This is a genomic window from Streptomyces hokutonensis (genome assembly GCF_042751305.1).
Lineage (GTDB): Bacteria > Actinomycetota > Actinomycetes > Streptomycetales > Streptomycetaceae > Streptomyces > Streptomyces hokutonensis_A.
The window spans coordinates 1-98,958 of sequence record NZ_JBHYWD010000033.1; the positions used below are offsets into that span (position 1 = coordinate 1).

The 98,958-nt window shown below is 70.4% G+C and carries 86 protein-coding genes and 3 pseudogenes; 44 read left to right on the forward strand and 45 right to left on the reverse strand.

Annotated elements, in window-relative coordinates; translation table 11 throughout:
- The 3 genes and pseudogenes from ACFXC1_RS46640 to ACFXC1_RS46650 form a co-directional block, all read left to right on the forward strand.
- Positions 1 to 375, forward strand: a pseudogene (locus tag ACFXC1_RS46640) (succinate dehydrogenase); the annotation flags it as partial.
- Between the two features lie 83 nt (positions 376 to 458).
- The gene (locus tag ACFXC1_RS46645) at positions 459 to 1,205 is read left to right on the forward strand and encodes an SDR family oxidoreductase (protein ID WP_381255211.1); all 747 of its coding nucleotides are present in this window, start codon (positions 459 to 461) and stop codon (positions 1,203 to 1,205) included.
- 140 nt (positions 1,206 to 1,345) lie between these two features.
- Positions 1,346 to 1,516: a hypothetical protein gene (locus ACFXC1_RS46650; protein ID WP_381255213.1), complete on the forward strand. Its 171-nt coding sequence runs from the start codon at positions 1,346 to 1,348 to the stop codon at positions 1,514 to 1,516.
- A 225-nt stretch (positions 1,517 to 1,741) separates the two neighbouring features.
- Here the strand turns inward: ACFXC1_RS46650 and ACFXC1_RS46655 are convergent, their stop codons facing one another.
- Positions 1,742 to 2,413 (reverse strand): sigma-70 family RNA polymerase sigma factor, encoded by a 672-nt coding sequence (locus tag ACFXC1_RS46655; protein ID WP_381255216.1) that lies wholly within the window; start codon positions 2,411 to 2,413, stop codon positions 1,742 to 1,744.
- Positions 2,414 to 2,844: 431 nt separating this feature from the next.
- Here ACFXC1_RS46655 and ACFXC1_RS46660 point away from each other — a divergent pair, with 431 nt between their 5' ends.
- Positions 2,845 to 5,613: a helix-turn-helix transcriptional regulator gene (locus ACFXC1_RS46660; RefSeq protein WP_381255217.1), complete on the forward strand. Its 2,769-nt coding sequence runs from the start codon at positions 2,845 to 2,847 to the stop codon at positions 5,611 to 5,613.
- A gap of 34 nt (positions 5,614 to 5,647) precedes the next feature.
- On the opposite strand, the gene ACFXC1_RS46665 is transcribed toward ACFXC1_RS46660, so the two are convergent.
- From ACFXC1_RS46665 to ACFXC1_RS46675, 3 genes are all read right to left on the reverse strand, one after another.
- A complete protein-coding gene (locus tag ACFXC1_RS46665) occupies positions 5,648 to 6,313 on the reverse strand; it encodes a nitroreductase (RefSeq protein ID WP_381255397.1) in 666 nt (221 codons plus the stop codon).
- A 74-nt stretch (positions 6,314 to 6,387) separates the two neighbouring features.
- Entirely contained in the window at positions 6,388 to 7,986 is a 1,599-nt protein-coding gene (gene qcrB, locus ACFXC1_RS46670) for a cytochrome bc1 complex cytochrome b subunit (RefSeq protein ID WP_381255219.1), read from the reverse strand.
- A gap of 14 nt (positions 7,987 to 8,000) precedes the next feature.
- Complete coding sequence (locus ACFXC1_RS46675; RefSeq protein WP_381255222.1) at positions 8,001 to 8,261, reverse strand: WhiB family transcriptional regulator; 261 nt, start codon at positions 8,259 to 8,261, stop codon at positions 8,001 to 8,003.
- A gap of 188 nt (positions 8,262 to 8,449) precedes the next feature.
- Between ACFXC1_RS46675 and ACFXC1_RS46680 the strand changes: the two genes are divergently transcribed.
- Positions 8,450 to 9,328, forward strand: coding sequence for a sigma-70 family RNA polymerase sigma factor family protein (locus ACFXC1_RS46680; protein ID WP_381255225.1), 879 nt, complete (start codon positions 8,450 to 8,452; stop codon positions 9,326 to 9,328).
- A gap of 25 nt (positions 9,329 to 9,353) precedes the next feature.
- On the opposite strand, the gene ACFXC1_RS46685 is transcribed toward ACFXC1_RS46680, so the two are convergent.
- Positions 9,354 to 10,289 carry a sigma-70 family RNA polymerase sigma factor gene (locus ACFXC1_RS46685; RefSeq protein WP_381255228.1) on the reverse strand — a complete coding sequence of 312 codons (936 nt, stop codon included), beginning with the start codon at positions 10,287 to 10,289 and terminating at the stop codon, positions 9,354 to 9,356.
- 188 nt (positions 10,290 to 10,477) lie between these two features.
- Here ACFXC1_RS46685 and ACFXC1_RS46690 point away from each other — a divergent pair, with 188 nt between their 5' ends.
- Positions 10,478 to 10,939, forward strand: a complete 462-nt coding sequence (locus ACFXC1_RS46690) for a hypothetical protein (RefSeq protein ID WP_381255230.1) — start codon at positions 10,478 to 10,480, stop codon at positions 10,937 to 10,939.
- Positions 10,940 to 10,951: 12 nt separating this feature from the next.
- On the opposite strand, the gene ACFXC1_RS46695 is transcribed toward ACFXC1_RS46690, so the two are convergent.
- The 3 genes from ACFXC1_RS46695 to ACFXC1_RS46705 form a co-directional block, all read right to left on the reverse strand.
- On the reverse strand, positions 10,952 to 11,293 hold the full coding sequence (locus ACFXC1_RS46695) for a hypothetical protein (protein ID WP_381255232.1): 342 nt from the start codon (positions 11,291 to 11,293) through the stop codon (positions 10,952 to 10,954).
- A gap of 35 nt (positions 11,294 to 11,328) precedes the next feature.
- Positions 11,329 to 12,684 (reverse strand): NAD(P)/FAD-dependent oxidoreductase, encoded by a 1,356-nt coding sequence (locus tag ACFXC1_RS46700; RefSeq protein ID WP_381255235.1) that lies wholly within the window; start codon positions 12,682 to 12,684, stop codon positions 11,329 to 11,331.
- A 116-nt stretch (positions 12,685 to 12,800) separates the two neighbouring features.
- On the reverse strand, positions 12,801 to 13,250 hold the full coding sequence (locus ACFXC1_RS46705) for an SsgA family sporulation/cell division regulator (RefSeq protein WP_381255238.1): 450 nt from the start codon (positions 13,248 to 13,250) through the stop codon (positions 12,801 to 12,803).
- A 418-nt stretch (positions 13,251 to 13,668) separates the two neighbouring features.
- Between ACFXC1_RS46705 and ACFXC1_RS46710 the strand changes: the two genes are divergently transcribed.
- On the forward strand, positions 13,669 to 16,416 hold the full coding sequence (locus ACFXC1_RS46710; RefSeq protein WP_381255400.1) for a helix-turn-helix transcriptional regulator: 2,748 nt from the start codon (positions 13,669 to 13,671) through the stop codon (positions 16,414 to 16,416).
- Here the strand turns inward: ACFXC1_RS46710 and ACFXC1_RS46715 are convergent.
- Complete coding sequence (locus tag ACFXC1_RS46715) at positions 16,413 to 19,223, reverse strand: ATP-binding protein (RefSeq protein WP_381255241.1); 2,811 nt, start codon at positions 19,221 to 19,223, stop codon at positions 16,413 to 16,415. The genes ACFXC1_RS46710 and ACFXC1_RS46715 overlap by 4 nt on opposite strands.
- A gap of 71 nt (positions 19,224 to 19,294) precedes the next feature.
- A pseudogene (locus tag ACFXC1_RS46720) lies at positions 19,295 to 19,516 on the reverse strand (cupin domain-containing protein); the annotation flags it as partial.
- Between the two features lie 425 nt (positions 19,517 to 19,941).
- Between ACFXC1_RS46720 and ACFXC1_RS46725 the strand changes: the two are divergent.
- The 4 genes from ACFXC1_RS46725 (at position 19,942) to ACFXC1_RS46740 (ending at position 25,802) form a co-directional block, all read left to right on the forward strand.
- A complete protein-coding gene (locus ACFXC1_RS46725) occupies positions 19,942 to 20,931 on the forward strand; it encodes an ROK family glucokinase (RefSeq protein WP_381255244.1) in 990 nt (329 codons plus the stop codon).
- A 136-nt stretch (positions 20,932 to 21,067) separates the two neighbouring features.
- Positions 21,068 to 22,501 carry a sugar porter family MFS transporter gene (locus ACFXC1_RS46730; RefSeq protein WP_381255247.1) on the forward strand — a complete coding sequence of 478 codons (1,434 nt, stop codon included), beginning with the start codon at positions 21,068 to 21,070 and terminating at the stop codon, positions 22,499 to 22,501.
- Positions 22,498 to 22,791 carry a WhiB family transcriptional regulator gene (locus tag ACFXC1_RS46735; protein ID WP_381255249.1) on the forward strand — a complete coding sequence of 98 codons (294 nt, stop codon included), beginning with the start codon at positions 22,498 to 22,500 and terminating at the stop codon, positions 22,789 to 22,791. The genes ACFXC1_RS46730 and ACFXC1_RS46735 overlap by 4 nt, the downstream gene beginning before the upstream one ends.
- Before the next feature lie 185 nt (positions 22,792 to 22,976).
- Positions 22,977 to 25,802: an ATP-binding protein gene (locus tag ACFXC1_RS46740; RefSeq protein ID WP_381255251.1), complete on the forward strand. Its 2,826-nt coding sequence runs from the start codon at positions 22,977 to 22,979 to the stop codon at positions 25,800 to 25,802.
- A 10-nt stretch (positions 25,803 to 25,812) separates the two neighbouring features.
- Here ACFXC1_RS46740 and ACFXC1_RS46745 read toward each other — a convergent pair whose 3' ends face one another.
- Entirely contained in the window at positions 25,813 to 27,777 is a 1,965-nt protein-coding gene (locus tag ACFXC1_RS46745) for an FtsX-like permease family protein (RefSeq protein WP_381255256.1), read from the reverse strand.
- Between the two features lie 922 nt (positions 27,778 to 28,699).
- Here ACFXC1_RS46745 and ACFXC1_RS46750 point away from each other — a divergent pair.
- From ACFXC1_RS46750 to ACFXC1_RS46765, 4 genes and pseudogenes are all read left to right on the forward strand, one after another.
- A complete protein-coding gene (locus tag ACFXC1_RS46750; protein WP_381255259.1) occupies positions 28,700 to 29,041 on the forward strand; it encodes a sigma factor in 342 nt (113 codons plus the stop codon).
- 236 nt (positions 29,042 to 29,277) lie between these two features.
- Positions 29,278 to 32,040, forward strand: a complete 2,763-nt coding sequence (locus tag ACFXC1_RS46755) for a helix-turn-helix transcriptional regulator (RefSeq protein WP_381255261.1) — start codon at positions 29,278 to 29,280, stop codon at positions 32,038 to 32,040.
- A pseudogene (locus tag ACFXC1_RS46760) lies at positions 32,018 to 32,461 on the forward strand (transposase); the annotation flags it as partial. The gene ACFXC1_RS46755 and the pseudogene ACFXC1_RS46760, both read left to right, overlap by 23 nt.
- A 25-nt stretch (positions 32,462 to 32,486) precedes the next feature.
- Positions 32,487 to 33,125, forward strand: coding sequence for a hypothetical protein (locus ACFXC1_RS46765; protein ID WP_381255410.1), 639 nt, complete (start codon positions 32,487 to 32,489; stop codon positions 33,123 to 33,125).
- A 494-nt stretch (positions 33,126 to 33,619) separates the two neighbouring features.
- On the opposite strand, the gene exaC is transcribed toward ACFXC1_RS46765, so the two are convergent.
- From exaC to xylB, 7 genes are all read right to left on the reverse strand, one after another.
- Entirely contained in the window at positions 33,620 to 35,143 is a 1,524-nt protein-coding gene (gene exaC / locus ACFXC1_RS46770) for an acetaldehyde dehydrogenase ExaC (protein ID WP_381255263.1), read from the reverse strand.
- Positions 35,144 to 35,277: 134 nt separating this feature from the next.
- Positions 35,278 to 36,555, reverse strand: a complete 1,278-nt coding sequence (locus tag ACFXC1_RS46775; protein WP_381255403.1) for a GAF domain-containing protein — start codon at positions 36,553 to 36,555, stop codon at positions 35,278 to 35,280.
- A gap of 229 nt (positions 36,556 to 36,784) precedes the next feature.
- Entirely contained in the window at positions 36,785 to 37,384 is a 600-nt protein-coding gene (locus ACFXC1_RS46780; protein WP_381255266.1) for an N-acetylmuramoyl-L-alanine amidase, read from the reverse strand.
- A gap of 19 nt (positions 37,385 to 37,403) precedes the next feature.
- The gene (locus ACFXC1_RS46785; RefSeq protein ID WP_381255267.1) at positions 37,404 to 38,417 is read right to left on the reverse strand and encodes an acetamidase/formamidase family protein; all 1,014 of its coding nucleotides are present in this window, start codon (positions 38,415 to 38,417) and stop codon (positions 37,404 to 37,406) included.
- Entirely contained in the window at positions 38,414 to 39,898 is a 1,485-nt protein-coding gene (locus ACFXC1_RS46790) for an APC family permease (protein ID WP_381255270.1), read from the reverse strand. The genes ACFXC1_RS46785 and ACFXC1_RS46790 overlap by 4 nt, the downstream gene beginning before the upstream one ends.
- 196 nt (positions 39,899 to 40,094) lie before the next feature.
- On the reverse strand, positions 40,095 to 41,351 hold the full coding sequence (locus tag ACFXC1_RS46795; protein WP_381255272.1) for an ROK family protein: 1,257 nt from the start codon (positions 41,349 to 41,351) through the stop codon (positions 40,095 to 40,097).
- Positions 41,352 to 41,379: 28 nt separating this feature from the next.
- Complete coding sequence (gene xylB, locus ACFXC1_RS46800) at positions 41,380 to 42,825, reverse strand: xylulokinase (RefSeq protein WP_381255274.1); 1,446 nt, start codon at positions 42,823 to 42,825, stop codon at positions 41,380 to 41,382.
- 132 nt (positions 42,826 to 42,957) lie between these two features.
- On the opposite strand from xylB, the gene xylA reads away from it, so the two are divergent.
- Positions 42,958 to 44,124, forward strand: coding sequence for a xylose isomerase (xylA, locus tag ACFXC1_RS46805; protein WP_381255277.1), 1,167 nt, complete (start codon positions 42,958 to 42,960; stop codon positions 44,122 to 44,124).
- 318 nt (positions 44,125 to 44,442) lie between these two features.
- Complete coding sequence (locus ACFXC1_RS46810) at positions 44,443 to 44,688, forward strand: hypothetical protein (RefSeq protein ID WP_381255279.1); 246 nt, start codon at positions 44,443 to 44,445, stop codon at positions 44,686 to 44,688.
- 21 nt (positions 44,689 to 44,709) lie between these two features.
- Here the strand turns inward: ACFXC1_RS46810 and ACFXC1_RS46815 are convergent, their stop codons facing one another.
- Both ACFXC1_RS46815 and rox read right to left on the reverse strand, forming a co-directional pair.
- The gene (locus tag ACFXC1_RS46815; protein ID WP_381255282.1) at positions 44,710 to 46,056 is read right to left on the reverse strand and encodes an esterase-like activity of phytase family protein; all 1,347 of its coding nucleotides are present in this window, start codon (positions 46,054 to 46,056) and stop codon (positions 44,710 to 44,712) included.
- Positions 46,057 to 46,183: 127 nt separating this feature from the next.
- Positions 46,184 to 47,614 (reverse strand): rifampin monooxygenase, encoded by a 1,431-nt coding sequence (rox, locus tag ACFXC1_RS46820; RefSeq protein WP_381255405.1) that lies wholly within the window; start codon positions 47,612 to 47,614, stop codon positions 46,184 to 46,186.
- A 389-nt stretch (positions 47,615 to 48,003) separates the two neighbouring features.
- Between rox and ACFXC1_RS46825 the strand changes: the two genes are divergently transcribed.
- Both ACFXC1_RS46825 and ACFXC1_RS46830 read left to right on the forward strand, forming a co-directional pair.
- Entirely contained in the window at positions 48,004 to 49,068 is a 1,065-nt protein-coding gene (locus ACFXC1_RS46825; RefSeq protein WP_381255285.1) for a fatty acid desaturase family protein, read from the forward strand.
- Between the two features lie 153 nt (positions 49,069 to 49,221).
- Positions 49,222 to 49,404 (forward strand): hypothetical protein, encoded by a 183-nt coding sequence (locus ACFXC1_RS46830; protein WP_381255287.1) that lies wholly within the window; start codon positions 49,222 to 49,224, stop codon positions 49,402 to 49,404.
- A gap of 128 nt (positions 49,405 to 49,532) precedes the next feature.
- On the opposite strand, the gene ACFXC1_RS46835 is transcribed toward ACFXC1_RS46830, so the two are convergent.
- The 3 genes from ACFXC1_RS46835 to ACFXC1_RS46845 all read right to left on the reverse strand — a co-directional run bounded on the left by ACFXC1_RS46835 (position 49,533) and on the right by ACFXC1_RS46845 (position 51,601).
- Positions 49,533 to 50,435: a hypothetical protein gene (locus ACFXC1_RS46835; RefSeq protein ID WP_381255288.1), complete on the reverse strand. Its 903-nt coding sequence runs from the start codon at positions 50,433 to 50,435 to the stop codon at positions 49,533 to 49,535.
- A gap of 135 nt (positions 50,436 to 50,570) precedes the next feature.
- Positions 50,571 to 50,867, reverse strand: coding sequence for a hypothetical protein (locus ACFXC1_RS46840; RefSeq protein WP_381255290.1), 297 nt, complete (start codon positions 50,865 to 50,867; stop codon positions 50,571 to 50,573).
- Between the two features lie 134 nt (positions 50,868 to 51,001).
- Positions 51,002 to 51,601: a class I SAM-dependent methyltransferase gene (locus ACFXC1_RS46845; protein ID WP_381255293.1), complete on the reverse strand. Its 600-nt coding sequence runs from the start codon at positions 51,599 to 51,601 to the stop codon at positions 51,002 to 51,004.
- A gap of 152 nt (positions 51,602 to 51,753) precedes the next feature.
- Between ACFXC1_RS46845 and ACFXC1_RS46850 the strand changes: the two genes are divergently transcribed.
- From ACFXC1_RS46850 to ACFXC1_RS46870, 5 genes are all read left to right on the forward strand, one after another.
- Positions 51,754 to 52,527, forward strand: coding sequence for an MHYT domain-containing protein (locus tag ACFXC1_RS46850; protein ID WP_381255296.1), 774 nt, complete (start codon positions 51,754 to 51,756; stop codon positions 52,525 to 52,527).
- A gap of 54 nt (positions 52,528 to 52,581) precedes the next feature.
- Positions 52,582 to 55,104, forward strand: a complete 2,523-nt coding sequence (locus ACFXC1_RS46855) for a sensor histidine kinase (protein WP_381255298.1) — start codon at positions 52,582 to 52,584, stop codon at positions 55,102 to 55,104.
- Positions 55,101 to 55,538 (forward strand): roadblock/LC7 domain-containing protein, encoded by a 438-nt coding sequence (locus ACFXC1_RS46860; RefSeq protein WP_019069336.1) that lies wholly within the window; start codon positions 55,101 to 55,103, stop codon positions 55,536 to 55,538. Before ACFXC1_RS46855 ends, ACFXC1_RS46860 begins: the two co-directional genes overlap by 4 nt.
- A gap of 22 nt (positions 55,539 to 55,560) precedes the next feature.
- The gene (locus ACFXC1_RS46865; RefSeq protein WP_381255300.1) at positions 55,561 to 55,974 is read left to right on the forward strand and encodes a DUF742 domain-containing protein; all 414 of its coding nucleotides are present in this window, start codon (positions 55,561 to 55,563) and stop codon (positions 55,972 to 55,974) included.
- A 182-nt stretch (positions 55,975 to 56,156) separates the two neighbouring features.
- Positions 56,157 to 56,762 (forward strand): GTP-binding protein, encoded by a 606-nt coding sequence (locus ACFXC1_RS46870; RefSeq protein WP_019069338.1) that lies wholly within the window; start codon positions 56,157 to 56,159, stop codon positions 56,760 to 56,762.
- Positions 56,763 to 56,771: 9 nt separating this feature from the next.
- On the opposite strand, the gene ACFXC1_RS46875 is transcribed toward ACFXC1_RS46870, so the two are convergent.
- Complete coding sequence (locus ACFXC1_RS46875; RefSeq protein WP_381255302.1) at positions 56,772 to 57,200, reverse strand: PPOX class F420-dependent oxidoreductase; 429 nt, start codon at positions 57,198 to 57,200, stop codon at positions 56,772 to 56,774.
- Between the two features lie 92 nt (positions 57,201 to 57,292).
- On the opposite strand from ACFXC1_RS46875, the gene ACFXC1_RS46880 reads away from it, so the two are divergent.
- Positions 57,293 to 57,706, forward strand: a complete 414-nt coding sequence (locus ACFXC1_RS46880) for a roadblock/LC7 domain-containing protein (RefSeq protein WP_019062680.1) — start codon at positions 57,293 to 57,295, stop codon at positions 57,704 to 57,706.
- A gap of 126 nt (positions 57,707 to 57,832) precedes the next feature.
- A complete protein-coding gene (locus tag ACFXC1_RS46885) occupies positions 57,833 to 58,759 on the forward strand; it encodes a DUF6397 family protein (RefSeq protein ID WP_381255305.1) in 927 nt (308 codons plus the stop codon).
- A 21-nt stretch (positions 58,760 to 58,780) separates the two neighbouring features.
- Here the strand turns inward: ACFXC1_RS46885 and ACFXC1_RS46890 are convergent, their stop codons facing one another.
- Positions 58,781 to 59,644, reverse strand: coding sequence for an acyl-CoA thioesterase (locus ACFXC1_RS46890; RefSeq protein ID WP_359612798.1), 864 nt, complete (start codon positions 59,642 to 59,644; stop codon positions 58,781 to 58,783).
- Between the two features lie 19 nt (positions 59,645 to 59,663).
- Positions 59,664 to 62,177, reverse strand: a complete 2,514-nt coding sequence (locus tag ACFXC1_RS46895; RefSeq protein WP_381255308.1) for a DEAD/DEAH box helicase — start codon at positions 62,175 to 62,177, stop codon at positions 59,664 to 59,666.
- A gap of 145 nt (positions 62,178 to 62,322) precedes the next feature.
- On the opposite strand from ACFXC1_RS46895, the gene ACFXC1_RS46900 reads away from it, so the two are divergent.
- Complete coding sequence (locus ACFXC1_RS46900; RefSeq protein ID WP_026178646.1) at positions 62,323 to 63,114, forward strand: metal-dependent hydrolase; 792 nt, start codon at positions 62,323 to 62,325, stop codon at positions 63,112 to 63,114.
- A 44-nt stretch (positions 63,115 to 63,158) separates the two neighbouring features.
- Here ACFXC1_RS46900 and ACFXC1_RS46905 read toward each other — a convergent pair whose 3' ends face one another.
- The 4 genes from ACFXC1_RS46905 to ACFXC1_RS46920 all read right to left on the reverse strand — a co-directional run bounded on the left by ACFXC1_RS46905 (position 63,159) and on the right by ACFXC1_RS46920 (position 67,900).
- Positions 63,159 to 63,428 (reverse strand): type B 50S ribosomal protein L31, encoded by a 270-nt coding sequence (locus ACFXC1_RS46905; protein WP_262057235.1) that lies wholly within the window; start codon positions 63,426 to 63,428, stop codon positions 63,159 to 63,161.
- Between the two features lie 51 nt (positions 63,429 to 63,479).
- Positions 63,480 to 63,956 carry a DUF5709 domain-containing protein gene (locus ACFXC1_RS46910; RefSeq protein WP_381255313.1) on the reverse strand — a complete coding sequence of 159 codons (477 nt, stop codon included), beginning with the start codon at positions 63,954 to 63,956 and terminating at the stop codon, positions 63,480 to 63,482.
- A gap of 324 nt (positions 63,957 to 64,280) precedes the next feature.
- Entirely contained in the window at positions 64,281 to 66,062 is a 1,782-nt protein-coding gene (locus ACFXC1_RS46915; RefSeq protein ID WP_381255316.1) for an ABC transporter ATP-binding protein, read from the reverse strand.
- Positions 66,059 to 67,900: an ABC transporter ATP-binding protein gene (locus ACFXC1_RS46920; RefSeq protein WP_381255319.1), complete on the reverse strand. Its 1,842-nt coding sequence runs from the start codon at positions 67,898 to 67,900 to the stop codon at positions 66,059 to 66,061. Before ACFXC1_RS46920 ends, ACFXC1_RS46915 begins: the two co-directional genes overlap by 4 nt.
- A gap of 195 nt (positions 67,901 to 68,095) precedes the next feature.
- On the opposite strand from ACFXC1_RS46920, the gene ACFXC1_RS46925 reads away from it, so the two are divergent.
- From ACFXC1_RS46925 to ACFXC1_RS46935, 3 genes are all read left to right on the forward strand, one after another.
- A complete protein-coding gene (locus ACFXC1_RS46925) occupies positions 68,096 to 68,845 on the forward strand; it encodes a L,D-transpeptidase family protein (protein ID WP_381255321.1) in 750 nt (249 codons plus the stop codon).
- Positions 68,846 to 68,855: 10 nt separating this feature from the next.
- Positions 68,856 to 70,475, forward strand: coding sequence for a peptide-N4-asparagine amidase (locus ACFXC1_RS46930; protein WP_381255324.1), 1,620 nt, complete (start codon positions 68,856 to 68,858; stop codon positions 70,473 to 70,475).
- 174 nt (positions 70,476 to 70,649) lie between these two features.
- A complete protein-coding gene (locus tag ACFXC1_RS46935) occupies positions 70,650 to 72,047 on the forward strand; it encodes a cation:dicarboxylate symporter family transporter (RefSeq protein ID WP_381255327.1) in 1,398 nt (465 codons plus the stop codon).
- Between the two features lie 64 nt (positions 72,048 to 72,111).
- On the opposite strand, the gene ACFXC1_RS46940 is transcribed toward ACFXC1_RS46935, so the two are convergent.
- Positions 72,112 to 72,972 carry an SDR family NAD(P)-dependent oxidoreductase gene (locus ACFXC1_RS46940; RefSeq protein ID WP_381255330.1) on the reverse strand — a complete coding sequence of 287 codons (861 nt, stop codon included), beginning with the start codon at positions 72,970 to 72,972 and terminating at the stop codon, positions 72,112 to 72,114.
- A 59-nt stretch (positions 72,973 to 73,031) separates the two neighbouring features.
- On the opposite strand from ACFXC1_RS46940, the gene ACFXC1_RS46945 reads away from it, so the two are divergent.
- On the forward strand, positions 73,032 to 73,718 hold the full coding sequence (locus tag ACFXC1_RS46945; protein ID WP_381255332.1) for a TetR/AcrR family transcriptional regulator: 687 nt from the start codon (positions 73,032 to 73,034) through the stop codon (positions 73,716 to 73,718).
- Positions 73,719 to 73,733: 15 nt separating this feature from the next.
- On the opposite strand, the gene ACFXC1_RS46950 is transcribed toward ACFXC1_RS46945, so the two are convergent.
- Positions 73,734 to 74,714, reverse strand: coding sequence for a GlxA family transcriptional regulator (locus ACFXC1_RS46950; RefSeq protein ID WP_381255334.1), 981 nt, complete (start codon positions 74,712 to 74,714; stop codon positions 73,734 to 73,736).
- Between the two features lie 96 nt (positions 74,715 to 74,810).
- On the opposite strand from ACFXC1_RS46950, the gene ACFXC1_RS46955 reads away from it, so the two are divergent.
- Positions 74,811 to 75,449 (forward strand): HD domain-containing protein, encoded by a 639-nt coding sequence (locus ACFXC1_RS46955; RefSeq protein ID WP_381255336.1) that lies wholly within the window; start codon positions 74,811 to 74,813, stop codon positions 75,447 to 75,449.
- Between the two features lie 21 nt (positions 75,450 to 75,470).
- Here ACFXC1_RS46955 and ACFXC1_RS46960 read toward each other — a convergent pair whose 3' ends face one another.
- Positions 75,471 to 75,938 carry a MarR family winged helix-turn-helix transcriptional regulator gene (locus tag ACFXC1_RS46960; protein ID WP_381255339.1) on the reverse strand — a complete coding sequence of 156 codons (468 nt, stop codon included), beginning with the start codon at positions 75,936 to 75,938 and terminating at the stop codon, positions 75,471 to 75,473.
- A gap of 130 nt (positions 75,939 to 76,068) precedes the next feature.
- Between ACFXC1_RS46960 and ACFXC1_RS46965 the strand changes: the two genes are divergently transcribed.
- Both ACFXC1_RS46965 and mltG read left to right on the forward strand, forming a co-directional pair.
- On the forward strand, positions 76,069 to 77,871 hold the full coding sequence (locus tag ACFXC1_RS46965; protein ID WP_381255342.1) for an ABC transporter ATP-binding protein: 1,803 nt from the start codon (positions 76,069 to 76,071) through the stop codon (positions 77,869 to 77,871).
- A gap of 43 nt (positions 77,872 to 77,914) precedes the next feature.
- Positions 77,915 to 78,760, forward strand: coding sequence for an endolytic transglycosylase MltG (mltG, locus tag ACFXC1_RS46970; RefSeq protein WP_381255346.1), 846 nt, complete (start codon positions 77,915 to 77,917; stop codon positions 78,758 to 78,760).
- A gap of 92 nt (positions 78,761 to 78,852) precedes the next feature.
- On the opposite strand, the gene ACFXC1_RS46975 is transcribed toward mltG, so the two are convergent.
- The 6 genes from ACFXC1_RS46975 to ACFXC1_RS47000 form a co-directional block, all read right to left on the reverse strand.
- A complete protein-coding gene (locus ACFXC1_RS46975; RefSeq protein WP_381255349.1) occupies positions 78,853 to 79,929 on the reverse strand; it encodes an NAD(P)-binding domain-containing protein in 1,077 nt (358 codons plus the stop codon).
- Positions 79,930 to 79,971: 42 nt separating this feature from the next.
- The gene (locus tag ACFXC1_RS46980; protein WP_381255352.1) at positions 79,972 to 81,114 is read right to left on the reverse strand and encodes an LLM class flavin-dependent oxidoreductase; all 1,143 of its coding nucleotides are present in this window, start codon (positions 81,112 to 81,114) and stop codon (positions 79,972 to 79,974) included.
- A 1-nt stretch (position 81,115) separates the two neighbouring features.
- Entirely contained in the window at positions 81,116 to 82,141 is a 1,026-nt protein-coding gene (locus ACFXC1_RS46985; protein ID WP_381255354.1) for an ABC transporter substrate-binding protein, read from the reverse strand.
- 43 nt (positions 82,142 to 82,184) lie between these two features.
- Positions 82,185 to 82,940: an ABC transporter ATP-binding protein gene (locus tag ACFXC1_RS46990; RefSeq protein ID WP_381255357.1), complete on the reverse strand. Its 756-nt coding sequence runs from the start codon at positions 82,938 to 82,940 to the stop codon at positions 82,185 to 82,187.
- Positions 82,913 to 83,818, reverse strand: coding sequence for an ABC transporter permease (locus tag ACFXC1_RS46995; RefSeq protein WP_381255359.1), 906 nt, complete (start codon positions 83,816 to 83,818; stop codon positions 82,913 to 82,915). Before ACFXC1_RS46995 ends, ACFXC1_RS46990 begins: the two co-directional genes overlap by 28 nt.
- 126 nt (positions 83,819 to 83,944) lie before the next feature.
- Positions 83,945 to 84,028, reverse strand: coding sequence for a putative leader peptide (locus tag ACFXC1_RS47000; protein ID WP_315986669.1), 84 nt, complete (start codon positions 84,026 to 84,028; stop codon positions 83,945 to 83,947).
- A 122-nt stretch (positions 84,029 to 84,150) separates the two neighbouring features.
- Here ACFXC1_RS47000 and ACFXC1_RS47005 point away from each other — a divergent pair, with 122 nt between their 5' ends.
- A complete protein-coding gene (locus ACFXC1_RS47005) occupies positions 84,151 to 84,573 on the forward strand; it encodes a YjbQ family protein (protein WP_381255362.1) in 423 nt (140 codons plus the stop codon).
- A 79-nt stretch (positions 84,574 to 84,652) separates the two neighbouring features.
- Here the strand turns inward: ACFXC1_RS47005 and ACFXC1_RS47010 are convergent, their stop codons facing one another.
- From ACFXC1_RS47010 to ACFXC1_RS47020, 3 genes are read right to left on the reverse strand one after another with little or no spacing between them, the layout of a single operon-like run.
- Complete coding sequence (locus ACFXC1_RS47010; protein WP_381255365.1) at positions 84,653 to 84,943, reverse strand: ferredoxin; 291 nt, start codon at positions 84,941 to 84,943, stop codon at positions 84,653 to 84,655.
- Positions 84,940 to 86,259: an NADH-ubiquinone oxidoreductase-F iron-sulfur binding region domain-containing protein gene (locus ACFXC1_RS47015; RefSeq protein ID WP_381255368.1), complete on the reverse strand. Its 1,320-nt coding sequence runs from the start codon at positions 86,257 to 86,259 to the stop codon at positions 84,940 to 84,942. The genes ACFXC1_RS47010 and ACFXC1_RS47015 overlap by 4 nt, the downstream gene beginning before the upstream one ends.
- A complete protein-coding gene (locus ACFXC1_RS47020) occupies positions 86,256 to 86,609 on the reverse strand; it encodes a hypothetical protein (protein WP_381255371.1) in 354 nt (117 codons plus the stop codon). Before ACFXC1_RS47020 ends, ACFXC1_RS47015 begins: the two co-directional genes overlap by 4 nt.
- On the opposite strand from ACFXC1_RS47020, the gene ACFXC1_RS47025 reads away from it, so the two are divergent.
- Positions 86,584 to 88,293, forward strand: coding sequence for a heavy metal translocating P-type ATPase (locus ACFXC1_RS47025; protein ID WP_381255374.1), 1,710 nt, complete (start codon positions 86,584 to 86,586; stop codon positions 88,291 to 88,293). The two genes, ACFXC1_RS47020 and ACFXC1_RS47025, sit on opposite strands and share 26 nt — an antisense overlap.
- A 60-nt stretch (positions 88,294 to 88,353) precedes the next feature.
- On the opposite strand, the gene ACFXC1_RS47030 is transcribed toward ACFXC1_RS47025, so the two are convergent.
- Positions 88,354 to 88,758 (reverse strand): DUF302 domain-containing protein, encoded by a 405-nt coding sequence (locus ACFXC1_RS47030; protein WP_381255376.1) that lies wholly within the window; start codon positions 88,756 to 88,758, stop codon positions 88,354 to 88,356.
- A gap of 175 nt (positions 88,759 to 88,933) precedes the next feature.
- Between ACFXC1_RS47030 and ACFXC1_RS47035 the strand changes: the two genes are divergently transcribed.
- From ACFXC1_RS47035 to ACFXC1_RS47045, 3 genes are all read left to right on the forward strand, one after another.
- On the forward strand, positions 88,934 to 90,301 hold the full coding sequence (locus tag ACFXC1_RS47035; RefSeq protein ID WP_381255378.1) for an MBL fold metallo-hydrolase: 1,368 nt from the start codon (positions 88,934 to 88,936) through the stop codon (positions 90,299 to 90,301).
- Positions 90,302 to 90,369: 68 nt separating this feature from the next.
- Positions 90,370 to 90,759 carry a rhodanese-like domain-containing protein gene (locus tag ACFXC1_RS47040; RefSeq protein WP_381255381.1) on the forward strand — a complete coding sequence of 130 codons (390 nt, stop codon included), beginning with the start codon at positions 90,370 to 90,372 and terminating at the stop codon, positions 90,757 to 90,759.
- On the forward strand, positions 90,756 to 91,505 hold the full coding sequence (locus ACFXC1_RS47045) for a sulfite exporter TauE/SafE family protein (protein ID WP_381255384.1): 750 nt from the start codon (positions 90,756 to 90,758) through the stop codon (positions 91,503 to 91,505). The genes ACFXC1_RS47040 and ACFXC1_RS47045 overlap by 4 nt, the downstream gene beginning before the upstream one ends.
- 30 nt (positions 91,506 to 91,535) lie before the next feature.
- Here the strand turns inward: ACFXC1_RS47045 and ACFXC1_RS47050 are convergent, their stop codons facing one another.
- A complete protein-coding gene (locus ACFXC1_RS47050; protein ID WP_075032675.1) occupies positions 91,536 to 91,823 on the reverse strand; it encodes a metal-sensitive transcriptional regulator in 288 nt (95 codons plus the stop codon).
- 81 nt (positions 91,824 to 91,904) lie between these two features.
- Between ACFXC1_RS47050 and ACFXC1_RS47055 the strand changes: the two genes are divergently transcribed.
- From ACFXC1_RS47055 to ACFXC1_RS47070, 4 genes are all read left to right on the forward strand, one after another.
- Entirely contained in the window at positions 91,905 to 92,492 is a 588-nt protein-coding gene (locus ACFXC1_RS47055; protein ID WP_381255387.1) for a rhodanese-like domain-containing protein, read from the forward strand.
- 421 nt (positions 92,493 to 92,913) lie between these two features.
- Positions 92,914 to 94,353, forward strand: a complete 1,440-nt coding sequence (locus tag ACFXC1_RS47060; RefSeq protein ID WP_381255389.1) for a hypothetical protein — start codon at positions 92,914 to 92,916, stop codon at positions 94,351 to 94,353.
- Positions 94,350 to 95,492, forward strand: a complete 1,143-nt coding sequence (locus ACFXC1_RS47065) for an ARPP-2 domain-containing protein (protein ID WP_381255390.1) — start codon at positions 94,350 to 94,352, stop codon at positions 95,490 to 95,492. The genes ACFXC1_RS47060 and ACFXC1_RS47065 overlap by 4 nt, the downstream gene beginning before the upstream one ends.
- A gap of 58 nt (positions 95,493 to 95,550) precedes the next feature.
- The gene (locus ACFXC1_RS47070) at positions 95,551 to 96,297 is read left to right on the forward strand and encodes a phosphotransferase family protein (protein WP_381255392.1); all 747 of its coding nucleotides are present in this window, start codon (positions 95,551 to 95,553) and stop codon (positions 96,295 to 96,297) included.
- A 79-nt stretch (positions 96,298 to 96,376) separates the two neighbouring features.
- Here the strand turns inward: ACFXC1_RS47070 and ACFXC1_RS47075 are convergent, their stop codons facing one another.
- Positions 96,377 to 97,138, reverse strand: coding sequence for a class I SAM-dependent methyltransferase (locus ACFXC1_RS47075; protein ID WP_381255408.1), 762 nt, complete (start codon positions 97,136 to 97,138; stop codon positions 96,377 to 96,379).
- Positions 97,139 to 97,491: 353 nt separating this feature from the next.
- On the opposite strand from ACFXC1_RS47075, the gene ACFXC1_RS47080 reads away from it, so the two are divergent.
- The gene (locus tag ACFXC1_RS47080) at positions 97,492 to 98,844 is read left to right on the forward strand and encodes a beta-1,3-glucanase family protein (protein ID WP_381255395.1); all 1,353 of its coding nucleotides are present in this window, start codon (positions 97,492 to 97,494) and stop codon (positions 98,842 to 98,844) included.
- The last annotated feature ends 114 nt before the right edge of the window (positions 98,845 to 98,958 follow it).

Here is a 98,958-nt window from a genome sequence, read left to right on the forward strand (position 1 = left end):
ATGACCGAGCACGCAGGTGTCGTACGTGACGAGGAGGGCCTGCGTGCCGGACTGGCGGAACTCGCGGTGATCGAGAAGCGCATGGAGGCCGTCGGCATCCATCCGGACATCGCGGGTTTTCAGGATCTGGCGCACGCCTTCGATCTCAAGTCGGCCGCGCTCGCGGCCCGGGCCACCCTCGAATCGGCGCTGGAGCGCCGCGAGACGCGTGGCTGCCACAACCGCAGTGATTATCCCGAACTGGATCCGGCGCTGCGGGTGAATCTCGTGTGGTCCCCGACGGCGGGCGTCACGCGCGAGGCCATTCCGGCCGTGCCGGAGGAGATTTCCGCCCTGATGCAGGACGTGTCGACCGCCGGGAAACTCGTCGAATAGGCCGAGGAGCCGGTGTCACAGACAGGGCCCGTATCCGGTCTCTACTGGTGCAGGCATCAGGTAAACCCGAAAGGAATTCCGTCATGAAGGTCGTAGTGATCGGCGGCACCGGGCTCATCGGCTCGAAGGTGGTCGCCGGGCTCGCGGCGCACGGGCACGAGGCGGTCGCGGCGGCGCCCAGCACCGGTGTCGACACGCTGACGGGGGAGGGGCTGGCCGAGGTTCTGAAGGGTGCGTCGGTGGTTGTCGACGTGTCGAACTCGCCGTCGTTCGAGGACCAGGCGGTCATGGACTTCTTCCGCGCGTCGACGGCGAATCTGCTGAAGGCGGAGAGCGAGGCGGGCGTGGCGCATCATGTGGCGCTGTCGGTGGTCGGCACCGAACGCCTTCTGGGGAGCGGGTACTTCCGCGCCAAGCAGGCCCAGGAAGACCTGATCAAGGCGTCCGGCAACCCCTACTCCATTGTCCATGCCACCCAGTTCTTCGAGTTCGCGAAGGGTCTTGCCGACGGGGTCACCCAGGGCGACACCGTGCACCTGCCCGACGCGAAGATCCAGCCGATCGTCTCCGACGACGTCGCCGCGGCTGTCGCCCGTGCGGCGGTCGGGGACCCGGTGGGCGGCGTGGTGGAGGTCGCCGGTCCCGAGGCGTTCCAGCTGGAGGAGTTCATCCGCATGGGCCTCAGTGCCCAGGACGACCCCCGCAAGATCGTCACGGACCCGCAGGCGACCTATTGGGGCGCCGAGTTGCAGGAGAACACGCTGCTGCCGGGACCCGACGCACACATCGCCACGACGCGCTTCGCCGACTGGCTCACACGACAGAAGTAGAGCTCGTTCCGGGTGGCCCTTTTCGGAGGAAAGGGCCACCCGAACCCTTTCGGAAGAAGTTCGCCGAATTCCCTCGCAAGGCAGCCGGAACATGTCGTCGGCCGCCGCACGAGAATGCCGACGGCAGCACAAGGAGCACGATGACCGAAACCCATGAGCGACGCACCGACATCGCCGCGACCGTCATGGCGCTGGCCGCCGAAGCCGCCGAACTGCAGACCCGTGTCACCGAACTGCGGCAGGAACTGGTGGACGTCGACGACTGCATGGCAGCCGTCTCGACGGCTCTGCGCAGGCTTTCGCCGCTATGACGTCCGCAAGGAAAGGAATGGAAGTGAACGCTCGGCGCCAACCGCTCTGAGTCGCCATGCGCGATCCATACCGCTCTGACTGGCCCCCACGACACGCTGACCCGCATGGAGGCCGGGGCATTGGCCGCTGACAGTCGGCGGCGGTGTGCGGCCCGGAGCCGAGTGCGTCGCGCGTCCTCCCGGCGTTCCCCGATCGGCGGCCACGCTGAAGACACTCGCTGACGACTACTCGCTCACCCTGCGGGGCATCGGCTCGAAGGCGGTGGCTGGGCGGTGGCCGGCGTCCGAGGAAAGGACCCTTTCCAATTGCGCAAGGTCGCCGGACTGGGCTGCTGCGAGGAACGCCTGGACGAGACGCCGATACGCGACGGAGTCGACTGGCTGCCTGCGCCGGTCCGTGGTGAGACGGTTCTGGGCGCGTGACACCTGCTGCCTCGCGTTCGCGACGCTCAGGCGCAGGATCGCGGAGATCCGGGCGTACGGGTAGCCGAAACCCTCCCGCAGGACGTACGCGGCCCGTTGCCTCGGCGTCAGTGCCTCCATCAGCAGGAGGACCGCCCTTTCAACGGCTTCCAGCCGCTCGGCCGCCGCTTCCGGGCCCGCCTCGGTGTCCGCCGGATCCGGAAGCCAGGTGCTGGCGCAGGACTCCCGGCGCCTCCAGGCGGACTGGACGACGTTGATGGCCAGCCGGACGGTGGTGGTCCTGAGCAGCGCCGGCGGGTTCAGGACGACCGTGCGGTCTGTGCCCTGCCACCTGAGCCATGCCTCTTGGATGACGTCCTCGGCCTCGCCGGCGTCTCCGACGATCCGGTTGGCGATCCTGAGGAGTCCTGGCCGGGCCCGGACGAACACCGACGTCGCGCTGTCCAGTTCACCGACCGTCGGGGTGGCCGTCATGCCCGCCGTCTCCCGACCTCGCGTGGCTGCGACCGTTTGTGTGTCCACGACCGGCTCCTCTGCTCCGTAGGTCAGTCGCTTGAAAGGCGGCCGAAACCAACATCGCGCGCAGGGGCAGCCGGTCGCCCCTGTGAAAGCCGTAGTGGGCTCCGTGGTTGCTGCGTGGCAGGTCCGTGACCGAGCCCTGAAGTCGGCCGCCCGGCAGCGCTACGAGGCAGGTCGGAGCCGTTTCGCCGATATACGGGCAGTGCCGTTCTGTGTCTGTACCGCCGCCACCACCGGTGCCGACGGTGACGCCGACCCCGGCCCGCCACCGGTGGCAACGGCCGGCGGACCCGCCGCCAGGACACTGTCGGCCGACGAATTCCGCCGCAGCGGTCCGGAGCCGTGCCTACGGACGCTGGTCTATTCTGATGATCAGGGAGGCTGCCATGACGAGCCGCGGTTCATTTGCCGGACTCCTCGGGCGGCGAAACGAGTGCCGGGTCCTCGACGACCTGTTGGCAGGCGCCAGGTCGGGGCGAAGCGGGGTCATGGTCCTGCGCGGTGAAGCAGGGATCGGGAAGACCGAGCTGCTGAACTACGTCTTCGAGCGTGCCACCGGATGTCGCATCGTCAGGGCTGCCGGAGTCCAGTCCGAGATGGAGCTGTCCTACGCCGGCCTGCATCAGCTCTGCGCTCCTCTGCTGGGCGGCATCAACGATCTTCCCGAGCCTCAACGCGACGCCCTCTGCACGGCGTTCGGGCTGCGCGGCGGTGAAACACCCGACCGGTTCCTCGTGGGTCTGGCCACGCTGAGCCTTCTTGCGGACGTCGGCGGGGACCAGCCGCTGGTGTGCCTCGTCGACGACGCGCAGTGGCTGGACGACGTGTCGGCGCAGACTTTGGAGTTCGTCGCCCGTCGGTTGTTCGCCGAGTCGGTCGTGCTCGTCTTCGCTGTCCGCGAGCCCACCGCCCGCAAGTCGATCGGCGGCCTGCCCGAGCTGCCGGTGAAGGGCCTGACCGAGAGCGACTCCCGGAAACTCCTCGACTCGGTCGTCACCGGTCCGCTCGACGACCGGGTACGCAGCCGTATCGTCGCCGAGACGCGCGGCAACCCGCTGGCCCTGCTCGAACTGCCCGGCGGGTTGGCCCCGGTGGACATGACCGACGCCTTCGTACGTCCCGACGCGCGGCTGTTGTCGAGCCAGATCGAGCAGGGCTTCCTTCGCCGCGTCCAGTCCCTCCCGGCCGAGACGCAACGGCTGCTGGTCACCGCCGCCGCCGAGCCGGTCGGCGACGTGACGCTGTTGAGACGTGCGGCCGGACGGCTCGGGATCGACGTGGACGCCGCGGTGGAGCACGCGGAGACATCGGGATTGATCACTTTCGGCACGTGGGTGCGCTTCCGGCACCCGCTGGTGCGCTCGGCGGCGTATCGCGCGGGGGGCCGGGACGGCCGTCGCGAGGCGCACAGGGCGTTGGCAGACACGACCGACACCCAACTCGATCCCGATCGTCGGGCGTGGCATCTGGCCTGTGCGGCAGCCGGACCGGACGAGACAGTGGCCGCCGAGCTGGAGCGCTCGGCGGACCGGGCGCAGGCGCGTGGCGGAATCGCCGCAGCAGCGGCCTTTCTCGATCGGGCTGCCGAGCTGACCCCGGATCCCGCACGCCGCGGAGCCAGAGCGTTGGCAGCGGCGCAGGCCAAATACCGGGCCGGCGCGTTCGACGCCGCGCGGGAGCTGGCGGACGCGGCGGAGCTGGGCCCCCTCGACGATCTCGGCGCTGCGCAGTCGACATTGCTGCGCGGTCAGATCATGTCCGCGTCGAAGAGCGCCAGCGCAGGTCTGCCGCTGCTGCTGGAGGCGGCCAAGCGGTTCGAGCCGCTTGACGCGAGGCGCGCCCGTGAGACCTACCGGGACGCGATCTACGCGGCTCTCACCGCCGGCCGGCTCCCGAAGGGCGGCGTCCGAGAAGTGGCGAAGGCCGTACTGAGCGCACCGAGGCCCGCTGAGCCGACACGCGACGACCTCCTTCTGACGGGTCTTGCACGGGTGGCCACGGAGGGCTACGCCGCGGGTACGCCGATGCTGCTCAAGGCGCTGGCCGCATTTCGCACCGACGAGGTCTCGGGGGCGGAGGGACTCGGCTGGCTCCCGCTCGCCTGCCGTCTGGCACACAGCACCTGGGACTTCGAGAGCTGGTCCGTGCTCTCGGCGGGATTGGTCGACCTGGCACGCGAGACCGGGGCTCTGTCCGTGTTGCCGTCGGCTCTGCTGCTGCGCCTGTCGAATCGGGTCTTCGCGGGCAACCTCGCCGGAGCCGACTCCCTCGTCGTGGAGGCGACCGCGATCGGCGAGGCGACCGGCAGCAGGTTCTTCGCGCACTACGGGGCGCTCGTCGTCGAGCCGTGGAGGGGCCGGGAGACCGAGACCCGGCGGGCGATCGAGGCAATCACCCAAGACTTCCTCCTGCGAGGAGAGGGCAAGGTGGGCACCGCCACGCAATGGGCGGCGGCGGTGCTCTACAACGGCCTCGGCCGATACGAGGAGGCCTATGAGGCCGCCAAGCGCGGTTGCGAGAATCCACAGGAACTCGGCCTGTACCTGCAGTCGATGGTTGAACTCATCGAGGCCGCAGCACGACTCGGAAGACCGGAAGACGCAACGGAGACAGTCCGGACGATCCACGACATGGCGCAGGCCAGTGGCACCGACTGGGCTCTTGGCACCTCAGCCAGGGCTCGTGCGCTGGTGAGCGACGGCCAGGCCGCCGACGCCTTGTACCGTGAGGCGATCGAGCGACTCGGCAACACCGAGGTCAAGACGGAGCTGGCACGTGCCCACCTTCTCTACGGCGAGTGGCTTCGCCGCGAGAACCGCCGCGCGGACGCCCGTGTTCACCTGGCCGCCGCCCACGAAATGCTCAGACAGATCGGGGCCGAGGCTTTCGCGGAACGTGCGCGACGCGAACTTCAGGCCACGGGAGCAAAGGTTCGTAAACGCAGTGCCGCGACGCACGAAGCCCTCACTCCGCAGGAGGCGCAGATCGCCCGTCTCGCCGCCGACGGGCTCACGAACCCCGAGATCGGCGCCACGTTGTTCATCAGTCCTCACACGGTCGAATGGCACCTCCGCAAGGTGTTCTCGAAGCTCGGCATCTCCTCCCGCAAGGAGATCCGCGCCCTGCGGCTCGAAGGCGAGGCGACGTCGGCCTAGGCCGTGCGACGCCGTGAACCGGCCGGCGGCGGCACTAACGTTCGATGAACGTGACCGTCTCACCGAGCGGCGCCCTGCCCGTACGGGCGTCGTCGACCGTGACGTCCTCGTATCCGATCGACATACCGCAGAAGAGCATGAGCTCGTCCGGCGGTGACAGGACCTCCGCGACGCTCCTGCAGAACTTCGCCCACGCCATCTGCGGACAACTGTGCAGCCCTTCGGCGCGGAGCAGCAGCATGACGGTCTGTAGAAACATGCCGCAGTCGGACCACTGGGCCGGGCCCAGATCGCGGTCGATGTAGCAGAACAGGGCGGCGGGGGCGCCGAAGCAGTCCCAGTTCGCGGAAGCGGCCCGCTGCCGCGCCTCCACGTCCTCGCGCGGGATGCCGAGGGCGCCGTAGCGCTGCTCACCGAAGGCGGACCGACGCTCGTGGTAGGGGGATTTGAGTGCGGGCGGGTACTGCTCGTACTCCGGTTCGTCCCAGGCGTCCCCCTCGGCTAATCGCTTGCCGGCGTTCTTCTTGAGCCTGGCCAGTGGCCCGCCGGTCACCACATAGGCGCGCCACGGCTGGATGTTCGATCCGGACGGCGTCCAAGCCGCAGCGGACAACACGCGTTCCAGCACGTCCCTCGGGACATGCCGGTCGGTGAATCCGCGCACAGCCCGTCGGCTCGTGACCGCCTCGTAGACGTCCAGGATCGTCCACCTCCCCATCTGGTCAACGCGTCGGCTTCGGTTCCGATGTGACGCAGGCTCGAGAACGGGTCTGGTCATCGGCGCACTTCTTTGGCCGGCGTTTTCTTGTTCTTGTATTCCTGCACAGTCGGTTTGGTGATCTGCGCGTTCTCGCCGTAGAGGCGCTCGCTGAGCCGGACACGCAGATTGCGGGCAAGGCGGAACACGGTGTTCGGATTCGCCGCTCCGTTCGCGGTGCCGGGATCGAGCGGACGGTACTGGTCGTGCTGGGTGAGAAGGTGGAGTTGCTCCTGGCTGAGCGGCTGGTGCACCTCGACGAATTCGCCGTTGGGTAGACGTTTGATGATGCCGGTCTCGCGTCCGTGGAGGACTTTGTCGCGGTCGCCGCGCTGAAGTCCGAGCGCCCAGCGTTTTGTCACCGAATAGGCCGCGACGGGCACCACGAAGAGGCCGATGCGGACGGCCCAGGTCACCGACTCGACCGCGACATGGAGACGGACGGCGATGATGTCGTTGCCGGCGCCGATCAGTGCCACCGCGTAGAAACTGAGCCAGGCGACGCCGAGTGCCGTTCGTACGGGCCGGTTTCGCGGCCGGTCCAGCAGATTCTGTGCGCGCCTGTCCCGCGTCACCCAGGACTCGATGAACGGATACACACCCAGGGCGAGGAAGAAGCCGACACCGGCGGTCAGCGGAATCAGGTTGTCGAGCGCGAGGGTGTGGCCCCAGAGATTGATCTCCCAGCCCGGCATCACCCGCAGCAGTCCGTCCGCCACGCCCATGTACCAGTCGGGCTGCGAACCGGCGGAAACCTGGTCGGCGCGGTAAGGGCCGTACTGCCAGACGGGGTTGATCTGCGCGACCGCGGCGATGACGAGGACGGTGCCGGTCACCAGCAGGAAATACCCGGCGGACTTGACGGCGCGTACCTTGGCCGGCACGCCCACGACATTGCTGTTGGTGCGCCCACGGCCCGGGTACTGCGTGTGCCCGTGGTAGAGCATCAGGGCCAGGTGGGCGGTCAGGAGTCCCACCATGAGGGCGGGGATGATCAGGACGTGGATGGTGTTGAAGCGGGCCACCAGGTCGTGGCCGGGGAACTCGCCTCCGAAGAGGAACATCGACAGATACGTTCCGACGATCGGAATGGAAAGGATCGTTCCGTTCACGACGGCGAGGCCGGTCCCCGACAGCAGGTCGTCCGGGAGGTCGTATCCCGTCAGTCCCGCGAACATGGCGAGGACCAACAGCAGGAAACCGAACACCCAGTTGACTTCGCGCGGCTTGCGGAAGGCGCCGGTGAAGAACACCCGCATCATGTGGGCGAGCAGCGAGGCGACGAAGATCAGCGCCGCCCAGTGGTGGGCCTGCCGGATCAGCAGACCGCCGCGGACGTCGAAGGAGATGTGCAGGGTCGAGGCGAACGCCTCCGACATCATCTGTCCGCGCAGCGGTGCGTAACTGCCGTTGTACCGAACCTCGTTCATCGACGGATGGAAGAAGAAGGTCAGATACACGCCCGTGACGACGAGAATGACGAAGCTGTAGAGGCAGATCTCCCCGAGCAGGAACGACCAGTGGTCCGGAAAAGCCCGTCGGGCCTTTTCTCTGACGAGGCGGGGGACGCCCAGTCGTCCGTTCGCCCAATCGGCAACGTTTTCACCCTTGCCCATGTTGCTGCCGCCCCTCATAGATCGCTCGGGCGGCTTTGTGCGCGCGAGATGTCGGGTCCGCGCATCGCACGGCGTTCCCTTTCCGTTGTTCCGCCCCAGATGCCGTCCGCCTGCCCCACGCGCATCGCCCATTCGAGGCACTGCTCCGCGACCGGACACCGGCCGCACACGGCCTTCGCCTCGTCGATCTGCCGGAGGGTGAGGCCGCTGTTGGATATGGGGAAGAAGAGCTCGGGATCTACGTGCAGGCAGGCTGCCCGTTCACGCCAGTGCATGGCATGGTCACCTCGTTCGGCAGTCAAGGAAAAAGTGCGGTGCTGCTCTGTAAGACCGGGCGGCCGCCGCATGTGTGACACGAGGCCGCGGCGAGCCCGTGTCACAACAACCGGGGGTTTCCGGTCTTAGGGGTAAGCCGATGCCCTTGCCCTGTGTGGGGCCGTGCGAGCGAGAGGGAGGATGCCGGATGGACCAGGGCGATGCGGTGCCGATCGCCGAGTTGTGGGAGGAGCGCCGGTACCTGCTCGACGTCGCCCACTGGATGCTGGGCGACCCGGGTGTGGCGGAGAGTGTCGTCGACGAGGCATATCGGCGGTGGTACGGGCTGTCCGACGCGGCGCGTCGGCAGGTCGCCGTTCCCCGGTCCTGGCTGGCGAAGACAGTCGGCGGGATCTGCCTGGGCCGGCTCGCACTGCCCGACCGGGGCGCGGCAGGCCCGGAGGCGGAGGATGAGCGGCCGTCGGAGGTGGAGGAGGAGGCCGGCCGGGTCGTACTGAACGCGCTGGAGTCGTTGTCGACGGCCGAGCGCGCGGCGTTCGTGCTCCGCGCTTTCGGTTTGGCGCCGGGCGCCGTCGCCGACATCGTGGGCCGCACGGAGCCCGAGCTCGCCGAGCTCGCCGAACGGGCCAGACAGTGGCTGCAGTTGCAGCGCACCCGCTCCACAACGCCACACCAGCATGACACCGCCGTCCGCGCCGTGCGCCGGGCGTGCGTCACGGAAGACGGCGAACTGCTCACGTCGTTGCTGAGCCCCGACGTCACAGCGTTCTTCGACGGGGGCGGCAAGGTGCGGGCACTGACCGGACCGGTCCACGGCAGTGGGCCGGTCACCGACAGCCTGCTGACCCTCCTGGCCCGCCGCCCGCACACCACCCTGACGACCCAATCCGTCAACGGCCGGACCGGCCTCGTCGCCCACTACGGCCGCCAGGTCGCCGGCGTCATCAGCCTCGACGTCGCGAACGACCGGGTCGCCCAGTTCTGGGTCATGCTCAATCCCGACAAACTGCGGTCCTGGAACCATCCCCGTACCGACGGTGGCGCAGGCTCGGACGCGAGCCCCTGACAGCAGGGAGGACCTCACGCCGCCGTCACACGCCGTCCGGCACGGTGTCGAGGGACCTCGTGAAACGGGAACGCGAATCGAGGAAGGCGGCGATCTTGCTCGGAGTGAACACCCACATCACCTGGTGAATGCCGTACTTCGACGCGGCGGCGGTCATGAAGGCGAGGGTCCGCCCGTCCCGGCGGACCACCACGCCCGTAGCACCGTTGGCATCGACCAGCTCGGGCTCCGCCTCCCGCCAGAGGTGCCGATAGGCCGAGAGTCTGGCCACCCGGGCACGGCCCAGCACAGGCAACCGGGCACAGCCCCGCATTCCGTTGCCGTCGGAGAGGCTGACGACATCGGGTGCGAGCAGGGCCTCCAGCGACGCCACGTCTCCCGTCCGGGCCGCTGAGACGAAGGCGGTCAGAAGGCGTCGGTGCTCGGCGGCGTCCACACTCTCCCGTCGCTCGTCCAGCAGGTGACGACGAGCACGGCTCACGATCTTCCGCACATTGACGACGCTGAGTTCGAGCATGTCGGCGATCTCGGCATAGGCGTAGTCGAACGCCTCACGCAGTACATAGACGGCACGCTCGACGGGAGTCAGCTTCTCCAGCACCAGCAGCAGGGCCAGCTCCACGGCCTCAGCGCGCTGAGCACCGACCTCTGGGTCCGCGCTCGTGTCGACGGGCTCCGGCAGCCACGGTCCGATGTACGTCTCCCGGCGCACGCGCGCCGACTGAGCGACGTTGATGGCCAGACGAGTTGTCGCGCTCGAAAGGAAGCCCGCGGGATTGGCCACCACCGAGCGGTCGGTCTTCTGCCAGCGCAGCCACACCTCCTGGACCACGTCCTCGGCCTCGACCGCGCTGCCGAGTATGCGGTAGGCGATCCCGAAGAGCCGCTTGCGATGGGGTACGAAGACGGCGACAGCTCCGTCGAGGTCGTCGGTCCGGGTGGGGGACGGTTCGACATGCATGATCCATTGGCCTCCGTTGCTCCGTTTCATCCGCTGCATAGACCGCGGCCGACTGCTGCCTGTGACAGGAGCGGACAATGTTTTTTTCACGAGCTGCCGAAATCCCACTGTTCGGCACACTGAGATGTTCTGTCTGGCACCCGAAGCACTGCATATGATGTCGAGAAGGGTTGAGGAGGGGAGAAAACATGGTCTCTACGAGCCGAACGGCACACAGCATCGAGGTCACCGCCGAGGGCCTTCAGGAGGAACTGGCCCGGCTGCAGATCCAGAAGCAGGCGCTGGAAAGGGAGCTGGCCGCCGTCGTGGCACATCTCGGGTCGGTCCAGCGTGCTCTCGGGGCCCTGGCCAGCGTGATCGGCGCCCCGGCCGACGATGCGCCCCAGGACGAGGACATCGCGCCCGCCACCTCCCGGCCGGACCACGACGAGGACGCGCACAAGCAGTACGGCAGGCTCACCGAGCAGATCATGAAGTACTTCACCCAGGTCGGCGACATCGACGTGCGGGCCCGTGATGTCGCGGCGGCGCTCGACCGTGACACCGACAGCGCGAGCATCAACGCGGTCCGCAGCACACTCGACCGTCTCGTCGCCTCCTCCCGTGTCCAGCGCGCCGGCAGGGGCCTGTATCGCGCCGGGCGTTCCTAGGCGGCGCGGCGGTCAGCGCGACGATCCCAGGATCACCACGACGCAGGCGGTCATCGCGAGGGTGATCAGGATCATGGCGGTGAGTGTTCCCCGCAGCCATTGTCGGATCCGGACCTGGTGCTGTGCCTCTATCGCCTCGACGCGTTCGGCGATGTGGTCGGTCACCATGCGGGCGACGTGTCTCTGCTCGTCGACGTACCACCTTCCGATGTCCCGCTTCTGCTCGGGGGTGAGCCCCTCCACGCGCCTGGTGAGGGCCGCCACGCGGCGGTGCGTCGCTCCCATGTGAGCCTCCTGGTACAGGTAGCCCTCGATGTCGGGCAGACCGCGAGCGGCCTCCTCACGTGCGGTCATGGCGTACCCCCGGTGGAATCGAGAACCCCACATGGTCATGCCGTACTTCCTTCCTTCGCCCGGTCGGCCCCCGGGTCCTGTGTCCGCCCGCCCGTGACGAAGGCGTCCCGGGGATGCTGCACGGAGGCGAGGGAGACGAGGTCCCGGCCGGTCAGGGCCGCGGTGAGCCAGACCGCCAGGACGCGGATCTTCCGCTCCCAGCTGGGCACCGCCAGCACGTGATAGCCCCGGTGCATCAACCATGCCCAGAATCCCTTGATGACGATGCCCTTGTACTGGAAGATTCCCCGCCCCAGGCCCAGGGTCGCCACCACGCCCAGGCTGCTGTGGCGGTAGTTCCGGACTCGTTTTCCGCGCAGATCGGCCACGAGGTTCTTCGCGAGGAGCCTGCCCTGCCGTACGGCGTGCTGGGCGTTGGGCACCGTGCGTGCTCCCGGCACCGGAGAGGCCAGGTCGGGAACGGCCGCGTCGTCGCCGGCCGCCCACACGTCCGGCACCGGCTCGCTCTCCGTGCCCACACGCAGATCGGCGCGGACCAGCAGCAGGCCGCGCTCGTCGAGCGGCAGGTCCGTGTGGTTGTGCACGACCGGGTTCGAGGCGTTGCCCGCGGTCCAGACGATCAGGGTGGAGTCGTACTCCTGGCCGTCGGAGAGGACGACGTGGCCGTCCTCGGCGGACAGCAGCTGGGTGTTCAGGTGGACGTGCGCGCCCCGGCGTTCGAGGTGGCGCACCACCCACGCACCCGGTTTGTCGCTCACCTCGGGCAGGATGCGGCCGCGGGCCTCGACGAGGTGGAAGGACAGGTCGTCGATGGTCAGTTCCGGATAGGACCTGAGCATCGCGGTCGCCAGCGAGAGCAGTTCGCCGAAGCCCTCGACGCCGGAGAACCCGCCGCCCACGAACGTGACGGTGAGCAGCCTCCTCCGCTCGGGGCCGGGCGGCAGCGACGCGGCCTGGTCGAACGCGGTCATCAGCCGGTCCCGGACCGCCACGGCCTCCTCGACGTGCTTGAGACCGATGGCCTGCTGCGCGAGGCCGGGGATCGGGAAGGTGCGGGTCACGGCGCCGGCGGTGACCACGAGGATGTCGTAGCGCAGCTCGTAGGCGTCTCCGTGCACCGGGCGGACGGTCACCGTGCGGTCCGCCGCGCGGATCCCGGTCACGGTCCCCGCGATCAGCCGGGTGCCGCTCAGATGCCTGCGCAGTGAGACGACGGCGTGCCGCGCCTCCACCGAACCGGCCGCCACCTCCGGCAGGAACGGCTGGTAGGTCATGTACGGGCGCGGGTCGACGACCGTGACCCGCGCCTCGCCCCGACGCAGCTTCTTCTCCAGGCCCCATGCGGTGTAGAAGCCCGCGTAGCCGCCGCCGACGATCAGAATCTCTCGCATGATTCCCTCTGCTTTGTTGTCCGCCACCACGTAGACCGCGCAGGCCGCGCCGATGTGACATGCGCGCCGGGGACGGGGTTCGCGGTGCCGGTCCGTCCGGCTCTCGGAAAGGACTCCTACCGAAGCGACTCGCCCGGATCGCTCAGGAGGTGGTGGACGGCTGCGTCCATGTCCAGGTGGCATTCCTCGGTACCGGTGGGCACCATCGCGAGGGTTCGTCGCAGGAAGGCTTCCAGGGCTCGTGCCGAGACGGTCACGACGACCGCCTCCTGCCTGGGACACGGGCACAGCGCGATGTGCACCTTGCCCGCCCACGGGAGCCGGGAGGGCCACACCTGGATGTCGCCGACGCCGGTGAGTTTCTCCAGTCCGTCGAGGAGGAGATCGCGGCCGACCACCCAACGCACGGTCGCGTCGGTGCACATGTGGAACGTCAAGGAGACCGCGTAGGGGTCGGCTGTGTCGTAGGAAAGATCGAGCATCACTGGCCGGTCCACTCCTTCGGAGACGACCAGGCGGACAAGCATCCGGCACACCGCCAGGGTGCAACTGTCGGGTTCTCTCATCACATCACCGCTCGGTAAACCGGTGGGATCAAGGGAGTTCGGGGGGCACACGGTGTGAAGCGTCATGTGCCCGGTCGTGTGATTCAGGGACAACACGATTCTGCGAGACCCCCGTGTGCCCGCACCATCAGTCAAATGACCCGTGAGTCGCCGTGCAGTCACGTTACTGATGTTTGTCCTCGCGGGCCGGGTGCACGGTGAGCCCAGGTCTTCCCGCCGTGCGGCGGGACGGACAGAGCAACCTACGGAGTACCAGATGTCACTCGGCTCGCGTGTCGAACGGCTGCCCCGGCCCCCTGTCGGACACCTGCCCCCACGATGGCCGCAGCACCGTCCGGACCTCGCAGCACGTAGGGCCGTGCCCGAACCGCCGGGTGGGACCGTGCGGTTGGCAGCGGACGGCAGTCGGCCTCCTGAGGTGGTGGGCCGTGTGCGACAGCTCCAGGAGATCACGGCGCTGCTCGGGCCGGGTACGGCCGGGGGCCGTGCACTGCTGCTCTCCGGGGAGCCGGGGGTGGGCAAGAGCGTGTTGCTCGGTGAGGTCACCAGGGCCATGTCCAGGGCGGGTGCCCGGGTTCTGTCCGCCGTCGGCGTCCGGTTCGAGACCGAACTCGCCTACGCGGGTCTTCACCAGTTGCTGTTGCCGCTGAACGACCGGTTCGAGAGCTTGGGGGACACACATCGGAAGGTGCTGCGCAGTGCGCTGGGCTACGGCGGTGATCCGGTGCCCGACGGGCCTGACGTCTCCCATTCAGTGCTCCTGCTGCTGCGCCGAGCGGCGGCCGAACGCCCGGTGTTCATCGTCGTGGACGACCTCGCCCGGCTCGACCGGCCCAGTTCGGAGGTGCTGGGCTTCGTCGCCCGTCGGCCGGCGAGCAGCCGTATCGGATTCCTCGCCGCCTCCAGGTCGGGAGCCGGGACCTTCTTCGATCGGGACGGGCTCGCCCGCTACGAGGTGCCACCGCTGGACAGGGATGCGGCCGCGGAACTGCTCGGAGCCCGCTTTCCGGGGCTGGCCACATCTGTCCGCGACCGCGTCCTGGAGCAGGCGCAGGGCAATCCGCTGGCGCTCGTGGAGTTGCCCGCCGCGCTGAGCGGCGCGCAGCGCGGCGGGTTGGCCGATCTGCCCGACGTGCTGCCCCTCTCCTCACGTCTTCGGAGCCGTCATGCCTCGCGCGTGGCCGGCCTGTCGGCAGAATCGCGTCGGCTCCTGCTGCTCCTCGCCCTCGACGACACCGGAGATCCGGGCGTCCTCCGTGCAGGGACGCAGGACCGGAACGCTCTTACGGCGCTGGCGGCGGAATCGGACAGCCTGATCACCGTCGACGGCACGAACGGCCGGGTCGCCTTCCGTCATCCGCTGATGGGGGCCGCGGTCGTCGACACCAGCACCCTGACCGAGCGCTGTCAGGCTCATCGCGCACTCGCCGAGATCCGCGCGGAGACACCTGAGCGGCGTGCCTGGCACCTGGGCCGGGCAACCCTCGTTCCCGACGAGCGTGTTGCCGCCCTGCTTGAGGAGGCCGGGCAGCACGCCGCCCGACGAGGTGACGCGCCAGCGGCGGTCGCCGCCTTCACCAGGGCCGCCGAGCTGAGCCCCCGTCCCGCGGACCGAGGACGCCGACTGACCCGGGCCGCCTACCTCGGTGCGGACGCGACCGGTGAGCTGCGCTCGGCGTCGGAGCTCCTCGACCGTGCCCGGCGCGCGGACCCGGACCTCGCCGGGTCTCCACTCGCCGCCGCCACCGGGGTGCTCCTCCTGCTCAACGGCGGTGACGGCGACATCGACCTGGCTCACCGCCTCCTGGTGGAAGCCATCGAGAACGGTACCCACGGATACGACGCCGGGGACGACGCCCTCATCGAGGCACTGCGTGTGCTGCTGCTCGTGTGCTGGTCCGGTGGTCGCGACACCCTGTGGGAACCCTTCCACGCCGCACTCGACCGTCTGGAGCCGGCTGCTCCGCCCATGCTCTCCGCCTACGGCAAGAGGCCGGTGGACCCGGCCCGCACCGGCTCGGCCGGCCATCCGCAGTTCGACCCGATCCCCGGCGGCATCCGGAACGGCGAGGACCCGGGGCAGATCGTCCGCATCGGTACGGGCCCCGTCCACCCCGACGTGCTCGCGAAACTCCACGACGTCTCCTGGGGTGCGGTCCGTCGTGGCCGGCGGGGCGGCCATGTCCGCCGGCACCTCGACGCGCTCATGCACCTGTGCCTGGAGGCCTTCCCGACGGGCCGATGGGAGGAGACCGGAACGCTGGCAGCCGAGGGACTGAGGATCTGCGACGAGCGCCAATACCCCTTCTTCGCCTGGTACTTCGAGTACCAACAAGCTCTGCTCGCCGCCGTCCACGGGCACTTCGAGGAGAGCCGGAGCCTGGCCGACCGGATCACGCAGTGGGCCGTGCCCCGTGGGGTTCTGGGGGCGGCGGTCTTCGCCGACCACGCCCGGGTACTCACCGAACTCGGTGCGGGCGACTACGAATGCGCGTATCGCCACGCTGTGGCGATCAGCCCCGCCGGCCGACTCGCGTCCCACGCTCCGCACGTGCTGTGCGCCGGCCTGGATCTCGTGGAGGCGGCGGTGCACACCCGGCGCACCCGTGAGGCAGAGGCACATGTGCGTGCGATGCGGGACGCCGGTGTCGCGGCGCTCTCCCCGCGGCTGGCGCTGCTGGTGGCGGGCTCCGCCGCGCTCGTCGCACCCGCTGACGGCGCGATCCGACGCTTCGACCAGGCACTGTCCGTTCCAGGGGCGCAGAGCTGGCCCTTCGACCTGGCCCGGATACGGCTGGCCTACGGTGAGCGTCTGCGGCGCATGCGCTTCGTCACGGAGGCCCGGAACCAACTGGACGCGGCGGCCGAGGCGTTCGAGCGCCTGGGCGCCCGGCCGTGGGCCGACCGGGCAGCGGGCGAACTACGCGCCACCCGTCGGTCCCGGACCGGGACGAAGCACGGCTCCGTGACGCTCACCGCGCAGGAACAGGAGATCGCCGCACTCGCGGCTTCCGGGATGACCAACAAGCAGATCGGTGAACGTCTCCACCTTTCGCCCCGAACCGTGGGCTCGCACCTCTATCAGCTGTTTCCGAAACTCGGAATCGCCTCACGTGCGGCACTCAGGGACGCGCTCGCGTCCCTTCCCCCGGGTACCGCGTTCTAGGGCTGCGACGAGGTGGGAGACCGCTCCGCCCGGGACCGCTCCGGCGGCAGTGCGGCGAGGGCCTCGCCGAGGGTGACACGAGAGGTGATGCCGAGTTTCGGGAAGATCCGGTGCAGGTGGGCCCCCACCGTTCGGTGGGAGAGAAACAGACGTTCGCCGATCTGTTTGTTGGTCATTCCGGAGGCGGCGAGTGCGGCGATCCGGTGTTCCTGCTCCGTGAGCTGGATGGTCCCCAGGTCCTGGCGGGCCCTCGTGGCGGTACGGCCGGTGGCCCGCAGCTCCTCCGCCGCTCGCGCCGCCCAGGGTGCGGCCCCCAGACGGCGGAAGGTCTTGAGGGCGGCGGTGAGGTGCACCCGGGCTTCCGTCACGGCCCGTGTGCGACGCAGATGCTGCCCGTAGGCCAGACGGACCCGCGCGAGGTCGAAGGGCCAGCGGTCGGCACCAGGAACGGCGAGCGCTTCCTCGAAGTGGTCGGCGGCCCGGTCCTCCGAGGCGGCGATCGCGGCCGAACCGGCGGTGACCAGCGCCAGGCGGGCGGAGATGCCTGGCAGACCCGTCCGCCGCATCGCGGCGACATGCGCGAGCGCCTCGGCCCGCCGCCCGCTGCGGACGGCGGCTTCCACGAGGTCCATGGGAACCCACAGGGCCAGCGGGGCATGGGGGGCCAGCACACCTGAAGGGCTGATCGCCGATGCGGCGAGGTAGGCCTCCTCGTGGTCCTCGCGTCCGAGGGCGGCCAGTGCCGTCATGTGCAGTGCGAAGTGCTCGATGGTTCGGGCACCGCGGGACACCGCCCAATCCGTGATCCCCTGCGCCAGTTCCCGCACCGTGCCGTCGTCGCCCCGCGCCGCGGCGAGCAGGCCCTGCGCCCGGTGGAACTGCTGGGCCAGCAGTTGATAGCCGTGGGCTTCGCACAGCGCCACTCCCTCTGTCGCGAGACGGCCGCACTCGTCCCACCGACCTGTCATGAAGTCGTCCAGGCACAGCACGACCAGTGCGATGAGGGCCGAGGTGACCGCCCCGCCCTCGCGCCCGTCGTCGACGACGGGCCAGAGAGCCGCACGGCATCCCGTCGCCCGGTCGACGAAGAGTGCCGCCATCGAGATGCGTTCGATCCGGCTCGGGTCCGATTCCAGGTGCAGGTCGCGGATCACCGCGTCGAGCAGGCCGAGGGAGGCCGTGGAGGAACGTGCCGGGTCCGCGTAGACATCGCCGAGCACTTCCTGGAGGGGAGGCATCGGCACGGTCAGCTGGGACATGGCCGCGTGATACGCGCCCCAGAGCTCGGGTCTGCCCGCGCACAGACACACCCGGCGCAGGGTGCACAGCGCCTCGAAGAGCGACTCGTCGTCGCCGTCCGACCTGCCCTCGCGGGTCGTGATCGCACCGACGAGCAGCCGGTGCGCGGTGTTGACGTCACCGTCGCGGTTGAGCAGTACGTGGGAGGCCGCGGCCGCCGCCCGCAGCGATCCCCTCAGGTCGGGGTCGGCGCGCCGGGCCTCGACCAGCAGTTCGGCCGCCGTGCGCAGCTCTCCGGCGACATCCGCGCCCACGAAGGCGGCTTCGGCCAGCCGTCTGCTGCGGTCCGCGGGACCGGGAGTGAGGTCGGCGGCCCGTACCAGCGCGTTGAACGCGCCGACGGCGTCGCCGCGCCGGCGCACCCGGTGGGCGGTGTGCTCCAGGAGCGCCGCGACCCGCTCGTCCGGATCGGGAGTGGCCTCTGCCAGGTGCCAAGCCCGGCGGTCGGGCTGATCGGCCAGTGCCCTGGCCAGAGCGTGGTGGGCGTCCAGCCGCTGACCGGCGGTCGAGCCCGACACGATCGTCGCGCGGATCAGTGGATGGCGGAAGGACAGCCGCCCCAGGCCGCCGTGCTCGACCCGCAGCAACTGTGCCCGCTCCGCGGGGGCGAGCAGGGACGGTACGTCCTCGCCGGGGGCGGCAGCCCGCAGGACCGGCAGGTCGCCGCTGTCCTCCAGCGCGGCCAGAAGCAGCAGGCGGCGGGTGGTTGCCGGCATCTCCGCGACCCGGGAGGCATAGTGGTCCTGCAGCCGACGGCTGAGCGGGAGCACCTCGGACAGCACCACTCCCGCGCTGCCCCGCGAGTCGTCGAGTGCGACCGGCAGCTCCAGCAGGGCCAGCGGATTGCCCTGGGCCTGTGCGAGGACATGACGCAGCTCCCGCCCGGCGAGCATCGGGAACCGGGTGCCGACCAGGTCGGTCGCGGCCTCGTCGTTCAGCGGCGACACGGTGAGCTCGGGAAGTCCCGCACGTTCGAAGAAGCTCTCGAACCCGGGCCGTGAAGCGGCGAGAAGGCCCACCCGGCTCCCGGTCAGTCGCCGGGCGACGAACGCGAGCGCCGAGGCGCTGGCCCGGTCGATCCATTGCAGGTCGTCGATGACCAACAGGACCGGACGGGTGCTCGCGGCCCTGCGGAGCAGCGCCAGTACCGCCCCGTAGGCGACCAGCCGGTCCACTGTGGCCCCGTCACGCGACCCCAGCGCGACGGTCAGGGCCTCGCGGTGTGCCGGGTCGAGTCCGTCGCACTCGTGCAGCAGGGGTTCGAGTACGTGGTTCAGTCCGGAGAAGCTCAGATCCGCGAGGAACTCGACCCCGGCCGAGCGCAGCACCAGCGCACCGGCCGCCGTCGCCGATTTCGCTGCGGTATCCAGGAGAACTGACTTGCCGACGCCCGGCTCCCCGGACAGCAGCAGCACCCCACCGCGTACGCGTACCTGGTCGACGTACGACCGGAGCAGCTCCAGCTCCCGGTCGCGTCCCACCAGCCCCTCGGTCGTACTGTGCGACATCGATCCATCACCGGCCACAGTGGCCCCCTTCGAGAACTGTCGTGAGGAACTCGGCGTCTCCGAGCGGTGGTTCAGTCGGCGGAAGGCCGCGGGGCACGCAGGTGGGCCCGCTTCGCCAACTCGTCCTCGTCGACCGGTGTGAGCATCGGCCGACCGGGGGCGCCCAGCGTGACGACGACGTACTTGGCCGGCGTGTCCGACAGGGCGTTGCCGTTCTGGTAATGGATCACGTCACCGCCCGGCTCCCAGAACGTCTCACCGGCCTCGATCACACGCTCGGGCTCGCCTTCGAGCACGGGCATCGCCGAAACACCCTCCGGCACGAAGGCGTTTGCCGGAATCCCGGGGCCGGTCGCCTGCCGGTCCTCGCGCTCGCCGCCCGTTGATTCCATCTCCAACACCGTGTGACACCTCCGTCGATCTGCTTGCTTCACGGGAGGAGACCGGGCACGGCCCGCGTGTGTGACACGGCGGGCGGACGAAATCCAGGACGCAGTCGAATGACTCAAGCAACGCGACGCCGGATCGCGGAAGCTGAGGCAGTCCCTGGACAGGCGGGGAACCGTCACCTTCAGGGTGCCGAAGCCACCTGCCGGCCGTTCCGGACGGTGATGAGCCGGCTCTCCTCCCTTTCTCTCACATGGAAGAACAACGTTAGGAACCACACCATGTTTCTCCTTTTCACCGACCACGGGTTCGATCGCGTGGGCGGTGCCGCATGAACGAACAGAACGGCGGTCTGACCGTCGGCGTCGATCTCGGCGGCACGAAGATCGCCGCAGGGGCGGTCGACCCGGCAGGGGAGGTGGTCTCACGTGTGCGCATCCCCACCCCGCACGACCCGGACCGGATCGCCGAGGTGATCGCCGAGGCGGTACAGCGGGTCCGCACGGGTCGGGACGACATCCGGGCGGTCGGCGTCGGAGCCGCCGGATACGTGGACGCGGACCGCTCCACGGTGCGCTTCGCACCCAACCTGGGCTGGCACGACAAGGCGATCCGGGACATCGTCCAGGAGGCCACCGGACTTCCGGTCGTCGTCGAGAACGACGCGAACGCCGCCGCGTGGGGCGAGTTCATCCACGGAGCCGGTGCCGGGCACGACGACATGCTGATGGTCATGGCGGGGACCGGCCTCGGCGGAGGCATCATCAGCCGCGGCCGGCTCTTCCGGGGCCGCTTCGGCATGGCAGGCGAGATAGGCCACTACCGGGCGGTCCCCGACGGCCTGCCGTGCCCCTGCGGCCAGCACGGCTGTATGGAGCAGTACGCCAGCGGAGCCGCCCACACGCGCCGCGCCCGCGAGATGGCGGTCGCCGATCCGGCACGGGCCGCGGTGGTACTCGCGTTGGGCGACGGCACCCCCTCCGGCCTAGCGGGCCACCATGTGACCAAGGCCGCCCTCAGCGGCGACCCCTTCTCCCTCGACGTGTTCGCGCAGTCGGGCCGCTGGCTGGGCCAGGCTCTCGCCGACCTCGCGTCCATCCTCGACCCGTCCGTCCTCGTCATCGGCGGCGGCCTCGGCGACACCGGCGAACTGATCAGGCGTCCGGCCGAGATCTCCTACCGTCGGGCCCTCGGCGGCGGAGAGCACCGTGTCTACGCCGAGGTCCGCACCGCCACCGTCGGATCGGACGCCGGCCTCGTCGGCGCGGCCAACCTCGCCCGCCTCCACGAACTGCTCTCGTCCCCGGCAGCGCTTCTCTGACCCGCGACGGGCTTGCCCGCAGGTCCGAAGTGCGCCCCGGGGCGCCGGTGCAGTCGTCCTCCCGATCCGTGTCCTCTACGACCGGTGCTCCCGCCCGCACGTCCGGGCACCCGGTCCTGTGAAGGAGTCCTCCTCCATGACCTCGAACGCCTCTTCCGCGGGACCGGCCCACTCGAGGGCCGTACTCCGCCCCACCAACCTCCGGCGCATCACCTACATATCGGCGGCCGCGTCGATCGGTGGCTTCCTGTTCGGCTACGACAGTGCCGTCATCAACGGCGCCGTCACCGGAATCCAGCACCGGTTCGATGTCACCTCCAGCGAGACGGGCACCATCGTCGCCTCCGCCCTGCTCGGCTCCGCCTTCGGTGCGGCCTTCGCCGGGCGTCTCGCCGACCGCGTCGGCCGTCGGCGCGTGATGCACCTGGCCGCGGTTCTCTTCGCGATCAGTGCGCTCGGCTCGTCCATGCCCTTCTCCGCCTGGGACCTGGGAGCCTGGCGTGTTATCGGCGGTATGGCGATCGGCCTCGCCTCGCTGATCGGCCCCACCTACATCGCCGAGGTCGCACCGCCCGACCACCGCGGCCGGCTCGCCTCGTTCCAGCAGGCGGCCATCGTGCTCGGCATCACGGCCTCCCAGCTGGTCAACTGGGGTATCGCCCAAGGGGCCGACGGCAAGAGCGAAAACTCGCTGGGTGCCCTGCATGCCTGGCAGTGGATGCTCATGGCCGCCGTCGTACCGGCACTCGCCTACTTGCTCCTCACCCTGCGCATCCCCGAGTCGCCGCACTTCCTCGTCGCCACGGGCCGCGAGGACAAGGCCCTCGCTGTAGTGCGCGACCTGCAGGGCACAGACGCCGGTGCCGAGGACCGGATCGCCGAGATCCAGCACGCGCTCAGGACCGACCACAAGCCGCGGGTACGCGATCTGCTCGACGGCCGCTTCGGGCTGCTGCCGATCGTGTGGGTCGGCATCGGGCTGGCCGTGTTCCAGCAACTCGTCGGCATCAACGTCATCTTCTACTACTCGTCGCTGCTGTGGCAGTCGGTGGGCATCGACCAGGCCAGCTCGCTCCTGATCAGCCTTTCCACGTCCATCATCAACATCGTCGGAACCGTCGTGGCGATGCTGCTGATCGACCGGATCGGCCGCAAACCGCTCGCGCTGACCGGCTCGGCCGGCATGGCCGTGTCGCTGGCTCTGGCCAGCTGGGCGTTCTCGTACCGGACAGGCAGTGGCAGCAGCCTGTCCATTCCGGACACCCAGGGCACCGTGGCACTGGTCGCCGCCCACGCCTTCGTCTTCTTCTTCGCGGTCTCCTGGGGCGTGGTGCTCTGGGTGATGGTCGGCGAGATGTTCCCGCTGCGGATCCGCGCCGCCGCGATGTCAGTGGCGACCGCCGCCAACTGGATCGCCAACTGGGCCGTCACCGAGAGCTTCCCCCGTATGTCGGACTGGGACCTGTCGTCCACCTACGCCGTGTACGCGGGCTTCGCCGTGCTGTCCTTCGTCTTCGTCGCGGTACGGGTGCGGGAGACCAACGGCAAGAAGCTGGAGGAGATGGGATGACGGCGCCGCGCACCCCTCGGCTGAACAACCGTGCCCTGCCTGTCCGTTCGGTGGCGGGCTGGTGGCTTGTCGCGTCCTGCCGCGGAGCCGACATCGAGACCTTCTTCCCTCCTCCGGGCGACCTGGCGACCGTCCGACGGGCGTTGACGATCTGCGATCGGTGCCCGGTACGGATTCCGTGTCGCCGGTACGCACTCGACCACCGGGAACGGCACGGGATCTGGGGTGGTCTGACCGAGGAGACACGCGAAACCCTCATCCGCATGGGACCCACGAAGTGTCCTTCCTGACGCCGAACTGATCCCAACAGCGCCGTCACGACAGAACCCGCCGGAGACCACCACGGCGGGTTCTGTCGATGACGGCGTCCTCGAATCCCGGCCTCGGCGCGGCAGTACCGCCGAGGTCGAGTCGTTCGACTGATGGTGCGGACGCACCGAGGGTGTAATGAGGCGCGATTAGAATGCCGTGCGACGTGACCTTCTGCACGGAGGAAGTCGCACATGCCCAGCCCAGCAGCCGGAGCCTTCCCGAGGCCGAACCCGGCCCCCGCGCGATGATCGGCCGGGACGAGGAGCTGCGTATCCTGCGCACGCTGCTGGCGGACGCGGCGGACGGACGCGGTGGTGCGCTGTTGATGCACGGCCCCGCCGGCGTCGGCAAGTCTGCGCTGCTGCGCGCTGTCGGCGCCGACGGCACCGAGGGCGGATTCAAGGTGCTGAGCGCGGCCGGTGTGGAGACCGAGCTGTGGCTGCCGTTCGCGGCCCTGCAACTGCTGCTGCGACCGGTCGCCCACGGCATCGAGAAGCTGCCGACCCCGCACCGGACGGCGCTGGTCGACGCGTTCAGCGCCACGCAGACCGAACCCCACATCTTCCGGGTCGCGCTCGCCGTACTCGAACTGCTCGCCGACGAGGCAGACCGGCAGCCGCTCCTGCTGATCGTCGACGATCTGCAGTGGATCGACGCACCGAGCCGGGACGTCCTCAGATTCGTGGCCCGGCGCACCCGCGACCTCCCCGTACTGATCATCGCCGCGTCCCGGGTCCGCTCTCCCGACTCCTACGACCCGAGCGCGCAACCGGACCTCCCTCTGGAGCCGCTCGGGTCGTCGGCCGCCGCCGAACTGCTCGACGCGGTCGCACCGGACCTGTCGGCGCCGATCCGGGCCTTCGTTCTGGAACGCGCCGCGGGCAACCCGCTGGCCCTGGTCGAGCTGCCCAAGACGGTGCAGGACCTGGCACCGCAGCTGGACGATCTGCCGCTGACCCAGCGCCTGGAGGACGCGTTCGCCGCGCGTACGGACTCGGTGAGCCCGGAGTGCCGCAGGCTCCTGCTGGCCCTGGCCGCCGAGCCCAACGCGCCACTGAACCGGCTGCTGGACGTGTCGAGTCGTCTGACAGGCGCGGCGGTTTCCGTGAAGGCGGTGCAGGAGGCGGTCGACGCGGGTCTGGTCGTCCTGGTAGCCCGTGCTCTTGAGTTCCGGCATCCACTGATGCGTTCGGCGATCTATACCCGTGCCGGCGTCTCCGATCGGCTGGACACCCACCGCGCCATCGCCGAGGTCATGGCCGACACACCCGAGCACCAGCTCCTTCACCTGGCCGCCGCGTCGCTCGGCCCGGACGAGGAACTCGCCGCCCGGCTGGAACGTTTCGCCGACACGGCGCTGGCCCGGGGCAAGGTGGCGTCGGCCGTTCCGGCCCTGCGCCAGGCGGCGGAGCTGGTCCAGGACCCGCGCCGCAGGACCGAGATCCTGGTGCGGGCAGTGGAGTCGGCCAGCGAGATCAACGACCGGGTTCACACCCAGCTGTTGCTCGACCGGGCCGACCTGAGCGAACTCGGCCCACTGGAACGGGCTCGCCTCATGGTCGTGTCCGACAAGGCGGCGTTCGAACCCGACGAGCCGCAGCGCCGGATCGAGGACATGGTGACCACGGCGGCCGGCGCGTTCGACGCAGGCGGTGTGCGGGTCGCCGAGAACCTGCTGTGGCGGGCCGCCGCCCGGTGCTTCTTCCAGGACGGCGACGCACGGGTGCGCACGCTGGCCTCGGCCGAGCTGGACCGGTGGAACCCCGATCCGGAGGCTCCCGTCGTCCTGACGGTACGGGCGTACACCGAGCCGTACCGGTACGGCGCCGAGGTGATCGCACGGCTCGACGGCCTTCGGCCTGACCACGAGGACGGCCGGATCACACACTTCCTCGGCAGCGGCGCGATGGTCCTGGGCGACGTCACCCGCGCCGCCCGGTACCTGTCGCTGGCGGCCGCGGCGTGGCGGTCACAGGGCAGGCTCGGGCTGCTCGCCCGGTCACTTGCCGGGAGTTGGCCGCGGGTGTACCTCGGTCAGCTCGACCGGGCCCGCGAGGAGTCCGGCGAAGGACTCGCCCTGGCCGAGGAGAGCGGGGAATGGATCGTCTGGCTGGGGGTGAAGGCGACGGGGAGTCTGGTGGCGGCGCTGCGCGGCGAGTCCGAGGCCGCGGCGCGGATGCTGGGCGAACTCCGTGCCCACCGGCTGTTCCCCGGCATGCCGTTCGCCGCCGTGATGGCGCAGCAGGTCGAGGGCCTGCTGGCGCTCTTCGACGGCCGCGCGACCGAAGCGTACGACGCCGTCTCCCGCGCGTTCGATCCCGCCGACCCGCACTACCACTCGGTCAGCCGCTGGCTGCTCGCACCGGACCTGGCGGACGCCGCCGTGGCCGCGGACACTGCGCGGCAGGCCCGGCAACTACTGGACGGACTCCCCGAGTTGGCCGCCCAGCTGCCCTCGGAAATGATGGTGGTGGCCCACGCCTACACGGAGGCGGTGCTGGCGCCGGACGACGCGGCGGAGGAGCGCTACAGCGCGGCGCTGGCCGCGCTGCCCGTCGGCTGGGCCCTTGCGCGGGCCCGGCTGCACCTGCACCACGGTCGCTGGCTGCGCCGACAACGGCGCAACGTCGACGCCCGGAGTCCGCTGCGCAGCGCCCGCGACGAGTTCGACCGGATCGGCGCCCGGCCCTGGGCCGAGACGGCTCGTGAGCAGCTGCGTGCCGCCGGCGAGTCGAGCGGTCGGCGGCACGCGAACACCAGCGACCGGCTGTCGGCCCAGGAGATGCAGATCGCGGTGCTGGCGTCGCGGGGGCTGAGCAACCGGGAGATCGCCCAGCGCCTGTTCATTTCGCACCGTACCGTCGGAGCCCATCTGTACCGCATCTATCCCCGCCTGGGCATCACCAGCCGCGGCAGGCTCGCCGCCGCGCTCGCCGCACTCCACGACGAACACCCGACGGCCGATTCGCCAGGGGCCGACACAGGCTGACGGACATCGCTCACTCGAAGCGGATGTTCTCCGGGTGCGAGGAGCGCCACAATGTGGGGAGCGTCAGCACGGTCACGGCGACGCTGGCGGCGGCCCCTATGCCTGCTGTCGCCAGCATGCTGTTCCAGTCGTAGACCGCTGCCCTGCCGATCAGACGGAGCAGCGCGTTGCCGAGGGCGGTTCCCACCACTCCTGCGACGAGTAGTCCTGTCGCAACCGGCAACGCGGTCTGCCACAGGATCGAGCTGCTGAGGGTGCGTCGCGGGGTGCCGAAGGTGACGAGCACCGCCAGGACGCGTCTGCGGTCCCGGAGTTGTTCGATCGTACCGAGCAGCAGACTTGCCGCGATCAGCAGCAGGACGGCGGTCACCCCGGCCAACAGGTCCCGCCTGATCCCGTCGAGAGCCGTGTCGCCCTTGGCCTGTGTGGGGAATTCGACGGTGAAGGAAGGGTCCAGCCGGGCGGCTGTCGTACGAATCCGGTCCTGGATGTCTTCGCTGGACGTCGAGTACCTGATGCTGATGGTGCTCACAGCGTCCGCCATCGCCGAGGAGCCGGCTGCTCGGGGGGTGGCGAGCAGCATCCTCTCGGGGTAGGCACCTTGTGGATCGCTGCTCCTGGCCTCGACGGTGGCGGTGATGTGCGGCACCTTCCACAGGGTGCCTTTCCTGTCCAGACGCATCGTGCTGCCCGACTTCCACACGGTCGTGTCGGCGGAACTGGTGGTGCCTCGCGGGGTGACGACGAAGGCATCCCCATCGGTGCAGCCGGGCAGCGAGGCGAGCAGTCTCAGCTGGCCGCATCCTGCGACGCGGACCGTCTGCGGGAAATCGTCATCGGACCCACTGACGGACAACTCCGCGTAGCCGATTGCCTGTTGCACGCCAGGCGTTGAGGAGAACACTGAGGCGTACCGATCCGTGGACCCCTTGCCGTCGTCGAGACCGGCGACGCCGATATGCGTGCGCGGCGTGGAACTGTTCCTGGCTGCCCCGCTGCTGTCGTTGTGACCGTGTGCGATGCCGGTGAAGAGGGTCTGGAGTGCTATGGCTCCGGCCACGGCGACGACGATTCCGTTGACCGAGCGGGTGGCGGCTTCGCTGCTCAACTGCAGCCGGCGGACGGCCAGTTGCCAGGAGAGGGGACCGAATCCGCCGGAGACTCTGGTGAGTTGCTCCAGGATCCAGGGCAGAATGGCGGTCACGCCGACGAGCAACGCCAGCATGCCGGCAACGACCGGAATGACGCTGGTGGCACTGCGCAGGTCGGATCCGCCCCGCACGGACGTCCGTAGGAGAAGCAGTCCGAGTACGGGTACAGCAATGCGCCACCACAGACGTCGTGTGGCACCACCGGACTTGCGAACCACCCCGAGCGGTTCTACAACCACCCCGTTCATCGCCAGCCTCGTGACGGTGAGGGACAGCACGACTACGCCGACCACCGTGAGCGCCGCCAGAACAGGCTGCGGGCTGAGGTCCGCTGTGAACACACTGAGTCCCTGAATGTCCATCAACCCGATGAACTGACGGCCGAACAGGAACAGGACTGCGCCCAGGGCGACGCCGAGCAGCGCACTGACCAGCGTCTCGCCTGCGGCGATACGGGCGGTCGTCCGACGGTCCGCGCCTACCAGCCGTAGCGCGGCCAGCCTTCGGTCGCGGTGTTCGCCGCCGAACCGGACGGCTGCGGCGATGAACACCGCGACCGGGGCGAGCAGCACGACCATCCCGACGATACTCAGCAGCGCGAGCTCGGGGTCGAGCGGTTTCGCCGGATAGACCTTGCCGAAGTGGTCCAGTCGACGAGCTCCTGCGACACCGTCCGCCATGTGTTCGCCGCCGAGATAGAAGGCGTATTCGCCGGGCCCGACCAGACCCCGGTCCGCGACTTCTCCCGTGATGGGATGGTCGAGGCGCTCGCGAAGCAGGTCACTCCCGGGCGCGGCCAGCAGCTTCCGGAGTGCCGGTGACACGACCATCTCCCCAGGACGCGGGAATCGCGTGACTCCGGGAGGCAGCGGCGCCGCAGGCCCCTCGGGTTCCAGCATCCTTCCCCGGATTTCCCTGCCTCGGAACACCGTGTCAATTTCACTGAGCAACACCGTGCTGCGAGAGGGTGTGATGACCCGGTCGTCGAGATTGATGTCGATCCGGTTGTGGATCCGTTCGTCCCGGTGGTGTCTGGCAGTGGGTACGCACGAGGCCAGCAGCAGCAGCGCGACCCCCAGTCCGACGCCCACGGCCATCAGGACGGTACGCACCAAACCGTCCCGGCCGCCGTTCATGGCGAGGCGTGCTCCGAAGCCGACAGCACGAAGACTTCCGAATCGCTGTTGACGACGCGGGGTCGTTGGGGAGACAGTCTGTCGCACATGCTGCGGACGTGGGTTCACTGGCAACCTCTCGTGCTGGGCGCGAAGCGCCGGCGACCATGCCTCTGGCCGTGGGGTGACAAACCACCCAAGGTGTGTCCGCGAGGACGCTCCAGGGGTCGATAACTGAAGCTTCTGACCCACGAGCCATGCTGTACGGCAACACACCTTGTGTGCATCGAGGCACTGAGCAACTGGCGGCCGAAAGTGCCGCCTGGCATGGTCCGGACTATACACGGCATGTATAGACGCCGGAAAGCGGTCGTCGGGCATCCGGATCCTAGGGCGGCCCCGGGCCGTGAGTGACAGCGTTTTCCCACCGTGTTGTTCGGCCCCCTCGTTCCGCGGCTGCGTCCATGGGGATGGTGTACGGGGGCCGCCCGGGGGTGCACCAGGGATTACACGGGTACGCCCGTCACCGGCTCCGGACGACGGTGGCCGGTTCACTGAGCGGGGGCCCTGGGCACACGATGAGCCCGTCCCGGCGGTCCGGGGTACCGGGGGCGGGGGAGATCGTCACGAGTTGTCCAGCATCGACGTCGTGCCGGAGCCGGGCTCGTCGAGCGCGGGTACGACCGGCAATGCGACAACGAGCGCGGTTCACTCGGGACCCGGGGCGGCAAGGGACTTCGAGAGTGTCCGTTCCCTGCTGTTCGGGATCGCCCACCAGAGGCTGGGCCGTGCCGTCGACGCCGAGGAAGTCGTTCAGGACGTGTGGGTCCGCCGGCAGGACGCGGAACTGGCACAGATTCGGGATCGGGTCGCGCTCCTCGTGGCCGTCACCACCAGGGCCGCGCTCGGCAGTGCGCGGGCCGGCTCCTGGTGGAACGGCTGTCCTCCACTGAACGTGCCGAGCCTTCCTTGACGCGGCGCGAGCCGGCGACCTTGCGCAACTCATCAACCTGCTCCACAGACTTCGCACCGTGTCTTGACGCCGATGATCTCCCTTGGCGATGAAGCCGCAACCAACATGTGGTGAGGTGTCCGCCGGGCCCCGACCCTGTCCGGCCGGCGATTGTCCGTGCCGCGCGCAGGGGTGCATGATGGGGTCGGTCCGAGTTGATCAGGATCTGGCTCTTTTACCTGCGCGGTGGGTGGTGGATGTCGAGCAGCGTTCCTCGGCCCGGGCTGCGCGGCCGACGTGGCGAGTGCGGAGCGCTGGACCAGGTGGTGGCCGACGCCAAGGCGGGTCAGAGCCAGGTACTTGTGCTGCGCGGCGAGCCCGGGGTCGGCAAGTCCGCGTTGCTGGAGTACCTGGTGGGCAGTGCGACAGGGTGCCAGACCCTGCGGGCCGTCGGCGTCGAGTCCGAAATGGAGCTGGCGTTCGCCGGGTTGCACCAGCTGTGCGTGCCGGTGATGGGGCAGCTCGATCGCCTTCCCGACCCTCAACGTGAGGCTCTGGCTATTGCGTTCGGTCTGCGTGCGGGAAGCGCGCCGGACCGGTTCATGGTCGGGCTCGCGGTGCTCAGCCTGCTGGCCGAGGTGGCGGAGGAGCAGCCGCTCGTCTGCGTGGTGGACGACGCCCAGTGGCTCGATCGGGTCTCCGCGCAGACGCTGACCTTCGTCGCGCGCCGACTGCTCGCGGAGCGGGTGGCGCTGGTCTTCGCGGTGCGTACGTCCACGCCCCCTCCGGTGGACGACCCGTGGGCGGCGCTGAAGGAACTCGTGGTCCGGGGGCTGCGCGACGACGATGCGCGTGCGCTTCTGGACTCGGCGGTCCCCGGTCGGCTGGACGAACGCGTCCGGGACCGGATCGTCGCCGAGACCCGTGGCAACCCGCTGGCTCTGCTGGAACTGACGCGGGGATTGACCACGGCAGAGCTGGCAGGCGGATTCGGGCGTCCGGACACCCGGCCGCTGGCGAGTCAGATCGAGCAGAGTTTTCTGCGGCGAATCGTTTCCCTCCCGGATGCGGCGCAACGGCTGCTGCTGGCGGCGGCGGCCGAGCCGGTGGGGGACGTGCCGCTGTTGCGGCGGGTGGCCGAGCAACTCGACATCGGGGCGGACGCCGCGGGGGAGGCCGAGCAGGCCGGGCTGATCGAGTTCGGGGTGCAGGTACGGTTTCGCCATCCGCTGGTCCGCTCGGCGGCCTATCGCGCGGCCGACCCCGGGGTACGCCGGGACGTGCACCGCGCGCTGGCCGAGGCGACCGATCCCGAGGTCGACTCGGATCGCCGGGCCTGGCATCGCGCCCACGCGGCGGTCGAACCCGACGAGGCCCTGGCGGGTGAGCTGGAGCGCTCGGCCGCCAGAGCCCGGGCCCGCGGCGGTATCGCGGCGGAAGCCGCGTTCCTGAGGCGTGCGACAGAGCTGACGCCCGATCCCGCCGTACGAGGAACGAGAGCGGTGGCCGCGGCGCAGGCCGCGTTCGAGGCCGGGACCCCGAACGCGGCGCTCGAACTCCTCGCCGCCGCGGAGACGGGCCCGCTGAACGAGGTCCAGCAGGCACGGCTGGTCCGGCTCCGCGGCCAGATCGTCTTCGCGCGCAATCGCGGCGGTCAGGCCCTGCCACTACTGCTCGACGCGGCCGGCCGACTGGAACAGATCGACGGGGGGCAGGCGCGCGAGGCGTATCTCGAAGCGATCGGAGCAGCGGTCATCGCCGGTCGTCTGGTTGGCCGTGCCGGATTGCGGGAGGTGGCCGAGGCCGCCCGTGCCGCACCGCGCGCACCGCGGTCGCCGCGGCTGACGGACATCCTTCTCGACGGTCTGGCGACGCGGTTCACCGAGGACTACGTCCAGGGTGCGCCGCCGTTGAAGCTCGCGCTGCGGGCGTTCCGGCAAGCCGCCGAACGGGGCGAGGACGACGTCATGCGCTGGCTCTGGCTGACATGGCTGGTCGCCAGCGACATGTGGGACGACGAGACGTGCCAGGAACTGACCACGTGCGCGGTCCGGGTGGCTCGCGAGACCGGTGCGCTCAATTTCCTTCCCCTGGCCCTCTGCTACCGCGCCATCCAGCATGTGCACGCCGGGGAGTTCGACCTCGCCTCGGCGTTGATCGACGAGTCCGACACCATGACAGAGGTGACCGGCAACTCGCCCCTCGGGTACGCCGCAGCGGTCCTCCTGGTCTGGCGTGGCGACGACGTCCGGGTGGCGGACTGGATCGACGGCCGGACCCGGGACGCAGCGTCCTGGGGCGAGGGGCGGGCGATCGGGCTGGCCGACTACGTGATCGCGGTGCTGTACAACGGCCTGGGCCGCTACCAGGACGCCCTGGCCAGGGCCGAACGGGCATGGCAGTACGAGGAACTGGCGGGTTTCGGGTTCACCCTCTTCGAACTGGTCGAGGCGGGTGCTCGCGGTGATGCCCCCGAGGCGGCCGCGGCGGCTCTGCGCCGACTTGAAGAACAGGCCGAGGCCAGCGGCACCAACTGGAGCCTGGGTGTCGTGGCCCGGTCGCGAGCGCTGCTCAGCGACGGTCCGGCCGCGGACCTGCTGTACCGCGAGGCCATCGAGCGTCTTCAGCGCAGCCGGGCCGCCGTCCACCTCGCGCGCACCCATCTGGTGTACGGCGAGTGGCTACGCCGTGAGAACCGGCGCGTCGACGCACGCGAGCAACTGCGCGCCGCCTACGAAATGCTCCACGGGTTCGGGGCGAACGCCTTCGCAGAGCGTGCCCGTCGCGAACTCCTCGCCACCGGCGAGTCGGTACGGCAACACACGGTCGACGTACGTGAGGCCCTCACCGCGCAGGAAGCCCAGATCGCCCGACTGGCCGCCGACGGCAAGACGAACTCCGAGATCGGCGCCGAGCTGTTCATCAGCTCGCGCACGGTGGAATGGCACCTGCACAAGGTGTTCACCAAACTCGACGTCAACTCGCGGAACAAGCTCAGTGCTGCGCTGGATCGCGACTGACAGCCGGGAGTTCATCCGACGAAGACGGTGCTGTCGCGGCCGGGTTCAGCGCGCCGTCGGTTGGGCGGGGTGCGGCGGTAGGTGTCGATCGGGGGACAAGGGCTTCGACGGCAACGACTTCCTCACCGCCGTCACCGCGACCCGCGCCCAGTTCCTGGGACGACTTCGCAGCAACCGGCGTACCCCTGTTCTCACGCGTCTCGCCGACGGCTCATACCTGTCGGTGATCGCCGCCGAGAAGGTACGTGTGATCGACGCGAACATCACGGTGACCCGCGCGGACGGCACCGTCTTCACCGGCTCCTACCGGCTGGTCACCACCTTGACCGACGTCGGCCGATACCCGGCGGCCGCGCTGGTGGGCCTCTACCACCAGCGGTGGGAACACGAATCTGCGTATTATGCGCTCCGCCACACGATCATGAACGGGCGTGTCCTGCGCTCGGGTGACCCGGCCGGCGTCGAACAGGAGATGTGGGCCCCTGCTCACCCTCTACCAGGCCCTGCGCACCATGATGGCCGAGGCCGCCGAGTCGCTGCCCGGCACCGATCCGGACCGCTGCTGTTTCACCATCGCCCTCCAGACCGCCCGCGACCAGGTCGTCCAGGCCGCCGCCGTCATCACCGACCCCGGCGGTGTCGGTCGCGTCGGGCTGATCGGGCACCGGATCCTGGCCCGTCTCCTGCCGCCCCGGCGGCAGCGCGTCAGCACCCGCAAGGTCAAGTCACCGATGTCCCGTTACAGCACCCGTCATGACGACGGCAGGCCCGACACCAGCCGTACCATCACCGGTCTCGACATCAGCGTCCGCGAACCTCACGAACCGCACCCTCAACTCCCCGCCATCTCCCGCGACGACCGGAACGCCGCCCTCGCCGACCGCCGCCGTCACCGGATCCTTGGCCTGCTCGAGGAAGACCCCACCCGCCTCCGGCGCCCCCGTGACATCGCTTCTCCCTTCGGCGACATCACCATGGAGACCATGTATCGGCAGCTCTCCAGATGGGCCGAGACCGGCCTCATCCACAAACTCGGCCCCGGCCTCTCCGCCGCAACTGCATGGACCCCAACACCCCTTGCGTGACCTGCGGAAACGTTAACTACCCGGCCCTGGGGGAAGACCCGTGAGGTCGGAGACGACCAACCGACCGGTGGCGAGAAGGCGTTGGCGGATTCGTCGCCGCTCGCGCAAGGAGCGGACGTTGAAAGGCGGCCTACGGGATGGAGAGCGTTCACCATGTGCCGGCCGAGCCAACTGGTGCTGGTCAAGAATGTTGACGGCTCTATGTGCGGTTTCGGGTAATACCGGCAAGGTCGGGCCGGCTCCTGCCGCCGCGAGGAGCCCTCGCCGGCGATACGGATTGATTCAGGGCCGCCAAGAGGCCGAGGGCCTCCCCGATGGTGTCAGTGGTTCGAGTGCTGCGTACGAGTATTCATCGAATCGCTGCGCTCATGAGCGGGCGGTTCGCGGGTGATGTTCTCCGGTGCCGATTGGTCCGCGACTGATCCGGCTGAAAGTAGCTGTCGTGTCGGGTTGCCTGGAGCGCAACCATGCCTCCAGGCAACCGACTTCAGGCTCTAGAAGAACCCAAGTTTCTTCGGACTGTATGAAACTAGAAGGTTCTTGGTCTGCTGGTAGTGCTCCAGCATCATCTTGTGGTTCTCACGGCCGATGCCGGACTGCTTGTAGCCGCCGAACGCCGCGTGCGCGGGGTACGCGTGGTAGCAGTTGGTCCACACCCGGCCCGCCTGGATCGCCCGGCCCGCGCGGTACGCCGTGTTGATGTCCCGGGTCCACACACCGGCGCCGAGACCGTACAGCGTGTCGTTGGCGACCTTGATCGCGTCGTCGAAGTCGTCGAACGAGGTCACCGAGACCACGGGCCCGAAGATCTCCTCCTGGAAGATCCGCATCCGGTTGTCGCCCTCGAAGATCGTCGGCTGGACGTAGTAGCCGCCCTTCAACTCGCCGTCGTAGTCGAGCCGTTCGCCGCCCGTGAGGACCTTCGCGCCCTCCTGCCGGCCGATGTCCAGGTAGGAGAGGATCTTCTCCAGCTGGTCGTTGGAGGCCTGGGCGCCGATCATCGTGTCGGTGTCGAGGGGGTGCCCCGGCTTGATCAACTCCGTGCGGGCGACGGCCGCCTGGAGGAAGTCGGAGTAGTGGCCGCGCTGGATCAGCGCCCGGGACGGGCAGGTGCACACCTCGCCCTGGTTGAGCGCGAACATCGTGAAGCCCTCGAGTGCCTTGTCGAGGAAGTCGTCGTTCGCCGACGACACGTCGTCGAAGAAGATGTTCGGCGACTTGCCGCCGAGCTCCAGCGTGACCGGCTTGATGTTCTCCGAGGCGTACTGCATGATCAACCGCCCCGTGGTGGTCTCGCCGGTGAAGGCGACCTTCGCCACGCGCGGGCTGGACGCGAGCGGCTTGCCCGCCTCGACGCCGAAGCCGTTGACGATGTTCACCACGCCCGGCGGCAGCAGATCCGCGATCAGGCTCATCCAGTAGTGGATGGACGCCGGGGTCTGCTCGGCGGGCTTGATGACGACCGCGTTGCCCGCCGCGAGCGCCGGGGCCAGCTTCCAGGTCGCCATCAGGATGGGGAAGTTCCACGGGATGATCTGCGCGACGACCCCGAGCGGCTCGTGGAAGTGGTACGCCACCGTGTCGTCGTCGACCTCGCCCAGCGAACCCTCCTGCGCCCGGATCGCCCCCGCGAAGTAGCGGAAGTGGTCGATGGCGAGCGGGATGTCGGCGGCCAGGGTCTCGCGGATCGGCTTGCCGTTCTCCCAGCTCTCCGCGACCGCGAGGGGCTCCAGGTGTGCCTCCATCCGGTCGGCGATCTTGAGCAGGATGTCGGACCGCTCGGTCACCGAGCTGCGCCCCCAGCCCGGCGCGGCGGCGTGCGCCGCGTCCAGCGCCCGCTCCACATCCTCCGCGGTGCCGCGCGCGATCTCGGTGAACGGCTGCCCGTTCACCGGGGACGGGTTCTCGAAGTACTGCCCGCGAGCCGGCGGAACGTACTCGCCGCCGATGAAGTGGTCGTAGCGCGCCTGGTAGGAGACGATCGCGCCCTCGGTGCCGGGTGCCGTGTAACGGGTCATGCTGGTGTGCCTCCCGGAGCAGCGCTGCCCGCCGTTGGGCAGCTCTCGGCGCGAGGCTAGGGAGCGGGACGTTGCATGTACGTTGCGGTGCCTCCCGTGAGTTGCGTCGGCTGCGTCGCGTCAGCCGAGTTACGTCAGCGGCCCGTCCCGCGGGACCAAGCGCCCGGTGCCGCCAACTCCGACTCCAGGGCCGCGAGCCGGGAGCGCACCGGTGCTGTCGGACGTATTGCCGCGAGCGCCCGCCACACATCGAGGTCGTCCTCGCCCCACGGCGCGTGCGCCCAGTCGGCCAGCAGGTCGGGGTCGCGGCGGGCGATCAACGCCGCACGGAGGCCGTCCGCGAGGCGCGCCCTGAGCCGTACCACCGCCGGGGCCTGCGAACCCGGCAGCAGCGGACCCGTGTACGCCGTCGCCGCTCCCGTCACCGCACCTCCTTCCAGGCGCCGTTCGACGATCGCCACATCGGACTCGACCGGCAGCGTGAGCCGGTAGGGACGCGAGGCGAGCAGACCGGGACCCAACAGCCTTCGCAGCCGCGCCAGTTCGGCCCGCAGCGTCACCGGCGGCACCGACTCGTCCTCGTACAGCGCGCACAGCAACTCGTCGCCGGTCAGCCCTTCGGGATGCCGGGCCAGCAGCACCAGGATCTCGCTGTGCCGACGGCTTAGCCTCATCTTGCGACCGTCGACACACAGTTGGGCCTCGTCCCGGCCGAGCGCGGTCAGCTCGGGTCCGTCGACCGACGCCTGCTCCGGGGCGAGCAGCGCCAGCTGGGACTCGGCGGCGCGCGCCACCGCTTGCACGAAACCCAGGCTGTGCGGATGCGCCAGCCCGTCCCCGCCGGTGATGTCCACGGCACCGAGCACCCGCCCGGTGCGCGGATCGTGCACCGGAGCCGCCGCGCACGTCCACGGCTGCACCCGCCGGATGAAGTGCTCGGCCGCGAACACCTGCACCGGCCGGTCCACGGCGACGGCCGTACCCGGCGCGTTCGTCCCGACCGCGCTCTCCGCCCAGCGCGCACCCGGCACGAAGTTCATCCGGTCGGCCTTCCGCCGGGTCGCCGGATGTCCCTCGACCCACAGCAACCTGCCCTGCGCGTCGCATACCGCGAGCAGATGCTCGCCGTCCGCGGCGAACGTGCCCATCAGCTCCCGGATCAGCGGCATCACCCGCGCCAGCGGATGCTGCGCGCGGTAGACGCCGAGGTCGCCGTCCGTGAGCTCCACGTTCGCCGTGCCCTCGGGACCGACTCCGGCACGTGCCGAACGCCGCCAGGAGTCCGCCACCACCGAGCGCACCGGCTGCGGCACCGTGCCCGCCACGGCGAACGTCTCGTGCGCCCGGCGCAGCGCCCGCACCCGCTCGGCAGGGTCGGCCCCCGGCTCCAGGGCCACCCATGGATCGGTCAACTCGGCCTCCCAGGAAGGCGATACGGCGTCGCGGATACCGCGATACAGCGGTGACACGCCCGCGATACGGCGGGGAAACGCCTGCGGACATCGTCACTCCGGGGAAGGGTACGGACAACCGTTTCGACCGGGCCGGTCCGAACGCGGCACATCCCGGTCGGATCAGGCGTGGAGCAGGCGGAGATCGGACTCCGGCCCGGTGCGGATCAGGCCGAAGTGACCAGGCTTGTCAGACCGAAGTGACCAGCCTTATATAGCGGGTCCAGTCCCAGTTCGGCCCTGGATCGGTGTGGTCGGTGCCCGGCACCTCGAAGTGCCCGATGATGTGGGACCGGTCCTTGGGGAGCCCGTACTTCGCGCAGATCGCCGCCGTGAGTCTGGCCGACTGTTCGTAGAGCGCGTCGGTGAAGTACGCGGGCTGATCCACCCAGCCCTCGTGCTCGATACCGATGCTGCGGGTGTTGTAGTCCCAATTTCCCGCGTGCCAGGCGATGTTGGCCTCCCGGACGCACTGCGCCACATGCCCGTCGGCTGACCGCACGAGATAGTGCGCGGACACCTTCTTCTTCGGATTCTGGAAGATGGACAGCGTCGAGGAGTACGTCTCCTGGGTGACGTGGATGACCACGTAGTCGACGGGATAGCTGCTGGGGCGGCTGGACGCCGTGTAGTTGGAGGAGGTCGCCGGCTGCCACTCGGCCGACGGATAGTCGACGGCCTGCGGCTGCGCTCCGGCCTGTGGGGCGGGGAGTAACGCGTAGGGGACGGCGGCGAGGGCGGCGCCCTTCAGAAGCCATCGCCTGCTCGGGAGCGGTGTTGCCCGTTCCATGGTCGGGTTGCCTTTCGGTTCAGTGCCGGAGGGCCGCAGCGGTCTCGCGCAACCGCGCGTGCAGCCCCCGGTGAGTCTCGCGCGTGGGCAGCCACTCTTTGCGGATCTTGGCCACGCAGGTGTAGTTGGTGTCGCAGACGTTGGCCAACGGCGATTCGACCGCCTGGGTGGCGAATTGGTAGGCGTCGAGTTCACTGAATCCGTAGTCGCGCACCAGCCAGCGCACCAGGTCGAGCTGGGAGATGCGGAACGCGTCCTCCAGCGGGCGTGCCGAACCCGTCGAGATGATGTGGGTGTCCGACTCGATGCGCGGCCAGGGAGTCGCGACGCCCTTGAGCAGCTCCACGATCACCACGGTGTTCATCGCGCACTCGACCGCGACACCACAGGTCTCGCCCTCGCCCTGCCGGGCATGTCCGTCACCGAGGCTGAGCAGCGCGCCCTCGACGTTGACCCCGAGATAGCAGGTGACTCCGGCCCGCATCTCGGGTGTGTCCATGTTGCCGCCGTGCGCGTCGGGCACCAGCGCCGATCGCACCTCCAGGTTGGCGGGGGCCACCCCGACCGTGCCGTGCATCGGGTCGAGAGGCAGCTCGATCTCGATGTCGCTGTCCCGCGCGCGGAACAACGCCGTGCGGCGGGTGCGGTCCAACTGCCAGATCCAGACGGTCTCCGGAAGCGGCGGCTGCAGTGTCGCCGTGGTGTGCGTCGACGTGAGCGCGCCGAAGAGGGGGACCGTGGTCGAGGCGGCCCAGTCGCGGGCCGGTTCGATCGACACGAAGTGCACGGCGACCGTGTCGCCCGGCTCCGCGCCCTCCACATGGAAGGGGCCGGTCTGCGGGTTGAGGAACGGGAACTCGCACACCTCGGACACCAGGTCCTTCTCGGACCGCACCCGCCCGGCGAAGCAGTCCTCCGTGTACAGGTCGAGAACCGTGCCGGGCGCGATGCGCGCCACGGGCGGCGCACCGCCGAACGTCCAGGCGTACTCGCCCGGTTCGGGCCGCACCGTCAGGATCCGGGGGTCGTTCATGGCTGTACTGCTCCGTTCTGAGGAGGTCCGCTGGGGACGGGTTCGTCGAGATGGACGCGGGCGGTCTCGGCTATTCGCTCGGGGTGACGCCGTAGCAGGACCAGCAGCACTACGACCCCTGCCGCCATCCAGACGCCGACGACCGGTCCGGCGTACGAGACGGGAGCGGTCAGCTCGGTCACGAAATCGAAGGCAGGGAGACCTGCCGCGGTGAGCAGGGCCGGGACGAATGCCACGATCCCGAGGAGGGGCACCAGCAGGTGCCGTACCGGTTTGAGCAACTCGCGTCTGCGGCGCAGGAAGTAGCCCGCACAGGCCAGGTTCACGACGATGTAGACGCCGATGACGACCGTGACGATCACAGTGGCCAGCAGGAAGAACGCGGTCACCGGGTCGTAGCCGAGACCGAGGCCCAGGACGGCGCCCACCGCGACCACGGTCTGCACGGCGATCCCGGCGACGGGGGAGCGGTGGCGGGGGTGCAGGGTGGCCAGGACGCGGGGGAGTACCCGGATGCGGGCCAGGGCGAAGGCGGTGCGGGTCGAGACGGTGGCGCACGCGTTGGCGTTGGCGATCGTCGAGTTGACCACGGCCAGGAACACCAGCACCCAGAACAGGCCGAACGACGCGCGTGCCACCCCCTCCCAGGACGCCGCGCCGGAGGCACCGAATCGGGCGAAGCGGTCCGGGCCGTAGTGGACCGTCATGGCGTAGGTCGTCAGCGCGTAGAAGAGGCCGATGCCGAGGGCCGCGCCGAGCACCGCGCGGTGCATCGTCCGGCGTGGGTCCCGGGTCTCCTCGGCGAGCGGCGCCGCGGCCTCGAATCCGGCGAACGCGAGCACTGTGTAGACCGAGCCGGCGAAGACTCCGCCGAGGCCCGAGTAGTCCTTCCCGGTGTGCGAAGTGCCGAAGACGGACAGGGTGTTGGCGCTGCCGGCCTTGCCGATCAGCCAGAGGGCGAAGATCAGGAAGACGAGGATCTCGAAGACCCCGAGGACCGTGCCCAAGCGGGCGGAGGCGCGTACACCGAACCAGCCCGCCGCGGTGATGATCGCGGCGCCCGCGAGCGCCCACGGCCACCACAGGCTCTCCGGATACGAGGGCCACTCCTGGTGCAGGGTGCCCGCCGTGGTGAAGCCGAGCTGGAGGAGCAGCAACGGTGGGACCAGTGCCTCCACGAAGACATAGCCCCAGCCGACCAGGAAGCCGACGGCCGGATGCAGTCCCTGTGCCGCGTACGTGGCCACCGAACCGGCGGCGGGCAACTCCCGGGTCGGCTCCGCCACGCAGGACGCGGTGAACAGACAGGCCACCAAAGCGATCAGTACCGACAGCGGCAGGCTGCCGCCCGCGAAGGCCGCGCCCGACGGGATCGACGCGGCGACCGCGGCGGCCGGCGCCATCGCCGTGACGCTCTGGAAGAGAACCTCGCGCAGGCCGACGGCATCCCGCCGCAGCCCCTGAACTGTCTCCGCCGACACGTGAATCCCCCCTCGTCCACCTGTCCGTCCGTCCACGCAGGCCGTCGTCACGTCACGACGGCTGCGCCTCGCGTGAATCACGGTACGGCGCTTGCGGGTTGGGCAGTAGGGCGTGGTGGGCTTCCGTGGACGACGGAGGATCTGTGGAAAACCCGGCCACCCGAACGGGCGAAGGCCGAGTGAAGTCGGTTGTGTTTCAGGCCTGTTCGACCACGATGTCCACAGGCCGTTCGGTCGCGATAGCCCCGGTCCGTTCGGCCACCGCCGCCGGGTCGTCGAGCACGGCCCGCACCACCGAATGCGCGGCCCCCAGCAGCGGGCCCTCGGGACCCAGCCGCGACACCGACACCGGACAGGGCGGCCCCGCGGTGCGCCGTGCCAGCTCGGCCTCCAGCGACGGCAGCAGCCAGGGCGCGAGCCCGGACAACGCGCCGCCCAGCACCACCAGTCGAGGATCGAGCAGGTTGACCGCACCGGTGAGCGCGATGCCGAGCGCCGTACCGGCGTCGTGCAGGGCGCGTCGTACCGCCTCGTCGCCGTCGGCGGCGCGGGTGGCCAGCAGACCGACCCGGTCCGCTCCGGGCTCAAGACCGGCGGCGCGCAGCACCGCCTCCTCGCCCGCGTACTGCTCGAGACACCCGCGCCCACCGCACGCGCACTCCGGCCCGTCCGGACGCACCGGCACATGCCCCAACTCGCCCGCGAATCCGCGCGTTCCGCGCAGGAGGCCGCCGTCCACGACGACCGCCGCGCCGATACCGATCTCGGCCGACACATGCAGGAAGTCACGCGGGGTGGCCCCGCCCAGCCAGAGTTCGGCGAGCCCGCCGAAGTTGGCCTCGTTGTCCACGGTGGGCGGGAGTTCGGCGGGCAGCAGGGCACCGAGGTCCGTGTCGTGCCAGTCGAGGTTCGGGGCGCGGACGACCGTACGGCCGTCGCGGGCCACCAGACCGGGCACGGCGACCGCTAGCCCGGCCGGCCACAGGCCCTCCGCGTCCGCCTCGGCGACGACCTGCCGTACCAGCGCGGTGAGTTCGGCGAGCACCGGTTCGGGGGAACGGCCGCGGTTCACACCGTGCCGCACCGCCCGGGCCCGTATCTCGCCGCGCAGGTCTACCGCGCAGACCGCGAGATGGTCGACTCCGATCTCCGCGCCGATGCCGGCCGGACCGCGCCCGCTGACGGCGAGCGCCGATCCGGGGCGGCCCACCCGGCCGGGCCGCTCGGGGCCCAGTTCTTCGAGGAGCCCCGACCGGATCAGCTCGTCCACCAGCGTCGACACCGCCGCACGGGTCAGTCCGATACGCGAGGCGACGGCCGCACGCGAGAGGGGACCCTCGGCGCTCACCGTGTGCATCACCCGGGCGAGGTTGCGGCGGCGCATGCCCTGCTGGGTGTCGGGCAGGGCACGTCCGGGCCCGGCGGGGTGTGCCTCGTGCAGCGGTGCGGTCATGCCTCCCTCAGTCCTCGGTCGGGGTGCGTCAACGGCCGTTCGGGTCGCGTTCGAGCAGCGGAGCCGCGTCGGAGAGTACCCCGGAGATCCTGGCGAACGTCGCCTCGTCCCGCTCCACGGCGTCCAGCACCGGCCCGGCGGCCGTGTTCCAGCGGCGGGCCACCGCGGCCGGATCCTCGCCGGTCAGCAGGCCCGCGGCCTGCGCGGCGGCGCCCAGCGCGACCAGTTCCTTCGCCTCGGGCACCTGGACGGGACGCCCCGACAGCCGCCGTACCGTCTCCTGCCAGGCCGTGCCCCGGGCGCCCCCGCCGATCAGCAGCAGCGGCGTGGTGCGGTCTGCGTCCTCGTCGAGAACCAGGTCGAGCGCGCCCAGCAGGGCGTGCACGGCACCGTCGTAGGCGGCCTGAAGGAGCTGGCCGCCGGTGGTGTCGTGGCGCAGACCGTGCAGGAGGCCCGAGGCGTTGGGGAGGTTCGGAGTGCGCTCGCCGTCCAGGTAGGGGAGCAGCGTGACCGACGTGCCGGGCTCCACGGCCTCCCGGTCCAGGCCCAGCAGGGCCGCGATCCGGTCCACGGCGAGGGTGCAGTTCAGGGTGCAGGCCAGCGGCAGCCAGTCGCCGTGCGCGTCGGCGAAGCCCGCGACCGTGCCGGACGGGTCGGCGGGGCGGTGCTTCGACACGGCGTACACCGTGCCCGAGGTGCCGAGGCTGAGCACGGGCGCGCCCGGGCGCAGGCCGAGGCCCAGTGCGGCGGCCGCGTTGTCGCCGGTACCGGGGGCGACGAGAGTGCCCTTGGAGAACGGCAGGTCGTGACAGTCCCGCACCGTGCCCGCCACCTCACCCGGTCGCACCACCCGGGGCAGCAGCGCCGGGTCGAGCCCGACATGCCGGAGGATCTCCTCGTCGTACGACTCGGTCCCCGAGGCCCACCAGCCCGTACCGGAGGCATCGCCACGGTCGGTGGTGCCCTGGCCCGTGAGCCGTTCGGTGAGGTAGTCGTGGGGGAGGCGTACGGCCGCCGTGGCCCGCACCGCCTCCGGCTCGTGCTCGGCGAGCCAGGCCCACTTCGTGACCGTGAAGGAAGCACCAGGCACACTGCCGGTGCGCTCCGCCCAGGCCTTCGGGCCGCCCAGTTCCTCGATCAGACGGGTGGCCTGCGGCGCCGAACGGACGTCGTTCCACAGCAGTGCCGGGCGCACCGGCTCACCCTGGGCGTCCAGGGTGACCAGGCCGTGCTGCTGGCCGCCGATCGACACGGCCGCCGCCTCGTGGGCCGCGTCCCCGCACTGGCGCAGGGCCTCGCACAGGGCGTCCCACCACTGCCGGGGGTCGCTCTCCCGGCCGACCCCGGAGGAGACGGTGTGCGGCGCCTGGCCACTCGCGACGATCTGGCCGGTGGACACGTCGACGACCAGTGCCTTGGTGGACTGGGTGGACGAATCCACACCGACGACGAGCGGACCCTCGGCTGCTGACATCGGGTTTCTCCCTTGTGTGCGGCATGTGTCTCCGCCCGGAGACACATTGTCCCTTCCCAGAGACGCTCCGGCATACTAATTTGTAAACCGCCATGACGAAATAGTCGGAGCGAAGCAACAAGGAGCCGCGTCATGAACTACCAGCCCACCCCCGAGGACACGTTCACCTTCGGCCTGTGGACCGTCGGCTGGCAGGGAAGGGACCCGTTCGGCGACGCCACCCGCCGTGCCCTCGACCCGGTCGAGACGGTGCAGCGCCTGTCCGAGCTGGGCGCCCACGGTGTGACCTTCCACGACGACGACCTGATCCCCTTCGGGTCCTCGGACGCCGAGCGCGAGTCGCACATCAAGCGTTTCCGCGAGGCCCTCGACGCGACCGGCATGAAGGTGCCGATGGCGACCACGAACCTCTTCACGCACCCGGTCTTCAAGGACGGCGCGTTCACCGCGAACGACCGTGACGTGCGCCGCTACGCCCTGCGCAAGACGATCCGCAACATCGACCTCGCGGTCGAGCTGGGCGCCGAGACCTACGTCGCCTGGGGCGGCCGTGAGGGCGCCGAGTCCGGCGCCGCCAAGGACGTGCGCGTCGCCCTCGACCGCATGAAGGAGGCCTTCGACCTCCTCGGCGAGTACGTCACCGACCAGGGCTACAGCATCAAGTTCGCCATCGAGCCCAAGCCGAACGAGCCCCGCGGCGACATCCTGCTCCCCACCGTGGGCCACGCCCTGGCGTTCATCGAGCGCCTTGAGCGCCCGGAGCTCTACGGCGTCAACCCCGAGGTCGGCCACGAGCAGATGGCCGGGCTGAACTTCCCGCACGGCATCGCCCAGGCCCTGTGGGCGGGCAAGCTCTTCCACATCGACCTCAACGGCCAGTCCGGCATCAAGTACGACCAGGACCTGCGCTTCGGCAACGGCGACCTGCGTGCCGCCTTCTGGCTGGTCGACCTCCTGGAGAGCGCCGGTTACGCAGGCCCGAAGCACTTCGACTTCAAGCCGCCGCGCACCGAGGACCTCGACGGTGTGTGGGCGTCCGCGGCCGGCTGCATGCGCAACTACCTGATCCTGAAGGAGCGTTCGGCCGCGTTCCGTGCCGACCCGGTGGTCCAGGAGGCGCTGCGCGCCTCGCGTCTGGACGAGCTGGCCCAGCAGACCGCGGCGGACGGCCTGAAGGCGCTGCTCGCGGACCGCTCGGCGTTCGAGGACTTCGACGTGGAGGCCGCCGCAAAGCGCGGGATGGCCTTCGAGCAGCTCGACCAGCTCGCCATGGACCACCTCCTGGGAGCACGAGGCTGACGGCACGCACGCGTGCGTCACTCGAAGTCCGGGTTGTGACCGACCCCCGCGCGGAATGCTTCGGAATCATGCGATCCATGGCATGAGTCCGTATCAACCACCGCGCGGGGGTCGCGTCATGACCTCTACGAGGCGACTCTTGTCGGTATGGCCATGCCGCCCGTACCGCCTCGACCGCCCGGGCCACCGGACGCCACCCCGCCTCAAGGAGGCGGCTTCGGACCTCCCGGAGACTTCGGGCACGGATCGGGAGGGGGCTACGGAGACTACGATCCGCCGCCCCGCAGGCGCCCCCGACCGCTGTTCGTCCTGCTCACCGTGATCGTCGCGGCCGGAGCGGTCGTCGCCGTCGCGCTGATGGTCTTCGGGGGACACGACTCATCGGACAAGAAACAGCCGGCGGGGAGCAGTTCGAGCAAGAGTCCGTCCCTGAGCCTTCCGACGAAACTCCCCACCAGCCTGCCGACCGGGCTCCCGACAGTGCTTCCTTCGAAACTCCCCTCGGAACTGCCGAGCGAGATCCCGAGCGACATCCAGTCGCTGCTCCCGTCCCTGCTCGGCTAGTTCCTCAGGAGCCGACGCGTCCTAGATGCGGTGGGGGAGCTTCAGGTACACCAGGGTCGTCTCGATACCGCTGTCGACGAGTCGTCCCTGCGCGTCGAACGCGCCCGCGCCGTCCGTCATCCCGAAGTCGTTGTCATTTATGAGGGCGAGCGTGTCGTGGTCCACGCGCGCGACGCCCTCGATCTTCTGCGGCACGCCGGAGACGGTCCCCAGGTCCACCACCAGCTTCTTGGCCAGCACCGGGACACCCGCGGCGGCGGGATCGTCGAGCTGCTCCAGGGACGGGGACGTCGTGTCGTCGTCGTAGGGACCGCCGAGGATGCTCGACTTCCGTTCCAGCTCGACCAGTTGGAGCCGGGCGGCTTTGTCCGTGCGCTCCTCGACCAGGAGCCGGTCGCCGCCCACGGCGACCACCGAGGAGATCTTGAGTTCGGAGGTGTCGTCCTCGCCGGGGTCGACCACGTTCACCGGATCGAAGCGGTACGCGTACTCCGCCGTGACCGCCTTCTTCTTCGTGGAGAAGCGCAGCAGCCGGGTGTTGAGCGACGCGTTCCCGGCGTCCCCGTTCGGCAGCGACAGCGGGCTCTGCAGGGCCATCACCAGGTCACCGCCCGGCAGTTGGGCGAGTCCCTCGAAGCCTCGGTTGATCTTCCGGTGCAGCAGGACGGCCGGCAGCGCCTCCACCACCGGGTAGTCGGCCCCGGTCAGGCGCAAGCCCTTGGGCACGTACCGCGTGAGCACCTTCCCGCGCGCGGAGACATGCACCAGGGAAGGGCCGTATTCGTCGACGAGCCAGAACGAACCGTCCCCGGCCCGCACGATGCCCTCCGTGTCCAGCCCGTTCGGGTTGTACGACAGCGGTGTCTGCGCGTCGTAGGAGTACGGCGCCTCGTCGCGTCCCTGCTGGTTCGGCAACCCCGTGACGCCCTTCCCGGAGGATGTGGTGATCGGGATGGCCTCCAGGACCTTGAGCGCGTCCCCGGAGACACGGACCTTCACGATCGCCGGGTCGAAACCGGGCACCGGGAACGTACGGCGCTTCGTCCCGCTCACCTTGATCTGGCCGTTGGGCCCGCGGTCGGTGATCGTCCAGTACTCGCCCTTGCGGCCGGCCGGGTAGATGTCGCTGCCGATGCCGCCGAGGTCAACTCCCCGGTCGTTGTCCACCGACCCGGGCAGCAGCGCGTTGCTGAACGCGCCGAGTGGGATGTCGCCCAGTGTCGCCGTGCGGGTCACATGGGCGGCCCCGCTCCCGGAAGGGGCTCCGGCGGCCGTACCGGCCGCCATCAGGGCGACCGCGACGGCGAGCGGGACACCCGCCGCGACGGGACGACGGATGCGGCGCCGGACGGGGGCATGCGGGGACATCTGGCCTCCTGAGGGCAAATTCGTTGACAGCGGCCAGAGTTGGGCCCGATGAGGAACCGTGGTCGACGGCCGGATGAATCCAGGGTGTCGGCCGCTCGTCGGGCGGGCGCGGATCTGAAAGCTGTGCTCAGCGCGGGGGGCCGAACCACTTGGGCAGCCGTTCGAGCAGGCCCTTCTGATCGTCACCGACCCAGGCCACGTGACCGTCCGGCCGCAAGAGGGCGGCGGGTACGTCCAGTTGGGGTTCCTCGACGACATCGACGGCGTGGTCGACGCGATCCGCCCAGCTGCTCACCGAGAGTCGGCCGGTCCGGTCGAGCAACAGTCCCCGGCCGCCGTGCATCAGCCCGTAGAGGTGCCCCTGCGTCAACTCCACGTCCCGCATCCGTCGGCCGACGAGTTCATGGTCGTCGCCGAAGTCGTAGCGGATGCCGACCGCCGTGATCATCTCGGTCACGTACAGGTTCACCTCCTCGAAGTCCATCAGCGTGGAGAACAACCCCCGTAGCGCGGTCGCACCCGGATCTGTCCCCAGTAGCGTGATCTGCGCGCGCGTGTTGTCGAGAACGCGAGCGCCCACCGGATGCCGTTCGACGTGGTAGGTGTCCAACAGCCCTTCCGGAGCCCACCCGTTGACCGCGGCGGCCAGTTTCCAGCCGAGGTTGAACGCGTCCTGCACACCGAGGTTGAGCCCCTGCCCGCCGGTCGGTGGATGGATGTGCGCCGCGTCGCCGGCCAGGAACACCCGGTCGACCCGATAGCGCTCGGCCTGCCGCGTGGCATCGCCGAACCGCGACAGCCAGCGAGGCGAGTGCACGCCGAAGTCGGTGCCCGCGACGGCCCGCAGCTGCCGCTTGAATTCCTCCAGGGTCGGCGGAGCCGCACGGTCCTCGGCCACGCCGTCCGCGGGCACCACGACGCGGTACATGCCGTTCTCGCCGGGGCTGACCCCGAACCGCAGTTGGGTCTTGCGGACGTCCTCGACGACGGAGGCGATCGTGGCCGGATCCTCGGTTACCGCCATCTCTCCCAGCAGTGTCTCGACCGTGGCGGGCTCGCCGGGGAAACCGACGCCGAGCGCCTTGCGCACCGCACTGCGGCCACCGTCGCACCCGACGAGGTAACACGAGCGCATCTGCGTGCCGTCCGCCAACTCGGCTGTCACCCCGGACGCGTCCTGGCTCAGCCCCACGACTTCACGGCCGCGCCGGATCTCGGCACCAAGCTCGACGGCACGCTCGGCGAGCATCCGCTCGGTGACCGGCTGCGGGGTGGCGACGCCATAGGGGTGAGCCGTGTCCAGCCGGTCCGGCCAGGGTTTGACGATGCCGCCGAAAAGGCCGCCGGCGACGAACTTCTCACTCACCGCGAGAAACCGGTCGAGAAGACCGCGCTGGTCCATGATCTCGACGCTGCGCGCGTGCAGACCCTGCCCGCGGGACTCCCCGGTCGGCTCGGTCAACTTCTCCAGTACGACCACACGCACGCCGTGCAGCCGCAATTCGCAGGCCAGCATCAAGCCGGTCGGTCCGCCGCCCACCACGATCACGTCCGTCATCGAAACGCCCATTCAACGAGATTGCTTTCCGGTCGGCCGCCCTGAGGGCATCTGTGTCATGGACCCTGCGTTTCCGCAGGTCCTGGCCTCGGTCGGTCATTTTGCGGCACTACAGGGGCCTTGCCGCAAGCCCCGTACTGCGCTATACGTTGGGTGTGGCAAGGAGCGGACGATCTCCTTGCCATTGCCTTTTTCCGAGGCCTTTCCGACGGACTTCTCCCGGCGCTCGATTTTCTTGGGACCGGGTGGCCGGGGGTGTCGTCAACCCCCCTGGGAGGACCCGGATGACCCCCGTACGGACACGGGGGGTGCCGTCATGGTCGCGACCGGTCACCGATTCGTACGTTTGCTCAGGTCACCCCGTTGCCTGAGAGAGCCGGAGACCGGACATGTCCCAGACCACCGCAGTCGTCGGCGCGCATGATCCTGGGGATGCCGTAGAGGCATCCCCAGGGAGCGAGTTCGCGCCCCTCCTGCGTACGGTCAAGAGCCGAGGCCTACTGGAGCGGCGGCGCGCCTGGTACGCGCTCTGCGTTGCCGTCAACGCCCTCGCGCTGGCCGGCATCGTGACCGGCATCGTGCTGATCGGCGACTCCTGGGCGACCCTGCTCCTGGCGCCGCTGCTCGGCGTGTTCGGCGCCCGAACGGCTTTCATAGGCCACGACGCGGGCCACTCCCAGATCGCCGGTGGCAAGGCCGCCAACCGGCTCATCGGTCTGATCCACGGCAATCTGCTGCTGGGAATGAGCTACTCCTGGTGGAACGACAAGCACAACCGCCACCACGCCAACCCCAACCACATCGACAAGGACCCGGACGTCGTCGCCGACATCCTCGTGTTCACCGGTGAGCAGGCCAGGCACCGTTCCGGTTTCCGGCGTTGGCTCACCCGCAACCAGGCGTGGCTGTTCTTCCCGCTCACCCTGCTCGAAGGCGTCGCCCTCAAGGTGCACGGCTTCCAGGACCTGCGGCGGCAGCCCCGGCGCGAACGGGCGGTCGAGGGCACGCTCCTGGTGGGCCATGTCGCGGCCTACGCCACGCTGCTGCTGACCTCGATGTCCCCGGGAAAGGCGCTCGCGTTCGCCGCGCTGCACCAGGCCCTTTTCGGACTGCACCTCGGTCTGGCCTTCGCCCCCAACCACAAGGGCATGGAGATGCCGGACCCGAACGGCGAACGATGGGGCCATCTCCGTCGCCAGGTGCTCACCTCACGGAACATCCGGGGTGGCCCCCTGACAGACTGGTTCCTCGGCGGGCTCAACTACCAGGTCGAACACCACCTCTTCCCGAGCATGCCGCGGCCCAATCTGCGGCTCGCCCAGCCGCTGGTGCGCGCCCACTGCGAAGATGTGGGTATCCCCTATGCGGAGACCGGGCTCGTCGACTCCTACCGACAGGCCCTGCGCCACCTCCACGAGGTGGGGGAGCCGCTGAGGCCGGAGTGGACGGAGTGACGACGGAGCAGCTGACGGCCCGGGGACGGGTGGTCCCCGCGGACCAGTAGGGGAAGCGTCTCAGGGATGTCTCAGGGTCGCGGTCCGGAACTGTGGGAAGCGCGGACCCGTTTTCACATCAGAGAGCGGCCGTGGCCGCGGAGGAGGCAACACATGTCGAGGAACACGAAGATCGTTGTAGGAGGTGTGGCGGTCGGACTGATCCTGTTGATCTGGCTGCCCTGGTGGGTCTCATTCCTGATAGTCGTGGGAGTGCCGACCGCCGCGTATCTCACGCTGGATCCCTCGCAGCGGCGCCGGCTGCGCCGTGTCGCGGGCAAGGAGATCGGCCGCTGACACCGACACACCGACGCCCCACCGCGCTCCCGTACGGCGCGCGGGAACAGAGAACAGCACAGCACTGTCCGCGGGACTGCTGACAGCAGCCCCGCGGACAGTGGCCGACCACGGGAGCGTACGGACGGTCAACTGGGCCGTACGGCAAGCTTGTCCAGCGCCTCCAGGAGGGCCGGCAACTCGGGTCCCCGACCCACCGGCAGCACCTCGCCCGGCTCCTCGTCGAGCAGGACGAACGCGATGTCGTCGGTCCGGGCCACCATCGACCAGCCGGGGCCGTCGGCGCGCAGCGTGCGCGCGTCGCCCGGAGCGAAGGACGATCTGACGCGCCCGAGCGGCGGCGGGGCGTCCACATACGCCCGAGCCTCCGACAGCACCCTGCGGACACCGCTGTGGCCCGTCTGCGGGCCTTCTCCGCCACCGTCCACAGCGACCTCGTCCGATTCGGACGCGTCTTCGGAGGTGTCTCTGGAGTCGTCGCCACCCGGCGACGACTCCGAAGACTCGCCCGCGTTGCCCTGGGCGGGGAAGGCCGAGTCGTCGATCTGCTCCCGCCACAGGGCCCACTGCAGCGCGATCTCGTCCGCGCCCAGCCGTCGTTGCGCAGGGCCCCATGTGGTGGTGTCCGGCGGGGTCAGCGGCGGCCGGTCCACGAGGTCGGGGTCCGGATCGTGCGGCGCGGGCACATTGGGAGCCGCGACCGCGACCGCGAGCGGCCAGCCCGGCAGGGCCGCGACCACTGTGCGCTCGCTCGGCGACAGGTCGTACTCCATGCCGCAGTCCCAGGACGCGATGGCGACCGCGACCAGCGACACGTCGTCGATGACGACCGTCCACCGCGCACCGTCGCCGTCCTGGCCGAGCACCAGGCCGTACCCGTCGGCGAGCGGCGCCATACCGAGCGCGGCGCAGGCCTCCGGATAGTCGTCACCCAGCACACTCGGGAACTTCGCCGGCGTCAGCAGCACCGCCGTGAGCACATAGAGCGCGTCGTCCTCGGCGGCGACGGCCTCTTCATCCGTGTCGGCCATCCCAGCCTCCCCATCATTCGTCCAACCGCGCGCACCCTAGTGTGCCCGGAAGCCGCTTGTCACGACTCCCAAGTACACGCGGAGCTGCAGTTTTCCGTCTGGACAGGGCGAAATGACCACCGGTAACCCGAAGTGTCAGGCCGCGGGGAGCCCGAGAAGGGCCCGGGCCACCGTCCGCGGCGACTCGTCACGTTCCCTGGCGAGCGCGACCACGGCCCGGCACGCCAGCTCGCTCACCCCGAAGGACAGCGCCTCCGGCGACACCCAGCCCGCGGCCTCGTCGATCCGGTCCTGATCATCCTCCGCGCGGGCCGAGACGTAGACGGCCGCGGCCTCGAACAGGTTGTGCGCCCGCCGTTCGGGGCTGTCGCCGGCCTCCGTGCGCGTGGAGGCGAGAAGTCTGGCGAAGGTCTTGCGGGGCCTGTCGAACATGCTGACCACCTTCCCCCTGCGTGGTGTTCTGTCGCCGACCGTCCATCTACTGTTACCCAATATGGAGTTGGAGTTGCGGTGACAGGAGGGGGACGTCGCGGTGAAGCACTGTGAACGTCCCGCCGCGGTGCGACTCAGCCCTCGCGCACGGCCAGCGCCAGGAAGCGGGCGTCCTCATCGGTGTACGACGTCATGCGCCACCCCGAACCGGCAAGCAGCGGACGGAGATTGGGCTCCGCGCGCAGGTCGTCCGGAGTGATCTGCCGTCCCTGACGCGCCGCGAGCGCCGCGCGGCCGATCGGGTGGAACAGGGCCAGCGTCCCGCCGGGGCGCACCACACGCGCCAACTCCCGCAGATTTACCTCCGGTTGGGACAGATGTGCGATCAGGCCCGCCGCGAACACGGCATCGAGTGATTCCGGCCGCAGCGGCAGCGCGGCGACATCGGCGAGCAGCAGACACCCGTCACGGCCGCGTCCGGCCCGTACGGCGGCCTCCAGCATGGCCGGGGTCAGATCGGCACCCACCACCACTCCCGAGGGCCCCACGGCCGCACGGAGCGGCGGCAGGGCGCGTCCCGTCCCGCAGCCCGCGTCGAGCACACGGTCCCCGGCGCGCAGCGCCAGTTCGGCTACGGCCGACGCGTAGGCGGGGCCGTCGTCCGGGAAGCGGCTGTCCCAGTCCGCGGCGCGCGCACCGAAGAATTCCCGGACATGCGTGTGGTCGTCGTTCATGTTCCGCATGATCCCTCACCGACACGGATGACGCTTCGGTGCACACGTTCGAGCGTGACGCGGTCGTTCAGGCGCCTGACTGCGTCATATTGCAACACCTTTCGAAATGCGCCCCCTTTGTGCACCCGTGCCCCTACTAGCGTCCCCTGGTCATGGGACACCTGGACCACGCGACCTTCGGCTGGCTGACCCCCGTGCTGTCCTACGTGATGGCCTGCATGGGCTCCGCACTCGGGCTGCGCTGCACCGTCCGCGCGCTCGGCGCGACCGGCCGGTCGCGCCGCAACTGGCTCATCACGGCGGCCTCCGCGCTCGGCACCGGCATCTGGACCATGCACTTCGTGGCCATGCTCGGTTTCGGCGTCAGCGGCACCGACATCCGCTACGACGTACCACTGACCGTGCTCAGCCTCGTCGTCGCCATCGTCGTCGTCTGCGCGGGCGTCTTCGCGGTCGGCTACGGCCGCGACCGGGGCCGCGCGCTGTTCCTCGGCGGCCTCACCACCGGACTGGGCGTCGCGAGCATGCACTACCTGGGCATGGCGGCGGTGCGGTTGCACGGCGACGTGAGCTACGACCCGATGCTCGTCGGACTCTCCGTCCTCATCGCCGTCGTCGCGGCGACCGCGGCCCTGTGGGCGGCCCTCAACATCAAGGCGCCCATCGCCGTCACCGTCGCCTCACTCGTCATGGGGGCGGCCGTCGCCAGCATGCACTACACCGGGATGTTCGCGGTGCGCGTGCATGTCAGCCCCTCCGGCTCGGTCCTGCCCGGGGCCACGGCGATGCAGTTCATCTTCCCCCTCGCCGTCGGCCTCGGGTCCTACCTGTTCCTGACCTCGGCGTTCGTCGCACTGTCGCCGACGACGGGAGAACGCGAGGCGACCGCCTCGGCCGAGCGGCCGGCCGAGAGCGTCGCCCACTGACAGGCGGCCCGACCGACCAGGGCACGCCCCGAACCACTCCCGAGCGAGGAGGCCATGCGTAACCCCCGTAGGACCACCAGAGCCGGCGCCGAGACGCCGCCGCCCGTGCGCGGTCGCCGCGCACACGCCGGACCACCCGCCGACGAGCTCTTCGACGAGCCCCTGGACACACCGCAGGACGAGGTGCCCCCGCGCGCGGGACGATGGCGGATGCGCCCTCGCACCGTACGGGCCAAGATCGTCTGCCTGCTGATGGTGCCCGTCGTCTCCCTGCTCGCACTGTGGGCGTACGCCACCGTCAGCACGGCCCAGGACGTCGCCCGGCTACGGCAGTTGCAGCGCGTGGACTCGACGGTGCGCAGCCCCGTCGCGGACGCCGTCGCCGCGCTGCAGGCCGAGCGGTCGGCCGCGGTGCGCTACGCCACCGACCCCGGCGCCGAGCCGAGCGGTGACCTGAAGAAGCTGGCCGCGAACACGGACCGGGCCGTCGCCCGGCTACGGCTCGGCGACACCAGCACCGTCGCCGACGGCGAGGGACTGCCGGCCGGAGTCGCCCAACGCCTGGAGACCTTCGTCACCGGAGCCGAACGACTGCGCTCGCTGCGGGCCGACGTAGTCGCCCACCGCGCGGGATGGGACGAGACCTACGGGCAGTACACGAGGACCATCTCGACGGCCTTCGCCGTGGGCGGGGCGCTCACCGGAATCCAGGACGCCGCCCTCGGCTCCGACGCGCGCGTGCTGCTGGAGTTCTCCCGGGCCGCGGAATCGCTGTCCCAGGAGGACGTGGTGCTCGCCGGCGCCCGTCTCGACGGCCGCCTCGACGGCGAGCGGCTGCGCCTGTTCACCGGCGCCGTCGACACGCGCCGTACCCTCACCGACTCAGCCACCGCAGACCTGCGGGGCTCCGAACGCACCGCCTGGCGGAACCTCGCCGACACCGGCGCCTACACCGTGGTCGGCGCGGTCGAGGACAAGGTCCTCGCCGCCAACTCGGGCACCCGCGCGATCGCTTCGGCTCCCGAGAGCACCTGGAACAACGCGCACGCACGCGTGCGGGACGGCATGCGCGCCATCGAGGCGGACACGGGCAGCGGCGTCGCCGACCGCGCCGATCCGTTCGCACGAGGACTCCTCACCCCGGCCGGCGCCGCCGTCCTGCTCGGACTCGCCGCCGTCATCGCGTCGCTCGTCATCTCGGTACGCATCGGACGCGGTCTCGTCGTCGAACTGGTGAGTCTGCGCAACGGCGCCCTGGCGATCGCCCGCCACAAACTCCCCGAGGCCATGCGCAGACTGCGCGCTGGGGAGGAGATCGACGTCCGCGCGGAGGCCCCGCCCGGACCGGCCGCGGAGGACGAGACCGGGCAGGTGGCCGAGGCCCTGGGCACCGTGCACCGCGCCGCACTGAGAGCCGCCGTGGAACGCGCCGAACTCGCGAGCGGCATCTCCGGGGTCTTCGTCAACCTCGCCCGCCGCAGCCAGGTCCTGGTGCACCGTCAACTCAGCCTTCTGGACAGCATGGAGCGCCGCTCCGAGGACCCGAACGAACTGAGCGACCTGTTCCGCCTCGACCACCTCACCACCCGTATGCGACGGCACGCCGAGAGCCTGATCATCCTCTCCGGAGCGGCACCCGGCCGGGCCTGGCGCATGCCGGTCTCGCTGACCAACGTCGTCCGCGCCGCCGTGTCAGAAGTCGAGGACTACGCGCGCGTGGAGGTACGCCAACTCCCCGAGGCCTCTGTCCTCGGCACGGCCGTCGCCGACCTCACGCACCTGCTCGCCGAGATCGTGGAGAACGCCGCCCAGTTCTCGCCCCCGCACACCCGCGTGCGCGTCACCGGCGAACCCGTCGGCAACGGGTATGCCGTCGAGGTCGAGGACCGGGGCCTGGGCATGGGCCCGGAGACGCTGGCCGAGGCCAACCGCCGCATCGAGCAGTCCGAGGCCCTCGACCTCTTCGACAGCGACCGGCTGGGCCTCTTCGTGGTCAGCAGGCTCGCCGCACGCCACGGCATCAAGGTGCATCTGAGGACCTCGCCCTACGGCGGAACGACAGCGGTGGTGCTGCTGCCGACGGCCCTGCTGCACGGCGGCGCGGCCGAACGCACCCCCCGCGCGGCGGTGGACGACGGACAGCGGGTCGTGGAACGCGAGTACGCGCGCGTGCCGCCCCCGCACCAGGAGTCCGTTCCGGCACCGGCCGACCGACCCGCCCTGGCGTCCCCGCCCAGGGCCTCGGCGGAGCCGGCGAACGGTACCCCGCCCCCTGGAGTCACCACCTTGCGACTGCACCGACCTCCCGAGGACACCGAGGGCCCCGAGGACGGTGACGACCTCCCCCGCCGGGTACGGCAGGCGAACCTCGCCCCCCAGCTCCGCGAACACCCCGGCGCGGACCGGGAACGGGCGCCTGCCGCCCCCCGCGACGAGCACCGCAGTCCGGAGGTCGTACGGGACCGGATGGCGGCCTACCGCGAAGGCTGGACACGCGGCGGCGGCAGGCAGCCGGGCCGCGGCGCCACCCCAGGCCCCGCAACGGACAGCGACAGCAGCGAAGGAGACCCCGCATGATCCAGGACCCGAGCATGAGGGCCGCCCAGCGGTCCGGCGAACTCGACTGGCTGCTGGACGACTTGGTGATGCGCGTCGGCGAGGTACGGCACGCCGTGGTGCTGTCCAACGACGGCCTCGCCATCGGAGCCTCCACCGACCTCGACCGCGAGGACGCGGAACACCTCGCCGCGGTCGCCTCCGGATTCAACAGCCTCGCCAAGGGCGCGGGGCGGCACTTCGGCGCCGGCGGAGTGCGGCAGACCATGGTGGAGATGGACGACGGCTTCCTGTTCGTGGCGGCGGCCGGAGACGGCTCCTGCCTCGCCGTCCTCACCTCCGTGACCGCCGACATAGGCCTGGTGGCGTACGAGATGGCACGGCTGGTCAAGCGCGTCGGCGAGCACCTCTACACGCCGCCGCGCGTCGGTGCGCGGCCACCCGCCGCCGGATGAGGCGAGAAGGCGGTCCGTTCCGATGACCGAAGACATGACCGGTGTCCCGCACGAGCCGGGCAGCCAGTGGTACGACCAGGAGGCCGGCCCCCTCGTCCGCCCCTACGCCATGACGGGCGGACGTACCAAACCGGGCCCCACAGGAGTGCGGTTCGACCTGATCGCGCTGGTCACGCTGGACGCGGGCGCGCCCGGCTTCGACGACGACACCGGGCTCGGACCGGAACACCGGGCCCTCGTCGACCTGTGCCGCGCGGAGACACAGTCCGTCGCCGAACTGGCCGCCGGAGCGGACCTCCCCCTGGGAGTGGTCAGGGTGCTCCTGGGCGACCTCCTGGAGCTCGGCTGCGTCACCGTCAGCCGTCCGGTGCCGCCCGCGCAGCTTCCTGACGAACGGATTCTGCGCGAGGTGATCGAGGGACTCCGGGCACTGTGATGAAACTTCAGCACCACTCGAACGCGTACGACGACGACTTGTGCACTCTTCCGTTCGCCGAACAGGCGCGAGACGGTCACATCGGGCAAATAGCGATCGAACCGCCCGCAGTGAGGCCGTACTTGCCAGGATGCACACCTACGGACGTCGACCGTTGCCGGCACTCCCGAGAGAAGTGATCGATGGTCTCCGAGCACTCCGATGCCGAAGGCGGCGAGACGACCGCCCTGGCGTTGAAGATCCTGGTCGCCGGCGGATTCGGCGTGGGCAAGACCACCATGGTGGGCGCGGTCAGTGAGATCAGGCCGCTGCGCACCGAGGAACTGCTCAGCGAGGCCGGCCAGTTGGTGGACGACACCGACGGCGTGGACCAGAAGGTCACGACGACCGTCGCCATGGACTTCGGCCGCATCACCATCAGGTCCGGCCTCTCCCTCTACCTGTTCGGCACACCGGGCCAGGACCGCTTCTGGTTCCTGTGGGACGAACTGTCGCAGGGAGCCCTGGGAGCCGTGGTCCTCGCGGACACCCGGCGCCTCGAGGACTGCTTCCCCGCGGTCGACTACTTCGAGCACCGGCACATTCCGTTCGTGGTGGCCGTCAACTGCTTCACGGGCGCCCGCAGTTACGGCGCCCACGACGTCTCCCGCGCTTTGGACCTCGACCGGGGAACACCGGTGGTCCTGTGCGACGCCCGGGACCGCGACTCGGGGAAGGAGGTGCTGATCCGGCTGGTCGAGTATGCCGGGCGGATGCACACCGCCCGGATGCTCGACTCGGTGGGCTGACCGGAGCTCTCACTCCGAGATCCGCTTCAGGGCCACCACCTTCTCGACCGTGACGCGGACGAGGAGCTCGCCCGGCACTCCGTTGCGGGCGCCGAACTCCTCGGCACGCTCCTCGCCCATGTACCGGGCCCCGATCCGGGCGGCCCAGTACCGGAGTTCGCCCGGTTCCTCCGACAACGTGGCGCGCCCCTGCAGCACCACGAAGTCGAACGGCGGCCGATCGTCGTCCACACAGAGGGCGACTCGCCCATCACGGGCCAGATTGCGCCCTTTTACCGTTCCTTTCGCGGTGTTGAACACCACGTCGTCCCCGTCGAGCAGGAACCAGATCGGCGCCACATGTGGGCTCCCATCGGCGCGAACGGTCGACAGCTTGCCCGTGCGCGTGCCGTGCGAGACGAACGCCCGCCATTCCTCATCGGTCATGTTCTGTGCCATGCCCCCATCCTCCTTGCTCGGGCGACGGGCGTGGTGAAGGCTGACGGGAGATCCTCCGGCCAGGGGGAGACGCGACACGGGGAGGCCGGAACATGGCGCAGAACCAGGGACTGAGCTGGCTGCTGGACGATCTGACCGAGCGCGTCGAGCACGTGCGCCACGCTCTGGTCCTGTCCAACGACGGACTCGTGACCGGCGCGAGCACGGGACTTCGCCGCGAGGACGCCGAACACCTCGCCGCCGTCTCCTCCGGACTGCACAGCCTGGCCAAGGGCTCGGGACGCCACTTCGGCGCCGGCGGGGTACGGCAGACGATGATCGAGTTCGACGACGCCGTCCTGTTCGTCACCGCCGCGGGCAGCGGCAGCTGTCTGTGCGTCCTCAGCGGCGCGGACGCGGATATCGGCCAGATCGCCTACGAGATGACACTGCTCGTCAACCGCGTCGGCGAACACCTCGGCGTGGACGCCCGGCAGCCCGAGCGAACTCCTGTCACAGACCTCTGACCTGCGAGTTCGCCCGCTCCCGCCAAGTTATCCACAGGCTCGCCGCGAGATTCCCCGAACCGGCTACGGTTTGTCCATCGCGAACGCACACAGCGTGAGCAACGGACTCCACGGGGGAGATCGACCATGGCAGGCAACACCATCACCACACCGCCGGAACTCTCGTGCACGCCGAGTCGCGCGGCACGTGAACTGGGCCTCAAACGAGGCGAGTTCGACCTCGCCGTCCACCTCGGACGCATCCGCACCGTGCCCGACGAAGGGGGCGGCGGCCGATGCGTCGCCCGCACCGAGATCGACCGACTGCGCTCGGCGGAAGGGTTCCCGGAATCGCTCGTGGAGAGCGTCAGGACCGTGGGCACCACGGACGGCGCGGCCCTCATGGAGGTCACCCCCGCCAGGTTCACCCGCCTCGCCCGGCTGGGACTGGTGGTGCCGGTGAGGTTCTACCTGAACCGCTACCGAGCCGTGGTCTGGCTCTATCTCGCCGAAGAACTACGGCAGTTCGCCGCCGACAAGAACCACACCTCACTGCTGAACGGCCGCACGCCCGAAGGACTGCGCGACCAACTCCAGGAGGGCCTGGACCTGCGCCCCCGCAACTGGCGCGGACGCCATCTGGGATTCCTGCTGCGCCAGGCGGACGGTCCGTGGGAACACGCGGGTGCCCTGTCCGCCTTGCTCGACCCCGTCCAAGTGGCCGAAATCGTCCCGGACCCCTACGAGCGCGCCCACTTGAACCGGTTCCGACCCGACCCGCCTGCCCACGGCGCTCCGGGCTCGCCCTCCGCTCACCTCGCCAAGCGGATCATGACGGCGGACCACCCGGACGAGATCAGCTGGCTGCGGGCGGACCTGGCCCAGGTGCTGGACGAGGCACGCCGCCGACGACCGGCACCGCGACCCGCCTCCCAACCAGCCGGATCACCGCTGCCCCCGAGTGAGCGCCTGGCCGGACCACCGCCGAGCCCGAGCGAGGACTCGTCCGAGCCGGCGCCGGAACCCATGCGATCACGCGGCATGCTGAGCTGGCTGCGCCGCAGAAGCGGGTGAGGCGTAGCGCACGTCCACCAGCTACAGCGCTCTGAACAGCCCTTCCTGGACGACCGAGACGAGCAGGCGTCCTTCCCTGTCGTAGATGCGCCCGCGGGCCAGGCCGAGGCCGCCCGTCGCGATGGGGGACTCCTGGTCGTACAGGAACCACTCGTCCGCGCGGAACGGCCGGTGGAACCACATGGCGTGGTCCAGCGACGCCATGTCGAAGTTCCGCGGTCCCCACAGGGGTTCGACGGGGATCCGGACGGCGTCCAGGAGCGTCATGTCGCTGGCGTACGTCAACGCGCAGGTGTGCACCAGGGGATCGTCGCCGAGCGGTCCCACCGCGCGCATCCACACGGCGCTGCGCGGCTCGGCGTCCTTGATCTCCTCGGCGCTCCAGCGCAGCCCGTCCGCGTACCGGATGTCGAAGGGCTGACGGCGTGCCATCCGCTCCAACTGCTCCGGCAGCACGCCCAGATGGGCACGGACCTCCTCCGACACCGTCGGCAGGGACTCCGGGTCCGGGACCTCGCGGGGCGGCAGCTGGTGCTCGAAAGGACCTTGCTCAGGCTTGTGGAAGGAGGCGGTGAGATTGAAGATCGTGCGGCCCTGCTGCACGGCGGTGACCCGGCGGGTGGTGAACGACCGCCCGTCCCGCACCCGCTCGACCTGGTACACGATCGGCACGCCCGGCCGGCCCGGGCGCAGGAAGTACGCGTGCAGCGAGTGCACGGGCCGGTCGCCCTCCGTGGTGCGCCCCGCCGCGACCAGGGCCTGGCCGGCCACCTGGCCGCCGAAGACCCGCTGCAGGGACTCGTGCGGGCTGCGGCCACGGAAGATGTTGACCTCGATCTGCTCCAGGTCGAGCAGGTCGACGAGCCGCTCTGCCGGATTCGTCATGGGTGGGATTCTCCTGTGCTCACAGCTGGCCGACGTCGGTGACGCGGACGACCGCACGGCCCTCCGCGTCGGAGGCCGCGAGATCGATCTCCGCGCTGATGCCCCAGTCATGATCGCCGTTCGGGTCGGCGAAAATCTGCCGAACGCGCCACAGGTTGTGCTGCGGCTCCTCCTCGATGAGCAGCAGCTTGGGCCCGCGGGCGTCGGGGCCGGTGCCGAGGTCCTCGTACTCGTCCCAGTACTTGTCCATCGCCTCGCCCCACGCGTCCTCGTCCCAGCCGGACTCGGCGTCCATCTCGCCCAGCTCCGCGACATGGTCGAGGGCGGCCAGCTCGACCCGGCGGAACATCGCGTTGCGGACGAGAACCCGGAAGGCACGCGAGTTCGCGGTGACCGGCTTGACCTGGTCGGCCTTCTCCTGGGCCTCCTCGGCGGTCATCTCCTCCGGGTTGGCCAGCTGCTCCCACTCGTCCAGCAGGCTGGAGTCGACCTGGCGCACCATCTCGCCGAGCCAGGCGATCAGATCCTGGAGGTCCTCGGACTTGAGGTCGTCCGGGACGGTGTGATCGAGGGCCTTGAAGGCACCGGCGAGGTAGCGGAGCACGATACCCTCGGTGCGGGCCAGTTCGTAGTAGGAGGTCAACTCCGTGAAGGACATGGCCCGTTCGTACATGTCGCGGATCACGGACTTCGGCGACAGCGGGTGGTCGCCGACCCACGGGTGGCTCTTGCGGTACGTGTTGTACGCGTGGAAGAGCAACTCCTCGAGCGGCTTGGGGTAGCTGACGTCCTGGAGGCGCTCCATGCGGTCCTCGTACTCGACGCCGTCCGCCTTCATCGCGGCCACGGCCTCGCCGCGCGCCTTGTTCTGCTGGGCGGCCAGGATCTGCCGCGGGTCGTCCAGCGTGGACTCGACGACGGACACCATGTCCAGCGCGTACGACGGCGACTCGGGGTCGAGCAGCTCGAACGCGGCGAGTGCGAAGGTGGACAGCGGCTGGTTGAGGGCGAAGTCCTGCTGCAGGTCGACGGTGAGGCGCACGATGCGGCCCTCGGCGTCCGGTGTGTCGAGCTTCTCGACGATGCCGCCGTCCAGGAGCGAGCGGTAGATCGCGATCGCGCGCCGAATGTGCCGCAACTGCTGCTTGCGCGGCTCGTGGTTGTCCTCCAGGAGGTGCCGCATCGCCTCGAAGGCGTTGCCCGGGCGGGCGATCACCGACAGCAGCATGGTGTGCGTGACCCGGAAGCGGGACGTCAACGGCTCCGGCTCGGAGGTGATGAGCTTCTCGAAGGTGCCCTCGGTCCACCCGACGAATCCCTCGGGCGCCTTCTTGCGGACGACCTTCCGGCGCTTCTTCGGGTCGTCGCCCGCCTTGGCCAGGGCCTTCTCGTTCTCGACGACGTGCTCGGGAGCCTGGGCGACCACGAGCCCCGCCGTGTCGAAGCCGGCGCGTCCCGCCCGGCCCGCGATCTGGTGGAACTCACGGGCGCGCAGCGTCCGCACCCGAACGCCGTCGTACTTGGCCAGCGCCGTGAACAGCACTGTGCGGATGGGCACGTTGACGCCCACCCCGAGCGTGTCCGTACCGCAGATGACCTTCAGCAGACCGGCCTGCGCGAGTTTCTCCACCAGGCGCCGGTACTTGGGCAGCATGCCGGCGTGGTGCACGCCGATGCCGTGCCGCACGTAACGGGAGAGATTGCGGCCGAACTTGGTGGTGAAGCGGAAGTTGCCGATCAGCTCGGCGATCTGGTCCTTCTCCTCGCGCGAGGACATGTTGATGCTCATCAGTGCCTGCGCGCGCTCCACGGCCTGTGCCTGGGTGAAGTGCACGATGTAGACCGGCGCCTGGCGGGTCTCCAACAGCTCGGTCAGCGTCTCGGTGAGCGGGGTCAGCTTGTACTCGTAGGACAGCGGCACCGGCCGGACCGCCGAGCGGACCACCGAAGTGGGGCGCCCGGTGCGGCGGGTGAGGTCCTTCTCGAACATCGCGACGTCGCCGAGCGTGGCCGACATCAGGATGAACTGCGCCTGCGGCAGCTCCAGGATCGGGATCTGCCAGGCCCAGCCGCGGTCCGCCTCGGCGTAGAAGTGGAACTCGTCCATGACGACCTGGCCGACGTCGGCGTGCTTGCCGTCGCGGAGCGCGATCGACGCGAGGACCTCCGCGGTGCAGCAGATGATGGGCGCGTCCGAGTTGACGGACGCGTCGCCGGTCAGCATGCCGACGTTCTCGGTGCCGAACATCTTGCACAGCTCGAAGAACTTCTCCGAGACCAGCGCCTTGATCGGGGCGGTGTAGAAGGTGACCTCGTCCCGGGCAAGCGCGGCGAAGTGCGCACCGGCGGCGATCATGCTCTTGCCGGAGCCGGTGGGCGTCGACACGATCACGTTCGCACCGGCGACTACCTCGATCAGCGCCTCCTCTTGATGGGGGTAGAGCGTGAGACCGCGCTCCTGGACCCACGACTCGAAGGCTTCGTAGAGGGCGTCGGGATCTGCGGTCGGCGGCAACTGGTCGATGAGGGTCACGACCCCATCTTGCCTGGCGCCGTGACCGATGGGGGAATCGGCTGCGGAGATGAAGATCGCTACCGCTACGCTGTGTCGCCGACGGAGTGTCAGGGCGCCCGAGCAACTGACCGGCGGCGTAAGAGGAATGGGGCGGGGAACGGCCATGATGGGACCAGCACACTCACTGTCGGGAGCGGCGGCCTGGCTGGGCGTCGGGGCGGCGACCGCCGCGGCCGGACACCCGATGCCCTGGCCGGTGGTCCTGGTCGGCGCCCTGATCTGTGCCGGCGCCGCGCTCGCCCCGGACCTCGACCACAAGGCGGCGACCATCTCGCGGGCCTTCGGACCCCTGTCCCGGGGCGTGTGCGAGGTCGTCGACAAGCTCTCGTACGCCGTCTACAAGGGGACCAGGAAGCAGGGCGACCCGCGCCGCAACGGCGGGCACCGCACGCTGACCCACACCTGGCTGTGGGCGGTCCTGATCGGGGCGGGGAGCGCGGGCGTGGCGATCCTGGGCGGTCGCTGGGGAGTGCTGGCGATCCTCTTCGTGCACATGGTGCTGGCCATCGAGGGCCTGCTGTGGCGGGCGGCCCGCGGCTCCAGCAGCGACATCCTGGTGTGGCTGCTGGCGGCGACGAGCGCGTGGATCCTGGCCGGAGTGCTGGACAAGCCGGGCAACGGTTCGGACTGGCTGTTCACGGACCAGCACCAGTATCTGTGGCTGGGACTGCCGGTCGTGCTGGGCGCGCTGGTGCACGACATCGGGGACGCGCTGACCGTCTCCGGCTGCCCGATCCTGTGGCCGATCCCGCTGGGCCGCAAGCGCTGGTACCCGATCGGGCCGCCGAAGGTGATGCGGTTCCGCGCGGGCAGCTGGGTCGAGCTCAAGGTGCTGATGCCGGTGTTCATACTGCTCGGGGGAGTGGGCTGCGCGGCGGCGCTCAACGTGATCTGAGGCCCGGCCTCGACCTCGGTTCCGGCGTCGGTGCGGGCAGCGGCTCACGCCCCGCCGGAACCCTGGCCCGCCCCGCCGCCGTAGCGCCGCTCGAACTGCGCGATGCGGCCCTCCGAGTCCACCGTCCTGGCCTTGCCGGTGTAGAAGGGGTGGCTCTCCGAGGAGATCTCCACGTCCACGACCGGGTAGGTCTCGCCGTCGTCCCAGTCGATGGTCCGGTCGCTGGTCGCGGTGGACCGGGTCAGGAAGGCGTATCCGGCGGAGCGGTCGCGGAAGACCACGGGGTGGTAGTCGGGCTGCTTGTCCTGCTGCATGACTGTTCCTCCTGTGGCGGGTGTGCGGGCAACGGCCGAGGGACGGCGAGGTCAGCCGTAGAGCGAACCCTCGTCCTCGTCGACGATGTGCATCGCGGCCTCCTCGGCGGAGGCCGCCGCGCCGTCGATGCCGACGTCGGTGGCGATCAGGCCGCTCTCCTCGTCCTCGTGCGCCCCTTCGTCGGGTGCCACGAGCCGGCCGGAGCGAAGGTCACCGACCTCGATGTCCAGGAGTTCGCCGTCGGTGTCCTCGGAGTCGCCGAGGCCGTCGCCGTCGGGCACCGCGAGATCCGGGACCTCCTCGGCGAGGCGCTGGTCCAGCGTCTCACCGTGCTGACGCTCGGCGGCCGTGACATCGGCACGTTCCACCGCCCAGGGCCGGTCCGGTGGCGACCAGCCGCGGTCGAGGGGGTCCTCGACACCGTCGGCCACGAGGGTGTCCTCCGCGTCGAGCAGGCCCGCGTCGTCCTGTACCTCGGATCCGTCGGGCTGGTAGACGTCGTCTCCCCATCCGTCGACGCTATTCACTGGTACCTCCAGGTGGTGGGGACCGGCCCGTGCTCACCGCGCTCGGCGGCGGGCCGCCGCTGTGCGGGGCACAGGCGGAGCCCGGCACGAACCACATGGTTCCCGGGCACTCCCCGAACCGGTGCCGCTCCCCAGCCTTCCACCCCTTTTCCCCCGCGCGCAACGGCACGGGCCCGGACCGGGGGCGACGGCCCGCCGGGCGCGTGCCCCGTAGGGGGCGCGGGGCTGCGCCGGGTACGGCTCCGCCGCGTGGGCGCGACCAGCCCCCGCCGGCCCGCGGTCAAGCCACCGGCCTCCGGGCCAGTCACCGCCCCACCGGCGGAGCTACCCGTGCCAGGACCGCCAGAGCGCCGCGTACGCGCCCTCCGCCGCCACCAGCTGATCGTGGCTGCCCAGTTCGCTGATGCGTCCGTTCTCGACCACGGCGATGACGTCCGCGTCGTGGGCCGTGTGCAGCCGGTGGGCGATCGCGACGACCGTGCGGCCGTCGAGGACGCGGGCCAGGGACCGTTCCAGATGGCGGGCCGCACGCGGGTCGAGGAGCGAGGTCGCCTCGTCCAGGACCAGCGTGTGCGGATCGGCCAGCACCAGCCGGGCCAGCGCGATCTGCTGGGCCTGGGCCGGGGTGAGCGCCAGCCCGCCCGAGCCGACCTCGGTGTCGAGGCCCTCGTCCAGCGCCCGCGCCCATCCGTCCGCGTCGACCGCGCCCAGCGCCGCCCACAGCTCCGCGTCCGCCGCGTCGGTCCGGGCGAGCAGGAGGTTGTCGCGCAGGGAGCCCACGAAGACGTGGTGCTCCTGGTTGACGAGTGCCACATGGGAGCGGACGTGTTCGGCGGTCATCCGGGAGAGTTCGGCGCCGCCGAGGGTGATCCGGCCGTCCCGGGGCGCGTAGATCCCGGCGAGCAGCCTGCCCAGGGTGGACTTGCCCGCGCCCGACGGGCCGACCAGGGCCAGCCGGGTGCCGGGCGCGACCTCCAGGGACACCTTGCGCAGCACGTCGACGCCCTCGAGGTAGCCGAAGTGCACCCGGTCCGCGTGCACGTTCCGGCCCTCGGGGGACAGCCCGGCGTCCCCGGCATCGGGCTCGATGTCCCGGACGCCGACCAGCCGGGCCAGCGAGACCTGGGCGACCTGGAGCTCGTCGTACCAGCGCAGGATCAGGTTCACCGGGTCGACGAGCATCTGCGCGAGCAGGGCGCCCGTCGTCAACTCGCCCACCCCGATCCAGCCGTTCAGGACGAACACCCCGCCGAGCATCAGGACCGAGCAGAGCACCGTGACATGGGTGATGTTGATGACCGGGAAGAGCACCGACCGCAGCCAGAGCGTGTAGTTCTCCCAAGCGGTCCACTCCTTGACGCGGCGCTCCGAGAGGGCGATGCGCCGCTCGCCGAGGCGGTGTGCCTCGACGGTGCGTCCCGCGTCCACGGTCTCGGCGAGGGCCGCGGCCACGGCGGCGTACCCGGCGGCCTCGGAGCGGTAGCCGGCGGGTGCGCGCTTGTAGTACCAGCGACAGCCGACCACCAGCAGCGGCACCGCGATCAGCACGGCGGGCGCCAGCGCCGGCACGGTCACCACAAGGCCGCCGAGCAGCAGCAGCGCCCACACCACGCCGATCGCCAGCTGCGGTACGGCCTCGCGCATCGCGTTGGCGAGCCGGTCGATGTCGGTGGTGATGCGGGACAGGAGGTCACCGGTGCCCGCCCGTTCCAGGACACCCGGAGGCAGCCCGACCGACCGTACGAGGAAGTCCTCGCGCAGATCGGCCAGCATCCGTTCGCCGAGCATCGCGCCACGCAGCCGCACCTGCCGGATGAACACGGCCTGCACGGCGAGCGCGATCCCGAACAGCCCGATGGTCAGGCCGAGATGAAGTTCGCGTGCTCCCTCCGACACCCGCTCGACCAGGTCGCCGAGGAGATAGGGGCCCACCATCGACGCGACCACGGCGACCGTGTTCACGGTGACCAGGAGGAGGAAGGCCCGGCGATGACGGCGGAACAGTTCGGACACGTAGGCGCGTACGGTCGCGGGGGCGCCGACCGGCAGGGTGTTGGCCGTGGTCGGGGCCGCCGGGTCGTACGCCGGGGGCGCCACGCCGATCATGCGGTCTCCTCGATTTCTTCCAGTGCGCCGCGCAGCGCGACATCGTGGTCGTCCAGGGTGCTCCGCAGCGCGGACTCGTCGTTGACGGCGTTGTGCAGGGCCGTCTCCTCCTCCGTCTCACGGGTCACCACGGCCCGGTACCGCGGCTCGCTCCGGAGCAGGTCGCGATGGGTGCCGACCGCGACGACCTGGTCCTCGTGCACGAGGACCACCCGGTCCGCGTGGTCCAGGAGCAGGGGTGAGGAGGTGAACACCGCCGTGGTCCGGCCGGTCCTCAACTTCCTTACGCCGTCCGCGATCCGGGCCTCGGTGTGGGAGTCGACGGCGGAGGTCGGCTCGTCCAGGACGAGTACCTCGGGATCGGTGATCAGCGACCGGGCCAGGGCGAGCCGCTGGCGCTGGCCGCCGGAGAGGGAGCGCCCGCGTTCGGTGATGCGGGCGTCCATCGGATCGTCGGTGTCGAGCGAGCCCTGCGCCAGCGCCACCAGCACGTCACCGCACTGCGCGGCGGCCAGGGCCTCCTCCGCGCCGACCGCACCCGAGGAGGGCACATCGAGCAGTTCGCGCAGGGAACCGGACAGCAGCACCGGGTCCTTGTCCTGGACGAGGACGGCGGTGCGTGCCGAGGCGAGCGGGAGTTCGTCGAGCGCCACGCCGTCCAGGAGCACGGAGGTGCCGGCCTCGGCGGGGTGTCCGCCGAGGCGTTCCGCCAGCCGCCCGGCAGCGTCGGGATCGCCGCACACCACGGCGGTGAAGCGGCCGGACGGCACGAGCAGACCGGTGGCCGGATCGTACAGATCCCCGGCCGGCACCTCGGCAGCGCGCGATCCAACGGTGTCGGTGACCCGCTCCAGGGACAGCACGCGCGCGGCGCGTCTGGCCGAGGGACGGGAGAAGGAGTACGCCATGGCGATCTCCTCGAAGTGCCGCAGCGGGTAGGACATGACCATCACCGCGCTGTAGACGGTGACCAGGTCACCCACCGTGATCCGGCCCTCGCGGGCCAGATGCACACCGTGCCAGACGACGACGATCAGCAGCAGACCCGGCAGCAGCACCTGGATCGCCGAGATCAGCGACCACATCCGGGCACTGCGCACCGCAGCCTGGCGCACCTCCTGGGAGGCACGGCGGTAGCGGTCGAGGAACAGTTCCTCACCGCCGATGCCGCGCAGCACCCGCAGTCCGGCGACGGTGTCGGAGGCCAGCTCGGTGGCGCGTCCCGCCTTCTCGCGCTGCACGTCCGCGCGCCGGGTGGCGCGGGGCAGCAGCGGCAGCACGGAGACCGCCAGCACGGGCATGCCCACGGCGACGACGACACCGAGGGCCGGTTGGTACACGAACAGGCCGACGCACACGATGACGACCGTCAGCGCGGCAGCCAGGAAGCGGGACAGCGCCTCGACGAACCAGCCGATCTTCTCGACGTCCCCCGTGGACACGGCCACGACCTCACCGGCCGCGACCCGCCGGGTCAGCGCCGAGCCGAGATGGGCGGCCTGGCGGGCCAGCAGTTGCTGGACGCGGGCGGCGGCCGTGATCCAGTTGGTGACGGCGGCCCGGTGCAGGAAGGTGTCGCCCACGGCGATACCCGCACCGCACAGCGCCATCAGCCCACCGGTCAGGGCGAGCCGGCTGCCGGAGCGGTCGACCACGGCCTGGACGGCGAGTCCCACGCAGAACGGCAGCGCGCAGACGGACACGAAGTGCAGCAGTCCCCAGGCGAGCGACTTGAACTGTCCGCCGAGCTGGTTCCGGCCGAGCCACCACAGGAAGCGGGGCCCCGAGCGGGCGTCCGGCACACCCGGGTCGGGATACGGAAGGTCTTGAATCTGCATGACGTCCCAGTGGCTCTGGTCGGGGCGGCGGAAGGAACCGCGGAGTGCGGCAGCAAACCGTGAAAGGTTCGCCTCGCAGCGTGGTCGGAAGCAAGCGGTTTTCCCCGCCGGGGGCCGGAACCGGCGTTCACCCATCCGTGACGAGATGTCCGTGACCTCACGCAATGTCACCGAACGCGATGTGACCATGGGCCGATGCAGAGTGGCGGCACACGACGTGCGATGGTCGCGATGGCGGCTCTCGGTTCCCTCCTGACGATGACGACCCTGTCCGCGTGCGGAAACACGGACACAAAACACGCCGGCGGCCGGGAGGGGAGACCGGGGCCCCGGGCGGCCCACCCGCGAAAAGCAGTCGCCGCCCCGACCCGCATCCCGGACGTCGGTGACCGGCTCCACCGGGACCTCCCCGCCGACACCCGCCAGGTCCTCGCGGTCTACGGAGACGGCAGGGACTCCCCGTACTCCACCGCCGTGCTGTTCACGAAGCACGGCTCCACCTGGGACCGGACCCACAGCTGGCCCGCGCACAACGGCAAGAAGGGCTGGACCCTCGACCACCATCTCGACGATCAGCGCAGCCCTGTCGGCGTGTTCACGCTGACCGCCGCGGGCGGTGTGCTCGACGACCCGGGCACGGCACTCCCGTACAGCCAGGACGAGTCCTACGAGGCACCGCGCGACTGGGACGAGTCGCACTGGCACGACTTCGACTACGTCATCGCCATCGACTACAACCGCGTCCCCGGCACCCCGCCCGACGACGCGGAGCAGCCGGAGGGCGAGGACAAGGGCGGCGGGATCTGGCTGCATCTGGACCACGGCAGCGGTACGTCGGCCTGCGTCAGCCTGCCCAAGGAGGCGATGGAGTACCTGCTGCGCACGCTCGACCCCGAGCGGCATCCCGTGGTGCTGATGGGGGACAGGGCGGACCTCAAGGGGTAGAACACGCCCCATGAGAAACCGGATAGTCATGTCCATGCTCGCCGGGGCGACCCTCCTGGCGAGCACCCTGCTAGGTGTGAGCCCCGCGCAGGCGACCGAAGCCAAGGCCCAATCGGCCGATGTCCCCGCAGAGTTCGGCACCGACTGGCACGATCCCCTCACCGCGGCCCCGCCCATCGCCAAGCCCGCCACGAAGTCCTGCCAAGTCACCCTCGCCGACACCGAGTTCCGCGACTTCACCCCGTACCAGGGGACCTACACACCGCCCAAGGGCTGCGGTGCCCACTGGAGCAAGGTCGTGCTCCGTCTCGACGGCACGGTCAAGGGGCGCCAGTACGACCGGCTCGGCTATCTGCATGTCGGCGGGGTCGAGATCCTGCGCACCTCGACACCTGAACCGTCGCCCGACGGCATCGCGTGGTCCGTCGAGAAGGACGTCACCCGCTACAGCGCCACCTTCCGCGGCACGCAGAACGTCGAGATGCTCATCGGCAACGTCGTCGACGACACCTACACCGGAGTCATCGGAGTCAAGGCCACGCTGACGTTCTACGAGGGCAGACCCGCGCCGGCGCAGACCCCCGACCGTGTCCTCACCCTCGGCACCGACTCGACCGTCACCACCCCGCGCAACAGCGAACGCATCATCGCCGAGGTCTACGCCACCGGATCCGGCGGCGGCTGTGAGGAGTTCTGGTATCTCGCGGTGCCCGACTCGGCGCCGTACTCCTGCCAGGCCGACAAGGGCCCCTACCGCGAGGTGCAGATCAAGGTCGACGGCCAACTCGCTGGCATCGCCGCGCCGTTCCCGAACGTGTGGACCGGCGGCTGGTCCGACCCCTTCCTCTGGTACGTCATTCCGGGCCCGCGTGCCTTCGACGTGAAGCCGATCGAATACGACCTCACACCCTTCGCCGGGCTGCTCAACGACGGCCGGCCGCACCATGTCGACGTCTCCGTCGTGGACGTGCCCGAGGGGCAGAGCGGTTGGAGCGCGCCGGTGAACGTGCTCGTCTGGCAGGACGCGCACCGCGCCCACGTCACCGGAAACCTCACCCTCGACCGGGCCGGCGAGCTCGCCAACTCCTCGACGTACACGCCCGGTTCGGAGGAACGCGTGGACACCGACGCGGGCCATCGGCTGACCGTCGCCGGTTACGTCGACACCTCGCACGGACGGGTGGCGACCACTGTCGACCGGAAGCTCACGAACACCTCCGTGCACCGCTGGATCGACGGCGAGAACATGGACGGGCTCGACGCGACCTGGACGGACGACGAGTCCGTGACCGTCGACGGACGGGGACCGGCCCGGACGACGGCCACCCATCGGACGTACACGATGAACGGCGCGACGACGATCGGGACGGACGACCGGCTGCGTACCGTTCTCACGCTCGGCGACCGGGCGGCGGTCGTCGACACGCGGGACGGACGGCGGACCGGATGGTCGCGGCTCGACGACACCTACAGCGGGGACGCGACGTACACACTCGGCGTGCCGCGTGATCAGCGACATGCCGTCGGGACGTCGAGCGAGCGCTACCGGCTGTACGGGTCGGGCGGCTGCTACGACCGTTCGCTGGCGACCGCGCAGGGGGTGCTGACCGAGGACCGCAGCGGCTGCTGAGCCGGCATGCGTGCGACGCGTCACTCGGGTTCGTGATTTACACGGCTGTCACACGGAGGTTTTCCGGGGGATCAACAACGGCTCCAAAGTGTCCACTTGGAAGCCGCTTTCCGTATCGCAGAAGTCACCCCACTCGACTTCCGCGAACGACCGTCCCCCCTCCAAGGAGTGCCCGTGCCGCCGTCCGTCCCGTCCCTGCCGCGACGCGTCGCACGCATATTGCGTACCTCTCTCTTCGCGCAGGTCGCCTGCGCGCTCGTCCTCGGAATCCTCGTCGGAAAGCTGTGGCCGGACGTGGCCACGGACTTCCAGCCCCTCGGCGACGGATTCACCCGGCTCATCAAGACGATCATCTCGCCGCTCGTGTTCTGTGTGGTCGTCGTGGGCATCGCCAAGGCCGGTGACCTCAAGGCCTTCGGGCGGATCGGCCTCAAGGCGCTGATCTGGTTCGAGGTCGCGTCCACCGCGGCGCTGATCATCGGCCTGGTCCTCGCCAACGTCGTCCAGCCCGGCTCCGGGATGCATGTCGACCCGTCCACCCTCAACACCTCGGCGGTGGACGCGAAGACGGGCGGTGCCGCGCTGCCCTCGACGACCGAGTTCATCGTCAACGCGCTGCCCACCAGCTTCATCGGCGCCTTCGCCGAGAACTCCCTGCTCCAAGTCCTCATCCTGGCCTGCCTGGTGGGCGCCGCGCTGCTCCACCTCGGCCACACGAAGGTGCCGCAGGTGCTGCCCGCGATCGAGCAGGCCCAGGAGATCATCTTCGCGATCGTCGGCTTCGTGATGCGGCTGGCCCCGCTCGCCGTGTTCGGCGCGATGGCCGTCCTCGTCGGTCAGTACGGGCTCGGCGTGATCAAGACCTACGCCAAGCTGATCATCCTCTGCTACGTCGCCGCCGCGCTCTTCGTCGCGCTGCTCGCCGTGGCCCTGCGCATGGTCACCGGGCTCAGTCTCTGGAAGTTCCTCCGCTACATCCGCGAGGAGATGCTCCTCGCGCTCGGCACCGCCTCCACCGAGTCCGTCATGCCGCGCGTGATGCAGAAGCTGCGCAAGGCCGGTGCCCGGGACGACGCGGTGGGCCTGGTGCTGCCCACCGGGTACTCCTTCAACCTCGACGGCGCCTCCCTCTACCTGTCCATCGGCACCCTGTTCATCGCCCAGGCCGTCGGCGTCGACCTCAGTCTCGGCCAGCAGATCACCGTGATCCTGGTGCTCATGCTCACCAGCAAGGGCATGGCCGGAATCCCCGGTTCGGCCTTCCTCGCCCTGTCCGCGACGGCCTCCTCGCTGGGCGCGATCCCGGCCGGCGCGGTCGCCCTGCTCCTCGGCGTGGACCGCATCATGGACTCGATGCGCGTCGTCACCAACCTCCTCGGCAACTGCGTCGCCGTCTTCGCGGTCTCCCGCTGGGAGGGCGCACTGGACATCGAGCGGGCCAAGAAGGTCCTCGACGGCGAGATCACGGTCGTAGAAGACGATGTCGTAGGGGACGGTGTGGACGCGGACGCGGACGCGGTCGCCGAGATCCCCCCGCAGCTCGTCAAGGAACCGGCCTCCGAGGCCAGTTGAGCCCTGTCGTGACGGGTCGCGGCTCCTGATCCGCCCATGTGGCGGGGGGTCGCGGCCCGTTCTTCTATGCGTGGTCGACGAGGTCCGCCGGGTAGGGCTGGTCGAAGTCGGCCGACCGGCTCACCCGCTCCCAGGCCGCCGCCTGTGCGATCTGGTCGCGTGAGTAGTTCTGCGCGAGCTCCACGGCGAAGGCGCCCAGGAGGAGGTGGGAGGGCAGGGTCGGCTGCTTGACGATCCGGACCAGGATCTCCCCGGCGCGCTTCGGGTCGCCCGCGGTGACCACCGGACTGTCGAAGAGGCGGATCCGCGCGCCGACGGTCTCGTCGTACTCCGGCGGCACTTCCGGGACCTGCATCGACGACCCGGACCAGTCCGTCGCGAAGCCGCCCGGTTCCACGACGAGGTACCTGATGCCGAACGGCGCGGTCTCGGCCGCGAGCACGCGGGTGAAGCCGTCGACCGCGAACTTCGCCGCCTGGTACGACCCGAGTCCGGGCGTGCCGCCTACCCGGCCGCCGACGGACGAGAACTGCACGACCGTGCCCGCGCGCTGTGCCTTGAGGATCGGGAGCGCTGCCGTCGAGACGTTGTAGACCCCCCAGAAGTTCGTGTCGAACTGGCGGCGGAAGTCCTCCTCGGGGGTCGTCTCGACCGGGGAGAGGTTGGCGTATCCGGCGTTGTTCACGACCACGTCGATGCGGCCGAAACGGTCGACTCCGGCTTGGAGGGCGGCTGTTGCGGCTGTCCGGTCGGTGACGTCGAGCGCGACGGGCAGTACGCGGTCGCCGTACTCCTTCACCAGGTCGTCCAACTGCTCCGGCTTGCGTGCCGTGGCGACGACCCGGTCGCCGTCCTCCAGGGCCGCGACGGTGAGGTTGCGGCCGAAGCCGCGCGATGAACCGGTGATGAACCATGTCTGCGTCATGGGTCTAGCAAAACACCGTTTCGTTATTAGTGCAACCGGGTTGCGCTATGCTCTGCGTCATGAGCACGCCCAGCCCGCAACGAGCCCGCAGCGCCGCAGCCAAGCAGCAGCGCGAACGGGCGATTCTCGATGCCGCCCGGGCGCTCGGCGCCGACCGCAGCGTGCGCGAGGTCACGCTCACCGACATCGCCGCGGCCGTGGGCATGCACAAGTCCGCCATGCTGCGTTACTTCGAGACGCGGGAGCAGATCTTCCTGGCGCTGACCGCCGAGGGCTGGGAGGACTGGTCGGGAGCGCTCCGCGCACGGCTGAGTGAATTCACCGACGTCACCGACGTCACCGAAGTCGCCGACAGGGATCGCGGCGCGATCGCGGCCGTCATCGCGCAGTCACTCGTCGCGCGACCGTTCTTCTGCGACCTGCTCGCTCAGGCGCCGTTGAACCTGGAGCGCAATGTGTCGCTGGAGTCCGTGTACGCGTTCAAGACCGTCGTACTCGGTGAAGTCGCCGCCGTGGCGGTCGAGTTGTGCCGACTGCTCGCGATCACCGAGCGTGCCGCCGTGGATGTGATCGCCACGGCCACGAGCATGGCCGGGGCGCTCCTCCAGATGGCCGCTCCCGGTACCCGGCTCCGCACGCTCTACGAAACCCATCCCGAGTTGGCGCACGCGCTGGTCGACATCGAGCCCCAACTGACCCGCATCCTCACGGCGTTGCTGAACGGCCTGCCGTCGACGGAGAGGTGAAGTGCCGCCGGCGACTCATGGCGTTGACGGCTGCCCGCGCGTGCTCGCGAAGCGGCCGCGGTAGTGCGTCGGTGTGGTGTCCAGATGGCGGGCGAAGGCGCGGCGGAGGGTCTCGTCGGTGCCGAGCCCGCTGTGGTGTGCCGCGGAGGTGACGTTGTGGCCTTCGAGGAGCAGGTGCTGGGCGCGGTCGAGACGGACCCGTTCCACCCAGCGGGCGGGTGTGGTCCCGAGTTCGGTGCGGAAGAGCCGGGTCAGGTGCCGGGTGCTGACGGCCGCGGTCGCCGCCATGGCGGGCAGGCTGTGGTCGGCGGCGGGGTCGGCCAGCACGGAGGCGATCAGCGACCGTAGGGGATCGGTGCGCGGTGGCGGGGTGGTGGTCGCCGCGGAGAACTGCGACTGTCCGCCCGGGCGTTGCATGAAGACGACCAGCTCGCGTGCGATGTCCCGGGCCACGGCCGCGCCGTGGTCGTCCTCCACGAGGGCGAGCGCCAGGTCGATCCCGGCGCTGATGCCCGCCGAGGTGACGAAGCGGCCGTCGCGGACGTGGATGGCGTCCGGTTCGACGCGCACCCGGGGGTAGCGGCGGGCCAGTGTCGCGGCCTGCCGCCAGTGGGTCGTGGCCGAACGGCCGTCGAGCAGGCCGAGTTCGGCGAGGACGAAGGCGCCCGTGCAGACGGACGTGACCCGCGCCGCATGGTCGGTGAGGGCGCGGGTCGTACTCAACAACCCTTCCTCGGCGGGGTGTTGGGCCAGCAGGTCGCCCCCGGCGACCACCACCGTGTCGACCGGGCCGGCGTCGGCCGCGGTCACCGTGCCGGTCAGGGCCAGTCCGTTGGCGGTGGTGACCGGGCCGCCGTGCGGAGAGACCAGCACCAGCTCGTAGGGATGGCCGAGTTTGCCCGACTGGTGCAGCACCTCGGCCGGGCCGCTGACGTCGAGCATGGTCACACCGTCGAAGACGATGAAGCCGACCCGCGGGGCCGGGACCGCCGTCATGTCCGAATCCGTGGTTTTCGTGGCTCTGAGGACATGGTCCGAGGGTACTGCGCCGAAGATCCTGGAGGCACAGGCCATCGAGGAGAGGGAAGAACGATGAGTGAAGTGATCGCAGGCGTGACGGTCCCGGACAGTGCTCTGGCGCGGGAGGCGACCGAGCTGGTGCGCGAGGCCGCGTCGCCGTTGCTCTTCGACCACTCCCGGCGGGTGTTCCTGTGGGGTGCCCTGCGCGGCCGGGAGCAGGGCATCCGCTACGACCCCGAACTGCTCTATGTGGCCGCGATGTTCCACGACCTCGGGCTCACCGAGAAGTTCCGCCGCACCGACCAGCGCTTCGAGATCGACGGCGCCGACGAGGCCCGCCGGTTCCTGCACACGCACGGCATCAGCGGTGAGCCGGCCGACCGGGTCTGGACGAGTATCGCCCTGCACACCACCCAGGAGATCCCGCTGCACATGGCGGCCGAGATCGCTCTGGTCAACCGGGGTGTGTCACTGGACGTCGTGGGCATCGGCTACGACGCCGTCCCCGACGAGCAGCGCGCGGCCGTCGTGGCGGCGCATCCCCGCCCGGACTTCAAGAACGGGATCCTCGCCGCCTTCACCGAGGGCATCAAGGACCGCCCCGAGACCACCTTCGGCAACATCAAGGCGGACGTACTGGCCCACTTCGTACCGGGCTTCGTGCGCGGCGACTTCGTCGAGAGGATCAAGGACTCGGACTGGCCGGAGTGACGCCGTGGCGACCGCAGGTGGTCAGCAGGTCCGCCCGTGCTCCTCATGGGCGCCGGGCGCTCCGTCCACCAGCGTGTCCAGCAGGGTCCGCAGCACCTCGCGCTCCACATTCGTGAGCGGCGCGAGGATCTCGTCCGCGGCGCCCCGCCGGGCGCTGCGCAGCTCGCTGAGCGCCTTGCGGCCGTCGTCCGTGATCTCGATCCGGATGACCCGCCGGTTGGACGGGTCGGGCACCCGCCGTACTTTGCCGCTTGCCTCCAGGCCGTCGACCAGTGTCGTCACGGCGCGCGGTACCACCTCGAGGCGCTCGGCGAGGTCGGCCATGCGGGGCGGCGAGCCGAAGTGCGCGAGGGTGCGCAGCAGCCGGGACTGGGCCGGGGTGATGCCGAGGTCGCGCTGCTCCAGATGGCGCTTCTGGATGCGGTGCACCCGGCGGGTGAGCCGCAGCAGCTGCTCCGCGAGGAGGCCGTCGGAATCGGGGGTGGTCATGCGGGAACAATATCAGGACCTGGTTCATTGTGAGTATAGGTAACAATGAGCTATGCTCCACGAGATCTCATCGCTCCACGAGATCCGAGCTCCTGACCAGTCCTGATCGCCTCACCCTCCGTAGGAGACCATGCCCCGCGACGACATCAACTGGACACCGTCCCCCGGCACCTCGACCGACCAACCCCGGCAGGTGCGCCGCATCCTCAAGCTCTTCAAGCCCTACCGCGCCCGGCTCACGGTCGTCGGCCTCCTGGTCGGCGCCGCGTCCCTGGTCACCGTGGCGACCCCGTTCCTGCTGAAGGAGACGCTGGACGTCGCCATCCCGCAGGGCCGCACCGGACTGCTGAGCCTGCTGGCGCTCGGCATGATCCTGAGCGCCGTCCTGACCAGCATCTTCGGCGTGCTGCAGACCCTGATCTCCACCACGGTCGGCCAGCGCGTCATGCACGACCTGCGCACAGCGGTCTACGGCCGCCTGCAGCGCATGTCGCTCGCCTTCTTCACCCGGACCCGCACCGGCGAGGTCCAGTCCCGCATAGCCAACGACATCGGCGGCATGCAGGCCACCGTCACCTCCACGGCCACCTCCCTGGTCTCCAACCTGACCAGCGTGGTCGCCACGATCATCGCGATGATCGCCCTGGACTGGCGGCTCACCGTCGTCTCGCTGCTGCTGCTCCCGGTCTTCGTGTGGATCAGCCGCCGGGTCGGCAACGAACGCAAGAAGATCGCCACCCAGCGGCAGAAGCAGATGGCCGCGATGGCCGCCACGGTCACCGAGTCGCTGTCCGTCAGCGGCATCCTGCTCGGCCGCACAATGGGCCGCTCCGACTCGCTCACCCAGTCCTTCTCCGAGGAGTCCGAGGGCCTGGTCGACCTCGAAGTCCGGTCGAACATGGCCGGGCGCTGGCGCATGGCCGTCATCTCGATCGTCATGGCCGCGATGCCCGCCGTCATCTACTGGACCGCCGGAATCGCCCTCCAGATGGGCGGCCCGGACGTCTCGATCGGCACCATCGTCGCCTTCGTCTCGCTCCAGCAGGGCCTGTTCCGCCCGGCCGTCAGCCTGCTGTCGACCGGCGTCCAGATCCAGACCTCGCTGGCTCTCTTCGCGCGCATCTTCGAGTACCTCGACCTCCCGATCGACATCACCGAGCGCGAGAACCCGGTCCACCTGGACAGCATCAAGGGCGAAGTCGCCTTCGAGGACGTCGAGTTCCACTACGACGACAAGAGCGGCGCGATCCTCGACGGCATCGACATCACCGTCCCGGCCGGCAACAGCCTCGCGATCGTCGGCCCGACCGGCGCCGGGAAGTCGACCCTCGGCTATCTCGCGCCCCGGCTCTACGACGTGACGGGCGGCCGCGTCACCCTCGACGGGGTCGATGTCCGCGACCTGGACTTCGACACGCTCGCGCGTGCCGTCGGCGTCGTCTCCCAGGAGACGTACCTCTTCCACGCCACGGTCGCAGACAACCTCCGCTTCGCGAAGCCGGACGCCACCGACGAGGAGCTGCACGCGGCGGCACGCGCGGCGCAGATCCACGACCACATAGCGGGCCTGCCGGACGGGTACGACACGGTCGTCGGCGAGCGCGGCCACCGGTTCTCCGGCGGCGAGAAGCAGCGGCTGGCCATCGCGCGCACGATCCTGCGCGACCCGCCGGTCCTCATCCTCGACGAGGCGACCAGCGCCCTCGACAACCGCACCGAAGCCGCCGTCCAGGACGCCATCGACGCCCTGTCGGCCAACCGCACCACGCTCACCATCGCCCACCGCCTGTCCACCATCCGCAGCGCCGACCAGATCGTGGTCCTCGACTCCGGGCACGTGGCGGAACGGGGCACGCACGAAGAACTGCTGGAACTGGACGGGCGGTACGCGGCCCTCGTACGCCGGGATGCCCAACTGGAACCGACAAGCTGAAGATATGCCGGGATTGTGACGATATGCGGGTTACCGTGCCCGCATGCAGATGAACACTCCGCCACGGAGCACGATTCGACTGACCCGCCGGGGCCGGGTCGCCCTCATCGCGACCGGGGCCGTCGTGGCCGGCACCGCCGTGGCGGTGCCACTGCTCGGCCTGGAGGACGAAGGCGACGCACGCCCCACCTCCCTGGTGATCCCCGAGGGCTGGCGCTCGGGCCAGATCTACGACGCCGTCGACAAGGCCCTCGCGCTTCCGGCCGGCACCACCAAGAAGTCCATCCCGAAGGCAGGCCTCAAGCTGCCGAGCGACGCGGAGGGCAACCCCGAGGGCTATCTCTTCCCGGCGACCTATCCGCTGAAGGAGAAGGCCACGCCGGAGTCGCTGCTGTCGTTCATGGTCAACACCGCGAGCCGGAAGTTCAACGGTGCCCCGGTCGCCGCCGGCGCCCAGCGCAACGCGATGAACGTCTACCAGGCGGTCACCATCGCGAGCATCGTGCAGGCGGAAGCGGTGTCCAAGGCCGACATGGGGAAGGTGGCCCGGGTCATCTTCAACCGCCTCGAACGCGGGATGCCGCTCCAGATGGACTCGACCATCAACTACGCCCTCAACCGCACCACGTTGAGGATGACCGCGAACGACACCCGGATCGACAGCCCCTACAACTCCTACCAGCGCATGGGCCTGCCGCCCACCCCGATCGACAACCCGGGCGAGGACGCGATGCGCGCCGCGATCAACCCGCCCCCGGGCGACTGGCTCTATTTCGTCACGGTCAAGCCCGGCGACACCCGCTTCGCGGCCACCTACGAGGAACACCAGCGCAACGTGGCCGAGTTCAACGCGGCCCAGAAAAGCGGTAGTTCGCAGCCCGCGAAGTGACCGGCCCGGACGACCTCGGGCGGCGACCGGCTTCCCGGCCGACGGCCGCCTGAGGTCCCGGCGAAACGAAGCATCCCCTCCGGAGGGCGGCCTCAGACCGCGACCGGTTCCCCGGCCAACAGCCGTCTGATGTCCCGTACGGCCGCACGTCCCGCGCGGTTGGCGCCGATGGTGCTCGCTGACGGTCCGTAGCCGACGAGATGGATGCGCGGATCCGCGGCCACCCGGGTGCCGTCGAGGCGGATGCCGCCGCCGGGGCCGCGCAGTTTCAGCGGTGCCAGGTGGTCGATCGCCGCCCGGAACCCGGTGGCCCACAGGATGACATCGGCGTCCACATGCCGGCCGTCGTCCCAGTCCACGCCGTCCGGCGTGATCCGGTCGAACATCGGCTGCCGGTCCAGGACCCCGTCCGCGATGGCCTGCCGGATCGCGTCGTTCAGCGGCAGCCCGGTGACGGAGACGACGCTCCTGGGCGGCAGCCCCTGCCGTACCCGCTCCTCCACCAGCGCGACGGCCGCCCGCCCCACGTCCTCGGTGAACGGACCCTCGCGGAAGACCGGCGGACGCCGGGTCACCCATGTCGTCGCCGCCGCGTACGGGGCCAGCTCCATCAGATGCTGCGTACCGGACGCGCCCCCGCCCACCACGACCACCCGCAGCCCGGCGAACTCCTCGGGCCCCGGGTACTGCGCGGTGTGCAACTGCCGCCCCCGGAAGGTCTCCTGGCCCGGATAGCGCGGCCAGAACGGCCGGTCCCAGGTACCGGTCGCGTTGATCAGCGCCCGCGTCGACCACGTGCCGTCCGACGTCTCCACGAGCAGCCGTCCGCCCTCGCCCTCCCGTACCGCCCTCACGTCCACCGGCCGCCGTACCCGCAGGTCGAAGGCGCGCTCGTAGGCAGTGAAGTACTCGGCGACGACCTCGGCGGACGGGCGGGACGGGTCGGCGTCGGTGAGTTCCATGCCCGGCAGCGCGTGCATCCCGTGCACCTTGCCGTACGTCAGCGACGGCCACCGGAACTGCCAGGCGCCGCCCGGCGCTGGCGCGTGGTCCAGCACCACGAAGTCGCGCTCCGGCTCGAAACCGCTGCGCCGCAGGTGATAGGCGCCGGCCAGTCCTGCCTGCCCGGCGCCTATGACGACCACGTCGACCTCACGGGTGTTGTTCACGCTTCTACGAACAGCCCCGGGGCCGTGGATCTTCCCGCGCGCTCAGCGCCCGCTGCCCACCAGGAACGGCACACCCGCCCGCGCCGGCCCCTCGACAAGACCGCGCGCCGCCAGCTCGGGAATAACGCCCTCCCCGAACCAGTACGCCTCCTCCAGATGCGGATACCCGGACAGCACGAAGTGCTCGACACCCAACGCGTGGTACTCCTCGATCAGATCGGCGACCTCGGCGTGGCTGCCCACGAGCGCGGTGCCCGCGCCGCCCCGGACGAGACCGACGCCCACCCACAGGTTCGGATGGATCTCCAGCTCGTCGCGCGAGCCGCCGTGCAGCGCCAGCATCCGCTGTTGGCCCACCGACTCGCTGCGCCCGAGCGCCGTCTGGGCCGCCGCGATGGTGTCCGCGTCGAGGTCGTCGAGCAGCCGGTTCGCGGTCGCCCACGCCTCGGCCGACGAGTCGCGCGAGATCGTGTGCAGCCGCACCCCGAACCGCACGTCCCGCCCCTCCGGCTCGGCGAGCCCGCGAATCCAGTCGATCTTTTCCTTGACCTGCGCGGGCGGTTCTCCCCAGGTGAGATACACGTCCGCATGCCGGGCGGCGACCGGCCCGGCCGCCGCCGACGAACCACCGAAGAACACCTGCGGCACCGGATCGGGCGGCAGCGCGGTGAGCCCGCCCTCGACCTGGTAGTGGACACCGTCGAAGTCGTACGGCTCGCCTCGCCACACCCCTCGTACGACCGACAGGAACTCCTCCGTGCGCGCGTACCGCCGGTCGTGGTCGAGATGGTCGCCGAAGCGTCGCTGCTCGGCGGAGTCGCCGCCGGTGACGACATTGAGCAACAGCCGCCCGTGCGTGAGGCGTTGATAGGTCGCCGCCATCTGCGCGGCCAGCGTCGGCGAGATCACCCCCGGCCGGAACGCCACCAGGAACTTCAGCCGCTCGGTGTGCTGCGCGAGCGCGACGGTGGTCAGCCAGGCGTCCTCGCACCAGGTGCCGGTCGGCGTGAGCACCGCCTCGAAGCCCAACTGCTCGGCCGCCTTGGCGATTTGGGTCAGGTACTCGAGGTCCGGCGGACGCACCCCGCGGACCGACCCCGCGCGGTTGGGTCCGTAGGCGTGCCGGTCGACGAGGGTACGGCCGTCGCCGCCGGTCGGCAGGAACCAGTGGAGACGGACCGTCATGTCACTTCTCCTTGTAGACGCGCGGCGCGGTCGTCGAGACCGGCAGGCCGCCGTTGAAACGGGTGTCGACGAACTGGGCGAAGTCGACCTTGGAGGGGATCAGCTTCAACGCGGTGAACTGGTCCGCGATCGCCTGCTCCGAGGCGATCAGCGGCTTGTCCACGGCGACCGCGATCCGGGAGGCGTTGGTGCGCTGCACCGAGGCCAGCGCCACCGCGTACGGCAGCCCGGTGTCCTTCGCCCACACCTTGGCCCATGCGTCGGGGTGGTCGTAGACCCAGTCCTGGGCGCGCCGCAGCCGCTCCAGGTAGTCCTTGATGGCGGCGGCTTTCTTGCTGTCTTTGAGAGCGGAGGGTGCCGCCACCTGGAAGTTGAGGCCGTTGACCAGGCCCTGCCCGGTCGTCAGGATGCGGCCCTGCTTCGCTTCGAGGACCTGCGAGGTGTACGGGTCCCACACCGTCCACGCGTCCACCTTGCCGCTGGTGAACGCGGCCAGCGCGTCGGCCGGCTGGAGGTACTTGACCTTGACGTCGCTCAGGGTGAGCCCGGCCGCCTTGAGGGAGGCGATCAGCTGGTAGTGCGCGGAGGAACCCTGCGCCACGGCGATGGACTTGCCCTTGAGCTGCTCGGGGCTCGTCAGCTTGGAGTCCTTCGGCACGAGGATGGCCTCGCCCTCGGAGTTGCCGTGCCAGGCGGCCACTACCTTGATCTTCGAGCCCGCGCCCGCGGCGAACACCGGCGGGGTGTTGCCGACGCCGCCGATGTCGACAGCCTTGGCGTTGACGGCCTCCAGGAGCGGCGGGCCGGAGGTGAACGTGGACCACTTGATCTTGTAGTCGAGGTTCTTGAGCTCACCGGCGGCCCGCAGGATGGCCTCCGAACCACCCTTCTGGTCACCGACGTTGAGCGTGACCGAACCCGTGCCGTCGGTGCCGGTCCCCGTGCTGGCGGACGAGTTGCCACCGCAGGCGGTGAGCAGGAGGGCGAAGGGGAGGAGCAGTGCGGCGGGGACGAGGCGACGTCGCATGGGGGATCCGTTCTGTGCAAGTGAGCGGTGGGTGGGGGGGAGTTCAGGCGGCTTCGGCGGCTGTGTCGACGCCCAGGCGTTCCAGGAGTCCGGCACGGAGTTCGGCGAACCGGGGGTCGGTGATGTCGCGCGGGCGGTCGAGGTCGATGTGCTGCTCGTGCGCGATGACGCCGTCGTCCATCACCAGGACACGGTCGGCGAGCAGGACGGCCTCCTCGACGTCGTGGGTGACCAACAGGACGGCGCAGCCCCGCCGTTGCCACAGCTCGCCCACCAGCCGCTGGGCCTTGATGCGGGTGAGCGCGTCGAGTGCGCCGAACGGCTCGTCGAGCAGCAGCAGATCGGGCTCGCGGACCAGGGCACGGGCCAGCGAGGCGCGCTGGGCCTCACCGCCGGACAGCGTCTTGGGCCAGGCGTCGGCGTGGTCTCCGAGCCCGACCTCGGCCAACGCCTGTTCCGCCACGGCCCGTTCGGGCTTGCCGGGCAGTCCGAGCAGGACATTGCGCCACACCTTCTTCCACGGCATCAGCCGGGGCGCCTGGAACGCGACGGCCTTGCGGCGCGGCACGAGGACGGTGCCCTCGATGTCCCGGTCCAGCCCGGCGAGAATGCGCAGCAGCGTGGACTTGCCGCAGCCGCTGCGGCCCAGCAGCGCCACGAACTCGCCCTGCCGTACGTCGAGTTGCAGCCTGTCGATGACGGGGCGGCCGTCGAAGGAACGGGTCAGTCCCTCGACGCGCACCGCCACCTGCGCGGCAACCGCCTGTGCGGTCACCGGCCCGTGAACGTCGGTCGCCATTGCAGCAGCAGCCTTTCGAGGGTTCGGACGACGAAGTCGGCCAGCAGGCCGAGGAAGGCGTAGACGATCAGGCAGACCACGATCACGTCGGTCTGGAGGAAGTCCCGCGCCTGCACCATGAGGAAGCCGATCCCGGCGTCCGCGTTGATCTGCTCGGCGAACACGAGCGCCAGCCACGCGATGCCGAGGGAGTAGCGCAGTCCGGTCATCGCGTTGGGCAGCGCGCCAGGCAGCACCACATGCCGGACCAGCCCCCAGCGGGACAGCCCCAGCGACTCTCCGGCCTCGATCAACTGGCTGTCCACGCCCCGGATTCCGGCGTAGACGTTGAGATAGAGCGGGAAGGTCACACCGAGCGTGATGATGGCGACCTTCGGGGCCTCGCCGATGCCGAACCAGATGATGAACAGCGGGATCAGCCCCACGAAGGGCACAGTCCGCAACATCTGCACGGGCGCGTCGACCAGGTCCTCGCCGATCCTGAACAGACCGGAGACCAGGGCGAGTCCGGTGCCGATGACGGTACCGAGCAGCAGTCCGATCGCGACCCGCTGGAGCGAGGTGACCATGGCCGAGGTCAGCGAACCGCTGTCGATCAGATCCCAGCCGACGTGCGCGATCCGCCCGGGTGAGGCGAGCACGTCGGAGGTCAACGCGCCGGTGCTGCTGAGGAGTTGCCACAGCGCGAGCAGCACGAGCGGGCCGGTGGTGCGGCGCAGCCAGCGGGGGACACGAGTGCGGCGGGAGGAGGTGGGGACGAGGGGGACGAGATCGACGGGCGCGTGGTCGTCCGGGCGTGCGTCCGGGCCGGTCTTCGATGTGGATATACGGGAAATGTCGGGCCCGGAGGAGCCGGGTGGGGCATGGCTGATGCTCATGGGTGCTCCACGGAGTGGGGAGAGCGTCCGGTGAGGAAGGGAGTACGCCTCAACGCCGCCGCGTCACGACGGTGTGCGCGGGCGCGACGGAGTGCGGGAAGTGAGGGGGTGGGGCGGAAGAAGGCGTCAGCAGCCGCGACAACACGCGGCGGAGGCCACCCGCAGCAGGTCGATGTGACCGCGCGTGGTGAGCAGAACTGAACGCAACATGCGGCCGAAACTAGGTCAGATGGCGTGCCACGGTCAACGGTGTCTCGCGGACTGGACCCCTCGTATCACGGGTCGGTCGGACGACCGGGTGGGCGGCCCGACGGATGGGCCAGGATGGAAACATGTCAGCTGCCTTCACCACCCGAGTTCTGCACGTCGCCACCGGCTCCCGGGAGCGGGTCATGGATCTGACCCGCGACTGCGAGGCCTTCCTGCGGGAGGTGGCGGCCGGCCGTGACGGTCTCCTCAACGTCTTCGTCCCGCACGCCACCGCGGGCGTCGCGGTCCTCGAAACGGGCGCCGGCAGCGACGACGACCTCCTCGCCGCGCTGCACACCCTCCTCCCCGCCGACGACCGCTGGCAGCACCGCCACGGCAGCCCCGGCCACGGCCGCGACCACGTCCTCCCCGCCTTCGTACCACCGCACGCGACGCTGCCGGTGCTGGGCGGGCGGCTGGAGTTGGGGACGTGGCAGTCGGTCTGTCTCGTCGACACGAACCGCGACAATCCGGACAGGGTGGTTCGACTGTCGTTCCTCGGATGAGGCACCGGGCTTCGCGACTTCAGATGTGATGCGCGGCTGGTTCCCTCCAGGTGTGGATGACAGGCCGCCATCCCGACTGTCAGTGGGACACCGTTGGGCGCTGTGCGGCTGTGCCGCGGCTCGGGGGCCGCTCGGGCGGAGGCGCGGGTGCGCGGTTGAGGCGGAGCGCCATCACCGGGCAGGCGGCGACCGCGCGTCGGGCGTGGGGGAGCAGTTCGGCGGGGACCGCGGAGCTGCGGAGCACGGGGTAGCCCCATTCGTCCAGGCCGACCAGTTCGGGGAGCAGTTCGGCGCAGAGGCCGTGTCCGTCGCGGGCGGCGAAATCGACGGCCAGTACGTGGGCCCGGGCTTCGGCCTGGGGGCGGGTCATCGCCATTCCTCCTCCTCGGGGGGCCGTGGAACCGGCACGGGCAGGACGAGGGGGGCGTACGCGGCGCGGCACGGTCCTGTGTGCACGTGCCGGCGGACGTCGTCGGCGAAGACCCGCAGCGCGGAGGCCGCCAGCCGTGCCGCGCCGTCGGGATGGCGGCACGCGCCGCGCCCCGGAAGCAGCCCGAGGCGATGGTGCAGCCCGTCGATCCGCCGGGCGTCCGCAGTGCCCCGGGCGAGCGCGGCGAAGTCCTCGGCGACCGCCGGCAATCCGAACCGGCACGGCCCGCACTGCCGGGCGCTCTGCGCGGCAAGGTACTCCAGCACGGCCGCCGTCCCGGCGAGCCCGCAGCTGTCTTCGGGCAGCGCCACCAGGACGCCCGCGCCCCGTTCCGGGGCCGTGGTGCTCAGCGGCACCGGCATCCAGGTGCCGAAGAAGCCGCCCGCGAGCACGGCGCCGAGCGGGCCCTGAGGGCCACCGGCGCGGGCCAGGGCCGTGGGCACCGGACTGCCCGCCGGAATCTCGTAGACCCCGGGGTGGGCCACGGCGCCCGAGACCGTGACGAGCGTGGTGCCCGGCGCCCGGGAACTGCCGCTCTCGCGGAACCAGGCGGGGCCGTAGCGGGCGATCAGCGCGAGGTGGACCAGGGTCTCCACGTTGCCGATCAGGGTGGGCCGTTTGCCGACGCCCTTCTCGAAGGGGCGCGGCGGAGTGGCCAGGGGGCGGGCGTCGCCGCCGTTGAGCCATCTCACCAGGGACGTCTCCTCGCTGGACACGAAGTGGTGGGGCAGTGTGTGGACCTTCACCGGTACCGGGTCGAGCCGGGCGCGGCGCCGCTGGGCGACCGCCGCGGTGAGTTGGTCGGCCTGCGTCGCCCGGGTGCGCGGCACGCACAGATGCACCACGTTCGCGCCGACCGCGACGGCCGCCAGCATCGCGCCGTCCAGGACGAGGTGGGGGGCGAGCGAGAGCAGCACCTCGTCCTTGTGGCTGGCAGGTTCGCTCTCCATGCCGTTGGCGACGACGACGGCGGGTCCCTTCGCCCCGGCCACGGAACGGAGTTTGCGGCCGGTGGGGAAACCCCCGCCGCCCCGGCCGGTGAGCCCGACCTCCTCAACGGCGCGCACCAGCGGCATCGCCGTCCCACGGCTGCGTGCCGACGACAGCGGGACCGGGCCGTAACGGCCGAGGTGTTCCGTCAGGTCGGCGGTCCGGCCGGTGTCGTACCAGCCGTGGAGCAGGCGTTCGCCGTAGGGGCCGCTGGGGGCCGTCGCCGAGTGTTCTCCGGCGAGTACGGTCCCGGTGTCGGAGTTCATTCGGCGTCGTCTCCCTCGTGTTCGGCTTGCTGGTCGGACTGGTGCGGTGGGGTCGGCGACTGATGGGGGACCGCCGGGGCGGTGGACGAGGCAGGGGGCTGGGCGGTGCCGCCGGCGCGGTGCGCCCAGCCGGGCCGCAGGGGGCCGCCGGCCAGGAACGCGACCAGCGCCACGGGCACCAGCACCAGAGCCGCCGTCGCCCACCGACGGATCCGGACCGCTGTCGCTCCGGCCCGGACCAGCCGCCACCACACGGCGGCCACGACCGTCAGCAGACAGCCCGCGTACAGCACCAGTTGCGGGCCCAGACGGGTGTCCGTGCCCGTGCCGGCCGCGTGGAAGAGCGCCACCGGCCAGGACGCGTACGCGGAGATCGTACGGCTGGCTCAGCACGCGGGCGCCGAACGGGCGCCGACCGTGCGGTTGGCGGAGCGGTACGCGGCCTGGTTCCTACCGCTGTCGCTGGGGCTGGCCGGTGTCGCCTGGCTGCTGAGCGGGTCCGCCGTCCGCGCGGTCGCCGTCCTCGTCGTGGCGACGCCCTGCCCGCTCCTGCTCGCCGCGCCGGTCGCCATCGTCTCGGGACTGTCGCGGGCGGCCCGCCGGGGTGTCATCGTCCGGGACGGCGGAGCGCCGGAGCGCCTGGGCCGGGCCCGCACCCTGGTGATCGACAAGACCGGCACCCTGACGGTCGGCCGACCGCACGTCCTGGCGGTTGCCCCCGCCCCCGGGCGGTCCCCGTCCGAGGTGCTGCGCCTGGCCGCCTCGCTCGACCAGGTCTCCGCGCATGTGCTGGCCGACGCGATCGTCCGGGAGGCGCGGGCCCGGGGCCTCGCGCTGTCGATGCCCGTCGACGCCACGGAAGAAGCGGGGCGCGGCCCCTCCGGCGCGGTGGACGGCCTCCGCGTCCGTGTCGGCAGGACCGGCCTCCCGCAGACGGCCCTCCCCGACTGGGCCCATGCCGTGGACAACCGGGCCCTTCTCGACGGGGCCGCCATCGCCTGGCTCACCGTCGACGACGCCCTCGCCGGCGCCGTCCTGCTCCAGGACCCGCTGCGCCACGACGCCCCGCGCACGGTGCGCCGACTGCGGTCGGCGGGACTGACCCGTCTCCTCATGCTGACCGGGGACCGCGCCGAACCCGCCCGTGAAGTGGGGGCCGTCCTGGGCCTCGACGACGTCCGGGCCGGTCAGCTCCCCGCCGACAAGGTCGCGGCGGTACAGGAGGAACGCGCGCGGGCCGTCACCGTCATGGTGGGCGACGGCGTCAACGACGCGCCCGCGCTGGCCGCCGCAGACATCGGTGTGGCCATGGGCGCCCGCGGCTCCACCGCGACCTCCGAAGCCGCCGACATCATCCTCACGACCGACCGGGTCGACCGCCTCGCCGACGCCATGGAGATCGCCGTACGGGCCCGCCGGATCGCGGTCCAGAGCGCCGCGGGCGGCATGGTGATGTCCCTGCTCGCCATGATCGCGGCCCTCCTCGGATGGCTGTCGCCCGCCGTCGGCGCCCTGCTTCAAGAAGCCATCGACGTCGCCGTCATCCTCAACGCCCTGCGCGCACTGCTGCCGGCCCGTGGCGCCGGTACCGCTCTCGAACCGGACGCCGAGGACCTCATCCACCGCTTCGCGGCCGAGCACGACGACCTCCGGGACGCCCTGGACGCCATCCGTGAGGCCGCCGGCCTGCTCTCCGCGCAGGACGGTCCGGGATCACTGGCCGCCGTGCGCCACGTCGACCAGCTGCTCACCACCCGGGTGCTGCCGCACGAATACGCGGAGGAACACCAGTTGTACCCCGCGCTGAACCGACAACTCGGCGGCCCGGAAACCACCGAGACCATGAGCCGGGCCCACACCGAGATCGCCCGTCTGTCCCGCCGCATCACCACCCACCTCCGCGTGGCCGACGAGGCGGGCGCCCTGAAACCGGAACAACTCGACGACCTGCGCGCCTGCCTGTACGGGCTCCACTCCGTCCTCCGCCTGTACTTCAGCCAGGAGGAGGAGAGCTACTTCTCCCTCGCTCCCTGAGCCGGTCCGCCGGTGCCTCCGGCCCGGGTGGCTCGGTTCGCGATCTGTTCCGGCGCGATGTCAGCCGTCCGCGTCGGTTGCCGTGAGGGAGGCGAGGGCGGCGTCGAGGCGGCGGGTGGCCTCCTCGGCGACGGGGCGCAGGGCGTCGAGTCCGGTGAGGGCGACCATCGTGTTCGGGTCGAGCGCCTGTACGGCGGTGCGGTCGCCGTCGGTGCGGACGACGACGTTGCAGGGCAGCAGCAGACCGATGCCGCGGTCGGTGTCCAGGGCGCGGTGGGCCAGGGGCGGGTTGCAGGCGCCGAGGATCACGTAGTCCTCCATGTCGTGGTCGAGCTTCGCCTTGAGCGTGGCGGTGACGTCGATCTCGGTGAGGATGCCGAAGCCCTGTGCGGCGAGGGCTTCGCGGACGCGGCCGACGGTGGCGGCGAAGTCGGTGTCGAGGTGCACGGTGCGGTCGTAGCGCATGGCGGTGGCCCTTCTGATCGGCTCGCGCGGCGCGGAACGGGTGTCCCGTCGCGCGAGCGGTGCTTGTGAGGTGTTTCCAGGGCTGCCCTCGGCTCCAAGAATACCCCCGGGGGTACTCGTGCTACCGTCGAAGACATACCCCCCGGGGTAATTCTTCGCTGGAAGGGAGTACCTCGTGTTCTTCGTCGACACGATCGAGCTGTCAGGGCTCGGCAACCGCAGTTACCTCGCGGGCGGTGAGCGGACGGCGGTGGCCGTCGACCCGCCGCGCGACGTCGACCAGGTGATCGCGGCAGCGGCGCGCCGGGGGGTGCGGATCTCACTGGTCGTCGAGACGCACGTCCACAACGACTACGTCACCGGCGGCCTGGAGCTCGCCCGGCTCACCGGCGCCGCCTACCTCGTTCCGGCCGGGGCCCGCGTCTCCTTCGCACGCGTGCCGGTGCGTGACGGCGACCGCACGGAGATCGACGCCGGGGCCGGACTGACCCTGCGCGCGCTCGCGACGCCCGGCCACACTCCGCACCACACCTCCTATGTGCTGGAGGAGAACGGCACGGCGGTCGCGGTGTTCACCGGGGGTTCACTGCTGATCGGCACCGTCGGCCGCCCGGATCTCGTGGAGCCACGTCTCACGGAACACCTGGCCCGGGCCCAGCACGCCTCGGCGCACCGGCTGGCCGCCGAACTGCCCGACGAGACGGCCGTGTTGCCCACGCACGGCTTCGGCAGCTTCTGCTCCTCCTCCCAGACGCAGGGCAGCGACACGACCATCGGCAAGGAGAAGGCCTCCAACGACGCCCTCACCCGGAACGTGGACGACTTCGTCGCCGGCCTGCTGGCCGGTCTGGACGACATCCCCGCCTACTACACGCACATGGGCCCGGCCAACGCCGCAGGACCCGCGCCCGTCGACCTCACCCCGCCCGCCGTCGCCGACGCCGAGGAGATAGCCGCCCGGCTGGCGGCGGGGGAGTGGGTGGTGGACCTGCGCAACCGTGTCGCCTTCGCCGAAGGGCATGTGTCCGGCTCGTTCAACTTCGAGGCCGAGGGGCAACTCGCCACGTATCTGGCCTGGTTGATCCCGTGGGGCAGGCCCGTGACGCTGCTGGCCGAGTCGCCCGCGCAACTGGCCGCCGCCCAGCGTGAGTTGGTCCGCGTGGGCATCGACCGCCCCGCCGCGGCGGCGACCGGTGACCCCGGCGGCTGGGTCCGGGAGGGAGAGACCCCGGCTTCCTTCCCGCGGGCCACGTTTGCCGAACTCGCCCGCCGGTATCCGGCGCAGGGCGTCCGCGTCCTCGACGTCCGGCGTGCTTCCGAGCGGGCGGCCGGGTACATCGAGGGCTCGGTCCACATCCCGGTCCACGCCCTGCGCCGCCGCCTCGGCGAAGTCCCCGCCGGTCAGGTGTGGGTGCACTGCGCCGGCGGCATGCGCGCCGCTGTCGCCGCCTCCCTGCTGGACGCCGCCGGCCGCGAGGTCGTCGCCGTGGACGACTCCTTCGACGCGGCCGGGAAGGCCGGGCTCACCGTACGGACCGCCTGACGGCTCCGCACGTCGCGGGCCCCGCCGATCTTCCGTACCGACAAGGGAAACAGGAGCGAGAAACCGAGATGAGCATTCTCCGACGAGGCCGGGGAGGCCCGGGCCGGGTGACCGTCCAGGAGGCGGCCGCACGCACCGGACACGGCGCCCCCGCCGAAGTCCCCACCGACGCCGTGCTGTTGGACGTGCGCGAGCCCTACGAGTGGCAGGCGGGGCACGCGCCCCGAGCCGTACACGTGTCCCTCTCGGCGCTGGCCGCCGGGGCCGGACTGCCCGCCCGGGCGCAGGCGCGGCCCCTGGTCGTGATCTGCCGCTCGGGCAACCGGTCGCGGCAGGCGGCCGAACTGCTCGCCGCGCGCGGTGCGGAGGCCGTGGACGTGATCGGCGGCATGCGGGACTGGGCGGGAGCCGGTCTGCCGGTGGTGGACGCGAGCGGCGGGAACGGCACCGTCGCGTGAGCACTCTCATACTCGCCCTGGCCGCCGGCGCGGTCATCGGTCTGGCGCTCGGCGCGCTCGGCGGCGGGGGGAGTGTGCTCGCCGTCCCCGCCCTGATCTACCTGCTCGGTTTCACCCCGGTCGCGGCCACCACCGCGAGCCTGGTCATCGTCGCCGTCACCTCGGCCACCGCCATGTCCGCGCACGCCCGCGACGGGCACGTCCGCTGGCGGACCGGGCTGCTGTTCGCGGCGGCCGGGATCGGCCCGGCGATGCTGGGCGGCGCGCTCGCCGGACGTATCCCGGCCGTAGTGCTGACAGCGGCCTTCGGCGTGGTCGCGGGAGCGGCCGCCCTGCGCATGCTGCGGAGCCGTCCGCGCGCGGTGGACACGGTGGTGCCGGTGCGGCCGGGCCGGGCCGCGGTCGCCGGGGCGGGGCTCGGCGCGGTCACCGGAGTCCTCGGCGTCGGCGGCGGCTTCCTCGCCGTACCGGCGCTGGTGGGGGTGCTCGGTATGCGGATGCGCTACGCGGTGGGCACCAGCCTGCTGGTCATCACCGTCAACTCCCTGGCCGCGCTGGCGATGCGCACCGGCACGGCCGACGGGCTGGACTGGGCGGTCGTCGGCCCCTTCGCGGGGGCCGCGATCCTCGGAGCCTGGGACGGGAAACGGCTTGCCGCGAAGGTCTCCGGGCACACGTTGCAGCGGGTCTTCGCCCTGGTGCTGATGGCTGTGGCCGCCTTCATGCTGATCGACGCGACGGCATGACGCGCCGCGGCGGGCAGGCCCGGGCGGGCCCTATGCCAGGGACAGGAACAGTTTCTCCAGGCGGGCGCGCATCTGCTGGGCGTCCTCGCCGTTCTTGCGGCCGGACTCGATGTCCGTCATGCACTGCTGCATGCCGGTCGCGATGATCGCGAAACCGGCGCGGTCGAGAGCGCGCGAAGCGGCGGCGAGCTGCGTGACGACGTCCTCGCAGTCGCGCCCCTCCTCGATCATCCGGATCACGCCGGAGATCTGACCCTGCGCACGGCGCAGGCGGTTCAGCACGGCCTTCAGGTCCGCACCCTCAAGCTCCAGCTCCACGATCACTCCTCAGGCAATACCCCTAGGGGTACTGTACGTCCCGGTTCGGGACGCCGTCGACAATGAAGGATCACACCCGCCATGTCCCACTCTCCCCTCCCCGCCACCCTCGCCACCGACGAGGCCCGCACCCGGCTCCACGAGCTCACCGTCATCGACGTGCGCACACCCGCCGAGTACGCCTCCGGCCATCTGCCCGGTGCCCTCAACATCCCCCTGGACCACGTCCGCCGTGCCCTGCCGGAGATACGCCGTGCCGCGGAACGTGGTGACGTCCTCGTAGTGTGCGCTTCCGGCGCTCGCTCCGGGAACGCCTGCAAGCTGCTGTCCGAGCAGGGCATCGTGACCGCCACCCTCGCCGGCGGCACCGGCGCCTGGGCCGCCGACGGCCACGACCTGCACCGTCCGGCCGCCTGCGACACCCGCGTCGGCTGGAGCATGGAGCGACAGGTGCGCTTCACCGCCGGGACGGTGGTGCTCCTGGCTCTCGTCCTCGGCCTGCTCGTGCACCCCGCCTTCCAGCTCCTGGCCGTCGGCATCGCGGGAGGCCTGGTCTACTCGGCGGTCACCGACACGTGCGGCATGGCCGCCGTCCTGGGCAGGCTGCCCTACAACCGCCCTCGGTCGACCGACCTCGAAGCCGCGCTCACCGTCCTGCGCAGCCGCTGAACCCGTGTTCCCGGATGCGCGGGCGCCCTGGAACGCGCCGGGGTGTCAACTTCGTTCCCTCGCCGCCCGCTTGCGGCAGTGCGCCCGGCTCGACGTACAGGGCGGTCGGGCCGCGGGAGGTCGTCGGGAGGGGCCCAACGGAGTTCGGCGGACACGCATCGGGACAACCCCGAAAGGACCGTTCGGCTGTTGCTCCTCGGATGTGGCGCTCGTACGGCGACCCGCCCACCTGCAGGTGGGCGCGTGGACGCCTGTCCAAAGTCGGTGGAGGCCTCGTCGCCTGCTCTGTTACGGTCCTGGAGCCGGCCGCGGGACTCCGGCGCGACTTCCGGAACCTGCCTATGAAGCAATGATTCGCAGCTCGTGCCCCCATTCCCCGGCCGGCGTCCACATCCACGGGGGAGGACGGGGGAAGAGCCGGATGGATTCGTACGGGGACCTCCTCGCGGCCGACGACGTCCTGCTCTTCGTCAACGCGGCGATCACCTCCACCGGCCAGCGCGAGTTCCACAGCGACGCGGGCGAACAGCGACTGTCCCTGGACTTCCTCCACGCGTACATGCTGGGGAACTACCGTGACCTGTACGCCGGGGTTCTCGCCCTTGACATCAACGACCACAACGCGGTCCTCGTCGTCCGACGCCTGCTGGAGACGAGCGGGGAGGCCACCGCCGAACAGCGGCGCAGCGAGGGCCGGTTGATAGCGGGCCGGCTGGCCGCCCTGCCGCCGCAGCGCGTGTACGGACTGTTCGACGCGCTGGGCCGGGCCCGGGTGAACAACCGCCGCACCCGCGCGATCATGCGTGACTGGCTGTCCGCCCGACCGGACGCGGCGTTCGACGCCGTGAAGTACCGCGGCGGCCTCAAGCGAGCCCTCCGCCACGCCCATCTCGCGCTCGCCACCGAGGAGTTGGGGGCGTTCATGTTCGCGCCGCTGACCCGCAAGCACTACGAGGCACCGCTCCTGGAGACCTGGCGCCGTGCCCACTACGAGCAGACCGCACTGTACGAGCTGCCCTACACGGCCGCCGAGGGCTTCGCCGCCCAGCACGGCATTCCCCGCAAGGTGTTCCTGGAGCGCATCGGCCCGCGGCTGACCCGCCTGGAGGCCCTGCGGCTGCGGGACTCCGCGCACCGGATCGGCGTCACCGCGATACCGGCGGACCTGGCGAGGATGCCACTGACCCGGTTGGCGACATATGCGCTCTCCCTGCCGGTCGACGAACGGGTGCGCCGACGCGCCGAGTTGACCCATGCCCTGGAAGCGGCGGCCGGGCGGGTCGCCGGACCGCACCGGGGGAGCTGGGGCAAGGTCACCGCCGTACTGGACGACAGCTTCTCCACCTTTGGATCGGTCCAGAAGCGACGCCGTCCACTGGCCGTCGCCCTGGCCTGCCACCATCTCCTCGCGGCCCTCGCCGGCGACTACACCGCGCTGTGGACGTCCGGCCGGACCGACGCGCTGCTGGCCCGCCCGTACGGGCCGACGCCGTTGGGCCGCCGGATCCTGGACGCGCTGGACACCGCCCCGTCCCGGCTGGTGATCGTCTCCGACGGCTGGGACAACGCGCCACCCGGCCTGGCCGGTGAGGTGCTGCGCGTCTTCCGGACCCGGCTCGACCCCGAGCGCCGCACCAGCATCGTGCACCTCAACCCGGTCTACGACGCCGCCGACTTCGACGTACGCCGACTGTCCCCGACCGTGCCCACCGCGGGTGTCCGCGACGCCGAGGACCTGCCCGCACTGGTGGAACTCGCCCAGTTCGCCGAAGGCCGCACCGGACTGGCCGAACTCATCGCCTACCTGGACACCCGGGCGGCCCGCATGCTCGACGCCACCCACCAGGAGCGGGCGCGATGACCACACTCGACCTGACCGGCCTGACCACCCGCCCCTCCCAGGTCTGGGGCGGCGTCCGCCTCGTACCGCTCGTACGGGACGAGCCCGTCGTCGACCTCCGCCTGAACGCACGGCTCTACGACGACACGGTCGGCCTCGTCGAGGTCGCCCCGCGCCACGCCTACATCTCCTACGTCCCGCACGGCTTCGTCGCCACCTGGACCGGCGACGGCACACCGGCAGCCGCCTACGGCACTCAACTCTCCACCGACGCCGACGCGGTGCCCACCGCCACCATGGGCCTGCGCATCCACAGCAGAATGGCCCGCCGCCAGGCCAAGGACCGGCTGCGGTTCCTCCCCATGCACCTCGCGCTGGAGGGCTACCTGGCACTCCACTTCGGCGGCCCGTCGATCGCCTGGGAGGAATGGTCCCAGCGCGCGATCCGCCAAGGGCTCTCCCCGCGCGTCGAGGAGGCCTACGCGGGCGCCGAAGTGCGCGGCCTCGCCGACGCGTTGCGCGTCTTCGAGATCCACCCCGGCCAGTGCGGCGTCATGGTCTACGTCTCCGACGCGTTGGCGGCCGCGTTCGCGGTCCCGCACCCCGACGACTACCGGGCGCTGCACTCCTCGCTCCTCCAGGACCTGTACGGCGAACTGATCCACCACTACGCCCTGTTGATGCCGCCGGTCCAGGACTTCCGTGCCCGCGTCCCCGACGCGGGGATCCGCTCCCTGGCCCAACTGCGCACCGCTGTCGCCGAACAGGAGGACACCTGGGCGCAGTTCCACGACACCACGATGGCGACCGAACTGCTGGAGCAGGAGCACACCTGGCAATCCGTCTACCGGATGGGGCGTTTCACCCTCTCCCGCTTCCTGCCGCGGTTCCGCCCCAAGCAGGGCAACCACATCGGCGAGGCCATCACCGACGACCGGGGCCGGATCGCCTACCTCAAGACATTCCGCCTCTCGGAAAGCCAGGTCCGCCGCGGCCACCTCCTGAGCAGACTTGCCGCCAACGACTGGCACCTGACGGACACCGCAGCCGAACTCGGTCTAAGCGAAGACCAGTTGGGGCTACGGCTGGAGTCTGCCGGTTTCGGCCACCTGCTGCGCCAAGACGTCCTGGACGGATACCGGAAGCGGCGGCGAACCTGAGGCCGGCGAGGGGAAAACCCGGCGACGTCGGCGATCGCCCCCGGGATACTGGTCGCCCATGGATGAGGTCGAAGTCGTCGTCTCCCATTCCGAGCGCGCGACTCTGCGTGTCGGTGACGTGTTCCTGAAGGTGGACGGCGATCAGGCGCGCATCGACGTCGAGGTCGAGGCGATGTCCCTCGCGCCGGTCCCGACGCCGGAGGTGCTGTGGCGCAAGCCGCACGTGCTCGCGCTCACCGCGCTCCCGGGGACGACGCTCGGGCGTCTGGGCGGGCCCTCGACCGGGTCGCCGGCGGCGTGGGCCGCGGCGGGCGCCGCCATCCGGAAACTGCACGACGCGCCCCTGCCGACCAGGACCGGCGGGGCCGGGCGGAGCATCGAAGCACTGGCGGCGGAACTCGACACCGAATGCGAGGCGCTCGTGACGGACGGCCTCCTGCCCGCCGACCTGGTCACCCGCAACCGCCAGGTCGCCAAGGCCGCGCTGCGGCCGTGGACCGCGGCGTTCACCCACGGCGACCTGCAGATCGCGCACGTCTTCGTCGACGGCGACGAGGTCACCGGCATCATCGACTGGTCCGAGGCGGGCCGGGGCGATCCCCTTTACGACCTCGCCACCTTCACCCTCGGCCACGAGGAGCACCTCGACGACGTCCTCGCCGGCTACGGCGCCGACGTCGACCTCGACGTGATACGCGCGTGGTGGTCGGTGCGCAGCCTGCTGGTGATTCGCTGGCTGAGCGGGCACGGCTTCGACCCGTTCGCACCGGGCTGCGAGGTCGACGTACTGCGATCCCGGATGTGAGACCGCACGGGCCCCACCGCGTTCTTCCTCATGGGACTCATGGGGATTCGTGGGGATTCATGGGGAGGGTCGTGCGTGCCTACCGGTGCGCCGTGTAGACGGTCGCGGTCATCGGCGCCGTCACCGGGCCGATGCCGAGCCGGTCCGTCATCTTCTGCGTGACGGCGGCCCGGAGGGCCTGCGCGTCCTCGCGGGCCTCCACGGCCGCGCTCACCGGTGTGCCGGTGAGGAACCCGGTGGCGACTGAGGCCGCGGACTCCGCCATGCCTTCCAGAGTGACCTCCTCGGCGGTCGTCAGAGTCAGTCCGGCGGCCGTGAGATCCGCGGTGACCACGGCCGGGTCGGAATAGCCGTGGGGCACGTCCTTCAGGAACGGGGGTGCCCCGTCGGGCATGGACTCTTCCAGGGCGGTCTGGAAGGCGGCCCCGAATCCGTGCGAGGCCAGCGGACCCCAGCTGTTGAACAGGAACCGCCCCTGCGGGGCCAGGACCCGGCGCACCTCGGCGTACGCGGCGGGCCTGTCGGGGAAGAACATCACCCCGAACTGACACACGACGAGGTCGAAGCCGCCGTCCTCGAAGGGCAGCTCCTGGGCGTCCGCCTGCCGCCAGTCCGCACGCGGTTCCCGTGCCGATCCCGCGAGGACCATCGCTTCGTTGAGGTCGGTCGCCACCACCGAGGCCGTGGGCACCGCGGCGAGCAGGGCCGAGGTCAACGCCCCGGTCCCGGCGGCGAGCTCCAGGACCGTGCGGGGCCGCAGCTCCGCCGCCCTGGCGGCCAGGTCGACGGCGAAGGGCCGGAAGAAGACCGGCACCAGGTGGCGTTCGTAGGCCTCGGGCATGGACCGTGTCCACCGCCGGTTCGCGTCGTCTGTGCTCACCCGGCCGACACTAACCCCGCGGCAGCTCCCACGGCGGAGCGCCGGGGCCACCGCGACTTCGTGTCGGCGCTGCCGCCAGGACAGGGTGTCCCGGCCCTGCCACGTGACGTCACCCGCAGGTCCATACCAGACACGTCAAGTCATAGAAGAAACAAGCGAGTTGATGAGGGACGCGCGGTCGATTCCTGAACGGATCGTCGCGAGGGCACGCCCTTTTCCCCCGAACCGCTGCGAGTTCGGCTTCAGTTGTTGACGCCGTCCAGTGGCGCGACTACAACCCCGGGAGAGCGCTCCCAACCTTGAGGAGACCCCCCATGCAGACCTCCGCCGACACATCCGGCAGACCTTCGCCCGCCGCCGTACGGTCCCGTACCGCCCTCGGTCTGGTCATCGTCCTGATCGTCGCCTGCTTCGCCGCCCTGACCACCTCGCCCGCCCGCGCCGCCGACCAACTGCTGTCCCAGGGACGGCCCGCCACCGCGTCCTCGACCGAGAGCGCGTCGTTCCCCGCGAGCGCGGCCGTCGACGGGAACACCGGGACCCGCTGGTCCTCCGCCTTCGCCGATCCGCAGTGGCTGTCGGTGGACCTCGGCTCCGTCCAGCAGCTCACCCGCGTCTCGCTGAACTGGGAGACCGCCTACGCCACCGGCTACCAGATCCAGACCTCGACCGACGCCACCACCTGGACCACCGTCTACTCCACCACCACCTCGACCGGCGGCACCCAGAACATCACCGTCACCGGCAGCGGGCGCTACGTCCGCGTGTACGGCACCGCCCGCGCGACCCAATGGGGCTACTCCCTCTGGGAGTTCCAGGTCTACGGCCCCGGAAGCGCCACCCCGCCCGACGACTTCTGGGGCAGCACCAGCGACATACCGGCGGCCAACAACGCCGTAGAGGTGAAGATCCTCAACCGCACCAACGGCAAGTACCCCGACAGCCAGGTGTATTGGAGCTTCAACGGGCAGACGCACTCCATCGCCGAACAGCCCTACCTCGACATGCCCGCCAACTCCGCGGGCCGGATGTACTTCTACCTCGGCTCGCCCACCAGCTCGTACTACGACTTCATCGAGTTCACGGTCGGCAACAACGTCTTCAACGGCAACACCACCCGCGTCGACGCGTTCGGCCTCAAGCTCGCCATGCGCCTGCACAGCAAGGACGGTTACGACACCGAGGTGGGCGAGAACCGGGCGACCTTCGCCGAGGACCGCGCGACCACCTTCCAGCGGTTCACCGACGCGGTGCCGTCCCAGTTCAAGGTGCTGGCCCAGACACACGCGCCGTACCGGATCATCGCGCCCGGCAGCGACCCGAGCTTCCGCGCGGGCGGCGCCAACGCCAACTACTTCACGTCGTACGCCCAGTCGGTGGGCGTGAACGCGGCGACCTCCGACATCTTCGGCTGCGCAGGCTCCCTGGCGGCCGACCCCAACATGTGTGCCGCCCTCAACCGCCATGTGGCCACCCTGCCGGCGTCGCAGCAGTCCGATCCGGCGCAGTTCTACAAGGCCCCTCCGGCGAACTACTACGCCAAGTTCTGGCACGACAACGCCATCAACCAGCTTGCCTACGGCTTCCCTTACGACGACGTCGCGGGCCGGTCCTCCTTCATCTCGCACGCCAGTCCGCAGTGGCTGCTGGTCGCCGTCGGCTGGTAGGCACGGCCGCACAGTGAAGCGGGGCCGCCCGTTCTGTCCAGGGAGACGTTCTCGATCGTCGTCGGATCGGTCCCCAATCCCGTCATCGGGTAGCCCACTTCCAGCGAGGGGATA

Excerpts from the sequence above, each read along its gene's own strand:
- xylA (WP_381255277.1), top strand. The coding sequence starts at position 42,958 with ATGAACTACCAGCCCACCCCCGAGGACACGTTCACCTTCGGCCTGTGG.
- ACFXC1_RS47080 (WP_381255395.1), top strand. The coding sequence starts at position 97,492 with ATGCAGACCTCCGCCGACACATCCGGCAGACCTTCGCCCGCCGCCGTA.
- ACFXC1_RS46690 (WP_381255230.1), top strand. The coding sequence starts at position 10,478 with ATGGTCTCTACGAGCCGAACGGCACACAGCATCGAGGTCACCGCCGAG.
- xylB (WP_381255274.1), bottom strand. The coding sequence starts at position 42,825 with ATGTCAGCAGCCGAGGGTCCGCTCGTCGTCGGTGTGGATTCGTCCACC.
- ACFXC1_RS46705 (WP_381255238.1), bottom strand. The coding sequence starts at position 13,250 with ATGAGAGAACCCGACAGTTGCACCCTGGCGGTGTGCCGGATGCTTGTC.
- ACFXC1_RS47000 (WP_315986669.1), bottom strand. The coding sequence starts at position 84,028 with ATGTTGCGTTCAGTTCTGCTCACCACGCGCGGTCACATCGACCTGCTG.
- ACFXC1_RS46650 (WP_381255213.1), top strand. The coding sequence starts at position 1,346 with ATGACCGAAACCCATGAGCGACGCACCGACATCGCCGCGACCGTCATG.
- ACFXC1_RS47065 (WP_381255390.1), top strand. The coding sequence starts at position 94,350 with ATGACCACACTCGACCTGACCGGCCTGACCACCCGCCCCTCCCAGGTC.
- ACFXC1_RS46680 (WP_381255225.1), top strand. The coding sequence starts at position 8,450 with ATGGACCAGGGCGATGCGGTGCCGATCGCCGAGTTGTGGGAGGAGCGC.
- ACFXC1_RS46905 (WP_262057235.1), bottom strand. The coding sequence starts at position 63,428 with ATGCAGCAGGACAAGCAGCCCGACTACCACCCCGTGGTCTTCCGCGAC.
- ACFXC1_RS46920 (WP_381255319.1), bottom strand. The coding sequence starts at position 67,900 with ATGCAGATTCAAGACCTTCCGTATCCCGACCCGGGTGTGCCGGACGCC.
- rox (WP_381255405.1), bottom strand. The coding sequence starts at position 47,614 with ATGACGGACGTGATCGTGGTGGGCGGCGGACCGACCGGCTTGATGCTG.
- ACFXC1_RS47005 (WP_381255362.1), top strand. The coding sequence starts at position 84,151 with ATGTCAGCTGCCTTCACCACCCGAGTTCTGCACGTCGCCACCGGCTCC.
- mltG (WP_381255346.1), top strand. The coding sequence starts at position 77,915 with ATGCAGATGAACACTCCGCCACGGAGCACGATTCGACTGACCCGCCGG.
- ACFXC1_RS46835 (WP_381255288.1), bottom strand. The coding sequence starts at position 50,435 with ATGGCCGACACGGATGAAGAGGCCGTCGCCGCCGAGGACGACGCGCTC.
- ACFXC1_RS46915 (WP_381255316.1), bottom strand. The coding sequence starts at position 66,062 with ATGATCGGCGTGGCGCCCCCGGCGTACGACCCGGCGGCCCCGACCACG.
- ACFXC1_RS46855 (WP_381255298.1), top strand. The coding sequence starts at position 52,582 with ATGCGTAACCCCCGTAGGACCACCAGAGCCGGCGCCGAGACGCCGCCG.
- ACFXC1_RS47015 (WP_381255368.1), bottom strand. The coding sequence starts at position 86,259 with ATGAACTCCGACACCGGGACCGTACTCGCCGGAGAACACTCGGCGACG.
- ACFXC1_RS46870 (WP_019069338.1), top strand. The coding sequence starts at position 56,157 with ATGGTCTCCGAGCACTCCGATGCCGAAGGCGGCGAGACGACCGCCCTG.
- ACFXC1_RS46725 (WP_381255244.1), top strand. The coding sequence starts at position 19,942 with ATGAACGAACAGAACGGCGGTCTGACCGTCGGCGTCGATCTCGGCGGC.
- ACFXC1_RS46955 (WP_381255336.1), top strand. The coding sequence starts at position 74,811 with ATGAGTGAAGTGATCGCAGGCGTGACGGTCCCGGACAGTGCTCTGGCG.
- ACFXC1_RS46830 (WP_381255287.1), top strand. The coding sequence starts at position 49,222 with ATGTCGAGGAACACGAAGATCGTTGTAGGAGGTGTGGCGGTCGGACTG.
- ACFXC1_RS46695 (WP_381255232.1), bottom strand. The coding sequence starts at position 11,293 with ATGACCGCACGTGAGGAGGCCGCTCGCGGTCTGCCCGACATCGAGGGC.
- ACFXC1_RS46890 (WP_359612798.1), bottom strand. The coding sequence starts at position 59,644 with ATGACGAATCCGGCAGAGCGGCTCGTCGACCTGCTCGACCTGGAGCAG.
- ACFXC1_RS46825 (WP_381255285.1), top strand. The coding sequence starts at position 48,004 with ATGTCCCAGACCACCGCAGTCGTCGGCGCGCATGATCCTGGGGATGCC.
- ACFXC1_RS46675 (WP_381255222.1), bottom strand. The coding sequence starts at position 8,261 with ATGCACTGGCGTGAACGGGCAGCCTGCCTGCACGTAGATCCCGAGCTC.
- ACFXC1_RS46735 (WP_381255249.1), top strand. The coding sequence starts at position 22,498 with ATGACGGCGCCGCGCACCCCTCGGCTGAACAACCGTGCCCTGCCTGTC.
- ACFXC1_RS46785 (WP_381255267.1), bottom strand. The coding sequence starts at position 38,417 with ATGAACGACCCCCGGATCCTGACGGTGCGGCCCGAACCGGGCGAGTAC.
- ACFXC1_RS46950 (WP_381255334.1), bottom strand. The coding sequence starts at position 74,714 with ATGACGGCGGTCCCGGCCCCGCGGGTCGGCTTCATCGTCTTCGACGGT.
- ACFXC1_RS46795 (WP_381255272.1), bottom strand. The coding sequence starts at position 41,351 with ATGACCGCACCGCTGCACGAGGCACACCCCGCCGGGCCCGGACGTGCC.
- ACFXC1_RS47060 (WP_381255389.1), top strand. The coding sequence starts at position 92,914 with ATGGATTCGTACGGGGACCTCCTCGCGGCCGACGACGTCCTGCTCTTC.
- ACFXC1_RS46880 (WP_019062680.1), top strand. The coding sequence starts at position 57,293 with ATGGCGCAGAACCAGGGACTGAGCTGGCTGCTGGACGATCTGACCGAG.
- ACFXC1_RS46715 (WP_381255241.1), bottom strand. The coding sequence starts at position 19,223 with ATGTCGCACAGTACGACCGAGGGGCTGGTGGGACGCGACCGGGAGCTG.
- ACFXC1_RS46930 (WP_381255324.1), top strand. The coding sequence starts at position 68,856 with ATGAGAAACCGGATAGTCATGTCCATGCTCGCCGGGGCGACCCTCCTG.
- ACFXC1_RS46850 (WP_381255296.1), top strand. The coding sequence starts at position 51,754 with ATGGGACACCTGGACCACGCGACCTTCGGCTGGCTGACCCCCGTGCTG.
- ACFXC1_RS46840 (WP_381255290.1), bottom strand. The coding sequence starts at position 50,867 with ATGTTCGACAGGCCCCGCAAGACCTTCGCCAGACTTCTCGCCTCCACG.
- ACFXC1_RS46945 (WP_381255332.1), top strand. The coding sequence starts at position 73,032 with ATGAGCACGCCCAGCCCGCAACGAGCCCGCAGCGCCGCAGCCAAGCAG.
- ACFXC1_RS46990 (WP_381255357.1), bottom strand. The coding sequence starts at position 82,940 with ATGGCGACCGACGTTCACGGGCCGGTGACCGCACAGGCGGTTGCCGCG.
- ACFXC1_RS46965 (WP_381255342.1), top strand. The coding sequence starts at position 76,069 with ATGCCCCGCGACGACATCAACTGGACACCGTCCCCCGGCACCTCGACC.
- ACFXC1_RS46780 (WP_381255266.1), bottom strand. The coding sequence starts at position 37,384 with ATGGAACGGGCAACACCGCTCCCGAGCAGGCGATGGCTTCTGAAGGGC.
- ACFXC1_RS46655 (WP_381255216.1), bottom strand. The coding sequence starts at position 2,413 with ATGACGGCCACCCCGACGGTCGGTGAACTGGACAGCGCGACGTCGGTG.
- ACFXC1_RS46995 (WP_381255359.1), bottom strand. The coding sequence starts at position 83,818 with ATGAGCATCAGCCATGCCCCACCCGGCTCCTCCGGGCCCGACATTTCC.
- ACFXC1_RS46685 (WP_381255228.1), bottom strand. The coding sequence starts at position 10,289 with ATGCATGTCGAACCGTCCCCCACCCGGACCGACGACCTCGACGGAGCT.
- ACFXC1_RS47075 (WP_381255408.1), bottom strand. The coding sequence starts at position 97,138 with ATGCCCGAGGCCTACGAACGCCACCTGGTGCCGGTCTTCTTCCGGCCC.
- ACFXC1_RS46925 (WP_381255321.1), top strand. The coding sequence starts at position 68,096 with ATGCAGAGTGGCGGCACACGACGTGCGATGGTCGCGATGGCGGCTCTC.
- ACFXC1_RS46885 (WP_381255305.1), top strand. The coding sequence starts at position 57,833 with ATGGCAGGCAACACCATCACCACACCGCCGGAACTCTCGTGCACGCCG.
- ACFXC1_RS47040 (WP_381255381.1), top strand. The coding sequence starts at position 90,370 with ATGAGCATTCTCCGACGAGGCCGGGGAGGCCCGGGCCGGGTGACCGTC.
- exaC (WP_381255263.1), bottom strand. The coding sequence starts at position 35,143 with ATGACCCGTTACACGGCACCCGGCACCGAGGGCGCGATCGTCTCCTAC.
- ACFXC1_RS46815 (WP_381255282.1), bottom strand. The coding sequence starts at position 46,056 with ATGTCCCCGCATGCCCCCGTCCGGCGCCGCATCCGTCGTCCCGTCGCG.
- ACFXC1_RS46960 (WP_381255339.1), bottom strand. The coding sequence starts at position 75,938 with ATGACCACCCCCGATTCCGACGGCCTCCTCGCGGAGCAGCTGCTGCGG.
- ACFXC1_RS46940 (WP_381255330.1), bottom strand. The coding sequence starts at position 72,972 with ATGACGCAGACATGGTTCATCACCGGTTCATCGCGCGGCTTCGGCCGC.
- ACFXC1_RS46860 (WP_019069336.1), top strand. The coding sequence starts at position 55,101 with ATGATCCAGGACCCGAGCATGAGGGCCGCCCAGCGGTCCGGCGAACTC.
- ACFXC1_RS46645 (WP_381255211.1), top strand. The coding sequence starts at position 459 with ATGAAGGTCGTAGTGATCGGCGGCACCGGGCTCATCGGCTCGAAGGTG.
- ACFXC1_RS46900 (WP_026178646.1), top strand. The coding sequence starts at position 62,323 with ATGATGGGACCAGCACACTCACTGTCGGGAGCGGCGGCCTGGCTGGGC.
- ACFXC1_RS46730 (WP_381255247.1), top strand. The coding sequence starts at position 21,068 with ATGACCTCGAACGCCTCTTCCGCGGGACCGGCCCACTCGAGGGCCGTA.
- ACFXC1_RS46755 (WP_381255261.1), top strand. The coding sequence starts at position 29,278 with ATGTCGAGCAGCGTTCCTCGGCCCGGGCTGCGCGGCCGACGTGGCGAG.
- ACFXC1_RS46660 (WP_381255217.1), top strand. The coding sequence starts at position 2,845 with ATGACGAGCCGCGGTTCATTTGCCGGACTCCTCGGGCGGCGAAACGAG.
- ACFXC1_RS46865 (WP_381255300.1), top strand. The coding sequence starts at position 55,561 with ATGACCGAAGACATGACCGGTGTCCCGCACGAGCCGGGCAGCCAGTGG.
- qcrB (WP_381255219.1), bottom strand. The coding sequence starts at position 7,986 with ATGGGCAAGGGTGAAAACGTTGCCGATTGGGCGAACGGACGACTGGGC.
- ACFXC1_RS46845 (WP_381255293.1), bottom strand. The coding sequence starts at position 51,601 with ATGAACGACGACCACACGCATGTCCGGGAATTCTTCGGTGCGCGCGCC.
- ACFXC1_RS46985 (WP_381255354.1), bottom strand. The coding sequence starts at position 82,141 with ATGCGACGTCGCCTCGTCCCCGCCGCACTGCTCCTCCCCTTCGCCCTC.
- ACFXC1_RS46980 (WP_381255352.1), bottom strand. The coding sequence starts at position 81,114 with ATGACGGTCCGTCTCCACTGGTTCCTGCCGACCGGCGGCGACGGCCGT.
- ACFXC1_RS47055 (WP_381255387.1), top strand. The coding sequence starts at position 91,905 with ATGTCCCACTCTCCCCTCCCCGCCACCCTCGCCACCGACGAGGCCCGC.
- ACFXC1_RS47070 (WP_381255392.1), top strand. The coding sequence starts at position 95,551 with ATGGATGAGGTCGAAGTCGTCGTCTCCCATTCCGAGCGCGCGACTCTG.
- ACFXC1_RS46875 (WP_381255302.1), bottom strand. The coding sequence starts at position 57,200 with ATGGCACAGAACATGACCGATGAGGAATGGCGGGCGTTCGTCTCGCAC.
- ACFXC1_RS47030 (WP_381255376.1), bottom strand. The coding sequence starts at position 88,758 with ATGCGCTACGACCGCACCGTGCACCTCGACACCGACTTCGCCGCCACC.
- ACFXC1_RS46700 (WP_381255235.1), bottom strand. The coding sequence starts at position 12,684 with ATGCGAGAGATTCTGATCGTCGGCGGCGGCTACGCGGGCTTCTACACC.
- ACFXC1_RS47010 (WP_381255365.1), bottom strand. The coding sequence starts at position 84,943 with ATGACCCGCCCCCAGGCCGAAGCCCGGGCCCACGTACTGGCCGTCGAT.